This window comes from Aeromonas sp. R1-2 (assembly GCF_040908505.1).
GTDB lineage: Bacteria > Pseudomonadota > Gammaproteobacteria > Enterobacterales > Aeromonadaceae > Aeromonas > Aeromonas veronii.
In genome coordinates this window covers 57,672-173,014 of record NZ_JBFODU010000012.1, presented here as the reverse complement: position 1 = coordinate 173,014, position 115,343 = coordinate 57,672, and the positions used below count along the sequence as shown (strand labels likewise).

General features: G+C 59.6%; 96 protein-coding genes, 7 tRNA genes and 2 riboswitches (2 of these 105 cut by a window edge). Of the genes, 42 read left to right on the top strand and 61 right to left on the bottom strand.

What is annotated here, in order from left to right; genetic code table 11:
• The 14 genes from leuS to lipA all read left to right on the top strand — a co-directional run.
• On the top strand, nt 1-1,970 hold the 3' portion of the coding sequence (leuS, locus tag AB5Y76_RS04220; RefSeq protein ID WP_263716956.1) for a leucine--tRNA ligase. Its footprint begins 607 nt before the window's first position; only the last 1,970 of its 2,577 coding nucleotides appear in the window; its start codon lies off the left edge, out of view; it ends in the stop codon at nt 1,968-1,970.
• A 113-nt stretch (nt 1,971-2,083) separates the two neighbouring features.
• The gene (gene lptE / locus AB5Y76_RS04215) at nt 2,084-2,566 is read left to right on the top strand and encodes an LPS assembly lipoprotein LptE (RefSeq protein WP_263716957.1); all 483 of its coding nucleotides are present in this window, start codon (nt 2,084-2,086) and stop codon (nt 2,564-2,566) included.
• Nucleotides 2,566-3,603 (top strand): DNA polymerase III subunit delta, encoded by a 1,038-nt coding sequence (gene holA, locus AB5Y76_RS04210; RefSeq protein ID WP_263716958.1) that lies wholly within the window; start codon nt 2,566-2,568, stop codon nt 3,601-3,603. The genes lptE and holA overlap by 1 nt, the downstream gene beginning before the upstream one ends.
• Nucleotides 3,597-4,247 (top strand): nicotinate-nucleotide adenylyltransferase, encoded by a 651-nt coding sequence (nadD, locus tag AB5Y76_RS04205; RefSeq protein ID WP_263716959.1) that lies wholly within the window; start codon nt 3,597-3,599, stop codon nt 4,245-4,247. The genes holA and nadD overlap by 7 nt, the downstream gene beginning before the upstream one ends.
• Before the next feature lie 103 nt (nt 4,248-4,350).
• Complete coding sequence (gene rsfS / locus AB5Y76_RS04200) at nt 4,351-4,692, top strand: ribosome silencing factor (protein ID WP_005335165.1); 342 nt, start codon at nt 4,351-4,353, stop codon at nt 4,690-4,692.
• Between the two features lie 19 nt (nt 4,693-4,711).
• Nucleotides 4,712-5,179 carry a 23S rRNA (pseudouridine(1915)-N(3))-methyltransferase RlmH gene (gene rlmH, locus AB5Y76_RS04195; protein WP_005335166.1) on the top strand — a complete coding sequence of 156 codons (468 nt, stop codon included), beginning with the start codon at nt 4,712-4,714 and terminating at the stop codon, nt 5,177-5,179.
• 103 nt (nt 5,180-5,282) lie between these two features.
• Nucleotides 5,283-7,205 carry a penicillin-binding protein 2 gene (gene mrdA, locus AB5Y76_RS04190; protein ID WP_263716960.1) on the top strand — a complete coding sequence of 641 codons (1,923 nt, stop codon included), beginning with the start codon at nt 5,283-5,285 and terminating at the stop codon, nt 7,203-7,205.
• Nucleotides 7,198-8,301 carry a rod shape-determining protein RodA gene (gene rodA, locus AB5Y76_RS04185; protein WP_005335170.1) on the top strand — a complete coding sequence of 368 codons (1,104 nt, stop codon included), beginning with the start codon at nt 7,198-7,200 and terminating at the stop codon, nt 8,299-8,301. Before mrdA ends, rodA begins: the two co-directional genes overlap by 8 nt.
• Nucleotides 8,301-9,299 (top strand): lytic murein transglycosylase B, encoded by a 999-nt coding sequence (mltB, locus tag AB5Y76_RS04180; protein WP_263716961.1) that lies wholly within the window; start codon nt 8,301-8,303, stop codon nt 9,297-9,299. The genes rodA and mltB overlap by 1 nt, the downstream gene beginning before the upstream one ends.
• Entirely contained in the window at nt 9,241-10,221 is a 981-nt protein-coding gene (locus AB5Y76_RS04175; protein ID WP_201949663.1) for a septal ring lytic transglycosylase RlpA family protein, read from the top strand. Before mltB ends, AB5Y76_RS04175 begins: the two co-directional genes overlap by 59 nt.
• Before the next feature lie 186 nt (nt 10,222-10,407).
• The gene (locus AB5Y76_RS04170) at nt 10,408-11,604 is read left to right on the top strand and encodes a D-alanyl-D-alanine carboxypeptidase family protein (protein ID WP_005335176.1); all 1,197 of its coding nucleotides are present in this window, start codon (nt 10,408-10,410) and stop codon (nt 11,602-11,604) included.
• Between the two features lie 292 nt (nt 11,605-11,896).
• A complete protein-coding gene (ybeD, locus tag AB5Y76_RS04165) occupies nt 11,897-12,160 on the top strand; it encodes a DUF493 family protein YbeD (protein WP_005335178.1) in 264 nt (87 codons plus the stop codon).
• A gap of 62 nt (nt 12,161-12,222) precedes the next feature.
• Entirely contained in the window at nt 12,223-12,900 is a 678-nt protein-coding gene (gene lipB / locus AB5Y76_RS04160; RefSeq protein WP_040066806.1) for a lipoyl(octanoyl) transferase LipB, read from the top strand.
• Nucleotides 12,897-13,862, top strand: coding sequence for a lipoyl synthase (gene lipA, locus AB5Y76_RS04155; protein ID WP_005335190.1), 966 nt, complete (start codon nt 12,897-12,899; stop codon nt 13,860-13,862). Before lipB ends, lipA begins: the two co-directional genes overlap by 4 nt.
• Nucleotides 13,863-13,967: 105 nt before the next feature.
• On the opposite strand, the gene AB5Y76_RS04150 is transcribed toward lipA, so the two are convergent.
• Both AB5Y76_RS04150 and AB5Y76_RS04145 read right to left on the bottom strand, forming a co-directional pair.
• Entirely contained in the window at nt 13,968-14,531 is a 564-nt protein-coding gene (locus tag AB5Y76_RS04150) for an NUDIX hydrolase (RefSeq protein ID WP_263716973.1), read from the bottom strand.
• A gap of 7 nt (nt 14,532-14,538) precedes the next feature.
• Nucleotides 14,539-15,339 carry a DUF2989 domain-containing protein gene (locus tag AB5Y76_RS04145; protein ID WP_263716974.1) on the bottom strand — a complete coding sequence of 267 codons (801 nt, stop codon included), beginning with the start codon at nt 15,337-15,339 and terminating at the stop codon, nt 14,539-14,541.
• A gap of 211 nt (nt 15,340-15,550) precedes the next feature.
• On the opposite strand from AB5Y76_RS04145, the gene AB5Y76_RS04140 reads away from it, so the two are divergent.
• Nucleotides 15,551-16,984 carry a glyceraldehyde-3-phosphate dehydrogenase gene (locus tag AB5Y76_RS04140; RefSeq protein WP_263716975.1) on the top strand — a complete coding sequence of 478 codons (1,434 nt, stop codon included), beginning with the start codon at nt 15,551-15,553 and terminating at the stop codon, nt 16,982-16,984.
• Between the two features lie 63 nt (nt 16,985-17,047).
• Nucleotides 17,048-17,341 carry a YeaC family protein gene (locus AB5Y76_RS04135; RefSeq protein ID WP_011707127.1) on the top strand — a complete coding sequence of 98 codons (294 nt, stop codon included), beginning with the start codon at nt 17,048-17,050 and terminating at the stop codon, nt 17,339-17,341.
• 135 nt (nt 17,342-17,476) lie between these two features.
• Here AB5Y76_RS04135 and ansA read toward each other — a convergent pair whose 3' ends face one another.
• The gene (gene ansA / locus AB5Y76_RS04130; RefSeq protein WP_263716976.1) at nt 17,477-18,484 is read right to left on the bottom strand and encodes an asparaginase; all 1,008 of its coding nucleotides are present in this window, start codon (nt 18,482-18,484) and stop codon (nt 17,477-17,479) included.
• A gap of 446 nt (nt 18,485-18,930) precedes the next feature.
• Here ansA and gltS point away from each other — a divergent pair, with 446 nt between their 5' ends.
• Nucleotides 18,931-20,130 carry a sodium/glutamate symporter gene (gene gltS, locus AB5Y76_RS04125; RefSeq protein ID WP_005348115.1) on the top strand — a complete coding sequence of 400 codons (1,200 nt, stop codon included), beginning with the start codon at nt 18,931-18,933 and terminating at the stop codon, nt 20,128-20,130.
• 231 nt (nt 20,131-20,361) lie between these two features.
• On the opposite strand, the gene AB5Y76_RS04120 is transcribed toward gltS, so the two are convergent.
• Complete coding sequence (locus tag AB5Y76_RS04120) at nt 20,362-22,233, bottom strand: methyl-accepting chemotaxis protein (RefSeq protein WP_263717029.1); 1,872 nt, start codon at nt 22,231-22,233, stop codon at nt 20,362-20,364.
• Nucleotides 22,234-22,489: 256 nt separating this feature from the next.
• On the opposite strand from AB5Y76_RS04120, the gene prfB reads away from it, so the two are divergent.
• The 5 genes from prfB to AB5Y76_RS04095 all read left to right on the top strand — a co-directional run bounded on the left by prfB (nt 22,490) and on the right by AB5Y76_RS04095 (nt 29,653).
• Nucleotides 22,490-23,588, top strand: a protein-coding gene (gene prfB / locus AB5Y76_RS04115; RefSeq protein WP_100645262.1) for a peptide chain release factor 2 whose coding sequence is annotated in 2 segments (ribosomal slippage) — nt 22,490-22,564 and nt 22,566-23,588 — 1,098 coding nt in all. Because the reading frame shifts where the segments join, the coding sequence is not laid out codon by codon here.
• Between the two features lie 16 nt (nt 23,589-23,604).
• Nucleotides 23,605-25,140, top strand: a complete 1,536-nt coding sequence (gene lysS, locus AB5Y76_RS04110; RefSeq protein ID WP_005335201.1) for a lysine--tRNA ligase — start codon at nt 23,605-23,607, stop codon at nt 25,138-25,140.
• A gap of 211 nt (nt 25,141-25,351) precedes the next feature.
• Complete coding sequence (locus AB5Y76_RS04105) at nt 25,352-27,145, top strand: assimilatory sulfite reductase (NADPH) flavoprotein subunit (protein ID WP_263716977.1); 1,794 nt, start codon at nt 25,352-25,354, stop codon at nt 27,143-27,145.
• Nucleotides 27,145-28,869 (top strand): assimilatory sulfite reductase (NADPH) hemoprotein subunit, encoded by a 1,725-nt coding sequence (cysI, locus tag AB5Y76_RS04100; RefSeq protein ID WP_167565020.1) that lies wholly within the window; start codon nt 27,145-27,147, stop codon nt 28,867-28,869. Before AB5Y76_RS04105 ends, cysI begins: the two co-directional genes overlap by 1 nt.
• The gene (locus AB5Y76_RS04095) at nt 28,859-29,653 is read left to right on the top strand and encodes a phosphoadenylyl-sulfate reductase (RefSeq protein ID WP_139398908.1); all 795 of its coding nucleotides are present in this window, start codon (nt 28,859-28,861) and stop codon (nt 29,651-29,653) included. Before cysI ends, AB5Y76_RS04095 begins: the two co-directional genes overlap by 11 nt.
• Before the next feature lie 79 nt (nt 29,654-29,732).
• Here AB5Y76_RS04095 and folA read toward each other — a convergent pair whose 3' ends face one another.
• The 4 genes from folA to AB5Y76_RS04075 all read right to left on the bottom strand — a co-directional run bounded on the left by folA (nt 29,733) and on the right by AB5Y76_RS04075 (nt 32,075).
• Nucleotides 29,733-30,224: a type 3 dihydrofolate reductase gene (gene folA, locus AB5Y76_RS04090; RefSeq protein WP_204482676.1), complete on the bottom strand. Its 492-nt coding sequence runs from the start codon at nt 30,222-30,224 to the stop codon at nt 29,733-29,735.
• An 18-nt stretch (nt 30,225-30,242) separates the two neighbouring features.
• Nucleotides 30,243-30,710 (bottom strand): threonine/serine exporter family protein, encoded by a 468-nt coding sequence (locus AB5Y76_RS04085; protein WP_026035076.1) that lies wholly within the window; start codon nt 30,708-30,710, stop codon nt 30,243-30,245.
• Nucleotides 30,707-31,504: a threonine/serine exporter family protein gene (locus AB5Y76_RS04080; protein WP_005348133.1), complete on the bottom strand. Its 798-nt coding sequence runs from the start codon at nt 31,502-31,504 to the stop codon at nt 30,707-30,709. The genes AB5Y76_RS04085 and AB5Y76_RS04080 overlap by 4 nt, the downstream gene beginning before the upstream one ends.
• 235 nt (nt 31,505-31,739) lie before the next feature.
• Nucleotides 31,740-32,075, bottom strand: a complete 336-nt coding sequence (locus AB5Y76_RS04075) for a DUF3135 domain-containing protein (protein WP_005335213.1) — start codon at nt 32,073-32,075, stop codon at nt 31,740-31,742.
• A gap of 393 nt (nt 32,076-32,468) precedes the next feature.
• Between AB5Y76_RS04075 and mog the strand changes: the two genes are divergently transcribed.
• A complete protein-coding gene (gene mog, locus AB5Y76_RS04070) occupies nt 32,469-32,999 on the top strand; it encodes a molybdopterin adenylyltransferase (protein WP_263716978.1) in 531 nt (176 codons plus the stop codon).
• Between the two features lie 83 nt (nt 33,000-33,082).
• Here the strand turns inward: mog and AB5Y76_RS04065 are convergent, their stop codons facing one another.
• From AB5Y76_RS04065 to trmB, 6 genes are all read right to left on the bottom strand, one after another.
• Complete coding sequence (locus AB5Y76_RS04065; protein ID WP_040066783.1) at nt 33,083-33,484, bottom strand: DUF2541 family protein; 402 nt, start codon at nt 33,482-33,484, stop codon at nt 33,083-33,085.
• A 167-nt stretch (nt 33,485-33,651) separates the two neighbouring features.
• The gene (locus tag AB5Y76_RS04060) at nt 33,652-33,861 is read right to left on the bottom strand and encodes a YgdI/YgdR family lipoprotein (protein WP_144714317.1); all 210 of its coding nucleotides are present in this window, start codon (nt 33,859-33,861) and stop codon (nt 33,652-33,654) included.
• 203 nt (nt 33,862-34,064) lie between these two features.
• On the bottom strand, nt 34,065-35,360 hold the full coding sequence (locus tag AB5Y76_RS04055; protein ID WP_058057126.1) for a sulfurtransferase: 1,296 nt from the start codon (nt 35,358-35,360) through the stop codon (nt 34,065-34,067).
• Between the two features lie 29 nt (nt 35,361-35,389).
• Complete coding sequence (gene glsB / locus AB5Y76_RS04050) at nt 35,390-36,310, bottom strand: glutaminase B (protein WP_263716979.1); 921 nt, start codon at nt 36,308-36,310, stop codon at nt 35,390-35,392.
• Between the two features lie 122 nt (nt 36,311-36,432).
• Nucleotides 36,433-36,765: a YggL family protein gene (locus AB5Y76_RS04045; RefSeq protein ID WP_005348158.1), complete on the bottom strand. Its 333-nt coding sequence runs from the start codon at nt 36,763-36,765 to the stop codon at nt 36,433-36,435.
• Nucleotides 36,766-36,813: 48 nt separating this feature from the next.
• Entirely contained in the window at nt 36,814-37,527 is a 714-nt protein-coding gene (gene trmB, locus AB5Y76_RS04040) for a tRNA (guanosine(46)-N7)-methyltransferase TrmB (RefSeq protein ID WP_005335228.1), read from the bottom strand.
• Nucleotides 37,528-37,876: 349 nt separating this feature from the next.
• Between trmB and AB5Y76_RS04035 the strand changes: the two genes are divergently transcribed.
• Nucleotides 37,877-39,058, top strand: coding sequence for a PLP-dependent aminotransferase family protein (locus AB5Y76_RS04035; protein WP_005354174.1), 1,182 nt, complete (start codon nt 37,877-37,879; stop codon nt 39,056-39,058).
• A 73-nt stretch (nt 39,059-39,131) separates the two neighbouring features.
• On the opposite strand, the gene AB5Y76_RS04030 is transcribed toward AB5Y76_RS04035, so the two are convergent.
• Nucleotides 39,132-40,661 carry an EAL domain-containing protein gene (locus AB5Y76_RS04030; RefSeq protein WP_318528138.1) on the bottom strand — a complete coding sequence of 510 codons (1,530 nt, stop codon included), beginning with the start codon at nt 40,659-40,661 and terminating at the stop codon, nt 39,132-39,134.
• A 252-nt stretch (nt 40,662-40,913) separates the two neighbouring features.
• Between AB5Y76_RS04030 and AB5Y76_RS04025 the strand changes: the two genes are divergently transcribed.
• The gene (locus AB5Y76_RS04025) at nt 40,914-41,819 is read left to right on the top strand and encodes a TIGR01777 family oxidoreductase (protein WP_263716981.1); all 906 of its coding nucleotides are present in this window, start codon (nt 40,914-40,916) and stop codon (nt 41,817-41,819) included.
• 126 nt (nt 41,820-41,945) lie between these two features.
• Here AB5Y76_RS04025 and AB5Y76_RS04020 read toward each other — a convergent pair whose 3' ends face one another.
• Nucleotides 41,946-44,393, bottom strand: a complete 2,448-nt coding sequence (locus tag AB5Y76_RS04020) for an ABC transporter permease (protein ID WP_263717030.1) — start codon at nt 44,391-44,393, stop codon at nt 41,946-41,948.
• Nucleotides 44,394-44,429: 36 nt separating this feature from the next.
• On the bottom strand, nt 44,430-45,125 hold the full coding sequence (locus AB5Y76_RS04015) for an ABC transporter ATP-binding protein (protein WP_064340783.1): 696 nt from the start codon (nt 45,123-45,125) through the stop codon (nt 44,430-44,432).
• A 56-nt stretch (nt 45,126-45,181) separates the two neighbouring features.
• On the opposite strand from AB5Y76_RS04015, the gene AB5Y76_RS04010 reads away from it, so the two are divergent.
• A complete protein-coding gene (locus AB5Y76_RS04010) occupies nt 45,182-45,793 on the top strand; it encodes an arylesterase (RefSeq protein ID WP_263716982.1) in 612 nt (203 codons plus the stop codon).
• A gap of 182 nt (nt 45,794-45,975) precedes the next feature.
• Here AB5Y76_RS04010 and AB5Y76_RS04005 read toward each other — a convergent pair whose 3' ends face one another.
• Both AB5Y76_RS04005 and AB5Y76_RS04000 read right to left on the bottom strand, forming a co-directional pair.
• Complete coding sequence (locus AB5Y76_RS04005; protein WP_005335238.1) at nt 45,976-46,920, bottom strand: chemotaxis protein CheV; 945 nt, start codon at nt 46,918-46,920, stop codon at nt 45,976-45,978.
• A 139-nt stretch (nt 46,921-47,059) separates the two neighbouring features.
• Nucleotides 47,060-50,056, bottom strand: a complete 2,997-nt coding sequence (locus AB5Y76_RS04000; protein WP_263717031.1) for a glycosyl hydrolase family 18 protein — start codon at nt 50,054-50,056, stop codon at nt 47,060-47,062.
• A 148-nt stretch (nt 50,057-50,204) separates the two neighbouring features.
• Nucleotides 50,205-50,287: riboswitch (cyclic di-GMP riboswitch) on the bottom strand.
• Nucleotides 50,288-50,580: 293 nt separating this feature from the next.
• Between AB5Y76_RS04000 and AB5Y76_RS03995 the strand changes: the two genes are divergently transcribed.
• A complete protein-coding gene (locus tag AB5Y76_RS03995) occupies nt 50,581-52,764 on the top strand; it encodes an ExeM/NucH family extracellular endonuclease (RefSeq protein ID WP_263716983.1) in 2,184 nt (727 codons plus the stop codon).
• 171 nt (nt 52,765-52,935) lie between these two features.
• On the opposite strand, the gene AB5Y76_RS03990 is transcribed toward AB5Y76_RS03995, so the two are convergent.
• From AB5Y76_RS03990 to AB5Y76_RS03950, 9 genes are all read right to left on the bottom strand, one after another.
• Nucleotides 52,936-53,011: transfer RNA gene (locus tag AB5Y76_RS03990), tRNA-Ala, on the bottom strand.
• A gap of 34 nt (nt 53,012-53,045) precedes the next feature.
• Nucleotides 53,046-53,121: transfer RNA gene (locus tag AB5Y76_RS03985), tRNA-Ala, on the bottom strand.
• A 48-nt stretch (nt 53,122-53,169) separates the two neighbouring features.
• A tRNA-Ala gene (locus AB5Y76_RS03980) sits at nt 53,170-53,245 on the bottom strand.
• A gap of 63 nt (nt 53,246-53,308) precedes the next feature.
• A tRNA-Ala gene (locus AB5Y76_RS03975) sits at nt 53,309-53,384 on the bottom strand.
• A 28-nt stretch (nt 53,385-53,412) separates the two neighbouring features.
• Nucleotides 53,413-53,488, bottom strand: a tRNA-Ala gene (locus AB5Y76_RS03970).
• 845 nt (nt 53,489-54,333) lie between these two features.
• Entirely contained in the window at nt 54,334-56,250 is a 1,917-nt protein-coding gene (locus AB5Y76_RS03965; RefSeq protein WP_263716984.1) for a glycoside hydrolase family 19 protein, read from the bottom strand.
• A 79-nt stretch (nt 56,251-56,329) separates the two neighbouring features.
• Complete coding sequence (locus AB5Y76_RS03960; RefSeq protein ID WP_263716985.1) at nt 56,330-59,311, bottom strand: M66 family metalloprotease; 2,982 nt, start codon at nt 59,309-59,311, stop codon at nt 56,330-56,332.
• Nucleotides 59,312-59,384: 73 nt separating this feature from the next.
• Nucleotides 59,385-61,988, bottom strand: coding sequence for a glycosyl hydrolase family 18 protein (locus AB5Y76_RS03955; RefSeq protein WP_263716986.1), 2,604 nt, complete (start codon nt 61,986-61,988; stop codon nt 59,385-59,387).
• Nucleotides 61,989-62,091: 103 nt separating this feature from the next.
• Nucleotides 62,092-62,179: riboswitch (cyclic di-GMP riboswitch) on the bottom strand.
• 234 nt (nt 62,180-62,413) lie between these two features.
• Entirely contained in the window at nt 62,414-65,869 is a 3,456-nt protein-coding gene (locus AB5Y76_RS03950; protein WP_263716987.1) for a PAS domain-containing hybrid sensor histidine kinase/response regulator, read from the bottom strand.
• Nucleotides 65,870-66,084: 215 nt separating this feature from the next.
• Here AB5Y76_RS03950 and AB5Y76_RS03945 point away from each other — a divergent pair, with 215 nt between their 5' ends.
• Both AB5Y76_RS03945 and AB5Y76_RS03940 read left to right on the top strand, forming a co-directional pair.
• Entirely contained in the window at nt 66,085-66,633 is a 549-nt protein-coding gene (locus tag AB5Y76_RS03945) for a DUF2975 domain-containing protein (protein ID WP_124928689.1), read from the top strand.
• Between the two features lie 7 nt (nt 66,634-66,640).
• Nucleotides 66,641-66,850, top strand: coding sequence for a helix-turn-helix transcriptional regulator (locus AB5Y76_RS03940; RefSeq protein ID WP_005335250.1), 210 nt, complete (start codon nt 66,641-66,643; stop codon nt 66,848-66,850).
• 283 nt (nt 66,851-67,133) lie between these two features.
• On the opposite strand, the gene pnp is transcribed toward AB5Y76_RS03940, so the two are convergent.
• The 15 genes from pnp to rlmE all read right to left on the bottom strand — a co-directional run bounded on the left by pnp (nt 67,134) and on the right by rlmE (nt 82,524).
• Nucleotides 67,134-69,281 carry a polyribonucleotide nucleotidyltransferase gene (gene pnp / locus AB5Y76_RS03935; RefSeq protein WP_005338796.1) on the bottom strand — a complete coding sequence of 716 codons (2,148 nt, stop codon included), beginning with the start codon at nt 69,279-69,281 and terminating at the stop codon, nt 67,134-67,136.
• 167 nt (nt 69,282-69,448) lie between these two features.
• Entirely contained in the window at nt 69,449-69,718 is a 270-nt protein-coding gene (gene rpsO / locus AB5Y76_RS03930) for a 30S ribosomal protein S15 (protein WP_005338797.1), read from the bottom strand.
• A gap of 144 nt (nt 69,719-69,862) precedes the next feature.
• Complete coding sequence (truB, locus tag AB5Y76_RS03925; RefSeq protein WP_005338798.1) at nt 69,863-70,813, bottom strand: tRNA pseudouridine(55) synthase TruB; 951 nt, start codon at nt 70,811-70,813, stop codon at nt 69,863-69,865.
• Between the two features lies 1 nt (nt 70,814).
• Nucleotides 70,815-71,252 carry a 30S ribosome-binding factor RbfA gene (gene rbfA / locus AB5Y76_RS03920; RefSeq protein WP_005338799.1) on the bottom strand — a complete coding sequence of 146 codons (438 nt, stop codon included), beginning with the start codon at nt 71,250-71,252 and terminating at the stop codon, nt 70,815-70,817.
• A 55-nt stretch (nt 71,253-71,307) separates the two neighbouring features.
• Nucleotides 71,308-74,001: a translation initiation factor IF-2 gene (gene infB, locus AB5Y76_RS03915; RefSeq protein ID WP_005338806.1), complete on the bottom strand. Its 2,694-nt coding sequence runs from the start codon at nt 73,999-74,001 to the stop codon at nt 71,308-71,310.
• Nucleotides 74,002-74,021: 20 nt separating this feature from the next.
• Entirely contained in the window at nt 74,022-75,524 is a 1,503-nt protein-coding gene (gene nusA / locus AB5Y76_RS03910) for a transcription termination factor NusA (protein WP_005338808.1), read from the bottom strand.
• A 14-nt stretch (nt 75,525-75,538) separates the two neighbouring features.
• Nucleotides 75,539-75,997: a ribosome maturation factor RimP gene (gene rimP / locus AB5Y76_RS03905; RefSeq protein WP_005338809.1), complete on the bottom strand. Its 459-nt coding sequence runs from the start codon at nt 75,995-75,997 to the stop codon at nt 75,539-75,541.
• A gap of 166 nt (nt 75,998-76,163) precedes the next feature.
• Nucleotides 76,164-76,240 (bottom strand) — tRNA-Met (locus tag AB5Y76_RS03900).
• A 92-nt stretch (nt 76,241-76,332) separates the two neighbouring features.
• Nucleotides 76,333-76,417 (bottom strand) — tRNA-Leu (locus AB5Y76_RS03895).
• A gap of 7 nt (nt 76,418-76,424) precedes the next feature.
• Complete coding sequence (gene secG / locus AB5Y76_RS03890) at nt 76,425-76,751, bottom strand: preprotein translocase subunit SecG (protein WP_005338811.1); 327 nt, start codon at nt 76,749-76,751, stop codon at nt 76,425-76,427.
• Nucleotides 76,752-77,516, bottom strand: coding sequence for a triose-phosphate isomerase (gene tpiA, locus AB5Y76_RS03885; RefSeq protein WP_263716990.1), 765 nt, complete (start codon nt 77,514-77,516; stop codon nt 76,752-76,754).
• Nucleotides 77,517-77,647: 131 nt separating this feature from the next.
• Nucleotides 77,648-78,982, bottom strand: a complete 1,335-nt coding sequence (gene glmM / locus AB5Y76_RS03880; RefSeq protein WP_005338823.1) for a phosphoglucosamine mutase — start codon at nt 78,980-78,982, stop codon at nt 77,648-77,650.
• 15 nt (nt 78,983-78,997) lie between these two features.
• Nucleotides 78,998-79,843 (bottom strand): dihydropteroate synthase, encoded by an 846-nt coding sequence (folP, locus tag AB5Y76_RS03875; RefSeq protein ID WP_263716991.1) that lies wholly within the window; start codon nt 79,841-79,843, stop codon nt 78,998-79,000.
• Nucleotides 79,844-79,902: 59 nt separating this feature from the next.
• Nucleotides 79,903-81,849 carry an ATP-dependent zinc metalloprotease FtsH gene (gene ftsH, locus AB5Y76_RS03870; protein WP_005343537.1) on the bottom strand — a complete coding sequence of 649 codons (1,947 nt, stop codon included), beginning with the start codon at nt 81,847-81,849 and terminating at the stop codon, nt 79,903-79,905.
• Nucleotides 81,850-81,894: 45 nt separating this feature from the next.
• Nucleotides 81,895-82,524 (bottom strand): 23S rRNA (uridine(2552)-2'-O)-methyltransferase RlmE, encoded by a 630-nt coding sequence (gene rlmE / locus AB5Y76_RS03865; RefSeq protein ID WP_263716992.1) that lies wholly within the window; start codon nt 82,522-82,524, stop codon nt 81,895-81,897.
• A 97-nt stretch (nt 82,525-82,621) separates the two neighbouring features.
• Here rlmE and yhbY point away from each other — a divergent pair, with 97 nt between their 5' ends.
• Together yhbY and AB5Y76_RS03855 are read left to right on the top strand one after the other, a co-directional pair.
• Complete coding sequence (yhbY, locus tag AB5Y76_RS03860; protein ID WP_005338829.1) at nt 82,622-82,918, top strand: ribosome assembly RNA-binding protein YhbY; 297 nt, start codon at nt 82,622-82,624, stop codon at nt 82,916-82,918.
• 103 nt (nt 82,919-83,021) lie between these two features.
• On the top strand, nt 83,022-83,603 hold the full coding sequence (locus AB5Y76_RS03855; RefSeq protein ID WP_043822834.1) for a hypothetical protein: 582 nt from the start codon (nt 83,022-83,024) through the stop codon (nt 83,601-83,603).
• A gap of 76 nt (nt 83,604-83,679) precedes the next feature.
• Here AB5Y76_RS03855 and greA read toward each other — a convergent pair whose 3' ends face one another.
• The 3 genes from greA to pomA all read right to left on the bottom strand — a co-directional run bounded on the left by greA (nt 83,680) and on the right by pomA (nt 85,973).
• Nucleotides 83,680-84,156 (bottom strand): transcription elongation factor GreA, encoded by a 477-nt coding sequence (gene greA, locus AB5Y76_RS03850; RefSeq protein WP_005338833.1) that lies wholly within the window; start codon nt 84,154-84,156, stop codon nt 83,680-83,682.
• 156 nt (nt 84,157-84,312) lie between these two features.
• Nucleotides 84,313-85,206, bottom strand: a complete 894-nt coding sequence (locus AB5Y76_RS03845) for a flagellar motor protein MotB (protein ID WP_005349528.1) — start codon at nt 85,204-85,206, stop codon at nt 84,313-84,315.
• A gap of 8 nt (nt 85,207-85,214) precedes the next feature.
• Nucleotides 85,215-85,973 (bottom strand): flagellar motor protein PomA, encoded by a 759-nt coding sequence (gene pomA / locus AB5Y76_RS03840; protein WP_005349525.1) that lies wholly within the window; start codon nt 85,971-85,973, stop codon nt 85,215-85,217.
• A 211-nt stretch (nt 85,974-86,184) separates the two neighbouring features.
• Here pomA and xseB point away from each other — a divergent pair, with 211 nt between their 5' ends.
• Genes xseB through dxs form a run of 3 tightly spaced genes read left to right on the top strand, consistent with a single transcriptional unit; the run spans nt 86,185 to nt 89,217 of the window.
• Nucleotides 86,185-86,436, top strand: a complete 252-nt coding sequence (gene xseB, locus AB5Y76_RS03835; protein ID WP_005338838.1) for an exodeoxyribonuclease VII small subunit — start codon at nt 86,185-86,187, stop codon at nt 86,434-86,436.
• On the top strand, nt 86,437-87,327 hold the full coding sequence (gene ispA, locus AB5Y76_RS03830) for a (2E,6E)-farnesyl diphosphate synthase (RefSeq protein WP_005343523.1): 891 nt from the start codon (nt 86,437-86,439) through the stop codon (nt 87,325-87,327).
• Nucleotides 87,328-87,348: 21 nt separating this feature from the next.
• Nucleotides 87,349-89,217: a 1-deoxy-D-xylulose-5-phosphate synthase gene (gene dxs / locus AB5Y76_RS03825; protein WP_263716993.1), complete on the top strand. Its 1,869-nt coding sequence runs from the start codon at nt 87,349-87,351 to the stop codon at nt 89,215-89,217.
• A gap of 74 nt (nt 89,218-89,291) precedes the next feature.
• Here dxs and AB5Y76_RS03820 read toward each other — a convergent pair whose 3' ends face one another.
• The 13 genes from AB5Y76_RS03820 to glyA all read right to left on the bottom strand — a co-directional run bounded on the left by AB5Y76_RS03820 (nt 89,292) and on the right by glyA (nt 102,891).
• Nucleotides 89,292-90,233 (bottom strand): ABC transporter permease, encoded by a 942-nt coding sequence (locus tag AB5Y76_RS03820; protein ID WP_019445927.1) that lies wholly within the window; start codon nt 90,231-90,233, stop codon nt 89,292-89,294.
• 4 nt (nt 90,234-90,237) lie between these two features.
• A complete protein-coding gene (locus AB5Y76_RS03815; RefSeq protein ID WP_042080630.1) occupies nt 90,238-91,212 on the bottom strand; it encodes an ABC transporter permease in 975 nt (324 codons plus the stop codon).
• Nucleotides 91,213-91,311: 99 nt separating this feature from the next.
• Entirely contained in the window at nt 91,312-92,868 is a 1,557-nt protein-coding gene (locus tag AB5Y76_RS03810) for an ABC transporter substrate-binding protein (protein ID WP_042054176.1), read from the bottom strand.
• A gap of 70 nt (nt 92,869-92,938) precedes the next feature.
• On the bottom strand, nt 92,939-94,663 hold the full coding sequence (locus AB5Y76_RS03805) for an ABC transporter ATP-binding protein (protein ID WP_005358467.1): 1,725 nt from the start codon (nt 94,661-94,663) through the stop codon (nt 92,939-92,941).
• 487 nt (nt 94,664-95,150) lie between these two features.
• A complete protein-coding gene (locus AB5Y76_RS03800) occupies nt 95,151-95,645 on the bottom strand; it encodes a phosphatidylglycerophosphatase A (RefSeq protein ID WP_005349509.1) in 495 nt (164 codons plus the stop codon).
• Complete coding sequence (gene thiL / locus AB5Y76_RS03795) at nt 95,642-96,601, bottom strand: thiamine-phosphate kinase (RefSeq protein WP_033137794.1); 960 nt, start codon at nt 96,599-96,601, stop codon at nt 95,642-95,644. Before thiL ends, AB5Y76_RS03800 begins: the two co-directional genes overlap by 4 nt.
• A gap of 57 nt (nt 96,602-96,658) precedes the next feature.
• Nucleotides 96,659-97,072 carry a transcription antitermination factor NusB gene (nusB, locus tag AB5Y76_RS03790; protein WP_005343514.1) on the bottom strand — a complete coding sequence of 138 codons (414 nt, stop codon included), beginning with the start codon at nt 97,070-97,072 and terminating at the stop codon, nt 96,659-96,661.
• Between the two features lie 14 nt (nt 97,073-97,086).
• Nucleotides 97,087-97,557, bottom strand: a complete 471-nt coding sequence (gene ribE / locus AB5Y76_RS03785; RefSeq protein ID WP_005338866.1) for a 6,7-dimethyl-8-ribityllumazine synthase — start codon at nt 97,555-97,557, stop codon at nt 97,087-97,089.
• A gap of 203 nt (nt 97,558-97,760) precedes the next feature.
• On the bottom strand, nt 97,761-98,870 hold the full coding sequence (gene ribBA / locus AB5Y76_RS03780) for a bifunctional 3,4-dihydroxy-2-butanone-4-phosphate synthase/GTP cyclohydrolase II (RefSeq protein WP_368177687.1): 1,110 nt from the start codon (nt 98,868-98,870) through the stop codon (nt 97,761-97,763).
• 149 nt (nt 98,871-99,019) lie between these two features.
• A complete protein-coding gene (locus tag AB5Y76_RS03775; protein ID WP_047438140.1) occupies nt 99,020-99,673 on the bottom strand; it encodes a riboflavin synthase in 654 nt (217 codons plus the stop codon).
• A 55-nt stretch (nt 99,674-99,728) separates the two neighbouring features.
• Nucleotides 99,729-100,838 carry a bifunctional diaminohydroxyphosphoribosylaminopyrimidine deaminase/5-amino-6-(5-phosphoribosylamino)uracil reductase RibD gene (ribD, locus tag AB5Y76_RS03770; RefSeq protein WP_368177686.1) on the bottom strand — a complete coding sequence of 370 codons (1,110 nt, stop codon included), beginning with the start codon at nt 100,836-100,838 and terminating at the stop codon, nt 99,729-99,731.
• A 199-nt stretch (nt 100,839-101,037) separates the two neighbouring features.
• On the bottom strand, nt 101,038-101,487 hold the full coding sequence (nrdR, locus tag AB5Y76_RS03765) for a transcriptional regulator NrdR (protein ID WP_005338880.1): 450 nt from the start codon (nt 101,485-101,487) through the stop codon (nt 101,038-101,040).
• 150 nt (nt 101,488-101,637) lie between these two features.
• Nucleotides 101,638-102,891, bottom strand: coding sequence for a serine hydroxymethyltransferase (gene glyA, locus AB5Y76_RS03760; RefSeq protein WP_005338884.1), 1,254 nt, complete (start codon nt 102,889-102,891; stop codon nt 101,638-101,640).
• 324 nt (nt 102,892-103,215) lie between these two features.
• Between glyA and AB5Y76_RS03755 the strand changes: the two genes are divergently transcribed.
• Nucleotides 103,216-103,500: a hypothetical protein gene (locus AB5Y76_RS03755; protein WP_368177685.1), complete on the top strand. Its 285-nt coding sequence runs from the start codon at nt 103,216-103,218 to the stop codon at nt 103,498-103,500.
• A gap of 49 nt (nt 103,501-103,549) precedes the next feature.
• Here the strand turns inward: AB5Y76_RS03755 and torS are convergent, their stop codons facing one another.
• A complete protein-coding gene (gene torS, locus AB5Y76_RS03750; RefSeq protein WP_368177684.1) occupies nt 103,550-106,369 on the bottom strand; it encodes a TMAO reductase system sensor histidine kinase/response regulator TorS in 2,820 nt (939 codons plus the stop codon).
• Between the two features lie 70 nt (nt 106,370-106,439).
• On the opposite strand from torS, the gene torT reads away from it, so the two are divergent.
• Nucleotides 106,440-107,486, top strand: coding sequence for a TMAO reductase system periplasmic protein TorT (torT, locus tag AB5Y76_RS03745; RefSeq protein WP_368177683.1), 1,047 nt, complete (start codon nt 106,440-106,442; stop codon nt 107,484-107,486).
• 37 nt (nt 107,487-107,523) lie between these two features.
• The gene (locus AB5Y76_RS03740; protein ID WP_368177682.1) at nt 107,524-107,928 is read left to right on the top strand and encodes a GFA family protein; all 405 of its coding nucleotides are present in this window, start codon (nt 107,524-107,526) and stop codon (nt 107,926-107,928) included.
• Nucleotides 107,929-107,964: 36 nt separating this feature from the next.
• Here the strand turns inward: AB5Y76_RS03740 and torR are convergent, their stop codons facing one another.
• Entirely contained in the window at nt 107,965-108,678 is a 714-nt protein-coding gene (torR, locus tag AB5Y76_RS03735) for a two-component system response regulator TorR (RefSeq protein WP_368177681.1), read from the bottom strand.
• Between the two features lie 145 nt (nt 108,679-108,823).
• On the opposite strand from torR, the gene torC reads away from it, so the two are divergent.
• The 5 genes from torC to AB5Y76_RS03710 all read left to right on the top strand — a co-directional run.
• The gene (gene torC / locus AB5Y76_RS03730) at nt 108,824-109,990 is read left to right on the top strand and encodes a pentaheme c-type cytochrome TorC (protein WP_080771394.1); all 1,167 of its coding nucleotides are present in this window, start codon (nt 108,824-108,826) and stop codon (nt 109,988-109,990) included.
• A gap of 27 nt (nt 109,991-110,017) precedes the next feature.
• A complete protein-coding gene (gene torA, locus AB5Y76_RS03725) occupies nt 110,018-112,510 on the top strand; it encodes a trimethylamine-N-oxide reductase TorA (protein ID WP_368177680.1) in 2,493 nt (830 codons plus the stop codon).
• Nucleotides 112,511-112,609: 99 nt separating this feature from the next.
• Nucleotides 112,610-113,278, top strand: a complete 669-nt coding sequence (gene torD, locus AB5Y76_RS03720; RefSeq protein WP_058057287.1) for a molecular chaperone TorD — start codon at nt 112,610-112,612, stop codon at nt 113,276-113,278.
• Nucleotides 113,279-113,285: 7 nt separating this feature from the next.
• Nucleotides 113,286-113,654, top strand: a complete 369-nt coding sequence (locus tag AB5Y76_RS03715) for a hypothetical protein (RefSeq protein WP_005358420.1) — start codon at nt 113,286-113,288, stop codon at nt 113,652-113,654.
• A gap of 188 nt (nt 113,655-113,842) precedes the next feature.
• Nucleotides 113,843-115,343, top strand: the 5' portion of a protein-coding gene (locus tag AB5Y76_RS03710; RefSeq protein ID WP_368177690.1) for an EAL domain-containing protein. Its footprint extends 905 nt past the window's final position; the window shows 1,501 of its 2,406 coding nt (coding positions 1-1,501); it begins with the start codon at nt 113,843-113,845; its stop codon lies beyond the right edge, outside the window.

Below are 115,343 nucleotides of genomic sequence, written 5' to 3'. Positions count from 1 at the left end.
TCAACGACATCGACAATCTGGAAGGCTGGCCGGAAATGGTCAAGACCATGCAGCGCAACTGGATTGGCCGTTCCGAAGGGGTCAACATCAGCTTCGCCATCGAGGGTCAGGCTGATCAGCTGGAGGTCTACACCACCCGTCCGGACACCTTCATGGGCGTCACCTATGTCGGTATCGCTGCCGGTCACCCGCTGGCGCTGCAGGCCGCCGAAAACAATCCGGAACTGGCCGCCTTCATCGAAGAGTGCAAGAACACCAAGGTCGCCGAAGCGGAACTGGCCACCATGGAGAAGAAGGGCATGGCCACCGGCCTCTACGCCATTCACCCGCTGGATGGCCGCAAGGTACCGGTCTGGGTCGCCAACTTCGTGCTGATGAACTACGGCACCGGCGCCGTGATGGCGGTTCCGGCCCACGATCAGCGTGACTTCGAATTCGCCACCAAATATGGCCTCGACATCAAGGCGGTGATCAAGCCGGTTGATGGCGACGTCGACGTGAGCGACGCCGCTTATACCGAGAAAGGCGTGCTGTTCAACTCCGGCGAGTTTGACGGTCTCGACTTCCAGGGCGCCTTCGATGCCATCGCCAGCAAGCTGGAAGGGCTCGGCAAGGGCAAGCGCACCGTCAACTACCGTCTGCGTGACTGGGGTGTCTCCCGTCAGCGTTACTGGGGTGCCCCCATCCCGATGCTGACCCTGGCTGACGGTACCGTAGTGCCGACGCCGGAAGATCAACTGCCGGTACTGTTGCCGGAAGATGTGGTGATGGATGGTATCCAGAGCCCGATCAAGGCTGACGCCGAATGGGCCAAGACCACTTACAACGGTCAGGAAGCGTTCCGCGAGACCGATACCTTCGACACCTTTATGGAGTCCTCCTGGTACTACGCGCGCTACTGCTCCCCGGACTACGACAAGGGCATGCTGGATCCGGCTGCTGCCAACCACTGGCTGCCGGTGGATCAGTACATCGGCGGTATCGAGCACGCCTGTATGCACCTGCTCTACGCCCGCTTCTTCCACAAGCTGCTGCGTGACGCGGGTCTGGTCAACAGCGACGAGCCGTTCAAGCGCCTGCTCTGCCAGGGCATGGTGCTGGCCGACGCCTTCTACTACAAAGACGAGAAGGGCGGCAACGTCTGGGTCAGCCCGACCGACGTCAAGGTAGAGCGTGACGAGAAGGGTCGCATCACCAAGGCCATCGATAACGAAGGCCGCGAAGTGCTCCACTCCGGCATGACCAAGATGTCCAAGTCCAAGAACAACGGCATCGACCCGCAGCTGATGGTCGAGCGTTACGGCGCCGATACCGTCCGTCTGTTCATGATGTTCGCCTCTCCGGCCGAGATGACGCTGGAGTGGTCCGACTCCGGCGTAGAGGGTGCCCAGCGCTTCCTGCGTCGCCTGTGGCGCGTCACCTTCGAACACGTTTCCGGTGGCGCCGTTGCCGCACTGGATGTGGCGGCTCTCACCAACGAGCAGAAAGCGGTACGCCGTGAACTGCACAAGACCATCGCCAAGGTGAGTGATGACGTGGGTCGCCGTCAAACCTTCAACACCGCCATCGCCGCCATCATGGAGCTGATGAATAATCTGGCCAAGCTCGGCAACGACGAGCAGGACCGAGCCCTGATGCAGGAAGCGCTGGAAGCTGTCGTTGTTATGCTCTACCCCATCACCCCGCACATCGGCTTCGAGCTGTGGAAGATGCTGGGCAAGGGCGACGACATCGATCACGCAGCCTGGCCGGTGGCCGATGAAGCGGCCATGGTCGAGACCGAGAAGCTGGTGGTGGTACAGATCAACGGCAAGATGCGCGGCAAACTGACCGTGCCGGCCGAGATCAGCCAAGCCGACGTCGAGAAGCTAGCGATGGCCGATGCTTCCGTGCAGAAGTTCACCGACGGTCTGACCGTGCGCAAGGTGATCTATGTACCTGGCAAGCTGCTCAATATTGTCGCTAACTAATTGGCTGCCAACTGATTGGTTACCAACTGATCATTGCCAATCTGTGACAGCAAACGGATGATAACGGCGGGCCCTGCGCCCGCCGCTTTCCCTTAATGCAAAGAGGATTTTCTATGGGCACCATCTTCACCCGCTGGATGGCCATCGTGCTGGCTGGTCTGCTGCTGCAAGGCTGCGGCTTTCACATGCGCGGCAACGGCATTCCGAGCGAGCTGATGACCATGAAGGTCGTGGGCGACAACAAGAGCGACTTCTACCGGATGGTTACCACCCGCCTGAAGGCCTCTGGCGTGACCCTGGCCGACAAGGAGGGCATTCCGGTGCTCACTCTGGGCGGCGTAGGCAGTACCAGCCAAGTTGCCTCGGTCAACGCGCTGGGGACGGACACCGAATATGTGCTGGGCTTTGGTACCCAGTTCACCATCTCGGTACCGGGCAAGCCGACTCAGGTCTTCCCCATCAACTTCAACCGCAGCTTCCTCAACAAGCCGGATGCAGCGCTCGCCTCCTCCCGTGAGCAGGAGCAGCTCAACCGCGAAATGCAGGAGCAGGCGGCCAATCAGATGATCCGGCAGTTGAGTCAGGTCAGCTTCTGATGCGGATTTACCCGGAACAATTTAGTGACCACCTCAAAGCAGGGCTTCGGCCCTGCTATCTCGTTTTTGGCGACGAGCCCCTGCTGCGACTGGAGGCCATCGATGCCATCCGTCAGGTCGCCCGCAAGCAGGGTTTCGATGAGCGCCACACCTTCGTCGTGGAACAGGGGCTGGACTGGAATCAGGTCTACGATGCCTGTCAGGCCATGAGCCTCTTCTCCGCCCGCCAGATCATCGAGCTGGAGCTGCCCGCCAAGGTTGACAAGGATCTCGCTGCCCGCATCAGCGAAATTGGCAAGCAGCTTCATCCAGATTTGCTGCTGGTGCTGAGTGGCGGTCGCCTCAACCAGACCCAGATGAAGGCAGCCTGGTTCGACAAGCTCTACCAGATTGGCACCTATGTGCCGGTCAACCATCCGGAGCCCAAGTTCTTCCCGCGCTGGATGAGCGCCCGTTTTGCGCGTTTCGGCCTCAAGGCGCTGCCAGATGCCATCAACTTCATGTGCCACTCCTACGAGGGCAACCTGCTGGCCGCCAGCCAGGAGATCGAGAAGCTGACCCTGCTCTCGCCGCCCCAGCCCATCAGCGTCACCTATCTGCAAGAGACCATTATCCGCCACGCCCACTTCACCCCGTTCCAGCTGGTCGATACCCTGCTGGAGGGCAAGGTGAACCGGGCCCAGCGCATTCTGGCCGCCCTGCGGGCCGAAGGCACCGAGCCGGGGATGCTGGCCTGGACCCTCTGCCGCGAGCTGGAGCAGCTGACCGAGCTGTCGCTGGCGATGCGCAACGGCCAGCCGCTGGGGGAGCACTTCAGCCGCCTGCGCATCTGGCAGAGCCGCCAGCAGCTCATTCAGCAAGCACTGACCCGACTGCCGTTTGCCAAGTTGCAGCAACTGTGGCAACTGATGGCCCAGCTGGACGATGCCCAGCGCCGCTTCGATAGCGAGCAGGCCTGGCTGATGCTGCAGACCATTGCCCTCGGCTTTCGTGATGGCACCCCGCTGCCGCTGGTGATGGAGAGCAGCCCGTGCTGAAGGCGCCCATTGGCCTGCTGGGGGGCACGTTCGATCCTATCCATATCGGCCATCTGCGCCCGGCCATCGAGGCGCGCGATGCCCTCGGGCTGGCCGAGATGCGGCTGATCCCGAACCATATCCCGCCCCACCGTGCCAATCCGTTCTGCTCGAGCGAACAGCGCCTTGCCATGGTCAAACTGGCGGCGGCGGAGAACCACCACTTTGTGGTCGATGAGCGGGAGCTGAGACGGGACAAGCCCTCTTACACCATCGATACCCTGATCGAGCTGCGTCGTGAACTGCCCGATACGCCGCTCTGTTTTCTGATGGGGATGGATTCCCTGCTGAGCCTGCCAAGCTGGCACCGCTGGCAGGAGCTGCTCGACTATGCCCATCTGGTGGTGAGCGTGCGGCCGGGCTGGCAACCGGATTATCCGACCGAGGTGGCGCAGCTGTTGGCGCGCCATCACACCACAGATGCCAACGCGCTGCATCAGCGTCTGGCCGGTCATATCTGGCTGGCGGACAACCAGCCCATCGAACTGTCAGCCACCCGACTGCGAGCCTTGCTGGATGGGGGGCAAGACACCCGCTACCTCTTGCCCGAGTCGGTTGCGCACTATATTGATCAACAGGGGCTCTACCGCGCCAACCGCCGCTAGCCCCTGTCGTAATCCCGCCCCACCCGATGGGAAACGGGAGTGACCATGATATAATCCGCCGCCCTGACGCAAACGCTGCGCGCCGGAATACAGGAGAGACTCATTGCAAGGCCAAGAATTGCATGCCTTTATCATCGACAAGATCGATGACATGAAAGGCCGCGACATCATCACCCTCGATGTACGCGGCAAATCCAGCATTACTGACACCATGATCATCTGTTCCGGCAACTCCAGTCGTCACGTCAGCGCCATTGCCCACCATCTGGCCAGCGAGGCCCGCCACGCGGGTCTGGATCTGCTGAGCGTGGAAGGACAACTGAGCGGTGAATGGGTGCTGGTAGATATGGGCTCGGTGATCGTGCATGTGATGCAGGATGAACATCGTGACTTCTACCAACTGGAAAAGCTGTGGAGCGGTGCCGCTCAAATGAATACGCAATAAGAGCACAAGTGTAACGACCATGAAGATCCAGTTGATTGCGGTGGGCACCAAGATGCCCGCCTGGGTAGAGCATGGCTTCGAAGAGTATCGTCGCCGCTTCCCCAAAGACATGCCGTTTGAACTCGTCGAGATTGGCGCAGGCAAGCGGGGCAAAAATGCCGACATTCCGCGCATCCTGCAGAAGGAAGGGGAAGCCATGCTGGCGGCTGCGGGGCGCTCGCGCATCGTCACCCTCGACATTCCGGGCAAGCCCTGGACCACGGAGCAGCTGGCGACCCAGCTGGAGGCGTGGAAACTCGATGGCCGCGATGTCGCGCTGCTGGTAGGCGGGCCGGAAGGCTTGTCCCCCGAGTGCAAAGCTGCCGCCGAACAGAGCTGGTCACTGTCACCGCTCACCCTGCCCCATCCGCTGGTGCGGGTGCTGGTGGCCGAGAGCCTCTATCGGGCCTGGAGCATCACCACCAATCATCCGTATCATAGAGAGTGAGCCATGCGTCTCTGGAGTCTCACCTCTCATATTCACCCCTATCACAGAGAGTGAACAATGCAGTTCCTGCTCTTATTGCCCCCAAGGGTCTTGAGGTAAAGGCATGCTGAAACAACGCATCGAAATGCGCGATCACAGTGCCGAGGGCAATCTGTTCTTCCGGCGCACCCTGGTAGCCTACATCGGCATCGTCGTGCTGATGCTGGTGCTGCTGGGCAATCTCTATTATCTGCAGGTCGAGTCCTACGACACCTACCAGACTCGCTCCAACTCCAACCGTATCCGCGTGGTACCGGTGGCGCCACCACGGGGCCTCATCTATGACACCAACGGTGTGCTGCTGGCGGAAAACCGCCCGGTCTACAGTCTGGAAATCGTGCCGGAAGAGACCAAAGATCTCGAAAAAACCGCCGACCAGCTGATCACCCTGCTGGGTCTGCCGGAGGGCACCAAGGAGAAGTTCCTCGCCGAAGTGAAGCGCCAGCGCCGCTTCAAGCCGGTCCCCCTCTACGAGAAGCTGACCGAATATCAGGTGGCCCTCTTCTCGGTCAACCAGCATAACTACCCGGGCGCCAGCATCGAGGCCTACCTCAAGCGCTACTACCCGTTTGGTGACACCCTCACCCATGCTTTGGGCTATGTGGCCAAGATCAACACCCGTGACGTAGAGCGCCTCGAGAAGGAAGAAAAACTCGCCAACTACGCGGCCACCAAGGATATCGGCAAGCAGGGGGTGGAGAAGTATTACGAAGATGAGCTGCACGGTGTGGCGGGCTATCAGGAGGTCGAGGTGAACAACCGCGGCCGGATTGTCCGCACCCTCAAGTTCCAGCCACCTATTCCGGGCAAGGATATCTACCTCAATATCGACGTCCGGATGCAGCTCAAGGCCCAGCAACTGCTGGCTGGCCAGCGCGGAGCCATCGTGATGATGGACCCGAAAACCGGCGCTATCCTGGCCCTGGAGTCGAGCCCCAGCTATGACCCCAACCTGTTCGTGACCGGCATCTCCAGCGCCAACTACTCGGCGCTGCTCAACGATCCGGCGCGGCCGCTGGTGAACCGCACCACTCAGGGCATTTATGCCCCTGCCTCCACCGTCAAGCCCATGATGTCCATCATGGGTCTCAACGAGGGGGCCATAACCCCGGGCTACCGCTATTTCGGCGGCCCGAGCTTCTCCATTCCCGGTACCACCAAGAAATTTCGCGACTGGCGCCGCTGGGGTCATGGCTGGCTCGACGTCTATCGCGCCATCGAGGTCTCGGCAGATACCTACTTCTACGATCTCGCCTATCGAGTCGGCATCGACAAGATCCACAGCTACATGACCAAGTTTGGCTTCGGTCAGTACACCGGGGTCGATCTCTATGAAGAGACCAAGGGGGTCATGCCGTCCCGTGACTGGAAGATGGCCCGTTGGCGCCAGCCCTGGTATCAGGGTGACACCATCTCTGTCGGTATCGGTCAGGGCTACTGGAGCGCCACCCCGCTCCAACTGGCCAAGGCGATCAGCATCCTGACCCAGAATGGTCACGACGTCACCCCGCACCTGCTCAAGAGTACAGCCTCCCAGGCGGGGGTGGTCGATGCCCCCATCAACCCCAATATCGCCCTCAAGCTCAATAACGACAGCTTCTGGAAAGTGGCGCAGGATGGGATGTGGCGAGTCAACCATGGCAGTGAAGGCAGTGGCCGTCACTCGTTTGCCAAGGCGCCTTACTCCTCAGGCGGCAAATCGGGCACAGCCCAGGTAGTCGGTTTGAAGGAAAATCAGGTTTACAACATCAAGACGGTCAAGGCGGAGCATCGCGATAACGCTTTGTTCGTTGCTTATGCCCCCTTCGAGGCACCCAAAGCGGTGGTAGCTCTGGTACTGGAAAACTCCATCGGAGGTGGTGGTGGTCGAGCTGCATCGCCCATTGCACGCCAGATGCTGGATGCCTATCTGCTGCCCCCTGATCCGCAACTGCCACCGGCACCGGAAAAGCCGTCCCAACCGAGTGAGGTCGCTCCCAATGAGTAATTCTGCCCGCCAGCAGAGCATCTGGTACAAGCTGCATATCGACTTGCCCCTGCTGCTCGGTCTGCTGGCCGTGATGACCCTCTCCATGGTGGTGCTCTACTCCGCCTCCGGTCAGGATATGGACTCCATCGTGCGCCAGCTGGTGCGCGGCGGTCTCGCCTTTGCTCTGATGATCGGCCTGGCCCAACTGCCCCCCTCCCTCTACGCCCGCTGGTCGGTGCCGCTGTTCGCCGTGGTGGTGCTGATGCTGATTGCGGTGGACGTGTTCGGCCACATCGGCAAGGGGGCCCAGCGCTGGCTCGATCTGGGCTTTATGAAGTTCCAGCCCTCCGAGGTGATGAAGCTCTCCATGCCGATCATGGTGGCCGCCTGGCTCAGTCGCCACTCGCTGCCCCCCAAGTTCAGCCATGTGGTGATCGCCCTCATCATGGTGCTGCTACCCACCCTGCTGATCGCCGCCCAGCCTGACCTTGGCACCTCCATTCTGGTGGCCGCCTCCGGCTTCTTCGTCATCTTCCTGGCGGGGCTCAGCTGGTGGCTGATCGGCTTGGCGGTCCTGCTGATGCTGGCCTTTATGCCAGTGCTCTGGTTCTTCCTGATGCACGACTACCAGCGCCAGCGGGTGCTGATGCTGCTCGACCCGGAGAAGGACCCGCTCGGTCGCGGCTATCACATCATCCAGTCCAAGATTGCCATCGGCTCCGGCGGCGTCTTTGGCAAGGGGTGGTTGCAAGGGACCCAGTCCCAGCTTGAATTTTTACCAGAACGGCATACCGACTTTATCTTCGCAGTATTCAGCGAGGAGTTCGGTCTGGTGGGGGTTGCCCTGCTGCTGGTGCTCTACCTCTACGTCATCAGTCGTTGCCTGTTTATCTCGATGCAGGCCCAGAACAGCTTCGAGCGACTGCTGGGCGGCGCCATCACCCTCACCTTCTTCGTCTATGTGTTCGTCAACATGGGCATGGTGAGCGGCATCTTGCCGGTGGTAGGGGTGCCCCTGCCGCTGGTGAGCTATGGCGGCACCTCCATGGTGACCCTGATGGCCGGCTTTGGCATACTGATGTCCATCCAGACTCATAGAAGACTGCTCGCCTGATGAGACGGGTTGGATTGCTGCTCTCGCTCGCCACCACGATGGCGACCGCCGCCGTGTCGCCGGATCGGTTGGCCCTGCTCGCCGACCAGCAGCAGGTGCCGCTGGCGGAGCTGCAGGCGGCCGTCGCCCGCGCCCAATTACGGCAGGAGGTGCTCGACACCATCAGCAAGCCGTGGGAAGCCAAACCCTGGCATCGCTACCGGCCGCTGTTCGTTACCCCGGATCGGATCCGTGACGGCCAGCAGTTCTGGCAGCAACATGCCGAGACACTGGCCCGCGCGGAGCAGACCTATCGGGTGCCCGCCTCGCTCATCGTGGCCATCATCGGAGTCGAGACCTTCTACGGTCGCCAGATGGGCCGTCATCCGGTGCTCGATAGCCTCTACACCCTGGGGTTTCACTACCCGGAGCGGGCGGACTTCTTTGCCAAGGAGTTTGCCCAGCTGGTGGTGCTGGCCAAAGAGGAAGGGTGGCAACTCGATACCCTCCAGGGCTCCTATGCCGGCGCCATGGGGATGGGGCAGTTCATGCCCTCCAGCTACCGCCACTACGCCGTCGATTTTGACGGGGATGGCAAGCGGGATCTGTTTGCCAACCCGGTCGATGCCATCGGCAGCGTGGCCAACTATTTTGCCAGCCACCAGTGGCGCTGGGGCGAATCCGTGGTGGAACCGGCCCAGATCGGGTTGATGGCAGTCGAACCTCTACTCAGGCCTGAGCCCGAGTTAACACAACAGTGGTCAGAACTGGCGGCGGCAGGGATTGAGCTCGCCACGCCGCTGGCCCCACAGACGCCGGTCAAGTTGCTGGCGTTTGCCCAAGCCGATGGACCGGAATACTGGGTCGCACGGCATAACTTTTATGTGATCACCCGTTACAATCGCAGCCCACTCTATGCGATGGCGGTGTATCAACTTAGCCAAGCCATTCAGGAAGCGTATGCATCTTCGTCACAAACTCCTCCCGCTCAGCCTGAGCTTGTTGCTGGCCGCCTGTAGCAGCCAGCCGGAACAGAGCGCCCCCGTCGAGCCGCAAGCACCGGTCAGCAAGCCACCCGTTATCGAGATCCCGCAAGCCACCGGCGCCATTCCGCGCCCCGAGCCCCTGAGTGCCAGCGGCAACCGGGACTACTGGATCGGCAAGCAGAAGCACGAGGTGTGGCGCGACATCAAACACTACAGCGAAGAGGGCACCGCCAGCTGGCTATCGCCGGATCTGGACGGCCAGAAGACCGCCAACGGCGATGTGCTGGACAGCAAGCTGTTCAGTGCCGCCCACCGCAACCTGCCCATCCCTAGCTATGTGCGGGTCACCAATCTGGACAACGGGCTGGAAACCATAGTGCGGGTCAACGATCGCGGTCCGTTCAACAGCCCGCGCCTGATCGACCTCTCCTACGCAGCGGCCAAGCAGCTGGAGATGGTCGACAGCGGTGAGGCCCGAGTACGGCTGGAGCTGATCAGCGACACTCCGGATCAGATGGTGATCATGGAGCCGATGAAGCCCATCGAGATGACCCCGACCACTCCGGCTGCGGCCTCCAACATGCTGTCGCAAGATGGCTTCCTGGGTGAACCAACCGCACTGGCGATGGCCACTCCCGCTGCCGAACCCGCTCCCGTCAAGACGCCCGCCGCCAAGCCCGCCAAAGCGGCACCTGTCAAGCCAGCACCAGCCAAGGCTGCGGCGCCCGCCAGCAGTGGGGATGGCAAGATGATCCAGGTACTGGCCAGCGGCTCCCGGGATCGGGCCGAGGCGATGGGCAAGGTGATGACCCAGCGTTACGGCGTCCCCTACCGAATCGATGCCCATGGCGCCATTTTCCGGGTACTGATTGGCCCGGTCGCCGCCGACCAGCAGGCAAGTGTGCTGGAAAAAGTACGTCAGGGCGGGCTGGAACAGGCCTTTATCGTGCCCTGATCGCCCCCCTTTGCTGCGGATGTGACTAACCGCTTACTCACTGTCATCACGTCGTTTTATGGCGTGATGACAGTGAGTGATGGATAAAAAACCAGTTCTGATCGCCATCTCGGGCTATAACCTGCGGGCGCATCTGGTATAGTTAGGCCCGCATTTTATCCCCATCTGGCTCGCAGGAATTTCAAGATGTCCAAATTTGCCCGTTCAGTTCTTCTGGCCTCACTGATCAGCGTAACCGCCCAGGCCAATACGCCGGTGCCGACACCGACCCCGAATGCCATGCCCATGGTGGTTCCCGCCGCGCCGGAGATCTCCGCCAAGGCTCATATTCTGATCGATTACTACTCAGGTCAGGTGCTGGCCGAGCAGAACGCCGAAGAGCGTCTGCCGCCTGCCAGTCTGACCAAGATGATGACCTCCTACATCATCGGCCAGGAGCTGCTGAAGGGGAACATCAAGCGCACCGACATGGTGACCATCAGCCAGAACGCCTGGTCCAAGAACTACTCCGACTCCTCCAAGATGTTTATCGAGGTGGGCAAGCAAGTCTCCGTCGATGATCTCAACAAGGGCATCATCATCCAGTCCGGCAACGACGCCTGCGTCGCCATGGCCGAGTTCCTGGCGGGCAGCACCGACTCCTTCGCCAGCCTGATGAACAGCTGGGCCGCCAAGCTCGGCATGAATGACAGCCACTTCATGAACCCGCACGGTCTGGATGCGGAAGGTCACTACAGTACCGCTCACGACATGGCCCGTCTGGGTCAGGCGCTGATCCGCGACCTGCCGGAGGAGTACAAGATCTACTCCCAGAAGTCTTTCGTGTTCAACGGCATCACCCAGCACAACCGCAACCGCCTGCTGTGGGATCAATCCCTGCAGGTGGATGGCATCAAGACCGGCCACGTCAGCCAGGTCGGCTATAACCTGGTCTCCTCTGCCACCAACAACGAAGGCATGCGCCTGATCGCCGTGGTACTGGGCGCCAGCAGCGAAGCCTCCCGCGCCGCCGAGAGCAAAAAACTGCTCACCTACGGCTTCCGCTTCTTCCAGAGCCTGACCCCGTACAAGGCAGGCACCGAGCTGGTCACCCAGAAGATCTGGATGGGCGACAAACCGGAAGTGAAACTGGGCGTCGACAAAGATGTCTCCGTGCTGGTCACCCGCGGCCAGGGCAACAACCTGAAGGCTGACTTCCAGCTCGACAGCGAGCTGAAAGCGCCGCTGGCCAAGGGTCAGCGCGTCGGTACCGTGTTCCTGAAGCAGGGCGACAAAGAGATCAAGCAGGTGCCGCTGGTCGCCCTGGAAGAGGTGCAGGAAGGTGGCTTGATGAGCCGTCTGTGGGACTACCTGGTACTGCTGGTCACCAGCTGGTTCAAGTAATCCAACGCACAATCCTCACCAAACAGCGGCGCCAACAGGCGCCGCTGCTGTCTGTGACGGACAAAAGCAGTGAATAACCCTGTAAACTGCAGGTTCCGCCTTACCCTGATTTGTGGTAAAAAGCAGCACTTCCATCCTTGTCTGACCGATCCTGGCCTTGATCCCGGTCCGGGCAGCGCCCATATAGTTATGAGCCGTGCCCATATAGACTTGAAATGGCGGCCTCCACGGGCCATCGGCCACTAGCCATCCAAGATGAAGTCATCCCGGTGATGACGCAAAAGGTGAGTAAATGAATACCAAGTTTGATGAACTGCTGGAGTTTCCCTGCAAATTCCCGTTCAAGGTACTCGGCGTTGCCGACCCGGCACTGCCGGAAATGGTGGTTGAAGTGCTGCAGCAGCACGCCCCCGGCACCTATAGCCCAACCGTCCAGCCCAGCTCCAAGGGCAACTACCACTCGGTCCGCGTGACCGTGACTGCCCAGAGCAAAGAGCACATCGAAGCGATGTACCACGCCCTTGGCAAGATCGAGCTGGTGAAATACGTACTGTAATTTCTCTCTCGCCCCGTTCTGCGGGGCGACTGTTTTTGGCCGCAGCACGCCGCGAGGACGCCATGTCATCCCAGATCCCCGCCCAGTCCAGCCTGATTGTCAGGCAGCTGGGTCGCCGCCCCTACCAGCCGGTATGGGACGCCATGAAAGCCTTCACCGACAACCGCACCAGCGACACCCCGGACGAGTTCTGGGTGGTCGAGCACGATCCCGTCTACACCCAGGGCCAGGCCGGCAAGGCCGAACACCTGCTCAATCCGGGCAATATCCCGGTGGTGCAGAGCGATCGCGGCGGTCAGGTGACCTATCACGGCCCGGGCCAGCTGGTGCTCTACGTACTGGTGGATGTCCGCCGCTGCAAATTCTCGGTTCGCGAGCTGGTGACCGCGCTGGAGACAGCCATCATCAACACCCTCGCCAAAAGCGATATCCAGGCCTATGCCAAGGCCGATGCCCCCGGGGTCTATGTGAAAAATGACCTTGGCATGGAGGCAAAACTGGCCTCGCTGGGTCTGCGCATCCGCAAGGGATGCTCGTTCCACGGGCTGGCCCTCAACATCAACATGGACATGACCCCCTTCCTGCACATCAATCCGTGCGGCTATGCGGGCATGGCCATGACCCAGACCAGCGCTCTGGGCGGCCCGCAGAGCGTGGCCGAGGCGCAATCCATTCTGGTGGCCGAGCTGGCCCGCCTGATTGGCTATCAAACAATAACAAACACCGAGAGTGAATCATGAGCAAACCCGTTCGTATGGAGCCGGGCGTCAAGCTGCGCGATGGCGACAAGATGGCCCTGATCCCGGTGAAATTCATGCCGGATCCCAACGAAGAACTCCTTCGCAAGCCGGACTGGATGCGGATCAAGCTGCCCCCCTCCAGCCAGAAGATCGAACACATCAAGAGCACCTTGCGCAAAAACAAGCTGCACTCGGTCTGTGAAGAGGCCTCCTGCCCCAATCTGGCGGAGTGCTTCAACCACGGCACCGCCACCTTCATGATCATGGGCGCCATCTGCACCCGCCGTTGCCCCTTCTGCGACGTGGCCCACGGCCGCCCGCTGGCACTCGATCCGGAAGAGCCGAAGAAGCTGGCGCTGACCATCAAGGAGATGAACCTCAAGTATGTGGTGATCACCTCGGTGGACCGCGACGATCTGCGCGACGGCGGTGCCCAGCACTTCGCCGACTGCATCCGCGAGATCCGCGAGCACAGCCCGCAGACCCGCATCGAGATCCTGACTCCGGACTTCCGTGGCCGGATGGAGCAGGCGCTGGAGGTGTTCCGCGAAACCCCGCCGGATGTCTTCAACCACAACCTGGAAACCGCGCCGCGCATGTATCGCGTCGCCCGCCCGGGTGCCGACTACAAGTGGTCGCTGGAGCTGCTGCGCCGCATCAAAGAGATGCACCCCCACGTACCGACCAAGTCCGGTCTGATGATGGGCCTTGGCGAGACCAACGAAGAGATCGTCGAGGTGCTCAAGGATCTGCGCGCCCACGGCGTCAACATGCTGACCCTGGGTCAATATCTGCAGCCAAGCCGCCACCACCTGCCGGTCAAGCGCTACGTGCCGCCAGCAGAGTTTGACGAGCTGAAAGATGTCGCCATGGAGCTGGGCTTTACCCACGCCGCCTGTGGTCCTTTCGTTCGCTCCTCCTACCATGCTGATCTGCAAGCCAAGGGCGAAGAGGTCAAATGATCTCGCACGACAGAGTGGCCAAGTAACTGCCACCCTCGCAATGAAAAAGAGCGCCTATTGGCGCTCTTTTTGTTGGTGTCACTGACCGTTGCTGCTTGATCTACTTCAGTAGCCGTGGTCGAAGATCCCCTGCTGATGCCAGCGTTGCAGCTGGGCCAGCACCCGGGTCTCTCGCGCCGTCCACTGGGGACAGGGCCCCGCCAGCTGGGTCTTGTTGGTCTGCAGCGCCTCGTCGAGGGCAAACCAGCCGGGCACGAAGCCTAGGCGGATCTCGTAGGGCTGCGGCTGCGGGGCCACCAGCTGATCGCCAATCCGGCACAAGTAGTAGAGCGAGCGAATGCAGTAGGCATCGAACCCCGGCTCGCGGGCGGCGCGATATTCACGGGTCTCGCCAAGCAGGGTCCCTACTTCCAGCAACTCGGCACCGCACTCCTCCTTCAGCTCGCGGGCCAGCGCCACATGGTGGTTTTCCCCCGCTTCAACGCCGCCGCCAGGAAACATCAGATCACCGTTAACCCGGGAGTGAACCAGCAGCAACTCGTCGCCATGGAGTACTACGGCACGCACCGTGAGGCGCTCCAGGGTGCGGCCATCGGTACGTACCTCGCCATGAATGAAAGAGAGATCGAACGGATTGGGCCAGCAGCTGGCCGGGGAGAGCATCGTCATCACTGCCTCAGGGCCGGTAGTTGCCATGCTTGAGCTGCTCGACAATTTCGGCCGCCCGCACATCGTAGCCATCCTGCTCTGTCTTGCTCAGGGTGTGGTAGATGCCAAAACGCTTGGCTGAGACCTCGGGGCTATCCTGAAACGACTCGCTCACCTTGCCCCACAGATAGGCCAGCCCGTACTGTTTCTGGCCCATATAGAGGGTGCTGAGGGAGGTGAACATGCGGCTATTCACCTTGTCCCCCTCCTGATAGAGGGAGAGCCCGTGCTGCAGGGTGGCAATGGCCTTTTCGGGGTCGCTCTTGGCGTAGATACCGCCGAGCGCCAGTTGCAGCTCGGGTTCATCCAGCGCCTTGGTGCCTTCCAGCGCCATAAACTGCTGACGAGCCAGCTCGTTGGTGTTGTTGGTCCAGTGCCAGAGCAGCAGGTAGGGATCTTGCGAATTGCGAGTCGCCGCATCGAGCTGGGCCAGCTGCTCCCCGGCCGCCAGCATGCCCTCTACCCGTGGACTCTTCTGCTCGCGGGCATTCTTGTATTCAATGCTGGTGGAACGCTCGGCACATTTGAGATAGCGCTCAAGGTTGCGCATCAGCTCATACTTTCGCCGATCCGTCCCCTCCTCCTTGAGATAGAAGCGACTGCGGATCACATCGGTACGCTCGTAGCGGCACCAGCCATCGTCCACCAGATCCTGACAGAGCTCGGCATGGTTGCTGCAGATATTGTGGATCCGATCGTCATTGCAGCCAGCCACGGCAAGGCCGACTGAAAGCATGATGAAGGTCTGTCGCAGGGGGAAATTGGCCATGGTTCACATCTTGTTGGTAACGCGGGTTGGTAACAACTGGCGCCTTTACGGGCCACCTCCGGCTAGCAAACCGGTTACATATCCATTACAATGCGCGCGCCATATAAGGCCGCGACTGCAGAATAATATAACGAAATATACACCCCTACACTGATCTGCATTCGACGAATTTTCTATTTACACCAACAACGTGAAATAAAGGATCTGGTCAATGACCCACGAGCACTACTTGCAAGCGTGGCAGGAGAGCCAGGAGCTCGCCGAAGCCATGCAGCCCTTGATTGGTCGCCTCTACCGACAACAAGGGGTCGAGATCACCCTCTACGGCCGCCCGCTGCAAAACGCCTCCACCATCGATATCCTCAAGGCCCACCGGGTCGTCCGCCGCCACCAGGGCGCTCCCCTCCCCATCCAGCAAAGCTTCCCCCTGCTTCAGGCCATCGTTGCCCTCAAACCCACCGCCGCCGAGGTTGACCTTGGCAAGCTGGCAGTCGGCTACTGGCAGGAGCATCAGGATGAAGCGGGGATCGAGGACTATCTGCAAGCGCGACTGGCACCGGCCCTTGGCCGCAGCCAGATGCCGCAGCCGACCGACGTGGTGCTCTACGGCTTTGGCCGTATCGGCCGCCTGCTGGCCCGCCTGCTGATCGAGCGCACCGGCGCCGCCAATCCGCTGCGCCTGCGCGCCATCGTGGTACGCGGTGGTCGCGATGGAGATCTGGAAAAACGCGCCAGCCTGCTGCGCCGCGACTCGGTGCACGGCCCCTTCAATGGCTCCATCGAGGTGGATGTGGAGCGCAGCGCCATCATCGCCAACGGCACCTTCATTCAGGTGATCTACGCCAATAGCCCGGCCGACATCGACTACACCGCTTACGGTATTCACGATGCGCTGATCGTCGACAACACCGGCGTCTGGCGTGACGAGGCTGGCCTCTCCGAGCACTTGAAGGCGCGCGGTGCCGGCAAGGTGTTGCTGACCGCCCCCGGCAAAGGGGAGATGAAAAACGTGGTGTTCGGGGTCAACCATGAGGTGATAGGCCCGGGTGACAGGATCATCTCCGCCGCCTCCTGTACCACCAACGCCATCACCCCGGTGCTCAAGGTGATGCAGGAGCGGTTCGGCATCCGCCACGGCCACGTGGAGACGGTCCACTCCTACACCAACGATCAGAACCTCATCGACAACTATCACAAAGGCGAGCGCCGCGGTCGCAGCGCAGCTCTCAATATGGTGATGACCAGCACCGGCGCCGCCAAGGCGGTGGCCAAGGCGCTGCCCGAGCTCAAGGGCAAGCTGACCGGCAACGCCATCCGGGTGCCGACCCCCAATGTGTCGCTGGCGATTATCAATCTGTCGCTGGAGCAGGCCACCGATCGGGAGAGCCTCAACGCCTATCTGCAGCAGATGGCGTTAAGCTCGGCCCTGCACCGCCAGATTGACTTCAGCGCCAGCACCGAGCTGGTCTCCTCCGACATGGTAGGTTCCCGTTATGCGGGCATCGTCGACTCCCAGGCGACCATCGCCGAGGGGGATCACTACGTGCTCTACGTATGGTATGACAACGAGTTCGGGTACAGTTGTCAGGTAGTGAGGGTGATGGAGCAGATGGCTGGCGTAGTCCGCCAGGATCTACCGGCATAGCCCGCCAGGAGCTGCCGGGCTGACCCCGAAGTTTATGGCTCAATAGTTCAAGGAGAAGGCCGGATGTCGTTTCAACAGGGTGAGTTTTTACAAGCAATCAGGCAGATGCCCGCAGAGGTGTACGAGCGGCTCAAGACCGCAGTCGAGCTGGGCAAGTGGCCCGATGGCAAGCCCCTGACCGACGAGCAGAAGGCCACGTCGCTGCAAGCCGTGATGGCCTGGCAGGCGATGCATCTCGACAACCCCGAGCACATGAACATAGGTCGTGACGGCGAGATCGTGATGAAGAGCAAGAGCGAGCTCAAGCGTCAGTATCGCGACGAGGAAGAGATAGTACGGGTCGACCTCAACCACTGAACCTGACCCGGCAGGCCGCTCGCGGCGGCCACAACAGAGAGGGGAGCCATGATGGCTCCCCTCTTTTTTCCTAACTTATCACCCCTCGTCACCGGTGCAATGCGCTGCGCTTATTGCACCCTACCGCGAGGGTTATCAGGGAGTCAGCTCCCCACGCAGGGACTGCTGCATCAGCTCGCGAATGCGGTGGGAGGGCAAGTCCTGACTCAGCAGGAAGTGCAGCTTGGTGAGTGCTGCCTCGGCAGTCATGTCAAAGCCCGAGATCACCCCGGCCCGCGACAGGGCGTTGCCGGTAGCATAGCCCCCCATATTGACCTTGCCGTGCAGGCACTGGCTCAAGTTGACGATGATGACGCCGCGGGCCGAGGCCTCGGAGAGCAGCGTCAGCATGGCCGGGTTCTGCGGCGCATTGCCGACCCCGAATGACAGCAGGATCAGCGCCTTCACCGGCTGTTGCAGGATATTGGCGATCACCTCACTGGAGATCCCCGGATAGAGGGTCACCACGCCGATGGGCTGGGGGGTGATGTCGTGCAGCACCAGCGGCCGCTCGGAGGGCACACCCAACTCGCCCGCTTCCAGCGAGATGGCGATCCCGGCATTGAGCAGCGGCGGATAGTTGGGGGAGTCGAAGGCGTGGAAGCCGTCGGCGTGCACCTTCTTGCTGCGGTTGCCGCGATAGAGCTGGTTGTTGAAGAACAGCGTCACCTCGTGGATCGGGTAGTTGGCCGCGATATAGAGGGCGTTGAGCAGGTTCTGCTGACCGTCGGAGCGCAGCTCGGCGAGCGGGATCTGGGAGCCGGTGATGATGACCGGCTTGTGCAGGTCTTCCAGCATGAAGGAGAGCGCCGAGGCGGTGAACGACATGGTGTCGGTGCCATGCAGGATCACAAAGCCATCGTATTTCTCGTAGTTGTCGCGAATATCCTCGGCGATGCGCTGCCAGTCCGCCGGGGTCATGTCGGAGGAGTCGATGAGGGGCGCATATTCGTGGATATGGTAATCCGGCATCTCGGGGCGGTGGAACTCGGGCATCCGCGCCAGACAGTCTTCCATAAAGCCCGCCATCGGCACGTAGCCGTGATCGGAACGCTGCATCCCAATGGTGCCGCCTGTGTAGGCAATGTAGATAGACTTCTTCACACCCTCTCCTCTTGATGAAGTGAACACCGCCAAAACATGAACCATGTTTGGGTGAACCACAATGTCAACGCCCGCCAGCGCCTCTGCGTGCAGCGGAAACCGGCGAATTATAGAGACTGGCGCCCTAAATGACAGCCGTTCCATGCACCCTTTTCGGCTTTTCTGCCCTCTACCTACATAGTGTTAAATGTCACAATAAACCACTAAAACGAGCATTAATACGACAAAGATGGAATTAAACGATGCTTTTTGCTACAATCTGCCGGATTTTACTAAAATCTCATCTGGATGCCTGAGCATTTCAGGCCCGCACAAGCCCCATCTTTCCTGGGGCGGGGAGATGTTTCCCCTTCTTTGCTGGCACATAAGCCACACTGTTTTCATCCCGGCTGAATCTGTAAGTCTTTTGCTATGAAAGACACAGCCAATCAACATGGGAGTACTGAATGTTACAACTTGATTCCTACGCAACGCTGGTCGCTGCCACTCTGGTATTGCTGCTTGGCCGGGTGTTGGTTACCCGAGTCGGGCTGCTGCGTACCTTCAACATCCCCAAACCGGTAGCCGGCGGCCTGGTGGTCGCGCTGGTACTGCTACTGCTGCGCTCCACCCTGCAGATGGAGCTGCAATTTGATACCAGCCTGCAAACCCCGCTGATGCTGGCCTTCTTCGCCTCCATCGGTCTCTCCGCCGATCTCGCCAGCCTGAAACGCGGCGGCAAGGCGGTGGTTACCTTCCTGATGGTGGTCACCGGCCTGCTGCTGGTACAGAACAGTCTGGGTGTCGGTCTGGCGACCCTGCTCGGTCTGGATCCCCACATGGGGCTGCTGGCAGGCTCCATCACACTCTCCGGCGGCCACGGCACCGGGGCAGCCTGGAGCGCTACCTTCTCCGAGAAATACGGGGTGCAATCCGCCGCTGAGCTCGCCATCGCCTGTGCCACCTTCGGTCTGGTGCTGGGCGGCCTGATCGGTGGTCCCGTCGCTCGCTATCTGGTGAAGAAAGTGCAGGTGCCCGGTGAGGAGCACAATCAGGATGAGGCCCCACAGGGCTTCGAAATGCCCGACATGGAGCGCCCCCTCACCACTTTCAGCGTCATCGAGACGCTGGCGCTGATCGCCATCAGCCTCAAGGGAGGCGAGCTGCTCTCCGCCTCGCTCAAAGGGGGCGCCTTCGAGCTGCCGATCTTTGTCTGCGTGCTGTTTGTCGGCGTGCTGCTGCGCAACGTCCTGACCCTGCTGAACTGGCATGAGGTGAGCGATCGCGAGGTCTCCCTGCTGGGCAACGTCAGCCTGTCGCTGTTCCTCGCCATGGCACTGATGAGCCTGAAACTGTGGGATCTGGCCAGCCTGGCGCTGCCCATCTTCATCCTGCTGGCCGCCCAGACAGTGGCGATGGCGCTCTACGCCATCTTCGTCACCTTCCGGGTGATGGGCAAAAATTACGATGCGGCCGTGCTGGCGGCAGGTCACTGTGGCTTTGGCCTCGGGGCCACCCCAACCGCGATTGCCAACATGCAGGCCATCACCCAGCGCTTCGGTCCCTCCCACCTGGCGTTTCTGGTGGTGCCCATGGTGGGCGCCTTCTTTATCGACATCATCAACGCCATGGTGATCAAGCTGTTTATGGCTATGCCATTCCTGTAATTCCCTTTCCGTCAGACGTATATGATCAGAGCCCACCTTTCGGTGGGCTCTTTGTTAGTTCTCTACTCGCCAGCTGACGCAGGCAGAGCCGGGGCTCGTATCCGCCACCTGGGTGACCCGCAAGCAACCCGGAACCCCCACATCCCGCACTCCCCCGAACAACAAAAAGCCCCGCACTCGACAGAGTGCGGGGCTTGTTTATCTCAGCCGGAACAGGCCGTGAGTTGCACCTTACAGGATAAAGGTCGACACCTGCTGATTCAGGTCAGCAGCACGCCCTTTAAGGCTGTGGGCCTGATCCAGATCGCGCATGGCAGATGCGGTGATCTCGTCACTCACATCCTTGATGGCGGTGGTGTTCTGGGTGATCTCGCCGGTCACCTGGGTCTGCTCCTCGGCGGCAGTGGCGATCTGACCCGCCATGTCGGAGATGAGGGAGATGGCGCTGGTGATCTCTTCCAGCGCGCGCACCGCCTGATCGGCATCCTGCACGCTGTTGTCCGCTAGCCCCTGACTGGTCTGCATCAGACTCACCGCACGGGCAGTGGTCTGTTGCAGGGTCTCGATGGTGGACTGGATCTGCTGGGTGGAGTCCTGGGTACGGCGCGACAGCACCCGCACCTCGTCAGCTACCACCGCAAAACCACGACCCTGCTCACCGGCACGGGCAGCTTCGATGGCTGCGTTCAACGCCAGCAGGTTGGTCTGCTCGGCAATCCCCTGAATGGTGGAGAGGATGCTGGTGATGGCCTGCGCGTGACGGCTCAGCTCGCCGATCACCTCGGTCGCCTGCCCCACCTCTTCAGCCAGACCATTGATAGACTGGCGGGTCTTGTTGACCAGCATCTTGCCCTGCTCACTGCTCTGGGCAGATTGCTGGGCAGCGGCGGCGGTGTTCTCGGCGTTGCCGGCGATCTCCATGGTGGCGCTCGCCATCTCGGTGACTGCCGTGGCGACCATGGTCACCTCCTGCTGCTGACGCTGCAGCTCGTCCACCGCGGCCTGGTTGGTCACCAGACTGCGCTCGGCATCGGCGTTCAACTCGTTGGCCAGCTGGCGGATATTGCCGATCAGCTGATGCTGACTGCCGACGAAACGGTTGAAGCTGTTGGCCAGTTGGCCCACTTCGTCGTTGGCGTCGATCTTGATGCGCTGGGTCAGATCGCCGTTGCCATCGGCAATGCGTGCCAGCGCTTGGGATACCTTGGTGAGCGGGCCAAGCAGCATGCTTACCAGCCAGGAGATAGCGAGGATGCTACCCACCAGCACCAGCAGCGCCATCCCCAGCTGGGTCATCAGCAGGGAGGAGAGCGGCGCTTCCAGCGCGGCCTTGTCCAGCACCAGCACCAGTTCCCAATCCGTGTCGGGGATATCAGCTGCCCACAGCAGCTTGTCGCGACCTTCGTTGTCGAAGTAGGCAGGAACCAGATCCTTGCTCGACTTGCTCTGCTCGATCAGCGCGTTGGTCAGATCGTTGTCGATCTCGCTGGCCGGTTTCATCGCCTTGGCGGCATCCTTGTAGGCGATGATGGTGCCATCTTTATGCATCATGATTGCGAAGCCGTCGGCAGGCAGCTGCATCTTGGTCACGTCTTCCACCAGCGAGGCGATGGAGAGGTCACCACCGACTACCCCGCCAGAAACCGGCTGGGCCAGGGTCACCACCATGATGTTGTAAGCCACATCGAGATAGGGCTTGGTGACAATCAGGCCACCTTTGCTCATCGCCTCCTGATACCAGCCACGGGAGCGCGGGTCGTAGCCATCGCGGTTGATGGAGGGATCGGAGTCATTCATCTTGCCGCTGCTCTCACCGAAATAAGTGAGCTGGAAACGGCCGGAAACTTGTGCCTGTTGCAAGGCATTGAGGGGGTCTGCACCGGCCTTGTTGCCGAGCGCCTGGATCACGTCACGACGTGCTGCGAGCCAGTCGCTGACACGCTCGGTCTGCTGGGTACCCAGCCGTTGCAACTGCTCCTGGCTGCCTTGCAGCAACAGGGATTTCTGGCTGCTATAGCTCTGCCAGGAGAGCAACAAAATCACCAACGAAAGGGCGATCACCACTGACAACAGTATCTTCTGCTTGAGTGACAGGTTTTTCATCATGTGTTCTTCTTATTGAGGTGAGGAGCGGGTTTTTCCCTAAATTGCACAACACTACACGTAGTCATTAGCGACCCGAATGGCCAAAACTGAACCTGAAAATGGGTCTGCGGGCGATATTTTCTACCGAGGTGGAGAAAAGTGCACCAGAAATTGACGGCATGAGCCGCACAAGCCAAGGCAACCCTGTTTATTCCTTCCACAATTGGCTAGAATATCCCGTTTTTAAATCACATCGACCCTGAGAGTTTTCACGATGTTCGAAGTTAATCCCGTATTAAATAAACTTAAGGAGCTGTCTGAGCGGACCGAGCTTCTTAGGGGGTACCTTTGACTATGACGCCAAGAAAGAGCGTCTAGAAGAGGTCAACGCCGAGCTGGAACAGCCGGACGTATGGAATGAACCCGAGCGCGCACAGGCGCTGGGCAAAGAGCGCGTTGCGCTGGAAAACGTGGTCGGCACCATCGACACCCTGACCCAGGGCGTGGATGACGTCGAGATGCTGGTGAGCCTGGCCGTGGAAGGGGAAGACGAAGAGACCTTCAACGAAGCCATCGCCGAATCCGAACAGCTGGAAGCCAAGCTGGTGGATCTCGAGTTCCGCCGCATGTTCTCCGGTCAGCACGACGGCTCCGACTGCTATATCGACATCCAGTCCGGCTCCGGTGGTACCGAAGCACAGGATTGGGCCAACATGGTACTGCGCATGTACCTGCGCTGGGGCGATGCCCACGGCTACAAGCCCGAGCTGATTGAATGCTCCGAAGGCGACGTGGCCGGTATCAAATCCGCCACCATCAAGTTCACCGGCGAATATGCGTTCGGCTGGCTGCGTACCGAAACCGGCGTACACCGTCTGGTTCGCAAGTCCCCGTTCGATTCCGGTGGCCGTCGTCACACCTCCTTCTGTTCTGTGTTCGTCTACCCCGAGATCGACGACGATATCGATATCGAGATCAACCCGGCGGATCTGCGGATCGACGTCTACCGCGCCTCCGGTGCCGGTGGTCAGCACGTTAACCGAACCGAATCCGCGGTGCGTATTACCCACGTTCCGACCGGTGTCGTGGTACAGTGCCAGAACGACCGTTCCCAGCACAAAAACAAAGACCAGTGTATGAAGCAGCTGAAAGCCAAGCTCTACGAGCTGGAAATTCAGAAGCAGAACGCTGAGAAACAAGCCCTGGAAGAGACCAAGTCTGATATCGGTTGGGGCAGCCAGATCCGTTCCTATGTGCTGGATGACTCCCGTATCAAGGATCTGCGCACCGGCGTCGAAACCCGTAATACCCAATCGGTGCTCGACGGTGACTTGGACAAGTTTATCGAAGCCAGCCTGAAATCAGGTCTGTAAACAAGCAGGAATCACCATGTCTGAACAAACCATCACTCCGGAAGTCGACCAAACTCTCGAACTCAACAACGAGATGACCGAGCGTCGTTCCAAGCTGGCCGCCCTGCGCGCCCAGGGTAATCCTTTCCCCAACGACTTCCGTCGCGACAGCCTCTCTGGCGATCTGCACGCAGAGTTCGACGACAAAAGCGCCGAGGAGCTGACGAGCCTGGGTAAACGGGTGAAGATTGCCGGTCGCATCATGACCCGCCGGATCATGGGCAAGGCTTCTTTCGCCACCCTGCAGGACATGGCCGGCAAGATCCAGGTCTACGTCACCCGTGACGACCTGCCGGAAGGTTTCTACAACGAGCAGTTCAAGAAGTGGGATCTGGGCGACATCGTGGGTGTCGAAGGTACCCTGTTCAAGACCCAGACCGGTGAGCTCTCCGTTCACGTTTCCGATATCCGCCTGCTGACCAAGGCGCTGCGTCCGCTGCCCGAGAAGCACAAAGGCCTGACCGACCAGGAAGCTCGCTGCCGCCAGCGCTACCTGGATCTGATCGCCAACGAAGAGTCCCGCAAGACCTTCATGATCCGCACCCAGGTGGTTGCCGGTATCCGCAAGTTCTTCAACGAAAAGCGCTTCATGGAAGTGGAAACCCCGATGATGCAAGTCATCCCGGGTGGTGCCTCCGCGCGTCCGTTCGTCACTCACCACAATGCGCTGGACATCGACATGTACCTGCGTATCGCTCCGGAGCTCTACCTGAAGCGTCTGGTGGTCGGTGGTTTCGAGCGTGTCTACGAGATCAACCGCAACTTCCGTAACGAAGGTATCTCGGTTCGTCACAACCCCGAGTTCACCATGATCGAGTTCTACATGGCCTACGCCGACTACATCGATCTGATGGACCTGACCGAAGAGCTGCTGCGCACCCTGGCACAGGACATTCTGGGCGACACCAAGATCCGTTACGCCAAAGAGGGCGAAGAGGGCCTGACCATCGATTTCGGTCAGCCGTTCCAGCGCCTCACCATGGTCGAGTCCATCCTGAAGTTCAATCCGGATGTAACTCTGGACGATCTGGCTACCCTCGAGAGCGCCAAGGCCGTTGCCAAGCGTCTGCACATCGAGCTGATGAAGGGCTGGGAGCTGGGCCACGTGATCACCGCGATCTTCGAAGAGACCGTGGAGCACATGCTGCTGCAACCGACCTTCATCACCGAGTACCCGGCTGCCGTATCTCCGCTGGCCCGTCGCAACGACGTGAACCCGGATGTAACCGACCGCTTCGAATTCTTCATCGGTGGCCGCGAGCTGGCCAACGGCTTCTCCGAGCTGAACGATGCAGAAGATCAGGCCAAGCGCTTCCAGGATCAGGTTGATCAGAAAGAAGCAGGCGACGACGAAGCCATGTTCTACGACGCAGACTTCGTCACCGCACTGGAACACGGCCTGCCGCCGACTGCCGGTCAGGGTATCGGTATCGACCGTCTGGTCATGCTGTTCACCAACAGCCACACCATCCGTGACGTCATTCTGTTCCCGGCCCTGCGTCCGCAGAAATAAGGCCCGCAGAAGTTAGCTACATCCCTTGGGTCAATCCCGAGCGTGATAGCCAATAAACACGCCCCGCAACTGCGGGGCGTTTTTCTATCTCCTTTACCGCCAAATCACTTTATAAATTCAATAATGGAATAAAGAAGATATTTTTATTCTTTGTTGTTATCCAACACGCCCTTTAATCTGGCCAAAAATCAGACCATGGAAGACGCGTGTGATGCAATTGAAGGATTCCCCATTCAACCTCTCCCCCCTCTCTGACGAGCAGCAACGTCAGCTGGGTCAGGTACTCTCGACCCTCAATACCCAGCAACTGGCCTGGGTGAGCGGATATCTCTACGGCCTCTCCCAGGCGGGCGTCCAGCCCGTTGCGACCGCAGGCGCAGAAGTCGCGGCTCCCAGCGGCAGCCTGACCATTCTCTACGGCTCCCAGACCGGCAACGCTAAAGGCGTCGCCACTGCCATCAAGGCGCAGGCCGAGGCCCGCGGCCTACCCGTCACCCTCACATCGATGGCCGACTACAAACCCAAGCAGCTCAAGAAAGAGAGCCACCTGCTGGTGGTAGTGAGCACTTACGGGGAGGGTGAACCACCTGAAAGCGCCGTCGATCTGTTCGAGCAACTTAAAAAAGGCAAGATTGGCAAGCTGGACGGCCTCAAGTTCGCGGTACTGGGGCTGGGTGACAGCTCCTACGAATTATTCTGCCAGACCGGCAAAGATTTTGACGACTTCCTCGCCAAAGCAGGGGCCGAGCGGATTTATGAGCTCGCGAGCCTCGATGTGGATTATCAGGATGCGGCCAAGAGCTGGAGCGAGCAGGCACTCAACGCCATTGCCACGACCCTCTCTACCGGAGCGGCCAGCAGCAGCGTGACCAGCGCGGTGCAGCAGGCGGTTGGCCACAGCCCGTACAGCAAGGAGAACCCCTTCCCTGCCCGCCTGTCGGTCAATCAGAAGATCACCGGCCGGGATTCCACCAAGGATATCCGCCATATCGAGATCAATCTGGCCGACTCTGGCCTCACCTATCAGCCGGGGGATGCCCTCGGTGTCTGGTTCGACAATGACGCCGACCTGGTGGGGGAAGTGCTGGCCCTGACCGGCCTCTCCGGTGATGAAGCCACGGCCCACGGCAGCTTGCACACCGCACTGACCAGTCACTTCGAACTGACCCGGCTGCACGGCGGCTTTATCACAGGGCTCGCTGACATATCGGAGAACGCAGCGCTCAAAGATCTGGCTGGCGACAAGGCCCAGGTCAATGCACTGGTGGCCTCTGCCCAAGTGGTGGATGTACTGAAACGCTTCCCGACCGCGCTCACGGCCGAGCAGCTGGCCAGCCTGCTGCGACCCCTCACCCCGCGCCTCTACTCCATCGCCTCCGCCCAGAGCGAAGTGGAAGAGGAGGTGCACCTGACCGTCGGCGTGGTGCGCTACCCACAGGAAGATGGCACAGTGCGCTCTGGCGCAGCCTCCTCCTATCTTGCGGATCGGCTGATTGAGGATGGCGAGGTGCGGGTATTCATCGAGCACAACGACAACTTCCGCCTGCCCGCCAATCCCGATACCCCCGTCATCATGGTGGGCCCGGGCACCGGCATCGCCCCGTTCCGCGCCTTTATACAGGAGCGGGAAGCTCAGGGCGCGGAAGGCAAGAACTGGCTCTTCTTCGGCAACCCCCACTTTACCCAGGATTTCCTCTATCAGGTGGAGTGGCAGCGTTATGTGAAATCGGGGCTGCTGTCGAAGATCTCGCTAGCCTTCAGCCGGGATCAGACCAACAAGATCTATGTGCAGGACCGCCTGCGCGAGGCAGGGCTTGAGCTCTACCAGTGGCTGGAAGCAGGCGCTCACTTCTATGTGTGTGGTGACGCCAACAAGATGGCCAAGGATGTGCAGGAGGCCCTGCTGGAAGTGATTGCCGAACACGGTCACAAGAGCCGTGAGGAAGCAGAAGAGTATTTGAGCGAATTACGTCGTGCCAAACGTTATCAAAGGGATGTCTATTGATGAGCAAACAACCTCTTTCTCACCCAAAAGCGGGACCGGTCGAAGGGCCGCTGGCCGACAACGAGCGCCTCAAGCGCGAGAGCAACTTCCTGCGCGGCACCATAGAGCAAGATCTGCAGGACCCGCTCACCGGCGGCTTTAACGGCGACAACTTCCAGCTGATCCGCTTTCACGGCATGTACCAGCAGGATGACCGCGACATCCGCCCGGAGCGCGCCGCCCAGAAGCTGGAGCCGCTGCACAACGTCATGCTGCGTGCCCGCCTGCCGGGTGGGATCATCACCCCGGCCCAGTGGCAGATCATCGACAAGTTCGCCGAAGAGCACAGCCTCTACGGCAGCATCCGCCTGACCACCCGTCAGACCTTCCAGTTCCACGGGGTGTTGAAGCGTGACATCAAGTTGATGCACCAGACCCTCAACAGCACCGGCATCGACTCCATCGCCACCGCAGGCGACGTAAACCGCAACGTACTCTGCACCAGCAACCCGGTGGAGTCCGAGCTGCATCAGGAGGCCTACGAGTGGGCCAAGAAGATCTCCGAGCATCTGCTGCCCAAGACCCGCGCCTACGTGGAAATCTGGCTGGACGGTGAAAAACTGGGACAGGACGAGGAGCCGATCCTGGGCTCCAACTACCTGCCGCGCAAATTCAAGACCACTGTGGTGATCCCGCCTCATAACGACGTGGATATCCACGCCAACGACCTCAACTTCGTGGCCATTGCCGAGCATGGCAAGCTGGTGGGCTTCAACGTGCTGGTGGGCGGCGGGCTCGCCATGACCCACGGCGACACCAGCACCTACCCGCGCAAGGCGAGCGACTTTGGCTTTATTCCGCTCTCCCACGTACTGGAGGTGGCGGCCGCCGTGGTCAGCACCCAGCGCGACTGGGGCAACCGGGTCAACCGCAAGAACGCCAAGACCAAGTACACCCTCGAACGCGTGGGAGTGGAGGCCTTCAAGGCCGAGGTGGAAAGCCGCGCCGGCATCCAGTTCGGGCCGGTTCGCCCCTATGAGTTCACCAGCCGGGGCGATCGCTTCGGTTGGGTCGAGGGGATCGACGGCAAGCACCACCTCACCCTGTTTATCGAGAATGGCCGCCTGCTGGACTTCCCGGGCAAGCCCCTCAAGACCGGCATGCTGGAGATCGCCAAAGTGCATCAGGGTGACTTCCGCCTGACCGCCAACCAGAACCTGATCATCGCCGGGGTACCTGCCAGCGAGAAAGCCCGCATCGAAGGGCTGGCGCGCCAATACGGCCTGCTGGATGATGGCGTGAGCGAGCAGCGCAAGCAGTCCATGGCTTGTGTGGCCCTGCCCACCTGCCCGCTGGCGATGGCCGAGGCCGAGCGCATGCTGCCGGCGTTTGTCACCGACATCGAGGGCTTGCTAACCAAACATGGGCTGGCAGATGACGCCATCATCTTCCGGGTCACCGGCTGCCCCAACGGCTGCGGCCGCGCCATGCTGGCGGAAGTGGGTCTGGTGGGCAAGGCGCCTGGCCGCTACAACCTCCATCTGGGGGGCAACCTGGAAGGCACCCGCATTCCGCGCCTCTATCAGGAGAACATCACCGAGCCGCAGATCCTGGCCGAACTGGACGCGTTGATCGGCCGCTGGGCCACCGAGCGAAATCAGGGTGAGTGCTTCGGCGACTTCGTGATCCGGGTTGGGGTGATTGCGCCCGTTATCGATTCTGCGAGGGACTTCTATGCCGCTTAATCTGCCGCTTAATGTCACTGAAGATGGCCGCCTTGACCTGCAGGCGCTGCTAGCCCTCGGCCGTGAGGAGCAAGTCGAGGCGCTGGTCCCCCTCAACCGGGAGCTGGATACCATGAGTGCCCCCGAGCGAGTGCGCTGGGCCCTGGCAAATCTGCCGGGGGAGCATGTGCTCTCATCCAGCTTCGGCATTCAGGCGGCGCTGATGCTCCATCTGGTAAGCCGCGAGCGGGCCGACGTGCCCGTGGTGCTGACCGATACCGGTTATCTGTTCCCGGAGACCTACCGTTTCATCGACGAGCTGACCGAGCGCCTCGCGCTCAACCTGAAGATCTATCGGGCCGAGCTCAGCCCTGCCTGGCAGGAGGCGCGATTTGGCCTCCTGTGGGAGCAGGGGGTGGAGGGGATCACCCGCTACAACCAGCTCAACAAGGTGGAGCCGATGGACCGCGCCCTGCGTGAGCTGGGGGCCCAGACTTGGTTCTCCGGCCTGCGCCGGGAGCAGTCCGGCAGCCGTGGCAAGCTGCCGGTGCTGGGCATCCAGCGCGGCCGCTTCAAGTTCCTGCCGGTGATCGACTGGAGCAACAAGGACGTCTTCTACTACTTCAAGGAGTTCGACCTCCCCTACCATCCGCTGTGGGAGCAGGGCTACCTGTCGGTGGGCGATGTCCACACCACCGCCAAGTGGGAGCCGGGCATGAGCGAGGAGCAGACCCGCTTCTTCGGCCTCAAGCGCGAGTGCGGTTTGCACGAGGAAAATGGCGAGAACGACGGCTCAGGCATCTAATCCCGTCTTGAAAACCCAACAGAACAACAAGGGCATCCGAAGATGCCCTTGTTGTTCTTTGCCCATTAGCATTCGTCCGTCAGCAGCGCTGCCAGGTCTCGAAGCTATAGGGGTGCGGGTTCTTTTCATCGGCAGGATGGCTCTCGCACCCAATCCGTTGCCACTGACCATCGTCAAAAGCAGGGAAGCGGGTATCCCCCTCCACCGCTAGATCGATTTGCGTCAGATAGAGGCAATCCGCGCTCGGCAACATCTCGGCATAGAGATGACCGCCACCAATCACCATCAACTCCTCCACCGAGCTGCCTGCCAACAGCGCCAGCGCCGCCTCGACGGAGCGCACCACCTCAATGCCCTCGGCCTGATAGCCGGGGTTGCGGCTGATCACCAGATTGCGCCGTCCGGGCAGCGGCCGACCAATGGATTCGAAGGTCTTGCGCCCCATCAATACCGGTTTACCGAGGGTGACACGCTTGAAGTGAGCCAGATCGGCAGGCAGATGCCAGGGCATCTGGTTGTCCTTGCCGATCACCCTGTCGTGGGCCATGGCGGCAATCATGGAAATCTTCATGGGGCCTCTCACCGTCTGTCAGATTATGGGGCGGTTACGGTACACGACCAGAGAGGGGATCGCCAAACCGAAACTGAGGGCACCGACGATAAAGAGCGCCTTGAGGCCGTTCTCCACCGCACTCTGGATCAACTCCATGGTCACGCCGTTGATGTTGAGCTCCACCACCGCGATCATGGTCTTGAAGGCATAGCTGCCCGGGATCATCGGAATGATGGAGGCAACGCTGAACACCGGACGCGGCGCCAGCAGACGGCGCGACCAGTAGACGCAGACAAAGCCGACCGTAGTCGCCGCCGCCAGCGTTGCCCACTCGATGGGCATGCCATAGTGGATCAGCAGGGTACGCAGGCTGTGGGCCAGCGCGCCGCCCATGGCGCAATACTTCAGCATCCGTGGTGGCACGTTGAACAGCATGGCAAACCCCACCGCCGGAATGGAGGACCAGAAGGCATCCTTGGCCAGTAGCCAGAGCAAATCCATCATACTTTCCACCCCCAGATCCCAGTGACCGACATGGCCAAAATGATACCTATGGCGGCGCTGATGGTCAGCAGGGTCGCGGTCCCCCAGCGGGCCAAGCCCATGTTGAAGTAGCCCTTCACCATGTCGGAGACTGCATTGATCAGCGGAAAGCCCGGCACCAGCAGCAGCACGCTGGCCGCCATGGCGAGATAAGGCTGGTCACCCCAGTTGAAGAAGGTGGCGCTGGAGGAGAGCAAAGTAGCGATAAAGCCGGTGGCGGCAAAATTGATGAGCGGGCTATGGTGATGGCGGGCCATCAGCTGGCGCACCCGCATCGCCACGGCAGACGAGAAGCAGGTCACCAGGAAGATAGGCCAGTCACCGCCAAACAGCAGGCTAAAGGCACCACAGGAGAGCCCCACCATGGGGACCACCAGCCAGGGGTGATAGTGAAAGGGGACGATGGCCTCGAGGCGCTGGCGCACTTCACGGGCACCGATCAGCTCTTTCTCCGCCATGATGCAGATCCGCTGGATCTCGCACACCACCTGCATGTTGATGCCATGTTCGCGCACCCGCCGGGTAGTGGTAACACAGCCCCCCTGATAGAGGCTGGTGAGCACGATGGCACTGGAAGAGATGGCCATCTCGACACTCTCCAGCCCCAGCGCCATCCCCAGCCGCACCGTGGTCTGCTCGATGATCCGGCTCTCCGCCCCGAACTGGGCCAACATCTGACCCACCTTGACGATAATGCGGGTGATCTCTGTCTGTTGCTCCCGCGACAACACCCGTCTTGGTGTGATACTTCTCATAATCCCTTCGAGTCGTAGCAATAAAAATTTCGGCCATATTAGCCTAACTTTTACTGTTATTCATCCACCCCTATCACAACCTGACTAATAAGTTATTACAAGAAGGAGAAAAGAGATTACATCACAAATACATTACGACTAACATTAAAAACCATAACAATCAGGGCGCCAGCAATTCCCTTTATCATGGCCTCACCGATTTGGCTGAAATATCAACCAAGGGGGTTATTGCAGATTATTTGCGACGTTGATAGTCCGCCAGACGGATTATTTTACCACTGCCATCGCTTTCAGGCGGAGGGTCCCCCTCTTCCCTGAACTGGCTCATTTCGCTGCGCATCAAATAAAAAGATTCCCGCATCATGTTGGTAATCCGGATACAGCTATCAAGATTGTTTTTCGCCAGCCGGCGCTGACCATCAATCTTGAACTGCAACCCGCGCAGACGGCGCTGCTGATCCGGGCTCGCTCGGGCCATCAACTGGTCGATCTGCTGCTCCAGAATCGCATCCAGCCGGGAGGGCTCACTCGCAGCCAACTCCTTCAGGGTGTCAAAATCAGGCAACTCCATATGCCCTCCTTGGCGACTATTGCTGGCAACACACTGCGGTACCACACCATCACGTCCCAGCCATATAAATCTGTATATACGACGCGGCTAAAAAGGGTTCAATCCATCCACTGGCGACTAAACCGGACAATGGTCATTACGAAGGTGTCTATCTATTTTAATTGTGTTTTGAAACAAGCGATTGTTTTTAATTCAGGCGAGATAAAACACTTATACATTTTAGGTTGTGATTTTCTGTTTTTTATTGCAAATAAAAATCCGGGTGGCCTTATTTTGCTTCATTCGACACTTTATTCTTCCCTCACCGACCCGCGTCATCTCCTGACGGTTTAACATATCTCACTGATTATGTTATTTTAATTGCCACTTTTATCGGACATTCAAGAGCAGACCATGAGCAAGGCAAAAATCGGTATCGTCACCGTCAGCGATCGCGCCAGCGCGGGCATCTATGAAGACCTCTCCGGCAAGGCCATCATCGACACCCTGAACGCCTATCTGACCTCGGAGTGGGAACCTGTCTATCAGGTGATCCCCGATGAGCAGGAGCAGATTGAAGCGACCCTGATCCGGCTGGCGGATGAGGAGCAGTGTTGTCTCATCGTCACCACAGGCGGCACCGGTCCGGCCAAGCGGGATGTCACGCCGGAAGCGACCGAGGCGGTGTGTGATCGCATGATGCCGGGCTTTGGCGAGCTGATGCGGGCCGAATCCCTCAAATTTGTGCCGACCGCCATTCTTTCGCGCCAGACTGCCGGGCTGCGCGACGATACCCTGATCGTCAATCTGCCGGGCAAGCCCAAATCAATCCGCGAATGTCTGGATGCAGTTTTCCCCGCCATCCCCTACTGTATCGATTTGATGGAAGGGCCGAATCTCGAGTGCGATGAAACTGTCATCAAGCCGTTTCGGCCGAAAAAATAGCGAACCCGGCCATAAAAAATAATGGCAAGCCACGGCTCGCCATTATTTTTAACTCATCTGTTTGCGCAGAAAAACCGCATCAATTATTTGCGGCCGAATACTTTTACGCCCGCTTTGCTGCGCTCTGAATTACCGTACACTTCGATTTTTTTCACACAACGGCGCGAGCCCAGTGATTTCCACTCGGTCTCTTTATCACTGCTCATTTCCCGATCGAAACGAATGGTCTTGGTACGATCACCACCATAGGTCACCACCACCCGATCCAGGGTCAAATCACGCTCCGCCTTCACCTTGATATATTTGGTCTGACGGCAAACCACCAAAGGAATTGTCGCACCATGATCACCGGCTCCCAGCAAAATAGTCCGCCCCAGCGTGAACTGATCGTCACCGGCATGGCTGGCTGACGCCACCACCAGCAAGACACCACCCAGCAAGCTGCGTGCAGAAAAACGGGAATTCCAGATAGACATCAAGGACATAACACCTCCAATAAAAAATGGAGTGTGATGATAAGGGTTAAACCATAACGGAAGCTGTATCACGGCTGAATTTGCTGCGAATGTGCGGGGATCAACAGAGAAAACAGCACGACTTTTCGGCAAAAAGAGAAGAGCCGCAGATAGCGGCCCTTGCGGCAAGAGAGCGCTTAGCGTTCCATAATTTGGGTCACGTCATCTTTCTTGATCATTACCTCGCGCCCTTCATGATCGTAATAGCGATACATGCCGGTGCTCTCGTCCAGCTTGGGTTTGCTCTCTGTGGTGATCATCTTGCCATCCTTGGTGCTCATGATGTATTGGGAGCTGCATGCCACCAGCCCGAGGGTACACACCAGGATCATCATCAGTTTTTTCATTGCGGCCTCTTCTGCGATCATCCTCACCACGAGGATGTTTCTTGAAGCCTAGTTCAATCGCACGGCACGGGATGGCGCGATGAGCAAAGCGGGATCGCCGTCAATAATCAGCGACTTAGCCTAGTTATCTGGCCGGGTGGCGAGCGCAATGAAAAAGGCCGGACATCTCTGTCCGGCCTCTTCTTTTCAGCGCAAGCACGTAATCAGGACTTGGCAGGCTGACGCTCACCGGTCACGGTCGGGTTCTTGGGATCGGAACTCCACTCGTACCAACCGCCGTCATAGACGCTGATCTGTTTCCAGTCCATCAGCCAGGCGTAGAAGAAGGCCTCGGAGGCGCGCCAGCCGGTACCGCAGTAGAACGCCGCCTGCTGGGTTGGCTCGATGTTCCACTGCTCCCACATGGCGAGGATCTCGCGGGCCGGCTTCATGGTGCCGTCCGGGTTGTGGAAGTCGCTCATACTGTTGGCATCAACGCCACCATGACCCCACTTGGCCCCCGGGATATCGCCCTTCGGCTTGATGTAGCTGTAACCTGAGGTGTTGCCGACAAACTCGTCCCAGGTACGCACGCTGACCAGGGCGCTATCGGGCTTCTTGAGCAGCTCTTTCGCCTGACTTAGCGTGGTGTAGTACTCGGGGTGAGCGGGAATGGCCACGCCAAACTCCTTCACCGGCTCATATTTGTTGGGCAGACCGGTTTCGGTACGCAGGTGCTGGATAAACCAGGCATCCAGACCACCGTCCAGCAGGCGTACATCTTCCACCCCCGCATACATCATCAGGTGCGCGGCACGGGCAGCCGCCATGGTGTTGCGACCATAGAGGATGACGGTGGTGTCGTGACGGATGCCGTTATCCAGCAGCAGCTTCTTGAGCGCTTCGTCAGAGACCTTGTTCCACAGCGGCTCCTCTTCGAGGCTGTTGGTATCGATATAACCGGCCCCCGGGATGTGGCTGATGAGGTAGGCCTTGGGTGAACCCCAATCCACTTCAAACAGCTTCCAGTCACCCTTGGGCGCCGCGGCAACCGGCTTGCCCTCTTGCAGATCCGCCAACCAGCGCGGATAGACCAGCTGCTGCCAGCGTGCCAGCGACTCGCGCGGTGCGGCTTGCCACCCTTGCAGCTCGAACAGCTGCTTGATCCCCTGCTTGCGCAGCAGACGGGCCACCTCGGCCACTTCGCGGGACGCACCGTAGAGGGCAACCGGACGATCTGCCTTCAGTCCCTTGATCTCGAGGGCCTTTGGCCACTCTTCATCGCTGTATTTCCACTCGGCAGAGAGGTTCTCGGCGCCCGCCACATGGCCGCCCTGCTTCTCCCCTTCCATCGGCCACCCCTGATAGAAGTAGCTGGCGCGGGTATCCAGGATGACAGCCTGTTTGGCCTTGGCATCGGCCAGCGAGAGCGGTGGCAACTCCCCTGCCACGGCGGGCAGGGCACACCAGAGCAGTAAGGTCGCCAGCGCGGCCTGCAGGAAGCGAAGATGTCGTTTCATGGTGATTTCTCGATTCATAGTGAACAAGGTTAAAAAATGGAGCGACCCAGCCGCTCGGCCAGCAGCTCCAGCGCCGCCGTGCCCGCCAGCGAGTTGCCAGCTTTGTTGAGCTCGGGCGACCAGACACAGACGCAGAGCTCGCCCGGGATCAGGGCGATGATACCGCCGCCGACACCCGATTTGCCCGGCATGCCGACCCGATAGGCAAAATCGCCCGCCTCGTCATAGAGACCGCAGGTGGCGAGCAGGGCGTTGACCTGTTTGGTGGTGCGGGCGGGCAGCAGCGGCACGCTCTCGCCCAGTGGCACTCCACGGTTGGCCAGATAGATGAATGCCCGCGCCAGATCGACGCAGCTCATGCGAATGGCACAGGCATTGAAGTAGCTTTGCAGCACCTTGTCCACTTCGTTTTCGAAGTTGCCGTAGGCCTTCATCAGATAGGCGATGGCGGCGTTGCGGGCAGAGTGCTGATATTCGGAGCGGGCGACCACCTGATCCGCCATGATGGCCGGATTGCCGGAAAGGCGACGCACCAGCTCAAGGGTACGCTGACGGGGCGCAGTGAGGCGGGTCTCCAGCAGATCGCTCACCACCAGCGCCCCGGCATTGATAAAGGGGTTGCGGGGAATTCCCTGCTCGAACTCGAGCTGCACCAGCGAGTTGAAGGGCTGGCCGGAGGGCTCCTTGCCAACCCGGGCCCAGATCTCCTCCTCCTGATAGAGAGTGAGTGCCAGGGTCAGGCTCAGGGCCTTGGAGATACTCTGGATGGAGAAGGGTTCAAAAGCGTCACCGGCGGTGAACAGCTCCCCCTCGACGGTACAGACTGCGATACCAAGCCGATCGGACGGTACCTGAGCCAGTGCCGGAATGTAGTCGGCCACCTTGCCTTGTCCCAGCAACGGGCGCACCTCTTCAAGGATGCTGGCCAGTAATTCGGATGACAACACCATAAGCAATAAGCGATTCCATGACTAAAACAGCGGTGGAGATCCCATCCCCACTGACAAAAATCCCGCCAGCGGCGGGATTTTTCAGTTACCCACAACAAGGCGCCAGATGCGGCAGCCTTGTATCAGGCCGGTTCACCGTACCAGAGGTCGAACAGCTCGGTAACGACCACGGCTTCCATCCCCTTGCCTTCCAGCCAGGATTTGACGGCAGCGCGGTCTTCTTCGGTACACTTGCCCAGTTGCTGGGTGCAGATCATCCCTTCCCAGGCCAGGTGACCGGAGCCGGCAAAAGCCAGTTTACGGGGTTCAACAACCTCATCGATCATCGCATCGACTACCGCATCGATGGTCTCTTCGGCAGTGCCGACCGGGAAGTTGAAACTGATGTCGAAACCCATTTCCTGGAATTCATCGACGCGCAGTTTCTTGCGCAGGCGGCGGCTACGATTGGCCATGATAGCTCCTCAAGTTAGTTGATACGCTAGGTGTGTTGACGTGCCAGCTTAGCTGACACGCTTGAAAATCAGATCCCAAACCCCGTGGCCGAGACGGTGGCCACGTTGTTCAAATTTGGTCAGCGGACGCCAGTCAGGGCGCGGCACCCAGTTACCGGTGGCAGAGGTGTTCTCGTAACCCTCGGCGGCGCTCATCACTTCCAGCATGTGCTCGGCATAGTTTTCCCAGTCGGTCGCCATGTGGAACACGCCACCAATGGCCAGCTTCTGGCGAATATCCTGGGCAAACGCAGGCTGTACGATGCGGCGCTTGTGGTGACGGCTCTTGTGCCAGGGATCCGGGAAGAAGAGCTGCAGGCAGGAGAGTGAACCGTTCGGGATCATGTGCTCCAGCACCTCGACCGCATCGTGGCAGATCACCTTCAGATTGGTGACGCCCGCTTCCTGAGCGGTACCCAGACAGGCACCCACGCCCGGGGAGTGTACTTCAATGCCGATGAAGTTCTTCTCGGGGGCATTCTTGGCCATCTCAACCAGAGAGGCGCCCATGCCAAAGCCGATCTCCAGCACCACAGGTGCTTCACGGCCAAACAGTGCGACCAGATCGAGCTGCTTTGGCTCGAAATCGATGCCCATGACCGGCCAGAGCTCTTCCAGGGCCTTCTCCTGCCCTTTGGTCAGGCGGCCTTCGCGACGGACAAAGCTGCGGATCTTGCGCATGAACTTGCCGTCTTCGTTAAATACATCTTGGGTCACAGGCATAATGGTCTCGTTATTTCATCAATCCGGGTAATACATCTTGTGTTCGATCCCGAGCGGGACCGCTCGCGGCTCGGCATTTCATCGACCCGCGAAAACAGGGGAGCGAATTATCCCAAGATAGGCCCAAGGCGCAAGTGTTTCGCGCAACAAATATTCCGGCCATCCACTTCCCTGCTCCCTCACCGGCATCACCATACCGACTAACCGTCCAATATAATCCGCAGTAGAGTCGTTCCAGCCCTTTTTTGGCGATTTTTGTGACAATCATTGCCTCATTTCTGAAATCTGATACAAACGGATAACCTGGCGGTCGAATGGAGCGACCGCCCACATGCCGAGAGAATTGTCTATGCAGCCGTTTTTTGCCCAGCGCTTCGAGAAGGTCGAGCCTTCCTTTATCCGTGAAATCCTCAAAGTTGCCGCCAATCCGGAGATCATCTCCTTCGCCGGTGGCCTGCCCAATCCCCACCTGTTTCCGGTCAAGGCGATCGATCAGGCCTGTCAGGATGTGCTGCGCGAACAGGGGGCTGCCGCCCTGCAATATGCGGCGACCGAGGGCTTCGCCCCGCTGCGCCAGTATATTGCCGACCGCTATCTGGCCCGCCACGGCATGCAGATCAATCCGGACAACATCCTCATCACCAGCGGCTCCCAGCAGGCGCTGGATCTGCTGGGCAAGGTGCTGATCGACGAGGGTCAGGATCTCATCATCGAAGAGCCGGGTTACCTTGGCGCCATTCAGGCCTTTTCTGTCTACCAGCCCACCTTCAAGCCGATCACCCTTGAAGAAGAGGGACTGGACCTGGCGGCGCTGGATGCGCTGCTGGCAAGCGGCTCCAATGCCAAGCTGCTCTACGGCGTGCCCAACTTCCAGAACCCGAGCGGTGTCTCTTATAGCCGTGCCAACCGCGAGGCACTGGCCGAGCGACTGGTGCGCCACGAGCTGTTGATGGTGGAAGATGATCCCTACGGCGAGCTGCGTTTCGAAGGGGAGCATCTCCCCCCCATTGCCAAGCTGGCGCCAAACAATACCGTGCTGCTCGGCTCGTTTTCCAAAACCGTGGTGCCCGCCTTCCGTCTGGGCTGGATGGTGATGCCGGAGTGGCTGCGCAAGAAGGTGACCATCGCCAAGCAGGCGACCGATCTGCACAGCAACGCCTTCAGCCAGCAGGTGCTGCACCGCTTCCTGACCGACAACTCCCTCGACGCTCACTTGGAGAAGATCAAGGAGGTCTATGGCCGCCAGCGCGCCGCCATGGAGGCCGCGTTGGCCCGTCACTGCCCGCCCGGCGTCAGCTACACCCGACCGGAAGGGGGTATGTTCCTCTGGCTGACCCTGCCAGCCCACATCAGTGCCATGGCGCTGTTTGACGAGGCGATCAAGGAGAAGGTGGCCTTCGTACCCGGCGCCCCCTTCTACGTGCGCCCCGAGATCAAGAACACCCTGCGCCTGAGCTTCTCCTGCGTCGATGAAGCGACCATTGAAGAGGGGGTCAAACGCTTGGCCCGCGCCCTCCAGCGCATGCTCTGATCGCCCAAGCCAAACCGTATCAAAAAAAAACCAGCGAGCGATCGCTGGTTTTTTATGCTCCCCATTAAACCGTTCAGCCAAACAGGGTCTTGCAAAACTGCTTCATCGGAATGGGGCGGCTGTAACGATACCCTTGCAGATAGTCAACGTGGCGAGCCCGCAGGTAGTCCGCCTGCGACTGCTTCTCGACCCCCTCCGCGATCAGGATCAATTCAAGTCGCTTCGCCAGATCAATCACGTTTTCAACGATATGGCTGGAGAGTGCATCAGTGCCGATCATCTCCACAAAGCTCCGGTCAATCTTGATTGCATCGACCTGAAACTGTTGCAGATAGGTGAGACTGGAGTGACCGGTGCCAAAGTCATCGATAGAGATCAACACGCCCAGTTTGCGCAACTCGGCAAACATCTGAGCGGTTGTCTCATCAGCTACCAGCAGTTCACGCTCAGTCAGCTCCAGCCCCAAATCAACGGGATTGTCCTTAAACGCGTCGAGAAAGGCCTTGCAGTCAGCCAACAGGTCGAGATCCTGAAAGTGCTTGGCGCTGATATTGAAGCAAAAATGGAACTTTGCCGGCAGCTTGCGGGCATAAGGGGAGAAGTGGTCGCGCACCTGGGCCATCAACAAGCTGGTCATGGGCACGATCAGGCCGCTATCTTCCGCCAGCGGAATAAAGCGATCCGGCGAGATCATCCCCTGCTTGGGATGCTGCCAGCGCATCAGCACCTCACAACCACGCCACTGCTCATCCTCACCGGAGACCACCGGCTGCAGATAGGGGATAAACTCCTCCTCGATCAACGCCCGCTTGAGCTCTTCCGCAGGTGAGCTGCTACGCCCCATCAACCTGAAGGTGCCGAATCCAATCAGCAGCGCCAGCAACGGAGAGAGGAACAAGGTATATCTGGAGTAGCGCCATGCGTGGCTCCAGTAGTCATGCACCGTGACCCGGGTGACGACCTGATAGGGGAAATCGGCCGAAGCGAGGGCAATATAACCCTCTTCTGTCGGAGAGGGCGCCGCCCCGACCTGGCCTGAACCAAACAGAGCCCTCTGCCCCACCACCAGAGCCATCGGGGAGTTCTTGCTGGAGATCTCCAGGGTATTGCGCAGGTAGTAGCCATCTACACCGATCAGCACACTCCCCTTGTCCGTTTCATGACGCAGCACGATCAAGGGGCGATCCGGTGTGACCTCATTGCCAGGCAGCAGTTGCAACCTGCCATCCACATAGCGGTCGGGATTGAAGGGGCCATCGTAGTCACCATAGAGCGAGGTGCAATAGATGTGGCTGCCTACAGCCAGATTGGCGGAACGGACATAAGGCACCGTGGCCACCTGTTCGCGCAGCAGTTGTGCCGCCTCCTTGCACGAGTGACCCAGCATCCCCTTCACATTGATGGCCGCCTGCTGGGCATGGCCGATGGAGCGCTCAAACATCACACGGGCATGCTGCAACTGTGAATCGGCATCACGCTCTGTCTCCGTCACCGTCTGCCAGATAACGGCAACAACCCCCAGCAGCAGGATCCCGCCCCCCATCAGCAGCGCCAAGAGAATCCTCGAGTAAAGCTGGCGAAGTTTCAAACGACGAAATGGCATGGCGGCCTCTTTGATGCTCGGATAATGGGTGACAGCCTCGGTGGACAGGCGAAAAGGGTCGCCATAATAGCGATTGTTCAACAAATGTCCACCCAACAAAAATCAATCAATTCAAACTATTGTTCAACAATATGTCGTAAGAAGAGGATAGAGTTAACAAACGTCAAACAGAAAACTCCCGAAGCACGTCTCACTTGTTGAAGGGAAGCCACACCATTAAAGTTGAGCAAACGGCAGCAGGAGCATGCAGCGATGAAGATTCTTATTACCGGAGGGACCGGCTTTATCGGCCGCAAGCTGGTTGCCCATCTCAAGGTCAATCACGAGGTCGTGGTATTGAGCAGGCAGGGGAGCCGTGCTTACTCCCTGCTGGGCCACGATATCAAGGTATTGGATAACCTCGACCGGCTCGATGACCTCAATGACGTGGACGCAGTGATCAATCTGGCCGGTGAACCCATCGCCGCCGGACGCTGGAGCGAGTCGCGCAAACAGCTGCTCTGCGATAGCCGCTGGCTGTTGACTGAGCAGCTGGTGGATCTCATCAAGCTATCCAGCACGCCGCCCAAGGTGCTGATCAACGCCTCCGCCATCGGCTGGTATGGCAGACAGGGCACCGAAACCCTCGACGAGCAGTGCCGTTCTCCCAACGACGAGTTTACCCACCAGCTCTGCCAGCAGTGGGAGACCCTGGCGCAGGAAGCCCAGAGCCGCCAAACCCGAGTCTGTATCGTGCGGATCGGACTGGTGCTTGGCATGGATGGGGGAGCGCTACCCAAAATGCTCCCCCCATACCGACTCGGACTCGGCGGCCCCATGGGATCGGGCAGCCAGATGATGAGCTGGATCCATGTGCAGGATCTGGTGCGCGCCATGCTGTTCTTGCTGGATCACGAAGAGTGCAGCGGCATCTTCAACGGCACTGCGCCCCATCCGGTCAGCAACCGGGAGTTCAGCCAGACCCTGGCTGCGACGCTACACCGCCCGCATATCTTCTTCGTCCCGGCGCCGCTGTTGCAACTGGTGATGGGGGAGGCGGCAGATCTGCTGCTGACCGGACAAAAGGTGATACCCGCACGGCTGCAACAGGCCGGTTTTCACTTCAGCTATCCCGAGCTGTCGAGCGCCCTCGTCAATCTGCTGCGCGAGCCCCGCTAACTCACACCCGCTCGCGGCATCCGCTCGTCAGCGTCACAATAAACAAGCAGCCCGGCCAATGGCCGGGCTGCTTGTTTATTGTGGCTGCGCTATTGCACTCAGTGGCATCGGCTCGCGCTGGCAGGATTACAACAGTCCCTGACCCAGCCCCCGCAGCCGATCGCTCAGGGTGCCAGCCAGCAGCTGACGCTGCATCCCCTGCCCCGCCAGTGTCACCAGCAGTGCCCCCAGCGTCGGCAGGCCGAGCCAGATGGCCCAGTGGAACTGCCACTGCCCCTCGAACCACCACCACTGCAGGCCAAAGGAGCAGAGCTCCACCACCATGGCGGCACAGAGCCCCGCCAGCGCACCACTGGCCACCAGCTCCCAGCGCAGCATCTTTTTCAGTAGTTCGCTGCTGGCGCCCAAGGTACGCATCAGCAACAGCTCGCGCCGACGCTGAGCCATGCTGGCCTGAGTCTGGGTCAGCAGCACCAGCAGCGCAGCCACTGTCACCAGTCCCAGCATCAGCGCCAGCGCCCTACTCACCTGCTCCGAGACCTGAGTGAGCCGCGCAATCAGGTCATCCACATCGATAAGGCTCACCGTGGGGTGGCGGCGAATAATCTCCACCTCGGCAGTGCGCCCCGCTTCGGGCAGCCGGTAGCTGCCAAGCCAGGTACGGGAGAAGGGTGCCAGCAGATCCTCGGAGAAGATCATGTAGAAGTTGGGACGCATGTTGTCCCACTTGATGCTGCGCAAACTGGTGACCCTGGCGCCAAAGCTGCGCCCCTCGATGGTAAAGGCGAGCATGTCCCCCAGCTTGATATCGAGCCGCTTGGCCAGCTCGCTATCCACCGACACCTCGCCGGGCCCGGCAAGCCATTTACCGGCCACCAGCTTGTTGTCGATTGGCAGGGTCGCCGTGGTAGTGAAGTTAAGCTCCCGATCGACCCCCTCGCGGCCACTGCTGGCCCCCTCGCCCACCGCCTCACCGGCGATATGGGTCAGCCTGCCACGCACCATGGGATAGAAATCGGAAGTGGTGGCCCCGGCTGCCGCCAGTTCGCTCAGGATCCCCTCCCGCTCGTTCTCGGCCACATTGACCAGAAAACGGTTGGGCGCATCGACGGGAAGACGTTCCGAAAACTCATCCAGCAGATCGACCCGGGCCGCCCAGAGCAAGCCAAACAGCATCAGCGCCAACGCAAAGCCCGCCAGCTGAAACAGGCCGCTGCTGCGCTCGCGCGACAGGTGGGCCAGCGCCAGCCGCAAGGCATGAGGCCCGCTCACTTTCGTCCCCAGCCGCAACATCAGGGCCGCCAGCAGGGCCAGCAGCCCCATCAGCAAGCCCATGCCACCCACCAGACCCAGCGCCAGCCGTACATCGGCGGTAAAGCCCCAGACCAGCGCAAACAGCCCGAGCAGGCCGACCGGCAGGGCCAGCCAGGGGGGAATACCCGCCTCCAGCTCCCGGCGCAATACCCGCAGCGGCGGCACCTTCAGCAGCCGCAAGAAGGGCACAAAAGCGAGCAGCAGAGTGATAAAGAGCGCCACCGCCACCCCCAGGGCAAAGGGGCGCCAGGAGGGGGGCGGCAGATCCGGCGGCAGCAGGTCCCCCAGCAGTTGCAAGGTGATCCACTGCATAGCTGTGCCCGCCACCAGACCCAGCAGCGCACCGATCAACGTCAGCGACAGCAGCAGGGTTCCCATCAGTTGCCAGAGCGAGCGACGGGATGCCCCCAGGGTCTTGAGCAGCGCCACCATATTGGTCTGGCGCTCGGCAAAGTGGCGCACCGCAATCCCCATCGCCAACGCCCCCAGCAACACCCCGCTTAGCGAGGCGAGCCGGAAGAAACGTTCGGCATTGGCCAGCGAGCGGCCCACTTGGGATTCGCTGTCATCCGGTTTGATCCACTTCTGTCCGGCCTGCAATTTCGGCAACAACCATTGCTCGTAACGGGCCAGCGACTCTCGCGGCCCCTTGAACAGATAGCGCCACTGCTGGCGACTGCCGGGGAGCAGAGCACCGGTTGCTTCGATATCGGCACTGTGGATCAGCGCCCGCGGCGCCAGCAGGAAGGGGCTGAAGCCCTGATCCGGCTCCTCGCCAAGCAGGCCCGCCACCTTGAGCACCGTATTGCCCACCTCCAGCTCATCCCCCGTTTTGGCCTTGAGCAGCTGCATTACCCGGGCGGAGAGCCAGATCTCGCCGGGAGCAGGGGCACGGGCAGGTTCCAGAGTGAGTTTGCCATAGAAGGGAAAACCGTCGGGCACTGCCCGAATGGAGGCGAGCTGCAACGCATCACCGTGAAACAGCATGCTGTTGAAGCTGACGGTGGTCTGCACCGCCAAACCATCCTGTTTCGCTCGGGCTAGCCAGCCATCCGGCAGGGCGGCGGCGGTGCGCAGCACCCGATCCGCCCCGATAAAGTCGCGGCCCGACGCCTTGAGTCCGGCATCGAGCCGATCCGCCACCAATGCCACACTCAAGACACACGCCACGCTCAGGGCCAGCGCCAGCACAAACCAGCGCAGCTCGCCGCTGAAACCTTCCCGGCGCAGCAGTCGCCATCCCAATCGCCACTGCATCATCCCTTGCATCTCCCGCCTGACCCGCAGCTCACCCCGTTACACCACATCATGGGCCACCTCGCGATCCAGCCGACCCGCCGTCATGACCACTTGCCGCTGGCAGCGTTCGGCCAGCTGATGGTCATGGGTTACCACCACTAGCGTGGTGCCGTGCTTACGATTGAGTTCAAACAGCAGCTCTATCACCTTCTCGCCGGTCTTGCTGTCGAGGTTGCCGGTCGGCTCGTCCGCCAGCAGCAGGCTTGGACGGGTCATAAAGGCGCGGGCGATGGCCACCCGCTGCTGCTCACCGCCGGAGAGCCGTGGCGGCAGATGGTGCAACCGCTCGCCAAGCCCGACCGCGGCCAGCAGTTCGCGGGCTCTTGGTTCGCAATCCCGCTCACCGCGCAGCTCGGCGGGCAGCATCACATTCTCCAGCGCCGTCATGGTCGGGAGCAGCAGGAACGACTGGAACACAAAGCCGATCTGCTCGGCGCGCAATCGGGCCCGCCCCTCCTCATCCAGCTCGCCAAGGGATTTGCCGAGGATCTCGATATCTCCCTGACTCGGCAGATCGAGCCCGGCCAGCAATCCCAGCAGGGTGGACTTGCCGGAGCCGGAGGCACCGACCAGCGCCACCGTCTCGCCGCTATTGACTTGCAGATCGATCCCTTCAAGGATGGTGAGGCTTTCCTGGCCGAGGCGAACCGATTTGCCGAGGCCCTTGACGACAATAATGGGGGTTGAACTCATGCTCTGTATCCTTTGTTCCAATCCCTTGATGACAATCCATAGCGGGAGTTGAATTGATGGTGCGTATTCTGTTTGCCTTGTTCGTTGGCCTCGGCAGCCTGCTCTCGTCGGCTCAGGCCCAGACCCTGCTGGTACTGGGAGATAGCCTGAGCGCCGGCTATCAGATGCAGGTTGAGCAGAGCTGGCCTGCCCTGCTCAACCACAAATGGCAGGAGGAGGGGGGCAAACACACCCTGCTCAATGCCAGCATCAGCGGTGAAACGACCCAGGGGGCGCTGGCCCGTCTGCCCGCTCTGCTGAAGGAGCACCAGCCGGACTGGCTGCTGATCGAACTGGGGGGCAACGATGGCCTGCGCGGCTTCGCACCGACCATTACCCGCCAGAATCTGGCCAGCATGATCGCGCTCGCCAAGGAGCAACAGACCCGTGTGGTGTTGACCCAAATCCAGCTGCCCCGCAACTACGGTGCCCGCTATCTGCGCCAGTTCGAACAGATCTTTCCCGAGTTGGCCCAGGCTAACGATCTGCCGCTGCTGCCCTTCTTTATGGATGATATTGCGCTGCGCCCTGAACTTATGATGAACGATGGTATTCATCCCACCCCGGCGGCCCAGCCACAAATCCGCGATAAAGTCGCCCGCTTTATGGAGCCGCTGCTCAGCCAATAAGCCCGCCGTCTATCACCAATATCCCATAACAAAATATCCCGCCAAAATCGGATGTTTTGAATGGTCGACGATCTCTGCGTGGCACCTTGATTCAATCAATCCATCGCCAATACCCAATAACAACACATCCCGCCGAAGCGGGATGTGTTGTTATTGATTTAGCATAACCGGCAGGCAGCTTCTCAGCTTTCCAGCACCTGACGCAGCCGCTCCTGGGCCACGCCGACCAGCAAGTCGGGCTGGAATTTGGAGATAAAGCGGTCGCACCCCACCTTCTTGACCATGGCTTCGTTGAAGTTGCCGCTCAGGGAGGTGTTGAGGGTGATAAAGAGATCGGACATACGCGGATCGCTGCGTACCTCGTGGGTCAGGCGGTAGCCGTCCATCTCCGGCATTTCGGCATCGGTGATCATCAGCAGGATCTCGTCGGTCACCTTCTTGCCAGCATCGCACCACCCCTTGAGCAGGGTCAGCGCCTGCAAACCATCCTGACACTCGATCACCTCAAGCCCAAGCTGGCCCAGGGTCTCGCGCACCAGATTCCGGGCTGTGCTGGAGTCATCGACGATCAGCACTTTGCGGCCATGCATCTCGGGCAGGATCTCCCGATCCAGCACCTCTTCGGAGATGCGGATGTCATAGGTGATGATCTCCGCCAGCACCTTCTCCACATCGATGATCTCGACGATCTGATCCACTCCATCTTCGGGAATGCGGGTGATGGCGGTGAGGTAGTTGGCGCGCCCGGCGGAGCGCGGCGGCGGCAGGATATCCTTCCAGGTCATGTTGACGATATTGGCCACCTGCCCCACCAGAAAGCCCTGAATGGTGCGGTTGTACTCGGTGATGATGAGGTTGGATTCACTGTCGATGGGCATGGGACGCATGCCGATGGCGCTGCGCAGGTTGATCACCGGGATCGAGGTACCGCGGATATTGGCTACCCCGCTGATATTGTGATGGGAGCCCGGCATCTTGCTCAGATGGGGCAACTTGACCACTTCCCGTACCTTGAAGACGTTGATGGCGAACATCTGACGGGTGCCGAGACGAAACATCAACAACTCGAGGCGGTTTTCACCCACCAGTTGAGTTCGTTGATCAACGGAATCCAATATACTCGCCATACGCTGATATCCATCTGATTATTAATCGACTCTATTATAGAGGCTGCCCGCCAGGAAAGGCAGGCGCATTTTCAACCAGAGCGACCAACCAGACAAAAAAAGTGAGGCCGAAGCCTCACTTATCTCATTGATTTTAAAATCAATAGCTACAGACAGACTTCCAGCTGCCATCGGTTGCCTTGGGCTCGCTGCTGGTCCACCAGTTGGCCTGCCACACTACCTTGTTATGGGTGATGCGATCGCCGCCATTGGCATGATCCCCCTGCGGCCAGCTCGGATAGGCCTTGTAGGCCGCCGGATTGACGTTCTGGCTGCTGCAGCTGGTACCCGGATTCTCGCCGCCACCCGAGCCCAACACGGCCTCCGGCAGGGTCGGGAACTCGGCCTTGAGACCAATGGTCTGGCTGCCGCTGATGATGCGCATGCCGCTTGGCACGCCAGCAGCGGGCAGGTAGTAGGTCATGGCGACTTCAATCTCGGCCCCCGGTGCCAGAGTCTGCCAGCCCAGCAGGTTCATGGCGACCTTGTGGAAGTCCTTCTCGCCCGCAATGCCTTCCGAGTTGTCGTTGCCACCGCTCTCCACCACTTTCAGGCCCATGCCACTCTGATCCGTTATGGTGTCAGAGGTTGAGGTGGGCACCAGAAACTCGATGCGCGCGCCGCCCGGAATGGTCTGGGTCGACTTGTTGATCAGCTTGAGTTTCGGGTTGATCGGATAGTTGGAGTCCCCTTCCTTAAAGCCGGAGAGGCTGACCTGGATGTCGAGCTGGGCGCTCGGCGCGGCCAGATCGTTTTGCTTGGTGTTGTACGGAGTTGCCTTGGCAAACTTCTCGTAAGCCAAGGTGGTCAGGGTGCTGCCCATGCCGTACTCGTTCTTGGCCGGATCGAAGGCGTAGTCACCCGCCATCTCCCAGAACATCACGCCACCCAGACCGCGCTTGATGATGTAGTCGAGCTTGTGGCCCATGGACTCTTCATCTTCGGTTGAGAGGAACACCTTCTTCTCTTCATTCCACAGCCAGGGCGCGTGAGCCTTGTCATCGTAGTAACGCACATACTTGCCCTGCATCACGTGAGCCGGATTGTTGGGATCCAGACCCCAGGCAGTGCCATAACTTGGCAATGTGGTGATGCCGAGGCTGGCCGCATGCTCCAGGTTCTTGGCATGCCACATGGGCACGGCGCCACCGCCGATCTCTTTGCCATTATTGTCCAGATCATGCCAGATATTGTCGATGCCGACCGCCCCGTTGCCGCACGGAATGGTGCTGCCACCTGTGCCCGGCTGGCACTCGTTCTGGCTCGGCAGGGCTGCCTTGCCACCCAGCCCATGACTGCCACCGCTCACCCCCTGCCAACCGCGGGTGTAATAGGGCACGCCAACGTTGATCTTGCCGGCCGCCAGCGCACCGCGGAAGTAGTGGGCAGACCAGGCGGCGTTGAGGTAACCGATACCGCCAAACTGGGTCTGGGTATAGACGCCCCAATGGGAGAGCTCGGGGTCAGCATTGTTGTCGAACAGGGCCGCATTGTGACCGACAAAGTGGTTCCAGGCGCCGTGGAAGTCGTAGGTCATCAGGTTGACGTAGTCGAGATACTGGGTGACCTGGAAGTTCTCCATCCCGCGCAGCAGATAGGCCGAGGCCGGTGAGGCGATGGTCAGCATATACTTGCGGCCATCTTCGTTACCGGCGTTGTCGAGCCGCGCCCGCAAGGTCTTCATCAGCACCTCGTAATTGGCAAACAGCTTGGCCCGGCACTGGTTGGAGAGCGGGAAGTCGTTGGGATTGCCCGCATCCTTCATCGAGGTGGGGTATTCGTAGTCGATATCGACCCCGTCAAAACCGTACTGGCGGATAAAACTCACCGCCGAGTCAGCCAGGGTATTGATACCGGCAGTATTGACCGAGCAGTCACCCTTGGTAGTGGCGGTGTAGAAGCCGCGCGTATCGGCCCAGCCGCCGACCGAGATGAGGGTCTTCACGTCCGGATACTGCTTCTTGTACTTCGACAGCAGGTTGAAGTGGCCCTTGTAGGCGAATTCAGGATCCATCTCGGCACCCGGCACGCCATCCCAGGTCATCTTGGTGGCTGCATCGTCCACCTTGATGGTGTGGCTCTGCTCATCCACCGCCGCGAAGGCGTAGTTGATGTGGGTGATCTTGTTCCATGGAATATCGCTCACCAGATAGGCAGGCAGGCCGTTCTTGCCAGTGCGCCAGGAGGTGAAGTAGCCGATAACCCGACGGGCATGGTCATCCCCCATGCACTCGTAACCATCCGGACGATAGATCTGGCGAATGTCACAAGAGAGGTTGCCACCGGTGGGCGGCAGCGCGGCCTCCTCGACATTGACGGTCACCGCCGCCGACTCGCCGCTCAGATTGGTCTTGTCAGTAGCCACCAGCTTGAGGGCGGCACTGCCTTTGACATCCGGCGTCCAGTTCACCTGCCAGGGGGCAGTGGTATCTTCGCCCACCTTCTTGCCGTCGACATAGAGCTCGACTTTGGCCACATCGTTGTTGGCATCGGTAACGTTGCCACTCACCGCCACACTGCGACCCAGCGTCACCTTGGCGCCATTGGCCGGGCTGCTGATGCTCGCCTTGGGCGCCTCTGGCGCCACCACGGCGGCGACGTTGAAGCTCGAATCCGCTTCGCTCAGTACCTTGCCATCTTTATCCAGCGCGCGAGCTTTGAGGGTATGGGCCCCCACTCCGGCGGCGCTCCAGCTGGCACTCCAGGGCGAGGCGCTGGCCGTGGCCACCAGCTTGCCGTCGACAAGATATTCCACCTTGACCAAGGCCGTTACCGGGCCACTCAGGGTCACTGCCAGCGCCACGCTGGCTCCTTCGTTGAAGCTGGCACCGGCAGCCGGTGAGCTGACTGCCACGCCGAGCGCAGGAGGAGGCACCTCGCCACCATAGGGCTTCCAGGCATCAGCCCAGACCACACCGACACCCGGCTCATAGTGATAGGGGGATGCCCCGCACCAGCCTGAATAGGGAAATTCTTTGCACTCGTAGAGGGCACCGACGTTGCTGACGATATCGCCAGCCTTGTAGGCAGTACCGGATTTATAGGCGGGATAAGCGGCCTGAGCCCAGGCGGGCGCAGCCGCAAGGGCGACCAGCATGGCAAGCCTGCTGGGTCTGAAGAGCTGTTGCATATTGTTATCTTCCTTGTTTTGTCTTGGCTTGGTCACCAAGGCAAAGAACAATCGCAACCTGCATGATGGGCGCAGACAACTGGCAATGGACCTGCCACAAAAACAACCCCTCACCCAGGGAAACCCCGCTATCTGGATCCACGATCGAGACCGGAAGCATTGCGCCCCGACATCACTGCCGGTTTGCCCTTTACCTGGGTTCCGTGAGGAACGAACCCAGTATAGGAAGGCGACAAGATCCCCTCAATCTTTATTCTCAAAGAGAATTATCCCCTGCCACGAAAGCGTCATGATCACAGGGTTAAAATTGATTGAATTATCAAAAAAATCATATCGTTACTGGGATCATAAAAACGCTTTCCCGCACCTTCCCAGATTCATTTAATGTGCGTTGGCTCACTGGTATGACATGCCAGAAATGTGACAATGCGCGCCCTTGGTCAACGAGCCAAGGCTATGGAATCACTGGCAAAAATAAAAAAGGAACACCTATGAAAGGTACTCGTACCCTGCTGTCGCTGGCCGTGGGGCTGGCACTTGCATCCTCAGGCGCCCATGCGGCATTTGTCTGCCCGTCCGATCCGGCTCAACTCACTCCCATCCCGACCATTCAGGGCACAGGCTCCGCCAGCGCGCTGGCCACCCAGACCGTGACCGACAAAAACGGTAACGTGACCGGTAAAATCAGCACGGGCACCTTCAACGTTCGCGGTATCGTGACGACGCTGGGCCAAAGTCTGACCAAGGGTTTCTATCTGACAGACCCGGTGGGCGATGGCAATCCAGCCACCTCTGATGGCATCTTTGTCTATCTGAACGACAAGGACTTCGCGACCAAATATAAAGACATCAAACCGGGGGCTGAACTCTGCCTTGAAGCCAAGGTCGAGGAGTATTACGGCGGCACCCAGCTCAAACCCACCTTCGAATCCAGCAAAGCCCGCCTGCAAGTCACCGCACAAGGGCTGAATGTGCCGACCAGCGTACTACAGGTCAATGAAGGGGAGACGCTTGCGCAAGCGCTCAATCGCCACGAAGGGATGCGGGTACGTCTCGACAGCAGCAGTGACCTGCACCTGACACGCAACTACGGCTTCGACTACAAGGTCTATCGCAACAACGTAGAGTTGGCCCACAAAACCCCGCTGATCAAACCGACCCAACTTCATGTCGCCAGCAGTGCGGACGCTGTCGCACTGGCCACCAAAAATGGCAGCAACCGTCTGGTAGTTGAGTCTGATTACAAAGCACCGGATGGCGTACTGCCCTGGTTCCCGAGCTGGGATGCCGATCAGGGATATCTGCGTATCGGCGATCAACTGACCGGGCTGGAGGGGGTGATCGTATACAACAAGGATGCCTTCCGTCTGGTAGTACCGAGCGATATCACCCTGACTGCCGGTGCTCTGCTGCGCAGCCCTGAAGAGGATCGTCAAGACGCGCCGGCTCGCCTCTCTGGCAGCGATCTGCGGATCGGCAGCTTCAACGTGCTCAACTACTTCACCAGCCACTCCAGCATCGGCGGCGCACTCAATATCCTGTGCAAGGATCAGGCGGATGCCGACAACGCCAAAGGTTGCAACCGGGGTGCCAAGAGCCAGCCCGAGTTCGAGAAGCAGCGCACCAAGATCGTCAATGCCATTACCGCAATGGATGCCGATCTGCTCGGCCTGATGGAGATGGAGAACAACGGCTTCGAGGATAACTCGGCCCTCCACAATCTGGTGACCCGCCTCAACGAACAGCAGAAGGATGCGAGCAAACACTACGCCTATGTGCGTCTACCGGTCACTGCCCTTACCGATGGCAAGTTCTTCGGCGGCGACGCCATCATGGTGGCGATGCTCTACCGTCCTGCCCTGCTCATCCCCAGCGGAGATGCCAGCGTCATCAAGCTGCCGGAGCAGCGCTACACCACTGGTGGTGTAGCCAAGACAGCTGGTCAGCGCGATTCTCTGGTTCAGACCTTCACCCTCGCCAAGAGCAAGGAGCCGCTGACGCTGGTGGTCAACCACCTCAAATCCAAGGGGTCAGGCTGCTACGAAAATGGCGATGGCAAGACAGAACCGGCCGACCTGCAGGGCAAGTGTACCGAGTTCCGCGTGAGCGCGGCCAAGGTGCTGGGTGAGGCGGTCAGCAAACTGCCGGGCCAGGTGCTGCTAGTTGGCGACTTCAACTCCTACGCCAAGGAAGATCCAATCCGGGTGCTTACCGACTACAACCCAGCCACCAGCGAGCGGAAGATCGTATCGGCCTCTCACACCTTTATCGGTGAGCAGTCCTATGAACAGCTCGGTCGCGAAGTGACTCGCAGCTACGGCCTGATCGATCTCAACGTCAAATTCAACAAGGAGAAAGCCATCTCCTACAGCTACGACGGGGAGCTGGGCACCCTGGACTATGCCCTCGCCAACCCGGCGCTGGCCAGCAAGGTGGCAGGTGTCGCCGACTGGCACATCAACTCCTTCGAAAGCTCCCTGTTCGAATACGGCAGCAAGTACACCGGCTCCCTGCTCAAGTCTGACAACCCCTTCAGTGCCTCCGACCATGATCCCATCATCGTCGACCTGAGACTGGAGAGCGATGCCACCAAACCGGACACCTCCTCAGGCGGTGGTGCACTGGGACTCGGCCTGCTGGCCCTGTTACCGCTGGCCTGGCGACGTCGCCGTTAACCCCAAGCGCATCTGAATAGTGCAAGCAAAGCCCGCGAGTCTCGCGGGCTTTTTCATTCAGGTCATTGGATTTACAAATGAAAGGCGCGGGCGTATGGAGAAAATAAATGATGGAGAAAACAAAAAGGCCACCGCGATGCGGTGGCCTTTTTGTTTCTTTTAACAAGAATTTGGTGGAGCTACGCGGGATCGAACCGCGGACCTCTTGCATGCCATGCAAGCGCTCTCCCAGCTGAGCTATAACCCCGATTTTTGTGAATGACCGGCAGTCACTCTGAATTTGGTGGAGCTACGCGGGATCGAACCGCGGACCTCTTGCATGCCATGCAAGCGCTCTCCCAGCTGAGCTATAACCCCAAATTCGGTACTAAATGAATGGTTCTGGCGGCCATTCATCCTAAATAATGGTGGAGCTACGCGGGATCGAACCGCGGACCTCTTGCATGCCATGCAAGCGCTCTCCCAGCTGAGCTATAACCCCACAAAGGTCGGCTTGGGTGATACACACCGCACTGCCCTGGGTACTTCATGTCAATCAGGAACCTGGTGGAGCTACGCGGGATCGAACCGCGGACCTCTTGCATGCCATGCAAGCGCTCTCCCAGCTGAGCTATAACCCCTTTGATTCCAGATTGTTCGAGGAGAATTTGGTGGAGCTACGCGGGATCGAACCGCGGACCTCTTGCATGCCATGCAAGCGCTCTCCCAGCTGAGCTATAACCCCAACTCACCTCGGTGCTGACGAAGTTATCTCCGGCAACGGAGGCGCATGATAGGCATCACCCGCTTTGCTGTCAACCCTAAAATAACCGCGACTGATTCGTTTAGTCAAAATTGCAGCAGTTCGCTGTTTTTACCAGCAAGACGCGTGCTATCTCTCTGTTTTATGTCACAAATCGGCTCAAGCACCTATAAAGGAGAGGCCGTGCAGCAAGCCTCTTTCCCCGTGCAACGCCCCCGCTCTCAGGCATCTTTTGCAGGCTGATCGTCAGCTTCTCCCCCGTCACCTCGGGAAAGCCTTTCCATAAAGGGCATTGCATTTGAAAACCCTTTCCATGATTTTTGTAAATTTACAACACAGAAAGTTGATCTGGCTCACAAATGACCATAGGATCAAACCGTGACCCAGGTCACACACCATAACCATAAATGACAGAGCGATGAGGTAAACCATGTTTGAGAATCTGGCAGTCCTGTTCCACCTGCGCGGTGCAACCACCAAGAACGGCGTTGTAGAGAAAGATGCCTATGCCCCCTCCACCCGTGAATACTACTTCCGCTACGGCAAATAATTGCTGAAAGCCTTTCACGGAAAATGTAATAAAAAAACAACACACATCATCACACAGCCCTCTCGAGGCGCTGTCCTGTCCGGGCCAGATGTTCCACGGCCAAACCTGAACTCCACCAAACAAGAATGGGGCCCGCAGGCCCCATCTTTTATTGCTCCAGACTGTGATTACACCAAACAAGAATGGGGCCCGCAGGCCCCATCTTTTATTGCTCCAGACTGTGATTACACCAAATAGTGCGCAGGCTTGTCGGTAAGCCTTGTAACCCTGAAACGGCTCAGAGCTTGATCCAGGCATCGGCCCAGGCCGTACCCTTGCCCGGCTCATAGGCCCAGGCAGCACCTGCGCACCAACCGGTGTAGGGGTGCGGTTTGCACTCGTAGCTGGCACCGCCGTTACTGACCCGCTCGCCCGCCTTGTAGGGAGTCCCCTCTTTATAGGCCGGATAGTCAGGCGGCGTTACGCCCCCCTCCTCTCCTTTCACCAGCAGGCTATGGGTGGTACTGCGGCTCAGATTACCTTCGTCTGTGACCGTCAGTTTGATCTCCAGCTTGGTATCGCTGGCGGGCTTGGGCAGAGTCAACTCCAGAGTGACCTGATCCAGCGCAGGCGCAGAGGCACCGGCCGGGATAGTCCAGGCATAAGCCAGCGGCTTGCCTTCCGGATCGCTGGAGTGCTGGCCGGAGAGAGTCACCTTGCTGCCGCCTTCGGCCTGCGCCGGGCCGGTGATATTGGCCACCGGCGGCAGGTTGGTGCCACCGCCGTTATCCTCGATCACCACTTCGGGATAGAAGTGCTGAACGCAGCGGCTGTAATCCCCTGCCTTGAAGGCGCTGAAGCGGGTCTGGTAGCCCACCAGCTTGCACGCATAGCTCTTACCGCCGTTGGGGTTCTCTGCCACATAGCTCCAGTCCTGCTCCCAATAGATGGGCAAGGCACCGGCGCCATTGTCGTCAAACACCTTCATGTTCTTGCAACCCAGCACTTCGTCGGATGGCACCGCCACCCCGAGGTAGTTGGCAAACTCGCGGTAGTAGTTGATGCGGTTCTGGGACTGGGCGTGCTCGACCGGGCCGCCGCACTCCACCCCGCCGTTGATGATCTGGGTGGTGACCCCGAAGCCCGGCACCAGACCGTTCTGCTTGTCATGGTCATTCGGCTGCCAGGTGCCATCGATGACATGGAGCATGGAGGGCTTGGGCGGCTGCGGATAGGTATAGAAGAACACCGCACTGGCGAGGTTCAGCCAGGTGTCGGCCACCAGATCGGGGCGGTCGAGCAGGGTGCGCACCGTGCCGAACATCGCCTCGGAGAAGGGGCCGTAGTTGTAGTTGTAGGAGAGTTGCTTGGCGCCGCGGCCAAAGTAGCTCTTGAACTCGCCATTGTCGAACGTACCGCACGGCCACTGCTGACCCTGCCACACATCGGGGCGGCACTCGGCGTTGTAACCGCCGCGCATGGTCTCATTCCATCCCATCTCGCGCACGTAGACCAGCGCCTGACGCCACTCGGCTTCCGGGCGCCAGTTTTCATGGCCGCCGGTCTCCTGGGCGAAGTGGGCGAACATGGTCGCCAACGTCTTGCGGCAGATGGCGTCAGCATCGCGGCCGTCGCTGTAGTCGCCGCACAGGGCCGGGAACTTGGCCGCCGCCTGCAGCAGGCCGCGATAGGTGTACTCGGGGGCGCGCAGCGGGAAGAGGTAGTTGAACTGACCCTCGCTCATCAGGCTTTCGACCCGCTTGACGTTGCCCGGGTTGTCGACACGGCCCGGCTGCACCGCCTCGACCACCAGATTGTCCCGGGTAGCGATGGAAGCCTTGACCGCTTCCATCGCCGGGAAGTCGGTCAGCGCCTTCTCTTTGGCATCCAGCTCGGCCTGGCTCATATAGACGGGGGTGGTGCTGCCATCCGGCGGGGTAGGCGTCGGCGGATTGGGCTTGTCATCGCCACCGGTGTCCGGCGGGGTCACTTCCCCTTCGCCGACAAGCTTCCACGGGGTATCCCACTCATTGGCGGCCGCCATGCCCGGAGTCTGACCCGGGTTGACCCACCACTTGGCCTCGAAAACCTGGCCGTTGTAATTGACCTGGCTGCCGCCCGGGTAGGATTTGTTGATGTCGTATGCCTCGGCCGCCCACAGGTGGCCGCTCAGCATCATGCCGGCAAGCAGAAGGGTGATGCGGTTTTTTTTCATTATTGTTGCTCTCTATGGTTTTGTGGCAAAAGGCGGAGCCTGCCTGAACAGGCTCCGCCATCTTCATCATGGACTCAACCTAGGGGCAGCTTGCCGCCCCGACATCCAGCCAGACATCGTGTTTGCCCGGCTCGTTGCCTTGAGTCCACCACTTGGCCTTCCACTGACGGCCGTTGTGGTTGGTCAGCTCACCGCCGTTGTAGGCAACGGTCGCGCTCCAGCCCAGCTCAACCTGACTCGCCAGCGCCCACTGATCGGCGACGCGGCCCGGTTCATTGCCCTGAGTCCAATACTTGGCACGCCATACCAGCTGGTTGTGGCTCACCTTGTCGCCGCCGTTATAGACCTTGCTGGCCTGCCATACGGGAACGTTGGCCGCTTCCGGATCTGTGGTGTTGCAATAGCCGTCGACCACGGGCTCCAGCGTCAGCACGACGCGCCCTTCGCTTTGATGTATCCCATCCGAGACGCTCACACTCAGCTCATGCTGCTCGCTGGTGGTGACTGCCGGCGGCAGCAGACGCAGGTTGGCACTGGCCTCGCCTTCCGCCTGCCAGCCCGCCGGGAAGTGCCAGCGGTAGCTGAGTGCATCCCCCTCGGGATCGCTCGCCTCGGCAGTGATGGTCAGCCACTCACCGCCGATGCCGCCGAGTTGTGCCGGCACGGTTACTACCGGAGGCTGGTTCTCCACCACGCCCTGCTCCAGCGGCCGCCCGTTGACGGTAAAGGAGAGGGTCTGCTGCGGTGGCAACAAGCTCTGTTGTACCAGTGTCTGGCCACGGCACTGGATAGTGGCGCGACCGGGCTCGCTGGCGGTGGGCAGGTTGATGTGGAACTTGTTCATGACGCTGCTCGCCGCCCGGTGATTGGCCAGCCTGAAGCGCTGCAGACCATCGCGGGTCTCCACCTGCAACTGGCAGTCATTGCCGGACAGGGTGTTGCTGTCATCCGGATAGGTGAAGCCGTAAGCGCCGTGCAGAGCCGGATAGATGTAGCTGCGCAGGGCTCCTTGCGGATCGTAATAGCCCACCAGGGTGGTCACCGGCACGCCGAACTGCTCGGGCTTGCGCGCAACCTTGGTATCGATGGGGGAGACCTCCACCCAGCTCTGGCCATCCGAGGTGAAGCTCTTCTTGAAGCCCCTGCTCACCAGGATATCCTTGCCGTTGATAAAGAGGTGGCTGTTGTAACCGGCCCCGTGATCGATGGTCAGACTGCGCCCACGGTTGTCCGCAGAGGCAATCGGCACCCGGATATCACGGGTCCAGCGACCATCCCACATGGCGACCCTGACCAAACCGTAATCCGCCAGCAGGGCACTCAGTCCGGCCTCGCTCAGGGCATCCATGGGGGCATCGACCTTCTCGATCCCCTCGATTGTATGCTGATAGGGCTCCATCATGGCCGTCGCACTGTTCCACTTGCTAAAGCCGGTTGCCGAGTTGGCATCGAACACCGCCTTGCTCTCCAGGAAGCGCTGAATGATGGCGGCGGAATTGGGGGTATAGAGGGTGAAACGGTTGGTACCGGAGAGAGGGCTGCCGCCCGCCATCGCATCGTAGCCAAACTTGCGGCCATCGAACGGTGGCTGGCACTGGCCATCCAGACAGGCATCCTCATTGGTGCGGGTCGGCGAGAAGTTTGGGATGAAACGGTGTTTGTCACTGTCCCAGCCCCAGCTGGAGTTGAGCTGATCGGCACTGCGGTGAACCGAGCCTCGGAAGCCATCCACATAGTGGCCAAGGCCGAAGTTGTGGCCTACTTCGTGGCTGAACTCGTTGCCCAGCGAATCATCCAGCGTGACGATGCCACCGCCACCGGAACCACCGTGCACCTGAACCCCATTGGCATATTTGCCGCGGCTGTTGTGCGCCGTCAGTTGGGCCACCACAAAGGGATGGCTTCCTTCCCCTTCACCGGCACTGCTGTTGATGCCGTAGTTGGCATTGTCGATGCCGTGGGAGATAAGCTCCTTGCCGATGCGCTGACGCATGGTGCCGCCATGCCACCCCCCCTCGCTCGGGTCAAAATCGGTCAGCAGGGTGCCATTGGGCAGCATCACCTCAGGCAGGGAGAGCGGTGCATACTGACTGACGAGCAACCGGCTGGCCGGAATGGTCTGGAAGTATTCGCGATGGGCCTCCTTGTCATTGGCAAAGGCAAAGCGATCCCGTGGTGTGGTGAGCATGCCGATGTCGATGGTGTGCAGCAGCAGCTCGCCGGGGGCGCCGACCTTGATGTCACGCAGTTCACCACTGAGATTGCCCTGACGAACGGAGAGGTTCAGTCCGGGCTGGATCCACTCGGCAGGCAGCTCGCCGCTCCAGGTATCCGCTGCATAGGTGATGCGGTTGTTCTCCAGCTCCCCCTCGCGGAACCACTGCCCATTGGCAAACTTGAACTGCAGGGTCTGGCCACGGGAGATCGTCACCTGCCGCTCGCCATAGAAGGCCGTCGAGTTATAACCGGCGCTGGAGCGGATCCGCACCATCTTGCCCTCCAGCTCCGGGCTCACGGGCAGGTAGATATCCCGAACCCAGCGGCCGTCGGCGGTCTGGATCTCCACCAGCGCGCGCCCGGTCAGCCGATCCTTGAGGAAAGCGCCGCTCTTGTCGCTCAGTTTGGCCAAATCAGCACTGCTGCTGATGATGGCACTGCTGCCGCTCTCCGGGACGAAGCTCACTCCGCCTTCGGGAACCCCCGCGAGGTGGTAGACCGTCTCGGGCAGCGCCGATGGCGGTGACAAGGTCAGGGTGCCAAGCAGCTTGCCGCTGCCGTCGCGGGCCTCCACTGTCATGGGGGTCACCCCGTCGGCCTGGAGCGGTTGCACCAGCAGCAGGCTCTTGCGCAGGCTGGTCAGGATGGGTTGGCGATCCCCCTCTTTGGGATGGGACGGCAGGATCTGGCTCTGGGCAAACTGCACGCTGGCAGCCAGGCTACCCGCCAGATCGCTTTGCGGTGTCGTCTCATTGAATATCAGGGGCGAGGTGGCGGCAGACAGGGGGCCAGCCGCCAGGGTTGCCATGATGAGGGCAGCGATTCGGGTCACATTTGTGGTCATTGTCGGGTTCTCGTTCATATTGCTACCGGGAATGAGGGGCATGTCGCCATGCCCCGTCATCGGTGAAGAGGCCTCAGTTACAGCTTGCTGCCCCGATATCCAGCCAGACATCGTGCTTGCCCGGCTCATTGCCTTGAGTCCACCACTTGGCCTTCCACTGACGGCCGTTGTGGTTGGTGAGATCCCCGCCGTTGTAGGCAACGGCTGCGTTCCAGCCCAGCTCAACCTGACTCACCAGCGCCCACTGATCGGCGGCGCGGCTCGGCTCATTACCCTGAGTCCAGTACTTGGCACGCCATACCAGCTGGTTATGGCTCACCTTGTCACCGCCGTTGTAGACCTTGCTGGCCTGCCATGCGGGAACGTTGGCTGCTTCCGGATCTGTGGTGTTGCAGGAGCCACCCTCACCGCCTTCGTTGATCGGGGTAACGGTGAGGCGGGTTGCCGCGTTGGCGTCGAGTGCGCCATCGGAGACGGTCACAGAGAGGTCATAACCGGTTTCGACATCCACCGCCGGGCCGGTGACCACCAGGGTGGCGCTGTTCTGGCCGGTCGCCGTGATACCGGCAGGCACTTGCCACTGGTAGATCAGCTCGTCGCCATTGGGGTCGGATGCCTTGGCGGTGATGCTCACCTGCTTGCCCTCTTCCACCTTGACGCTGGCGGGCAGAGTGACCACTGGAGGCAGGTTGGGCTGCGGCGCCTTGTTGGTCACCACCACCTGATCCCTGGCGGTCAGTTGATGGTCATCGGTCACCGTCAGCTCGAACACCAGATTGATGTCGGCGGACACCGCATCGAGTACAACACGGGCCTTGGCCTGAGTGGCATCTAGCAGGGCTGCCTGCGGGCCGGAGACCTGCTTCCAGCTATAGGTGAGGGTGCCATTTTCCGGGTCGTGGGAGGCGGAGCCGTTCAGCGTCACCTCGGTCGGACCGGTGACACTCAGATCGCTGCCCGCGTTGGCTACTGGCGGCTTGTTGGCTGGTGGAGTCGTCCCCTCGCCGTGGCCCAGCCCCTCGTGCATGGCGTTGAGGATGTCACCGTTGTCGGCATCGATCTCCCAGGAGAAGAGGCCACCGAGCTTGTTGGCCAGCACATACTGCCCCTTGGCCTTGACCGAGCGATCGTTGTCATAGGTGATGAGGTCGCCGGTCGCCGCCTTGAAGAGATAGGGCGCCTCGGCCACCTCGTCGTAGCCCTTCTCCCAGCCCGCCCCCATCCGGTTGTTGACGATGTCGCGGTAATCCACCACCCCGTCCTCCCAGGTGCCTTTCACCTTGCCGGTCGCCTTGCCGGTGAAGGGGTTGTTGCCCTGATAACCGCTCACACCGGTCCAGCCACGGCCATACATGGCGGCCCCGACCACCAGCTTGCCCGGTTCAACCCCCTGCGCCAGCAGCTGATTGACCGCCTTGTCGGTGGTGTACTTGGTTGCGGGGTCCCAGCTCGCTGCATAGAGGTTGGTCTGGTGGCCCAGTTCGGTGTTGCTCCAGGCACCGTTGTAGTCGTAGGTCATCATGAAGATGTGGTCCATGTAGGGCTGGGCCGCCTTGTAGTCCACATCCTGGATCTTGTCCCCCCCCGCTCCAATGGCGGAAGTGAGCTCATACTGGCGACCAGTCTCGGCCTCCAGCTCGTCGAGCATGGCCCGCAGCTCCTTCATCAGGGCCACATAGGTGGCACCATCACTCGGGCTGCCCAGTTTCGGGTTGGCGCCCTGTCCGCCCGGGTACTCCCAGTCGATATCCACACCGTCGAAGAACTTCCAGGTCTGCAGGAACTCTTTCACCGAGCCGACAAACACGTCACGCTTGGTTTTGTCACCGAGGAAATAGAAGGGATCGGAGAGGGTCCAACCGCCGACCGAGGGGAGGATCTTGAGGTTCGGATAGGCCTGCTTGAGCGCCATCAGGGCGCCAAAGTTGCCCTTGTAGGGCTCGTCATGAGCTGTGAGGTTGCCTTGCGGCATCTGGATGGCGGCCCAGGGATCGTGCATCGCCACCTTGAAGTCGGCGCGACCGGCACACGCCCGTTGCAGCGCCTGGAAGCTCCCTTCGATCTCCTTGAGGCTGTCGTTGAGGCCATCCCCGCCGCAGATGGGGGTGAAACCATAGAGGATATGGGTCAGGTTCTGGGCCGGGATCTTGTCCACCGTAAACTTGCGGCCATAGACCCCCCACTCCACGTAGTAAGTACCGACCACCTTGCCGGACTTGTTGGCGTAGGGCTTGTTGTTCTCCTGCAGCGGCGCCTTGAGTGGCACCAGATGACTGCCGTCAGTATCGGCGACCACGATCTCCTTGGCATCAGAGAGGGTACAGCCATCGGCGTTGCACAGCGCCACCTGCATCTGGTAGCGCCCCCCTTTCTTCACCTTGAATTTGGCGCTGCCCGCTGCGGCCGAGGGGCCGGACCACACCTCCTGACCATTGAGCAGTACCTTGGCACTCTGGCCCAGATCGCCGCTCCAGAGGTTCCAGTTCACCTCCACATCGGCGGCATCCTTTACCTTGACCAGATTGTTGTAGGCAGTAGCCGCCTGATCGACTTCAACGATGGAAAACTTGGTGGGACCCCATCCGATGGTCGGCTTGCCGGGCGCCGCAGCATAAGCGGACGAGGCGCAGCACAGACCGACCGCAAGGGCCAGCATGGTAGGCTTTGGACTTAGCATTTTTTATATTTCCCTATTTCGTTATGTTGGCAACGAAAAGGGCTACGCCCTGACAGGTAACGCAGACGGCAGTGCGGCCTCTTGGCAAAGGTGCACAACAACCTGTGGTGGCCCCGCTATCTCAAGTACGGCTCATCCCTGGACCGGAAGCTTTGCGTCCCGATCTCGCGATCGGTTTGCCCTTCGGTTACTTCATTTGCGATGCAAAAAATCGCATCCCGACTATAGAGTGAGCCAATCCGGTCTGCCACTGTCGGCGTTCACCGACAGTGGCAAGCCAATGCACTAACTGGCAGCCATTACGCAGGAACATGAAGAGATCTTCGCCAATAAATCTCTGTTTTCGGCATTGAACCATGACCACGGGCCACAGGATCATTGTACGGTTTTGTGAGCCGGTTCACGGCTAGCCGCCCCGGATGCGGCTAGCGCAGCAGCAGACTGTTCATCAGGGCCCGCAGTTTGAGTGGTTTGACCGGTTTGCTGATGTAGCCATACCCCCGCTCGCGGATCTGCGCCTGCAACTCGCTCTTGCGATCGGCACTGATGATGATGCCTCCCAGCTCGTCGCCACACACTCGTTGCAGGGCAGCGAGCGCCTCCAACCCGGTCTTGCCGTCGTCGAGGTGGTAGTCAGAGAGCACCAGTCTCGGCACAAACCCTTGTGCCACCAGCTCCTCGGCTTCGGCCAGATCGACGGCGCAGCGCACCTCGCAGCCCCAACGGCCGAGCAGGGTGCTCATGGCGGTCAGAATGTCCCGCTCGTTGTCGATACAGAGCACGGCGACACCTTCCAGCTGGCTGTCACGCACCACCGGCGCCGCCAGCTGATGAGCCGTGACCGGCCGGGTCGCCAGATTGAGGGTCACCGCAAAGACCGATCCCTTGCCCGGCCAGCTCTGCAAAGTGAGCTGATGACCGAGCACCTGCGAGATGCCGCGGGCGATGGCAAGCCCCAGACCCAGCCCCTGCTCCTTGGCGGTGCGGGAGTGATCGAGGCGGGAGAACTCGTCGAAGATCGCCTCCTGCTTGTCTTGCGGGATGCCGGGGCCGTTGTCCCATACCTCGATGCGGATCTTCTCCCCCATCCGACGGCAACCAAGCAGCACCCTGCCCCTCGGGTTGTAGCGAAACGCATTGGTGAGGAAGTTTTGCAGCACCCGGCGCAGCAGCCGCACATCGCTGTGCACCGCGTGCTTGCTCTCCACCACCGAGAAGTGGATCCCCCCCGCCTGCGCCAGCACGCCAAACTCCGCCTTGAGGTTGTCAAGCAGATCGCGCAGGGCAAAGTCGAGCTTCTTGGCCTTGAACTTGCCCGCTTCGAGCCGCGAGATATCGAGCAGATCGGTGATGAGATCCTCGGTCGCCCCCAGCGCATCATCGATATGGCGGGCGATGCGGGCCTGCTCGCCAGCATCGGGCAACATCTCCAGCAGGGAGGAGGTAAACAGCTTGGCCGCATTGAGGGGCTGGGTCAGATCGTGGCTGACCGCCGCCAGAAAACGGCTCTTGGATTGATTGGCCCGCTCCACCTGCTGGTTCACCAGCAGCAGCTGGCGGTTGAGTTCGGAGAGCTCACGGGTACGCTCGGCCACCCGCGCCTCCAGATGTTCGTTCGCTTCGCGCAGCACCCGCTCGGCATCGCGAAACGGCGTTATGTCGGTAAAGGTCATGACGAAACCACCGGCGGGCATGGGGTTGCCCTGCATCTCGATCACCCGCCCATCCGGGCGCTCCCGCGCCGAGATATGGGCGCTGCCGCGTTTCATAAAGGCGACCCGCCGTGCCACGTGATCCTCGATATCGCCGGGGCCACAGAGCCCTTGCTGGGCGTTGTAGCGGATGATCTCCTCGATGGGACGCCCAGCCTGAATAAGCCCCGGCGGATAGTGGAACAGCTCGATGTAACGGCGGTTCCAGGCCACCAGCCGAAGCTCCCTGTCCACCACCGAGATCCCCTGCCCGATATGCTCGATCGCCCCCTGCAACAGGCCGCGGTTGAATCGAAACACGTCGGAGGCCTCATCGACTATGGTGGCGATCTCCTCGAGCTGCATGTTGCGCCCCTGCAGGGCAGAGGCAAGCACCAACCGCGCCGAGGAGGTACCAAACACCCCTGCCAGCAGCCGCTCGGTGTGGGCAATCAGCTCGGCCGAAGCCTGCATCTGCGGCGCCAGGGTGCCGCCCCGCTCACCGGCGAAACGACCAAAGGCGCGTTTGACCCGGCTTGAACCGACAAAGCGGGCCGCCAGCATCTCCAGCTCCTTGACCGAGACCCGCGCCTGATAGAGGGCAGCGGTATCGCGACTCGGCTTGCCGACAAAGTTGGCCGCCTGCAGCCGCTCGCTCACCGCAGGGCGCGACAGCAGCGAGCCCGCCACATAACCGAGCAGGTTGAAGAGCAGGCTCAGGAAGATGCACCAGGCTCCGAGACTCAGCTCGCGAAATGCGGGCCAGTCCGGCGGTGCCAGCAGTTCGGCCAGCGGTGAACCGGCCAACAGCCCGCTCTCCACCAGCAGGGTGACGAACCAGAGGCTCACCCCGAGGCTCAACCCAAGATATACCCCCTTGCGATTGCCGTGACGCCAGTAGAGACCGAGCAGCAGGGCCGGCGCAAACTGGGCCACCGCGCCAAAGGAGAGATAACCGATGCGCGACAAGCTGGTGAGGTCGCCGAGCCAGAGGTAGAGCCCCCAGGCCGCCAGCAAGATCAGCAGGATGGCGCCACGGCGCACCTGCAACAGCAGCCGTACCAGCCGCTCGTCGCGCCCCTGCCGCCAGAAGCGGCGCAACAGCACCGGCAGCACCAGATCGTTGCTCACCATGATCGCCAGCGCGATGGTGCAGACGATCACCATGCCGGTGGCCGCCGAGGTACCGCCGAGAAACGCCAGCATCGCCATGCCATCGAAACCGAGGGCCATCGGCAAACTGATCACATAGGTGTCGGAGGCCATGTCAGCACCGACCCACTGCTTGCCCGCCAGTGCCAACGGCCAGATAAAGAGCCCCATCACGAACAGGTAGAGCGGGAAGATCCAGCGCGCCCAGTGCAGGTCCTGCCCCTGATTGTTCTCCACCACAGTCACATGAAACTGGCGCGGTAGGCAGATGACGGCGCACATCGCCAGCACCGTATAGATGGCAAGCTCCAGCAGGTTGCCGGGGCTCACCGCCACCACCTGTGCAAAGAAGTCGCGGGTCACCTGTTCGTGAGCCTCACCCGGTTTGCTCAGGATCAGCCAGAGGGCGAAGCCCCCCACCGCGATAAAGGCCAGCAACTTGACCACCGACTCGAAAGCGATGGCCACCACCATCCCCCTGTGGTGCTCGGTGGCATCGAGATGGCGAGTACCGAACAGGATGCTGAACAGCGCCAGCAGCAGAGTAACCCCGAGCGCCAGCTCGCTGGTATTGCTGGTCGGGCTGATGCCGCCACTGTTGACCATCAGCAGATCCAGCCCGGTGACGATGGCTTTGAGCTGCAATACCAGATAGGGGAGGATCCCCATGATGGCGATGAGGGCGATCACCATGGCGAGCCGCTGGGATTTACCGTAACGGGCGGCGATAAAGTCGGCGATGGAGGTGATGTGCTCGCGCTTGGCCACCAGAATGAGGCGTGCCAGCAGCCGCCAGCCAAACAGAAAGACCAGCATGGGGCCAAGGTAGATGGGCACCGGTGACCAGGGCGATTCACTCGCCTGCCCCACGGTGCCGAAGAAGGTCCAGGAGGTGCAGTAGACCGCCAGCGACAGGCTGTAGAGCAGCGGTTGCCCCTTGAGACGGTGCCGTTTGTGCTTGTCTGCCACGAAGGCGATCAGAAACAGCAGCCCCAGATAGGTGAGCGACAATCCGATCAGCAGCCATCCCTGGTGCATCGATAACTCCTTGTCCATGTTGAGTTTTTGTATACAACCTCGCCAGTCTAGAGAGGCTGCGGCCAAAAGTCATCCCCTTCGGACAGATTGAAATTATCGTTTTTCAATAAGTTTTATCTTGACTGCATATCGTAAAACAATAAACATTGCCGGTGTAAATATTGATAAACGATAAACTTTACCTTTCAGATAAAACCATCACAGTGAGGAATGAGATGATCTCCAACAAACTCGAACGCTCGAGCATGCTGATCGAATGGCTGCTACTGCTGGCACTGCTGGCTACCCCTTTGATCACCTTGCTGGAGGTGTGGACCCCCTTCGGTGGCGCCGATTTTCTGCAGGAGAAGCTCGACTCCATCTTGAGCCGTCCCGGCATCAATCCTGCCGACTATCCCCTTCACTTCTCCACCCGGCTGTTCGGCACCCTGGTGCAGCTGTTGCCGGATCTGGTCTTTATGATGATGCTCTGGCAACTGCGTCAGCTGTTTCGCGGCTACCGCGCCGGTCTGCTCTTCACCTTCGAGCAGATCCGCCGCTATCGGCAGATCGGACTGCTGCTCTGTGCAACCTTCCTGATCGAATTGATCCTGACACCCTTGCTGGATACGGTGCTCACCATGAGAGGCCCGGAAGTACTCGGTACCATAGCGCTGAGTACCTCAGATTTCCGGGTACTGCTGGCGGGACTGATCGTACTGGCGCTGGCACTGGTCATGCGCGAGGCCAAACTGCTGGCCGATGAACAGCAACTGACGGTGTGAGGAACATATGCCCATTATCATCCGCCTCGATGCCCTGCTGGCCGAGCGCAAAATGACCGCCCGCGAGCTGGCCCAGCGCATCGACATCACCGAGGCCAACCTCTCGATCCTCAAGAATGGCCACGCCAAGGCGGTGCGCTTCTCCACTCTGGAGGCCATCTGCCGTGAACTCAAATGCCAGCCCGGCGATCTGCTGGGCTACGAGCAGGAGCGCTAACCCTCTTATGAGTCGTCATATCACCCTGTTTGCCCTGTGGCTGCAGATGCCTCGGCACAACAGTCGTTTTTGTTCGCTCCCAACCAGTGGCTATTGACCGAATGGGGCAATCTGGTGCGCCAGCTTGGGAGCCAGGGGAGATCAATCTGCCGGATAGCAGTTGCCAACAGCTGCCAGATGTCAACCAGCCGCAGCTGATCTTGCCATAAAACAAAGTCCGGCTCCCATTGGGGAGCCGGACTTTTTACATCAACCGGAACCTATCTGGTATCAGGCGAGCAGATTACTCTGCAGCAGGCGCTTCTTCTGCGGCCGGAGCGGCGTCAGCAGCAGGTGCAGCTGCTTCGGTCGGGGCGTTCGCTTCCTTGATGGAGAGACGTACGCGGCCCTGACGGTCCACTTCCAGTACCTTCACCTTGACCACGTCACCGATGGTCAGGTGGTCAGCCACGTTCTGCACGCGAGCGTCGGTGATCTGGGAGATGTGTACCAGACCATCTTTGCCCGGCAGAATGTTGACGAATGCACCGAAATCGGCCAGACGAACAACTTTACCTTCATAGATGCGGTTCACTTCGATCTCGGCGGTGATAGCCTCGATGCGACGGATCGCTTCCATGGCGGCTTCGTTGGCCACGGCGGAGATACGTACAGTACCGTCATCATCCAGCTCGATGTTGGTGCCGGTCTCTTCGGTCAGCGCACGGATCACGGAACCACCCTTACCGATCACGTCCTTGATCTTCTCAGGATTGATCTTGATGGTGTGGATACGCGGTGCAAAATCGGAGATCTGGGCACGGGGAGCCTGGATAGCTTCGTCCATCACTTTCAGGATGTGCAGACGAGCGCCACGAGCTTGCTTCAGCGCAATCTCCATGATCTCTTTGGTGATGCCTTCGATCTTGATGTCCATCTGCAGCGCGGTCACACCTTCGGTGGTACCGGCTACTTTGAAGTCCATGTCGCCCAGGTGATCTTCGTCACCCAAGATGTCGGACAGCACGACGAAACCTTCTTCTTCCTTCACCAGACCCATGGCGATACCGGCAACGGAGGCCTTGATCGGCACACCGGCATCCATCAGCGCCAGAGAGGAACCACAGACAGACGCCATGGAGGAGGAGCCGTTGGATTCGGTGATTTCAGACACCACGCGCACCACGTACGGGAACTCGGCGGCGCTCGGCATCACGGCAGCAACGCCGCGCTTGGCCAGACGGCCGTGACCGATTTCACGACGCTTCGGGCTACCCATCATGCCGGTCTCACCGACACAGTATGGTGGGAAGTTGTAGTGCAGCATGAAACGATCGGCACGGTTGCCGGTCAGCTCGTCGATGTTCTGGGCGTCACGCTCGGTACCCAGAGTGGCGACCACGATGGCCTGAGTTTCACCACGGGTGAACAGGGCAGAACCGTGGGCACGGGGCAGAATACCGGTACCTACGCTCAGAGCGCGGATCATTTCCGGATCGCGACCATCGATACGCGGCTCACCACGTACTACGCGACCACGAACGATGCGGCTTTCCAGGCTGTGGAACTCTTCGCCGATCTTCTTGGCATCTTCTTCCACACCGGACGCGATAACTTGCTCAACCACACGGCCCTTGATGGCCGCGATGGTTTCGTAACGAACAGCCTTCTCGGTGATGCGGTAGGCTTCACCCAGCTCGGCGCTCGCCAGCTCGGCAACCTTGGCTTTCAGCGCTTCGTTGACGGCAGGCGGAGTCCAGTCCCACGGCTTGGTGCCGACGGCAGCGGCAAACTCGTTGATCGCATTGATCACGGTCTGCATCTGCTCGTGACCGTATACCACGGCGCCCAGCATCACTTCTTCGGAAAGGATGGCCGCTTCGGACTCAACCATCAGCACGGCATTGGCAGTACCGGCAACTACCAGATCCAGATCGCTCTGCGGCAGTTCGGTGGTGGTCGGGTTCAGCACATACTGACCGTTCATGTAACCCACGCGAGCAGCACCGATCGGGCCGCCAAACGGGATACCGGAGATGGCCAGTGCGGCAGAGGCACCTATCATGGCAACGATGTCGGGGGATACGGCCGGATTCACGGACATTACGGTCGCAACGACCTGAACCTCATTGAGGAAGCCTTCCGGGAACAGCGGACGAATAGGACGGTCGATCAGACGGGAGATGAGGGTCTCGCCTTCGCTCGGACGGCCTTCACGACGGAAGAAACCACCCGGGATACGACCAGCAGCATAGGTACGCTCCTGGTAGTTGACGGTCAGCGGGAAGAAATCACGGCCGTGATCGGCCTCTTTCTTGCCGACTACGGTCACAAATACGCAGGTATCGTCCATGCTGACCATAACGGCCGCAGTGGCTTGACGGGCCATCACACCGGTTTCCAGAGTGACGGTGTGTTGACCGTACTGGAATGACTTTACAATAGGATTCACGTGAATTTCCTTTTTACAATTTGGCTCTTTAAATTCGCGCACAAGTATACTTGATTCGATGCAAAAGGTAAGCGGCGACGCGAATTCTGTGAGGCAGGCAACGGCTTGAAGAGCAATAAAAAAGGGGAACCTGACGGTTCCCCTTTTTCGCGAAATCTGATGGTCGATTAACGACGCAGACCCAGCTTGGCGATCAGAGCAGCATAACGCTCGGAATCTTTACGCTTCAGGTAGTCCAGCAGCTTACGACGCTGGGAAACCATGCGCAGCAGACCGCGACGACCGTGGTGGTCCTTGGAGTGCTCTTTGAAGTGACCTTGCAGATGGTTGATCTGGGCAGTCAGCAGGGCAACTTGCACTTCGGGGGAACCGGTGTCGTTGGCGCAACGAGCGTTGTCAGCAACGATTTGAGCTTTGATCTCAGCATTTAGAGACATGGTAATACTCCAGTAGAGTGTTTAAAGGTTCACAGCCAATCTCTAATTCAGCCGTGAAATGAGGGCGGTATCATAATCGCCCCCGCCCCTTTTCGCAACGATAAAGAGGCGAAACGGGAAAGACGCGCTGATACCGCCTGAGGATCACTCCTCGTCGTGATAACGCACCAGTCGCTTGGGAGCGACGCGGCCATCGTCATCAATCTCGCCAACCCCGATGAACTCGCGCTCCGGGCCGACCGTCATGCGAACCTGACCGCTTTGCGGCGCACCCGCCACCTGCACGGCCTGGCCCTGATTCACATAGGCAGCCACAACCGCCAGCATGTTCACCTCGGGCAAGCTTGCTACGGCGGTATCCATCGGCAACAACAGAGGATCCAGCTGCTCGCGCGGCGGGATGCTCTCGGCCTTGGCCTGCTCGAAGATGCACTCGAGTTGCTCCAGAGTCAGCATCCGCTCATACGGATAGCTGGCCACCTGGGTACGGCGCAACTGAGTCACGTGGGCGCCACAACCCAGTACTTCACCCAGATCATCCACCAGAGAGCGGATGTAGGTGCCTTTGCTGCAGTGCACTTCAAGGCGCACTTCATCACCTTCAAAGCTCAGCAGTTTGAGCTCGAATACGGTGATGGGACGGGCTTCTCGCTCGATCTCGATGCCTTCGCGGGCATATTCGTAGAGCGGACGGCCGTTGTGCTTGAGCGCAGAGTACATGGAGGGCACCTGCATGATGGGGCCGCGGAACTGGTCCAGCGCCTCAATCAGGGTACCGACAGCCACGTTCACCGGACGGGTGGAGACCACCTCACCATCAGAGTCGCTGGTGTTGGTGCGTTCGCCCAGTTTGGCGGTCACCTCATAGCGTTTGTCCGCTTCCAGCAAATACTGGGAGAACTTGGTGGCCTCGCCGAGGCAGATCGGCAGCATGCCGGTCGCCAGCGGATCCAGTGCGCCGGTGTGACCGGCCTTGGCGGCATTGTAGATGCGCTTGACCTTCTGCAACACATCGTTGGAGGTCAGGCCGGTCGGCTTGTCCAGCAGCAGAATGCCGTGCACATCACGGCCCTTGAAACGACGTCTTCGGGTCATCTCAGGCTTTATCCTCAGTCGTGTCATCCGGTGCGGATTCAGCTTCTTCGTCACGGCCGGATTCGGCCATGCGACGCTTGTCTTCACGCACAGTGTTGGTCACCAGGTTGGAGAGACGCATCCCCTCGACCAGGGTCTGGTCGTAGTAGAAACGCAGCTCGGGCACCACGCGCAGACGCATGGCACTGCCCAGCAGACTACGGATATATCCGGCTGCTTCGGTCAGACCCTGCAAGCCTTCCTTGATGCGCTCGGCATCATTTTCCAGCTGCAAGAAGGTGACGTAAATCTTGGCATAGTTGAGGTCACGGGACACTTCCACATCGGAAACGGTCACCATGCCGATGCGCGGGTCTTTCACCTCGCGCTGCAGGATCAGCGCGATTTCACGCTGGATCTGCTGTCCGACCCGACGGGTCCGGCTGAATTCTCTGGCCATATTCTATCCTGCGATAAAAGGGGGCCGCGGCCCCCTATTTTGTCTAACTCTCGGCTTACAGAGTCCGTTGGATTTCAACAGTCTCGTAAACTTCGATCTGGTCGCCTTCACGCACGTCGTTGTAGTTCTTGACCGCGATACCACACTCGTAGCCGTTGCGAACTTCGTTGACGTCATCCTTGAAGCGGCGCAGGGATTCCAGCTCGCCTTCATAGATAACCACGTTGTCACGCAGAACGCGGATACGGTTGGAACGCTTGACCACACCTTCGGTAACCATACAGCCGGCAACGGCGCCGAACTTCGGAGACTTGAAGACGCTACGCACTTCAGCCAGACCGATGATTTCCTGACGATACTCAGGGGCCAGCTTGCCGCTCATGGCCTGCTTCACTTCGTCGATCAGGTCATAGATGACGGAGTAGTAACGCAGATCCAGGCTCTCGGATTCGATGACCTTGCGCGCAGATGCGTCGGCACGGACGTTGAAACCAACCAGGATGGCGCTGGAAGCAGCAGCCAGGGTCGCGTCGGTTTCGGTGATACCACCTACGCCGGAACCCACGATCTTCACCTTCACTTCGTCGGTGGAGAGTTTGACCAGCGCATCGCAGATCGCTTCCACAGAACCTTGTACGTCGGCCTTGATCACCACGTTCACTTCGGACACTTCGCCCTCGGTCATGTTGGCGAACATGTTTTCCAGCTTGGCCTTCTGCTGGCGAGCCAGCTTGACTTCGCGGAACTTGCCCTGACGATAGAGAGCCACTTCACGGGCTTTCTTCTCGTCACGGACAACGGTGGCTTCGTCACCGGCAGAGGGAACGCCGGACAGACCCAGGATTTCCACCGGCAGGGACGGACCCGCTTCCTTGATCTCGCGACCCAGTTCGTCACGCATGGCGCGAACACGGCCGTATTCGAGACCACACAGAACGATGTCGCCCTGACGCAGAGTACCTTCTTGTACCAATACGGTAGCAACCGGACCACGACCTTTATCCAGGAAGGATTCGATCACGACGCCGTTGGCCATGCCATCAACCACCGCTTTCAGCTCCAGTACTTCAGCCTGGATCAGGATGGCTTCCAGCAGGTCGTCGATGCCTTCGCCAGACTTGGCGGATACGTGCACGAACTGGCAGTCTCCACCCCAATCTTCGGACATGACGTTGTAACGGGCCAGTTCGGTCTTGACGCGATCCGGATCCGCTTCCGGCTTGTCGATCTTGTTGACCGCAACAACCAGCGGTACACCGGCAGCCTTGGCGTGCTGGATAGCTTCGATGGTTTGCGGCATCACGCCGTCGTCAGCTGCAACAACCAGAACAACGATATCGGTCGCCTTGGCACCACGAGCACGCATGGAGGTAAACGCCGCGTGACCTGGGGTATCCAGGAAGGTGATCATGCCACTGTCGGTCTGGACGTGGTAAGCACCGATATGCTGGGTAATACCACCGGCTTCGCCAGCAGCAACCTTGGCTTTACGAATGTAGTCGAGCAGCGAGGTCTTACCATGGTCAACGTGACCCATGATGGTCACGACCGGTGCGCGCGGCTTGGCTTCGGAGGTCTCGTCACGATCGGACAGTACCGCCTCTTCCAGCTCGTTCTCACGACGCAGCACAACCTTGTGACCCATCTCCTCGGCGACCAGCTGAGCGGTCTCCTGGTCGATCACCTGGTTGATGGTGGCCATGGCACCCATCTTCATCATCACCTTGATGACTTCAACGCCCTTGACAGCCATCTTGTTGGCCAGCTCGGCCACAGTGATGGTCTCGCCGATGACGACATCTCGGTTCACCACGGCAGCCGGCTTGTTGAAACCGTGCTTCATGGCGTTCGGCATGGCAACCTTGCCGCGCTTGCCTTTGCGGGCACGCGGGTTGCGAGAGTCGCGATCATCTTCACGACGACCGGCTTTCTTCGGTGCCTTGGCAGCTGCGGCAGTGCGGCGGCTGGTCTCTTCTTTCCGATCCAACTCGTCTTCTGCGGCTTGCGCATGCTTGTTGGTGGTCAGATGGTAGTCGCTGCTCTCTTTGGCGCGAGCGGCCTCTTCTTCAGCCCAGCGGGCTGCGTTCTGTTCCGCCATGAGACGAGCCTCTTCGGCTTTCTTCGCGGCGAGTTCTTCAGCTTTTTTCAAAGCTGTTTGTTCCTGTTGGCGCTTCAGTTCTTCTGCTTCGCGCTTGGCCATCTTTTCTGCCTCTTGCTGAGCTGTGCTACTGGCTGCTTTGGCGGGCTGTGAAGCCTGTCGAGCCTTTGATTGTGCCTCGATCCGCGCCTTTTCCTCAGCTTCACGACGAGCTTGCTCAGCCTCACGGCGAGCCTTCTCTTCAGCTTCGAGGCGAGCCTTCTCTTCGGCCTCGCGACGAGCTTTTTCTTCTGCTTCCAAACGCGCTGTTTCCTCGGCTTCCGCCTGACGCTGTTCATCTTCCAGCGCCGAGCGTCTTACATAGGTGCGAGACTTGCGCACTTCTACCTGCACTTCCTTGTTCTTGCCGCCAGTCCCCTGAACACTGATGGTGCTCTTGGTCTTGCGCTGCAAGGTCATGCGGGCAGGAGCGGCGACCTCGTCACCTCCATGCTGTTTCTTCAGGTGTGCCAGCAGAGCCTGTTTCTCAGACTCGCTGACCATGTCGTCGGCCTTGCTCTTGCTGATACCGGCATCGACAAACTGCTGGAGAAGACGATCAACCGGTGTGTCGATGTCAGTGGCAAGTTGTTTGACTGATACTTCTGCCATTCATTTTCCTCCGTTTGATCTTACTCGGACTGCTCTTCTCCGAACCAACAGATATTGCGAGCAGCCATAATGAGCTCACCTGCCTTCTCGGCAGTCAGCCCTTCAATATCAGCAAGGTCATCGATACCTTGCTCAGCCAAATCTTCCAGGGTGCCCACGCCACGGCCCGCCAGAGCGTAAGCCAGTTCGCGGCTCAGACCGTTCAGATTGAGCAGCTCTTCGGACGGCTCAACGCCATCGAAAGACTCTTCTTTGGCCAGTGCCTTGGTAGTCAGGGCATCTTTCGCGCGCTTGCGCAGCTCTTCGACCATGTCTTCATCCAGACCGTCGATAGCCAGCAGCTCGTTGACCGGTACAAAGGCGATCTCTTCCAGGGTAGAGAAGCCCTCTTCCATCAGCAGACCGGCGAAATCGTCGTCGATGTCCAGGGTGCTGGTGAACAGGTTCATGATGCGGTCGTTTTCGGCCTGGTGCTTGGCACGCATGTCCTCAACGGTCATCACGTTCAGCTCCCAACCGGTCAGCTGGGAGGCCAGACGCACGTTCTGACCATTGCGACCGATGGCTTGAGCCAGGTTGGCAGCTTCCACGGCGATATCCATGGTGTGGTTGTCTTCATCAACGATGATGGAGGCCACATCGGCAGGTGCCATGGCATTGATCACGTACTGGGCCGGGTTGTCATCGTACAGCACGATGTCGGCACGCTCACCGCTCAGCTCGGCGGAGACTGCTTGCACACGGGCACCACGCATACCGATACAGGCACCGATCGGGTCGATACGACGATCGTTGGTCTTCACCGCGATCTTGGCGCGGGAACCCGGATCACGGGCAGCGCCCATGATTTCGATCATCTCTTCACCGATCTCCGGTACTTCGATACGGAACAGCTCTTTCAGGAAGTCCGGGCTAGAACGGCTGACAAACAGCTGGGAACCACGGGCTTCCGGACGCACTGCATACAGCAGACCACGGACACGATCGCCCGGGCGGAAGGTTTCACGCGGCAGCATGTCATCACGGAAGATCACGGCTTCAGCATTGCTGCCCAGATCCAGGATGACGTTGTCGCGGTTACTCTTCTTGACCACACCACTGATGATGGTGCCTTCTTTATCTTTAAACTGATCAACTACTTGTGAACGCTCGGCTTCGCGCACTTTCTGCACGATAACCTGCTTGGCGGTCTGGGTAGTGATACGGTCGAAGGTCACAGAGTCGATCTGGTCTTCAACATACTCACCGATCTGGATTTCCGGCTGATCAATTTGTGCCGCTTCCAGGGTGATTTCAGCATAGGGGTTCTCCATCGCGGCTTGATCCGCAATGACTACCCAGCGGCGATAAGTGTCGTAGTCACCGGTCTTGCGATCGATTTCGACCCGAACTTCAATCTCGCCTTCATATTTCTTCTTGGTCGCAGTCGCCAGCGCGGTTTCCAGAGCTTGGAAGATCTTCTCGCGGGGTACCGCTTTCTCGTTGGATACTGCGTCAACGACCAGCAAAATCTCTTTATTCATATCCGATAGCCTCGTTAACCAAAGTTCGGCACTATGTTCGCTTTTTGGATATTGGTGAAAGCCAACACGTCGTCCTTACCATCTACTGTCAGGGTGATCATGTCGCCTTGCACAGCTTTGATTACGCCTTTGAACTTGCGGCGGTTGTTTGTTGCCATCCGAAGCGTTACCGCCGCCTCTTGGCCAACGTATTTTTCGAAATGGGCAACCTTGAACAGGGGACGATCCAGGCCGGGGGAGGATACCTCGAGGTAATACTCCTCGGTGATGGGATCTTCGACGTCCATGATGGCGCCAACCTGATGGCTGACCTCAGCACAGTTCTCGACAGTCACACCCTGCTCGCCGTCGATATAGACACGCAAGGTGGAGTGTTTACCCGCGCGGATAAACTCAATACCCCAAAGTTCAAAACCCAAGGCAACGACCGGAGCCTCGAGCAGATCGGTCAAACGTTGTTCCAACGTAGCCAAAGTCACCCTCCGAAAAACAAAAAAAGGGCATAAAGCCCAGATAGATATCGATTCAGAGTAAATTGCACATAACAAAAAGCCCCGATGTCAAATCGGGGCTTGGCGCTTTACCCTGATTGTCGCCTCGCAGCGACCGCCTTCCTGAGCGTAGGAAATGCGTGAAATTTGGTTGCGGGGGCCGGATTTGAACCGACGACCTTCGGGTTATGAGCCCGACGAGCTACCATGCTGCTCCACCCCGCGTCCGAAATCGTGCGAGATTATAGCCACTTCACTCTCTCGATACAAGACTGACTGGCTATAATACACTCGGTGTCCCGAGCTCACTGCTTAATTGGTGCCGTGGGCGGGACTCGAACCCGCACACCCTAGAGCACTACCCCCTCAAGATAGCGTGTCTACCAATTCCACCACCACGGCAAAACTCTTACTCGGGAACGTCAGTATCTTTCTTCACTGGCGCTTTGGTCTGCTCAACCTGTTGGGTTTGTTGCAGATTCTCCCATTCACTACCCTGCTTTACCTTGTTGCTGGACATAGATCCGAGCACCAGGCTGATAACGAAAAACAGAGTAGCCAAAATTGCTGTTGTTCGGGTCAGGAAACTGCCTGAGCCACCGGAGCCGAATACTGTGTTCGATGCCCCTGCGCCGAAGGAGGCGCCCATATCAGCCCCTTTACCTTGCTGAATCATCACCAGACCAATCAGAGCCAGTGAAACCAGCAGATAAACGACTAAAAGAATCTCGTACATTTAACTTGCACCCTTTGCCGCTTCAACAATTCCTAAAAACGCATCGCTATCGAGGCTTGCTCCGCCAATCAGTCCGCCATCAATGTCGGGCTGTGCAAACAAATCTCTCGCGTTGCTCGGCGTTACGCTCCCACCATAGATGATTCTAACTTTCTCACCTATTACCGGAGTATCCTCCGCCAAGCGACCACGTATAAAGGAATGAACCTCTTGTGCCTGCTCGGGTGTGGCGCATTTACCTGTACCTACAGCCCAAATCGGCTCGTAGGCGATGATAGCATTATCGAAAGCCATCGCGCCATTTTTCTCTATTACGATATCCAGCTCTTCAGCGATCACTTCGAAGGCTCTTCTCGCCTGCCTAGCCGCACCTGATTCACCTAAACAGAGGATGGGAATCAAGCCTGCCGCTCTGGCTGCCGCAAACTTCTCTGCGACGATAAAACTGGTCTCACCAAAGAGACGCCTACGCTCGGAGTGCCCTACCAATACGTAACGACACCCTGCCTCTACCAGCATCCGACACGAGATTTCTCCAGTGTAAGCGCCAGTCTTGTGCTGACTCACATTCTGAGCCCCCAACTTTATTACCTTCTGCTCATTGAGCAGTGAAACGCTAAAGTCGAGATGCACATGGGAAGGACAGAGAACCACATCTACTTTTCCGTCAACGCCGTTTAGGCACTGACTCGTAAACTGCTCTAACTGCGACCTACTACCGTGCAACTTCCAGTTGGCTGCTACAAACGGCTTGCGATGTCCCATCGGCAACTCCCTTGCGAAAGCGGGGCTGATAATATCCAGAGGATGCTCAGCTGACAAGTGCTATTTTTAAATTTTTGAATCGTTTGAACAAGATACAACCAGAGCGGCTAAAAAGCCGCCCTGGTTGTTCATTAAAACGCCGATTCAACCTGCTTGGCGATGCGCTGAGCCATGTCACGCACCTGCTGTTCATGCTCCCCTTCGACCATGACCCGGATCAGCGGCTCGGTACCTGATTTGCGCAACAGTACGCGACCACGACCAGCCAGCTCCTGTTCCACCTTGGCAACCTCAGCCATGACAGCATCAGCGGCCAGCGGATCCTTGCCTTCGGCAAAGCGAACATTCACCAGCACCTGCGGGAACTTGCTCATGCCGGAGCGCAGCTTGGCCAGCGGCATCTCGGCACTGCGCATGGCGGTAAGCACCTGCAAGGCGGCTACGATGCCATCACCCGTAGTTGTCTGATCCAGACAGATAATGTGGCCGGAGTTCTCGCCACCGATGCGCCAGCCCTTCTCTTCCATCATCTCCAGCACATAGCGGTCACCCACCTTGGCACGGGCAAACGGGATGCCCAGGGTTTGCAGCGCCAGCTCCAGACCCATGTTGGCCATCAGGGTGCCGACTACGCCCCCCTTGAGGCGACCATTGCGCAGGGCATCGCGCGCGATGATATAGAGCACTTCATCACCGTCGATGAGATAGCCGGTATGGTCGACCATGATCAGACGGTCACCATCACCATCAAAGGCAACCCCCAGATCGGCCTTGCACTCCAGTACCTTGGCAACCAGTGCGTCAGGCGCAGTCGAACCGACACCATCGTTGATGTTGAGACCATCCGGGGCACAGCCCATGGTGATCACTTCAGCACCCAGCTCGCGGAAAACCGAAGGCGCAATGTGATAAGTCGCCCCGTGGCCACAGTCGACCACCATTTTCACCCCATCCAGATTCATGTGGGAGGGGAAGGTGCTCTTGCAGAATTCGATATAGCGACCGGCGGCATCATCAATGCGCACCGCTTTGCCAAGTTCGGCAGACTCGACACACTTGAGCTCGTGATCCAGCTCGGCTTCGATAGCCAGCTCGACATCATCAGGCAGTTTGGTGCCATCGGCGGAGAAGAACTTGATGCCGTTATCATAGAAGGGGTTGTGGGAAGCGCTGATGACGATGCCAGCTTCGGCACGGAAAGTGCGAGTCAGGTAGGCAACCGCCGGCGTGGGCATGGGTCCCATCAGAATGGCCTTGAGGCCTGCCGCAGAGAGCCCCGCTTCCAGCGCGGATTCCAGCATGTAACCGGATATGCGGGTATCTTTGCCAATCAGCACCTTTTTGGTGCCCTTCTTGGAGAGCACTTTGCCGGCAGCCCAACCCAATTTCATTACAAAATCAGGGGTAATCGGGTATTCGCCAACCTTGCCGCGCACACCATCGGTACCGAAATACTTTCTTGCCATTGTCTGTTCTCTTTATTATCTGGAAATAAAATCTTGTCCCATCATTGCCAGCCAACCGACGCGCAATGCGTCCATGGTCTCCCGTACATCGTGTACCCTGATGATGCGGGCCCCATGCTGCATACCGATAAGGGCGCATGCCAGACTGCCCGCCAGACGCTCATCCACCGGACGGCCCAGCAGGTTGCCTATCATAGACTTTCGCGACATCCCCACCAATAGCGGCAAGCCATAATCAAGCAGTTCCTTTTGAGCCGCCAACAGCTGATAGTTGTGTGCAAGGGTTTTGCCAAAACCATATCCCGGATCCAGCAACAGCTCTTCACGACGGATCCCGACCGCCAGACAAGCCGCAATACGCTCATCAAAGAAGGCGCGAACCTCCCCGATCAGGTCCTCATAGTGCGGCTCGACCTGCATGGTTCTCGGCTGCCCCTGCATATGCATCAGACAGACCGGAACCCGCGCTTCGGCCGCGGCTTGCAGTGCTCCAGGTTCTTGCAGTGCCCGCACATCGTTAATCAGATGGGCTCCCGCCTTGCAACCCTCCCGCATCACCGCCGCTTTGGAGGTATCGAGGGAGATCATCACATCCAGCTCACGGACCATCTGTTCCACGACAGGAATGACCCTGTCCAGCTCCTCCTGCTCGCTCACATCAGGCGCGCCAGGGCGGGTTGACTCGCCACCGATGTCGATGAGGGTGGCACCGTCAGAGACCATCTGGCGCGCATGGGCCATTGCCCGTTCAAACTGGTTGAAATGGCCGCCATCGGAGAAGGAGTCGGGCGTCACATTGAGGATCCCCATCACATGGGGACGATCGAGGGAGAGGCTGAGCCCCTTGCTGGTTAACTGCATTTTCATGTCCATCTGATAAAGAAAAACCCCGGGCAAGCCCGGGGTTTGGAGAGTCACGATTATTTGGCCGGCGCGTCGTTGGCTTTGTCGATAGTGACATCCGCCACCGGTGCAGCCTCATCGGCAGGCTTGGCCTCGGCAGCCACGGTGGAACCGCCTTGCGGGGTATCACCGTGCTCGTCATGCCAGTTGCTCGGAGCACGAACCTCGCGACGCGCCATCAGATCATCGATCTGTTTGGCATCGATGGTCTCGTACTTCATCAACGCATCTTTCATGCTGTGCAACACGTCCATATTATCCAGCAGGATCTGCTTGGAACGGGCGTAGTTGCGGTCGATGACCTGCTTGACCTCTGCATCGATAACGCGAGCGGTATCGTCGGACATGTGCTTGGCCTTGGCCATGCTGCGACCGAGGAACACCTCACCATCTTCTTCCGCGTAGAGCATTGGGCCGAGACGCTCGGACATACCCCACTGGGTCACCATCTTGCGGGCGATGTCGGTGGCACGCTCGATATCGTTGGACGCACCGGTCGATACCTTCTCGGCACCATAGATCAGCTCTTCTGCCAGACGACCGCCATACAGGCTGGAAATCATCGACTCCAGATGCTGCTTGGAGTGGCTCCAGCGATCCTGCTCCGGCAGATACATGGTCACACCCAGCGCACGACCGCGCGGAATGATGGAGACCTTGTAAACCGGGTCATGATCCGGCACCAGACGACCAATGATGGCGTGGCCAGCTTCGTGATACGCAGTCATCTCTTTCTCGGACTCTTTCATCACCATGGAGCGGCGTTCCGCACCCATCATGATCTTGTCCTTGGCCTTCTCGAACTCGGCCATGGAGACCACTCGGCGGCTCTCACGGGCAGAGAAGAGGGCAGCTTCGTTGACCAGGTTGGCCAAGTCCGCACCGGAGAAACCGGGGGTACCACGGGCAATCAGCGCCGGATTCACGTCATCCGCCAACGGAACTTTGCGCATGTGCACTTTCAGGATCTGCTCGCGACCACGGACATCCGGCAGACCGACCACAACCTGACGGTCGAAACGGCCCGGACGCAGTAGTGCCGGATCCAGTACGTCAGGACGGTTGGTGGCAGCGATGACGATAATGCCTTCATTGCCTTCAAAACCATCCATCTCGACCAGCATCTGGTTAAGGGTCTGCTCACGTTCATCGTGACCACCACCCAGACCGGCGCCACGCTGACGACCGACCGCATCAATTTCATCGATGAAGATGATGCAGGGGGAAGATTTCTTGGCCTGTTCGAACATGTCACGCACCCGGGAGGCACCGACACCGACGAACATCTCCACGAAATCGGAACCAGAGATGGTGAAGAACGGCACCTTGGCCTCGCCCGCAATGGCCTTGGCCAGCAAAGTCTTACCGGTACCGGGAGGACCAACCAGCAGCACACCGGTCGGGATCTTGCCACCCAGTTTCTGGAATTTGCTCGGATCGCGCAGATAGTCGACCAGCTCCTTCACCTCTTCCTTGGCTTCATCGCAACCTGCAACGTCAGCAAAGGTGGTCTTGATCTGATCTTCGCTCATCAGGCGAGCCTTGCTCTTGCCGAACGACATGGCACCTTTGCCACCGCCGCCCTGCATCTGACGCATGAAGAAGACCCAGACACCGATCAGCAGCAGCATCGGGAACCAGGAGATGAAGATAGAGGTCAACAAAGACGGCTCTTCCGGCTTCTCGCCCATCACTTTGACATTGTGATTGAGCATGTCGTTGAGCAGCTGGGGATCCGGCGCAGGTATGATGGTGGTGAATCGTTCACCAGTACGCTTGACGCCATTAATGACCTTACCGTCCATCCGCACTTCACGGATCTGCTCTTGGGTCACCTCTTTAACGAAGCTGGAATAGTCCAGCTGGCGACTAGTGGTATCGCTGGGGCTGAAGCTATTGAACACCGACATCAAAACGACGGCGATGACCAGCCACAGGATTAAGTTTTTCGCCATGTCACTCAAATCAGTAACCTCGCAGACTGACAGTTAACGATGAAGGTTAGGGTACTACAGTTTAAAACCGGTAGCCACAATGTAGACTTCCCGTGATCTGGCGCGGGATGAGTCTGGTTTACGAATTTTGACAGCGGAGAAAAGTTTACGAATTTCACTGAGATAGGCATCAAAGCCCTCTCCCTGAAACACCTTCACTACGAAACTGCCGTCACTACGCAATACCTGATTGCACATGTCCAGCGCCAGCTCGACCAGATACATGGCGCGAGCCTGATCCACCTGCTGGGTACCGCTCATGTTGGGCGCCATATCAGACATCACGACATCGACCTTGTCGGGACCCACTCGCTCCAGCAAGGCGCCGAGTACAGTTTCCTCCCGAAAGTCCCCTTGCAGGAAATCGACACCGGCAATGGGATCCATCGGCAAAATGTCACATGCGATGACGCGACCCGAATCACCAACCTGTTCAACCGCGAACTGGGACCAACCACCGGGGGCAGCTCCCAAATCCACTACGGTCATGCCATGTTTCAGCAAGCGATCCTTGCCCTGGATCTCGTCAATCTTGAAAACAGCACGAGAACGCAGGCCCATTTTCTGGGCTTTTTTGACGTATTGATCGTCGAAATGTTCTTTTAACCAGCGAGTTGAACTGGGGGAACGTTTTTTCTGGGTCATGATAATCGACTTTAAAAAACCACAAGGGTTATTAGTATTAAGGGCTAAGTGGGGGTAGAATATGCCCCTTTCAACCCTGACTTATGAAGAAATTGCGATGATTCTCAACAATAAACAGAAACAGTACCTCAAGGGCCTTGCCCATAGCCTCAAGCCTGTCGTCCTGCTGGGTCAGCATGGTCTGACCGAAGGTGTACTGGCCGAGATCGATCTGGCACTGAACCATCACGAGCTGATCAAGGTTAAGGTTGCCTCTGAAGATCGCGAAATGAAACAACTGGTTATGGATGCTATCGTCCGTGAAACCGGTTCAATCAAGGTGCAAAGCATGGGTCATGTGCTGACCATTTATCGTCAAGCCAACGAACCCAAAATCCAGCTGCCCCGCAAGTAAAAGGAAAGAGCATCGCTCTTTCCTTATTCCACTTCTTCCCGAGTCGCTTGCCAAAGTAGTCGCAAAGCCCTTAACCTGCGATGAATACTTCCGGACACGCATTATGGCTCACCATCCTATTCTGACTGACGATGAGCTGGCCATGCTGCGGGACTTGGGGAGCAATCAGGACACCCATGTTCTGAGTGGTCACCTCGATGCCCCCATGCTTGGCTTGCTGCAAAAAGCCGAACACCTTGTACTCGAAGCCCGCTTCGCAGGCCATCAGCTGCGTTTTCCCCTGAGCTTTACCCAAGGGGAAGATGGATTCGTCGAGCCCCGCTTATCTGCACCGGTCATCAGGGAGCTGGGGTTTGCGCAACCGCGCGCCTGGCGTCTCACCCAAAAAGCCAAGCTTTGCAGCGAACTGGGCCTGTTTCAGGTACTCAGCCTCTCCCTCAACGGCCTCATCGTGGAAAATTTACCAACCGACATGGTGGCCGATACCCCCATCAACGGCGAGCTCTGCATCGAGCAAGAGGCCCCTCTTCCACTGCAGGGACGACTGGTAAGGCGCATCAAAGCCAATGCCGACCATGCCACCTGGGCGCTGAGCTTTCAAATGAGCGAGAGCAACATCGAACGGCTGCGCCATTGGCTGTTTCAGCGTCATCAGGACGCCTTTACCGAGGCGTATCTGTCCTGATTTTTATCAATAATCATATAGATAAAGACAAACAGGGGAGCGCCAGCCCCCCTGTTTCATCGTCTGTAGCATTCGCTTAGATATAAGCAACTTCCAGTACTTCGTATTCCACATCACCGCCCGGCGTCTTGACGATAGCGACATCGTCCACTTCCTTGCCAATCAGGGCGCGGGCAATGGGGGAGTTGACAGAGATGAGGTTCTGTTTGATATCAGCCTCATCATCACCCACGATGCGGTAAACCACCTCTTCCTCTGTCTCGCTCTTGAGCAGAGTCACAGTCGCGCCAAAAATCACGCGGCCGTTGTTGGTCATCTTGGTGACATCGATCACCTGCGCATTGGAGAGCTTGGCTTCAATCTCCTGAATGCGGCCTTCACAGAACCCCTGCTGCTCGCGAGCGGCATGGTATTCGGCGTTTTCCTTCAGATCGCCGTGCTCACGGGCATCGGCAATCGCTTCGATAATCTGGGGACGAAGCTCGGTCTTGAGATAATCGAGCTCTTCGCGCAGCTTCTCAGCGCCGCGAACAGTCATCGGAGTATGATTCATAGTCGAAACCTGGGTTGCTTGAAAATAGAAACTGCGGCCATCTGCAAGGAGGCCGCAGCAATCGGTTCGGATGAGGCATCTTAATATGAAGCCAACACAAAATCCACGTCAGCCCCCTGATGCAGATCCCACTTGCGTCATCGACATTCCCTTCACTTACTTCCCTTCCGGTACGGAAATGGGGGCCGAAACAGTCGGTTTGCCCTGCATGATGGCGATCTCCACCCGCCGGTTCATCCGACGATTTTCCGGGGTGGTATTGGGCACCAATGGCTGGGAATCCGCCATCCCCTGCACCACCAGTCGCCCCTGATCAAAACCGGGGACCTTCAGCATCTGGTGCGCCACCGCCACCGCCCGTTGCGACGACAGCTCCCAGTTGGACTGGAACAGCTCATCTTCGGTCGCCACGTTGTCGGTGTGACCGGAGATGGTGATTTCACCCGGCACATCCTTGAGCAGGGTCGCTACCTTGCGAATGACCGGCCAGAACTGGGGCTGCAGAAACGCCGAACCGGCCGGGAAAGACGCTTTTTCCCTGATCCGGATGATGATCTGCTGGCCCAGCGCCTCAATTTCGATGGCGCCATCCTGGATCTGATCTTTCATCTGCTCGGCGAGGGCTTTGGCCAGGGTATTGGACTGTTCTTGCGCCTTCTTCGCATCCTGCGCGGTATCGCCCCCCGTCTGTTTGCCATCACTCTTGTCCTGACCACCTGCCTGATCCGACTCGCCGGGCAGAAACTCCAGTTCGGTCTGGGTCAGATCGATGGTCTGCTGCATCACGGTATCAATTGGCGTGGGTTCCGGGCGACCGGGCCTAAACTCCTGGGCAATCACCGAGGTCCCCTTGGGAATATCTTTCACCTCAAGGATGTTCTGTACCCCGAATGCCTTGTCCATGGAACCGGCTATCTGCTTGAACTTCTGCACATCCATCTCGGCAAAGGAGAGCAACAGCACGAAGAAGCACATCAGCAGCGACATCAGGTCGGCAAAGGTTCCCATGTAACCAGGGAGACCTGGTGGCGGGCACTTGCAATCAGACATAGCGCCCCCTATTCGGTGCCGGTATTACGTTTGGACTGGTTCAGATAGTTTTGCAGCATGGACTGGATCACCCGCGGATTCTGACCATCCTGAATCCCCATAATGGCATCAAGGATCAAGGTACGACTGAGCTTCTCCTCCCCGCTGCGCAGCTCCAGCTTGTCGGCAATCGGGATCGCCAACATATTGGCCTCTATCGCACCGTACAGGGTGGTAAGCAAGGCCACCGCCATCGCCGGCCCGATCGACTTGGGATCACTCATGTTGGCCAGCATGGCCACCAGACCCACCAACGTACCTATCATCCCCATGGCAGGGCCCAGATCCCCAAGGGTACGGAAGACCTTGATGGCAATGACATGGCGCTCGGCTGTCAGGTCGATATCCTTTTCCATCACGGCGCGCACCACTTCGGCATCGTGACCATCCACCAGCATGTCGATCCCTTTTTTCATAAATGCATTGGGGATCTCTGCGGCCTCCAGCGCAAGAAAGCCCCCTTTGCGAGCCGCGTCAGCCAGTTCAACGGCTTTGGTAATCAGGTCTTCAAGCTTGTCGCCCTTGTACATAAAGGCTTTGCCCGCCACCTTGAATGCCATCAGGAACTGGCCAAGGTTGAACTTCATCATGGCGATGAAGATTGAGCCCAATACAGTGATGTAGACCGATGGCATATCCACATACATGCTCATGGGGCCACCCAGCAGCATGCCGTACACCACCACCCCGAAACCCAGCACTATCCCTATCAGACTGCCTAGATCCACGTCCCTACTCCTGTCACCGGTTCTTATGTCTATTTATAGTCTGTTGAATTTTCTGCTATTGCGACCCATGCGGCAAGCATGCATCCACTGAGAATGATGGCTCATTATCGGCCAGTTTAGCGAGAGTTTGAGGGGGCAATGCTTTTCTGCCTCCCCCCTGTGGACGGTCGATGTTAATATAAGCCGTTTTTTTCAATCCCCGAGGATGGACATGGCCAGTAAAAAAATCGACCGTCTGAGTTTTGATGCCACTCTGGAAGAGCTGGAAACCATCGTTCATCAGCTGGAACAAGGTTCCCTACCCCTGGAAGAGGCACTCAAGCAGTTCGAGCAGGGCGTTCATCTGGTACGGGCCGGTCAGCAGAAGCTGGAACTGGCCGAACAGAAGATCCAGATCCTGCTCAGTCAAGCCGATGGCAGTGACCAGCTGGCCCCCTTCCAGCCAGAACAAGGAGAGGAGTGAGTGGCGCTGGACCATTTTTCCCGTCTGCATCGTCAGCGTATTGACGACTGTCTGTCAGCACAACTTGAATCCTTGCCCGCCATGGCGCCACGCCTGCGCGATGCCATGAGTTATGGCCTGCTGCTGGGCGGCAAGCGGGTTCGCCCGTTTCTGGTCTACGCAGTCGGCGAGATGCTGGGCGTCAAGAGCGAACTGCTGGATGGCCCTGCGGCTGCCGTGGAGTGCATCCACGCCTACTCCCTGCTGCACGATGACCTGCCCGCCATGGATAACGACGACCTGCGTCGTGGTCAGCCAACCGTTCACAAGGCGTTTGACGAAGGAACCGCCATTCTGGCCGGTGATGCGCTGCAGACCCTGGCGTTCTCCATTCTGGCCGACCACCCCATGCCCGATACCTTGATGGCCAACCGGGTGCGGATGCTGAGTACCCTCGCCCGCGCCTCCGGCTATCTGGGTATGTGTGGCGGTCAGGCGCTGGATCTGCAGGCCGAAGGGCGCCAGATCTCGCTCGCTGAGCTGGAGCAGGTACACCGCCACAAGACCGGTGCGCTGATTGAATGCGCCGTGGCGCTCGGCGCCCTGTGCAAAGCCGATGTTGATGACGCCACGCTGGCTGCCCTGCAAACCTACGCCGCTGCGATTGGCCTCGCCTTTCAGGTGCAGGATGACATCCTCGACATCACAGGTGATACCGCCACCCTGGGCAAGCCACAAGGTTCTGACCTGGCACTGGAGAAAAGTACCTATCCGGCCCTGCTCGGACTCGAAAATGCCCGTGAGCTGGCTCGCGAACTGCATGGGAAAGCCTTAACAGCCCTGCAATCCTTGCCCTACAATACCGACATTCTGGAAGCGTTTGCCGATTACATCATCGAGCGAACCCACTAAACGCTGGATAACAGTAACAATATGAGCGTTGATATTAGCAATTTCCCCAACCTGGCCCTCGCGGACACTCCGGTCGAGCTGCGTTCCTTGCCCAAAGATCGGCTGCCGGTGCTGTGCAACGAGCTGCGCGAATATCTGCTGCGCTCTGTCAGCCGCTCCAGCGGACACTTTGCCTCCGGTCTCGGTACGGTCGAACTGACCGTGGCCCTGCACTACGTCTACAACACCCCGTTCGATCGGTTGATCTGGGACGTGGGCCATCAGGCCTATCCCCACAAGATCCTGACCGGGCGCCGAGATCAGATCCACACCATCCGGCAGAAGGATGGTCTGCACCCCTTCCCCTGGCGTGGCGAGAGCGAGTACGACGTGCTCTCCGTCGGCCACTCCAGCACTTCCATCGGTGCGGCGCTCGGTATGGCGGTCGCCGCCGAGAGTGAAGGGCTGGGTCGCAAGGTCGTTGCAGTGATCGGTGATGGTGCCATTACCGCAGGGATGGCCTTTGAAGCGCTCAACCACGCTGGCGATGTCCACAAGGATATGCTGGTGATCCTCAACGACAACGAGATGTCCATCTCAGAGAATGTCGGGGCGCTGAACAACCATCTGGCCCGGGTCATGTCCGGCAAGCTCTATACCACCATCCGCGAAGGTGGCAAGAAGGTGCTGGCGGGCCTGCCGCCGGTCAAGGAGCTGGCCAAGCGGGCCGAAGAGCACCTCAAGGGGATGGTGGTGCCCGGCACCCTGTTCGAGGAGTTCGGCTTCAACTATATCGGCCCCATCGACGGCCACGATATCGAGGCACTGGTCGAGACCCTGCGCAACATGCGCAATCTCAAGGGTCCGCAACTGCTGCACGTCAAGACCAAGAAGGGCAAGGGTTACGAGCCAGCGGAGAAAGACCCCATCGGTTATCACGCAGTGCCCAAGTTCAATCCTGACGATTGCTCCCTGCCCAAGGCGAGCAGCGCCAAACCCACCTTCTCTGCCATCTTTGGCCAATGGCTGTGCGACATGGCCGCCAAAGACGAGAAGCTGGTCGGTATCACCCCCGCCATGCGTGAAGGCTCGGGGCTGGTGAAATTCAGCCAGCAGTATCCGGATCGCTACTTCGATGTGGCGATTGCCGAGCAACATGCAGTCACGTTCGCTGCGGGTCTTGCCATCGCCGACAAGAAGCCGGTGGTGGCCATCTATTCGAGCTTCCTGCAGCGTGCCTACGATCAGGTGATCCACGACGTGGCGCTGCAAGATCTGCCGGTGCTGTTCGCCATCGACCGGGCCGGTCTGGTGGGCGCCGATGGCCCGACCCATCAGGGGGCGTTCGACATCAGCTTCCTGCGCACCGTGCCCAACATGGTGGTGATGACGCCATCTGATGAGAATGAGTGCCGCCAGATGCTCTATACCGGCTATCTCCATCAAGCCCCTGCCGCCGTGCGTTACCCCCGCGGCAGCAGTCTGAGCGATGCCCCCATCTCGGCAGAAATGCAGGCACTGGCGCTTGGCAAGGGACGTATCCTGCGAGAGGGCAAAGGCACTGCCATTCTGGCGTTTGGCACCCTGCTGCACCACGCGAAAACGGCCGCCGAAGCGCTGGATGCCACCCTGGTGGACATGCGCTTCGTCAAACCGATGGATGAGGCGCTGGTGCTGTCGTTGGCTGCCAGTCACAATCAGTTCGTCACCATCGAAGACAATGCCATCATGGGCGGCGCCGGTTCGGCGGTGAACGAGCTGCTGATGCGCAGTAAACAGTGCAAGCCGGTGCTCAACCTCGGCCTGCCGGATCGCTTCGTGGAACAGGGTACCCAGCAGGAGATCTATGCCCTGCTCGGTCTGGACGATGCTGGCATCCAGCACAGTATCGAAAGCTGGCTGCAAGCCTGATAACGTGTTAACGCTATCCAACAAAAGCAGGGCGCCTCACTGGCGCCCTTCTTAATTTGCATTTCTGACTTGGATTACCCTTTGTAGATCTTGGGGTTAAACACATCCCGCAGCCAGTCACCCAGCAGGTTGATGACCAGCACCAGCACCACCAGACAGATGCCCGGGAAGGCAGTGATCCACCAGGAGCCGGAGAAGATGTAGTTGAAGCCGACGCTGATAAGCGAACCGAGCGAGGGCTGATCAACCGGCATTCCCAGCCCGAGGAAGGAGAGTGCCGCCTCGCTCATGATGGCGTTGGCCACCTGCACGGTGGAGATGACCAGAATGGGCGACAAACAGTTGGGCAGAATGTGGCGGAACATGATGCGCGGGGCGCGGAACCCCATCACCTTGGCCGCTTCCACATACTCCTTCTTCTTCTCCGCCAGCACAGAGGCGCGCACGGTACGGGCGTACTGCGGCCACTCGGCAATCCCGATAATCACCACCAGCATCATGATGGCGAACTTCGAGTAGAACTCGGAGCCAAAGGTTGCCTGAAAGATGGCGGAGATGATGATCGCCACCATCATGGTGGAGAACGACAGCTGCACATCGGCAAAGCGCATCAACAGGTTGTCAATGCGACCACCGAAGTAACCGGCAATCAGACCGATGACGATACCGAGCACCAGCTGCAGCGCCACCGCAAACAGGCCGATGGTGAGGGAGATACGGGCGCCATAGAGGATGGTGCTCCAGATATCCCGCCCCTGGTTGTCGGTGCCGAGCCAGAAGCGCTCCTCGCCACCTTCGAGCCAGGAGGGGGGCAACTCGGCATCCATCAGATCAAAACTGGTCTGGTCATAGACGTTGTGCGGGGCGAGCCAGGGGGCCAGCAGCGCCGCCAGCACAAATACCACGAACACCGCAAAGCTGAACATGGCTACCTTGTCCCGCAGGAAGTAGTAGACGATGTCAGAGTTCTTGAATCGTGCCCAACGGCTTGGGCTTGCAGTTACAGCATTAGTCATGCGCTTACCCCTTGGCAGTCAGGTTAACGGTCGGGTTAATCAACCCGTAGAGCAGGTCGACCAGGGTATTGGTCACCACGAAGATCAGTCCCACGAAGATGACGTAGGCGGTGATGAGGGGCGTATCGACCCGGTGGATCGCCTCGAGGAACAGGAAGCCGGTGCCCGGCCACTGGAACACACTCTCGGTCAGGATGGTGTAGGCCACCATGGTGCCGATCTGCACCCCACCGACGGTAATGACCGGCAGCATGGTGTTTTTGAGGGCGTGGCTGTAGTAGACCTTGTTGTTGTCCAGCCCCTTGGCGCGGGCGAACTTGACGTATTCGGAGGAGAGCTGCTCCAGCATCTCGGAGCGCACCAACCGGATAAACAGCGGCAGCATGATGGAAGAGAGGGACACCGCGGGCAGGATCAGGTGCAGGATGCCGTCCCAGGTGAAGAAGCCCGACTCCCAGCCCAGCAGGTTACGGGTCTCGCCGCGGCCATAGGCCGGCAGCCAGCCCAGCTGGATGGAGAAGAGGTACATCAGCATGATGGCGGTCAAAAATACCGGGATCGAGATGCCGATACTGCTCCCCGCCATGATGATCTTGGTGGGAATGCTGCGCGGGCGGATCGCCGAATAGACACCGAGTGGAATGGAAACCACCACGATGATAAGCGCGGCAGCAAACACCAGCTCAAGGGTAGCCACCAGCTTGTCGAGGATCACCTCGAGAGCGGGTCGCTTGAAGAAATAGGAGGTGCCCAAATCCCCATGCACCGCATTTTTCAGAAAGCGGCTGTATTTGATGAGGAAGGGATCGTTAAGGCCCATCTTCTCGCGCAACTCGTGACGCTGGGCTTCGGAGACGGATTGTCCCACCAGCTCGCGCAACGGGTCACCCAGGTTGTCCTGGATGGAGAAGGCGACCAGGCTGATGACGAACATCACTATCACGGCCTGATAGAACCGTTTCAGCAGGAATGTAAACATGCTTGTCCTTCTACGTGGCCTGTGTCGTGGCACAGGCTTCTGTTAGTGGGCGGAGTGGCCAGCTGACCACCCCGCCCCGTCCTTCCTTGCGACGTTCTCTTACTTGCTGACCACCAGGTCACCCAGGTAAGGGAAGTTCATCACGTTGACCACCGGCTTGATGTCGACGTTTTTCTTGGCGCCATAGGCCAGATCTTCCCAGTGCAACGGCACGTAGGCAGCATCTTCGATCAGCATGGCTTCGACCTTCTTCAGCATCTCGGCACGCTTGGCCGGATCTGTCTCGGCGTTGGCATCCATCACCAGCTTGTCAGCTTCGGCGTTGGCGTAACCGGCGCAGTTGTACTGGCCCATACCGGTCTTGGCATCCTTGGTGAAGGTCAGGAACTCGAAGAAGTTCGCGGTATCTTCAGTGTCGGAGTGCCAGCCGATCAGCTGCATGTCTGCGGCGCACTTGTCAAACTCGGGCCAGTACTGGGCCACCGGCATGGTTTTCAGATCCACCTTGATGTTGATCTTGGCCAGCATGGCGGAGACAGCCTGGGCAATCTTGACGTCGTTGACGTAGCGGGCAGCCGGGGAGATGAAGGTCATCTTGAAGCCTTTCTCGTAACCGGCCTCTTTCATCAGCTCCTTGGCCTTGGCCAGATCATACTGGGGCACCAGCGCCTCGTTGTGACCGGCATAGCCTTTCGGGCTCAGCTGGCCAGCAGGGGTACCGAAGCCCTTGTTGATCTTCTCGACGATACCCACCTGGTTGATGGCGTAGTTGATCGCCTGACGCACGCGCTTGTCTTTCAGCGCCGGATTGGTGTTCTGGTTCAGCTCGATGATGATGGCACGGGTACCGGACAGGGTGACCAGCTGGGAGTCCTTGCCATTCTTCACGCGCTCCAGATCGTTCGGCGCAACCGGATAGATCATGTCCACGTCGCCACCCAGCAGGGCTGCAACACGGGTCGCATCTTCCTTGATCGGCACCACGGTCAGGTTCTCGACGTTACCCTTGGAGGCTTTGTCCCAGTAGTTGGCGTTGCGGGCATAATCCAGCTTCACACCCTGCTCGCGGAACTTGACGGTGAACGGGCCAGTACCGGAGACGTGGGTAGAGGCATAGGAGTCGCCGTTTTTGACGATCTCGGCCTTGTCTTTGCCCGCTTCGGTCTTGCCGGTGTAGAACTTGGAGTCCATCGGGAAGATGTAGGTGACGGTCTGCAGCACCAGCGGGAACGGCTTGGCGGTAATCAGATCGACGGTGTAGTCATCGACTTTCTTCACTTCGCTGATGGGATCGAAGATCGCCTTGAAGTCGACGGAGGATTTCAGGCGGTTGACGGTCCACACCACGTCGTCAGCGGTGAAGTCGTTACCGGAGTGGAACTTGACCCCTTTGCGCAGGTGGAAGCGGACGGTCTTGTCATCGACACGCTCGAACTTCTCGGCCAGACGAGGCTCGAACTGCAAGTCCTGGGTGTAACGCATCAGGGGATCGAATACCAGGTGCGACATCTCCAGGGTCTGACCGGAGAGCTGCTCCTGCGGATCCAGCGAAGTGGCGTCAGAAGCGACACCCACCTTGATATCAGCGGCTGAGACACTGAAGGCGAAACCGGCGGCAAACAGCGCCAGGGCAATCTTGGACAATCCTTTCTTCATCTTGTTCTCCATGCTTTTGGCTTTCTTATGACACTTTTTTTGACAAGCAGACCGGCGCACCGGTGCTCTCCTAGCTTGCGATTTCCAGCCCCTCGCGGGACATTCCCTTGAACTCCGGCATGAGGGAGATCAGCTTGCGGCTGTACTCATGCTCGGCATTGGTAAAGAGTTTCTCGGTCTCGGCCACTTCCACCAGATGACCGTGCTGCATCACCCCGATGCGGTCGCACATCTGGCGGATCACCGGCAGATCGTGGCTGATAAACAGCATGGTGAGCTTGAGCTCCTGCTGCAGATCCTTGAGCAGGTTGAGGATCTGGGCCTGCACCGACACATCCAGCGCCGAGGTCGGCTCGTCGCAGATAAGGAAGCGCGGGCGAGTGGCCAGGGCGCGGGCAATGGAGATGCGCTGGCGCTGGCCGCCAGAGAACTCGTGGGGATACTTGACCCCGGCACCACGACCGAGACCCACGTGATCCAGCAGATCGCCGACAATCCCCTCAATCTGGCTCTCACTGCTCGCCAGCTGATGGAAGCGGATCGGCTCGGCAATGATGTCGCGTACCTTCATCCGCGGGTTCATCGACGAATAGGGGTTCTGGAACACCATCTGCATCTGGCGACGCAGCGGGCGACGCTCGCGCTCGCTCTTGAGAGCGGTCAGATCGATCCCCTCAAAGAAGATTTTGCCGGTATCAGGCGGATAGAGACCGGTGATGGCGCGGGCAATAGTCGATTTACCGGAGCCCGATTCCCCCACCAGACCGAAGGTCTCCCCTTCGAAGATCTCGAAGCTGATGTTGTTGCAAGCGCGTACATACTGGCGGCGGCTCGGGAAGATGGAGTCCTTGGTGACGAACTTCAGATCGACGTTCTCCACCCGCAGCAGCGCCCCTTCATAGGCACGCTCGTCCTGACTCTGGCCGAGCCAGTGGGTCTTGAGGTCAATATTGGTATCCGGCGCACTGGCATCCTCGATATAGGAGACCAGCGGGAAACGCACCAGCTTCACATCGGAGCGGGGTACTGCCGAGATGAGGCTGCGGGTATAGGGGTGATTGGGGCTGCCCAGTACCTGTTCGGTCAGGCCGAACTCCACCAGATCGCCGCGATACATCACCGCCACCTTGTCGGTAACGTTGGAGACCACGCCCATGTCATGGGTCACCAGCATGCAGCCCACCTGACGCTCTTTGCAGAGGGCGCGGATAAGCTGGAGGATCTGATCCTGAATGGAGACGTCGAGCGCTGTGGTCGGCTCATCGGCGATGATCAGCTCCGGATCGCAGGAGAGCGCAATGGCGATAACCACCCGCTGACGCATGCCACCGGAGAACTGGTGCGGATACTGCTTGATGCGCAGCTCCGGCTGCGGGATACCCACCGCCCCCATCAGCTCCAATGCCTTGGCAAAAGCGGCTTCGCGAGAGAGGTCGGTATTGGCCAGAATGGTCTCCACCAGCTGATGCTCAACGGTGAACAGCGGGTTGAGGGAGGTCATGGGGTCCTGGAAGATGAACCCGATACGGGAGCCACGGATGGCCCGCATCTCATTCTGGCTCTTGCCGGAGATGAGCTCGCCATTGAGATAGATATCGCCACGGGCGATGCGACCCGGCGGGCTCAGGAGATCGATAACGGCATTGCCGATGGTGGACTTGCCGGCGCCGGATTCACCGACCACCCCGACAATCTCACCCTTTTCGATAGAGAAAGAGAGATCCTTCACCGCGGCCAGCACCCCGTAGCGGGAGGGGTACTCGATCCGCAAGTTCTTTACTTCGAGCAAGGACATGTTTACCTCTGCGGGGGACATCCGTCCCAAATAATTCGTCCGTAAATCAGCCGCAGATGCCGGTTGTTACCTTGGGCAATATTTGCTCAATCCATGAGGCAGCGAAACCAGCGATCCGGGCGGGTTTTTTGCATTTTTTTGGAATAACCCGCGAGTAACTTAGACGGTTTGACCACGGGTGTAAATGATTGAGTTATACAATTCCGCAATGTTTTGTGCAGATAACCACCAATTCGGCAGAGATAAATGATGACTTTCATCACACAAATGGCCGGTGCGTCCGTACTTCTATTGGTATCATTACTTTAATTTCAACAACAACGCAACAAGCAGCATTTATCACTATTTCCAAAACAATCACGAGCCCCGAATGAGTAGTGAATATTTATGTGAAATGGATGATAAACGGCAGCATATGCCGATGAATGAAAATTAAGCAGATATAAATCGGGGGATGCCAGAGCGGTCATCCCCCGGAAGATGGCTCTCAACCGAGCCAGAATGCCAGTAATTGCATACAAAACAGGGCGAACAGGCCGGCGATCAGATCGTCCAGCATGATGCCCAGGCCACCGTGGATCCGGCGATCAAACCAGGAGATGGGCCAGGGCTTGAGCACATCAAACAACCGGAACAGCGCGAAGCCCGCCACCACCCACTCCCAACCGGCTGGCGCGGCGATCATGGTGACGCCAAAGCCGATCACCTCGTCCCAGACGATGGCGCCGTGATCCGGCATGCCGATGGCATCGGTGGCGCTCTGGCAGATACGGATCCCCACAACAAAACCCACCGCCAGCAAGGCGATAAACCAGTGGGTCGGCAGCCCGCTCACCAGCAGGTAGAGCGGAATGGCCGCCAGGGTGCCCATGGTGCCCGGCGCCTTGGGGCTGAGACCGGAACCAAACCCCACCGCCAAAAAATGAAGCGGATTTTTCAGATCCAGTCGTGTCAGCTCGGGCTTTATCCTGAACAAACTCATGCGAAGTGATCCCACCCTTTCAGTTGCAACTCGACCGCTTGGTCGCCACGCAGGTAGTCGATGCCCGGCTCGCCCGCCACGATGCGGCCGATGCGGCTGAACTTGACCCCGCTGTGAGCCAGCGCCGTATCGAGCGCGCCGCGGTGCTCCTCCGGTACGGTAAAGCAGAGCTCGTAGTCATCGCCACCTGCCAGCGCCAGTTGCCACGCCTCCTGCTCGCTCACCGCATCCTGCAGCACCGGCGAGAGCGGTAGCAGATCGAGATCGATCTGGGCCCGTACACCGGAGGCCTTGAGGATATGGCCGAGATCCGATGCCAGACCATCGGATAGATCCAGCGCACTGCCCGCCAGCCCGCGCAGCGCCTGACCAGCCAGAATGCGGGGATGGGGGTGGTCGAGCCGTGGCAGCACAGCCGCCAGCTGGTTCTCGTTGAGGTTGCGTTTGCCCAGCAGGTGGGAGAGCGCCAGCGCAGCATCTCCCAGGGTACCGGTGACATAGATGCCGTCACCGGCTTTGGCACCGCTGCGCATCAGGGCGCGACCGGCAGGCACCGATCCCTTCACCGAGATGGTGATGGAGAGCGGCCCGCGGGTCATGTCTCCGCCCACCAGCGCCACATTGTAGTACTCGGCCAGCTCCAGGAACCCTTCGGCAAAACCGGCGACCCAACCTTCGTTGATGGCAGGCAAGGTCAGCGCCAGCGATACCCAGCGCGGCTCGGCCCCCATGGCGGCGAGATCGGAGAGATTGACCGCCAGCGCCTTGTAGCCGAGATCCACCGGATCCATGTCGGGAAAGAAGTGTACGCCGCTCACCAGAGTGTCGGTGCTCACCGCCAGCTGGGTATCGGGGGGCAGGGTCAGCAGGGCACAGTCATCTCCAGGGCCCATCACCACGTCCTTGCGGGCGTGGGGGACCTTGAAGTACTTATCAATCAGCTCAAATTCACCCATACAGTAAAAAGCCAGCAATAAGCTGGCTCCTCTCTTAGATGCTGACGGACAGCAGGATCAACGCTTGTTCAGCGACTTGATCACCTTGTCCAGTACACCGTTGACAAACTTGTGGCTGTCATCGGCAGCAAAAGCTTTGGCCAGCTCGATCGCTTCGTTGATGACCACGCGCGGCGGTACATCATCACGACGGGTCAGCTCGTAGGTCGCCAGACGCAAGATCGCCTTGTCCACCATGTCCACTTCTTCCAGCGGACGGGAGAGGAAAGGTGCAAACACCTTGTCCAGCTCGCTGCAGTGGAGGGCTACCCCGAACAGCAGATCGCGGAAATAGTTCAGGTCTACACCCTTGGTGTCCTGATCGATCTTGAACTGCTCTTCGATGTCACCCACGTTAGCCTTGGTCATCTGCCACTGGTAGATGGCCTGGGTGGCGCAATGGCGGGCTTTACGGCGCTCAGACGGTTTCAATGTACTTCTCCTCGTTACACGTCCAGTTCTTTCAGGACGTTGATCATTTCGAGCGCTGCCAGTGCAGCCTCTGCACCCTTGTTACCCGCCTTGGTACCTGCACGCTCGATGGCTTGTTCAATGTTTTCAGTGGTCAGCACACCGAAGGCAACGGGAATTTCATATTCCATCATTACCTGGGCCATGCCCTTGCTGTTCTCGTTTGCCACCAGGTCGAAGTGGTAGGTGCCGCCACGGATGACAGTACCGACCGCCACGATGGCGTCGTATTGACCACTCTTGGCCAGCTTCTTGATGACCAATGGCATTTCAACCGCGCCCGGCACTTTTACCAGTGTCAGGTTGCTGTCCTGCACTTGACCTTGACGCTTCAGTACGTCCACCGCGCCGTTCACCAGACTGTCGTTGATGAAGCTGTTGAAACGGGCAACAACAATAGCAACGCGCGCCTCAGGAGCGGCGATATTTCCTTCGATAACCTTCATTGGAAATCCTGTATCTGTGCAATCAAAAGGGCCGGAGTCAAAAGTGCGCACATTCTAGCACAACAGACCCACGACAAAAACCATGGCCGCAATAGACAGCCATGATCGCGATTCAACCAGTCCGGCGCGCTTACTCGCCGGTAAATTCCACGACTTCCAGACCGAAACCGCCCGGAAGGGGATGGTACTTCTCTGATGGAACTTTACTCGCCGATGTACTCAACCACTTCCAGACCAAAACCGCCGAGGGCATGGTACTTCTTCGGCGAGCTCAACAGGCGCATCTTGCTCACGCCAAGGGCCTTGAGGATCTGGGAACCCACACCAACACGGCGAGAAGTGCCTTGCCACTTGGCTCCTTCCGGTGCCAGTCCCTTGTCGGCGGCTTCAAAACCCTTGACCCTAGCCAGCAGCTCGGCGCCATGGGATTCCGCCCCCAAAATCACCAGCACCCCGCCTTCGTCAGCGATGCGGGCCATGGATTTGGGCAGCGGCCAGCTTCGGGCGGCGTGGCGGTCGGTCAGCAGCAGATCGCTCAGCACATCATGCAGATGGACGCGCACCAAGGTCGGCTGGTCGGCCTGCACCTCACCCTTTTTCAGGGCGAAGTGAACCTGATTGTCGATGGTGTCGCGGAAGGTGATGAGGTCGAACTCGCCAAACTCGGTGGGCAGCTTGCACTCGGCCACCTTTTCGACCGTGGTCTCGTGCTGGTTGCGGTACTCGATAAGGTCGGCGATGGTGCCAAGCTTGATGCCATGCTCCTCGGCGAAGATCTCCAAGTCAGGACGGCGCGCCATGGTGCCATCTTCGTTGAGGATCTCGACGATGACGGCGGCCGCCTCGAAACCGGCCAGACGGGCCAGATCGCAGCCCGCTTCGGTGTGACCGGCACGGGTCAGCACGCCGCCATCCTGCGCCATCAGCGGGAAGATGTGGCCCGGCTGCACCAGATCGGCCGCCTTGGCATTGGCCGCCACTGCCGCCTGCACAGTCACCGCACGATCGGCGGCTGAGATACCTGTGGTCACCCCTTCTGCCGCCTCGATGGAGACGGTAAAGGCGGTGGAGAACTGTGCATTGTTGCGATCCACCATCAGCGGCAGCGCCAATTGCTTGCAGCGATCCCGGGTCAGGGTCAGGCAGATAAGGCCACGGCCGTAGCGGGCCATGAAGTTGATATCCTCCGGACGGACGCAGGAGGCGGCCATGATGAGGTCCCCTTCGTTCTCCCTGTCTTCGTCATCCATCAGGATCACCATCTTGCCAGCCTTGATATCGGCAATGATTTCCTGGGTTGTGCTCAGCGCCATGGGCTACTCCATCAGTGTGCTTGGGGGTTGAGCCCGCAGGCTCAACGCAAATGCGTGTGTATGTTGCTCTAGATTGGGGCTAGCGGCTCCATTTCAATCAGAGCGGGATCACAGAAAATCGTTTTGGTGACCTGATTTAGCGCTCACCGTCAGAGAAAACCGGCCTTGGCCAGCGTCTCCATGGTCAGGGTCGAGGCGCTGCTCTCCTGACTTTTCCCCATCATCAGCCGCTCCAGATAGCGGGCGATCTGATCCACCTCGAGGTTGACCTTGTGGCCCGGCTTCCAGCTGGCGATGGTGGTCTCCTGGGCTGTGTGGGGCACGATGGTCAGACGGAAAAGGTCCCCCTGCACCGCGTTCACGGTGAGGCTGATGCCATCCACCGCAATGGAGCCCTTCTCGGCGATATAGCGGGAGAGCTCGCCCGGCGCCTTGATCCAGTACTCGATGGCGCGGCCGCTGCTGGAGACGCTTTTCACTTCCCCTACCCCATCCACATGGCCGGAGACCAGATGGCCGCCGAGGCGGGAGGTGGGCATCAGCGCCTTCTCGAGGTTGACCCGATCGCCCACTCTGGCGGCGGCAAAACCGGTACGGGAGAGGGTTTCCAGCGACACGTCGGCGGTATAACTCTTGTCGCCCAGCGCCACCACGGTGAGGCAGACGCCGTTGGTGGCGATGGAGTCGCCCAGCTTGACGTCACTGAAGTCGAGATGCGGTGCATGGACGGTGAGGGCCATGTCGTCGCCCTGACGGCGCAGTTCGGCCAGGGTCCCCACCGCTTCGATAATTCCGGTAAACATGCAGATCACCTTGCTGATGACGGGGGCTGATTATGCCCCCTTGAACATTGATAAATCAGGCTATTTTGGCGGTAATGCGAATATCCTGGCCGACCATGCGCACATCCTTGATGGCGAGCTTGGGCGCCTGGAACAGCCGGGTCAGGCCCGGCAGATGGAACAGACCGCGCCCCTCGTCGCCCATCAGTTTGGGCGCCTGATAGAGCACCAGCTCATCCACCAGCCCTTTTTCCAGCAGAGCGCCGCACAGCCGCGGGCCCGCCTCGACCAGTACCGAGTTGACGTTCTGTTTGGCCAGCAGCATGAAGAGGCTGACCAGATCCAGCTTGCCATCCAGCAGCGGCAGCTCCAGCTGCTGCACCCACTCGGGCCACTCGCCGGACGCCTTGTGCCGAGCCAGCAGCACCGGGCTCTCGCTCTGGAACAGCGGCAAGTCGGGGGTGAGCCGGTTTTGCGAATCGACGATGACCCGCAGCGGCTGGCGCAGGGTCTCTTTGGGATAACTTGCCTTGACCGAGGGGGGAAACTCGTCCCAGCGCACGGTCAGGGAAGCACCATCGGCCAGTACGGTTTCAGCGCTGGAGAGTACCGCATCGTGGCGGGCCCGCAGTCGTTGCACATCGCGGCGCGCATCCGGGGAGGTGATCCACTGGCTCTCACCGCTCGCCATAGCGGTGCGGCCATCGAGGCTGGCTCCCAGCTTGATGGTTACCCGCGGGAAGGCGGTACGCATCCGCTTGAAAAAGCCCGGGTTGAGCGCTTCGGCTTCGCTCGCCAGCAGGCCGAAATCGGTCTTGATCCCCGCTTCGGAGAGCATCCGCAGGCCACGCCCACCCACCTGGGGATTGGGATCGACCATGGCCGCCACGACCCGCGCTACGCCAGCGTTGATCAGCGCCTCGGCGCAGGGGGGAGTACGACCATGATGGGAACAGGGTTCGAGAGTTACATAGGCGGTAGCGCCACGGGCGTTGTCACCGGCGGCGCGCAGGGCGTAGACCTCGGCATGGGGCTCGCCCGCCTTCTGATGCCACCCTTCGCCAACCACCACGCCATCTTTGACCAGCACGGCGCCGACGCAGGGATTGGGGGCCGTGGTGTAGCGGCCGCGGCGGGCCAGTTCGAGGGCCCGACTCATCCATTGGTAATCATCTTGACTAAACATTCGGGCTCCTTTGACAACACATCTCGGCTTTACGCAGTATCGTAGGTTCGATTAGCGCAGCGTAATCGGACGCGGCAACATGGGTGAGAATGGCGGTTTACTTCTCCAGCTTGGCGATCTCTTCACCGAACTCGCGAATATCTTCGTGTCCTGAGGTAGAGAGGGGCGAAGCGGATATCCACTTGCCCATCCGATACCATCATTTCTCCAATTTGGCGATCTCTTCACCGAACTCGCGAATATCTTCGAAGCTGCGATAGACGGAGGCAAAGCGGATATAGGCCACCTTGTCCAGACTCTTGAGCTCATCCATCACCAGATTGCCCACCAGCTCGGAGGCGACTTCGCGCTCACCGGTGGCACGCAGGCGGGATTTGATATGGTTGACCGCCTTTTCGATGGCCTCCATGCTCACCGGCCGCTTCTCCAGCGCCCGCAGGATGCCGGCGCGCAGCTTGTCTTCGTTGAACGGCTCGCGGGAGCCGTTGGACTTGATGACGCGGGGCATCACCAGCTCGGCCATCTCGAAGGTGGTAAAACGCTCGTGACAGAGCAGACACTCACGACGGCGGCGCACCTGATGGCCTTCTGCCACCAGACGGGAATCGATCACCTTGGTATCAACCGCACTACAGAATGGGCAATGCATCGGACCTCCGGCGTTAATGGAACAGGGACCGGCCCGGCGGGCCAGGATCTAGGTCGGCCAGTGTAGCACGGCCATCCAAAACCGGTAAAAGCCAGAAAAAACAATGCCACCCGAAGGTGGCATTGGTCTCAAACCGGATGGTCTGACTTATCAGCCATAAACCGGGAAGCGGCGGCAGATATCCAGCACCTTCTCACGCACGGTGGCCAGCACGGCATCGTTGTCGTGGTTGTCCAGTACGTCGCAGATCCAGTGGGTCAGCTCGATGGACTCGGCTTCCTTGAAACCGCGGCGGGTGATGGCCGGGGTACCGATCCGCACACCGGAGGTGACGAACGGGGAGCGCGGGTCGTTGGGCACGGAGTTCTTGTTGACGGTGATGTTGGCTTTGCCCAACGCAGCGTCAGCATCCTTACCGGTCAGCTCGCGGCCGATCAGATCAACCAGCATCAGATGGTTGTCGGTACCGCCGGAGACGATCTTGTAACCGCGCTCGATAAAGGTGGCAGCCATCGCCTTGGCGTTTTTCACGACCTGAGCCTGATAGGTCTTGAACTCCGGCTCCAGCGCCTCTTTGAAGGCAACGGCTTTACCGGCGATGACGTGCATCAGCGGGCCACCCTGACCACCCGGGAAGACGGCAGAGTTGAGCTTCTTGTAGAGCTCCTCGTCGTCAGCGGCGGAGAGGATCAAACCACCGCGCGGACCGGCCAGGGTCTTGTGAGTGGTGGAGGTGACCACGTGAGCGTGGGGAACCGGGTTCGGGTAGACACCAGCGGCAATCAGACCAGCCACGTGGGCCATGTCGACGAACAGGTAGGCACCGACCTTGTCGGCGATTTCGCGCATGCGGGCCCAGTCAACGATGCCGGAATAGGCAGAGAAGCCACCGATCATCATCTTCGGCTTGTGCTCGACAGCCTGACGTTCCATGTCGTCGTAGTCGATCTTGCCGGACTCATCGATACCGTAAGGCACGATGTTGTAAAGCTTGCCGGAGAAGTTGACCGGAGAGCCGTGGGTCAGGTGACCGCCGTGGGCCAGGTTCATGCCCAGCACGGTGTCGCCCGGCTGCAGCAGAGCCATGTAAACGGCGCTGTTGGCCTGGGAGCCGGAGTGCGGCTGCACGTTGGCGTAAGTGGCACCGAACAGCTCTTTGGCGCGCTCGATAGCCAGGGTTTCGACCACATCCACATACTCGCAACCACCGTAGTAACGCTTGGAAGGGTAACCTTCGGCGTACTTGTTGGTCAGCTGGGAGCCCTGGGCTTCCATGACACGGGGGCTGGTGTAGTTCTCAGACGCAATCAGCTCGATATGCTCTTCCTGACGACGGGTTTCGTCTGTGATGGCCTGCCACAATTGCGGATCATAATTGGCGATGGTCATGTCACGTTTCAACATCCGTTTCTCTCCTGAAAATCGTTTGCGCGTTAGGTGAAGTGGGCGCGGGCATTGTAACGTGAGCTGGATCAAAGAGACAGTCCAACCACCTAAAAAAAGGTTGAATTTATGTTGTAAAAAGCAAGATTCCCTCCCCGTTCAATACCCTGGCCGCTCCGCCAAACGGCACATTTTTCATCCCGCTGCGGGCGGGCAAAACCCGAAGGGGATCACAACGCCCTCTTTATCCTTCCTGTAACATATTCATTCGAAACAAATTTAATGATGATGGAGCTGATTGCAGCCATGCATCCGAGGGGCTGCACCTAACCGGAGGAGTTCAAGATGGACCATCTGCTGACATTCGTGATCCTGGCTGTCTTTTTTCTGTTCTACTGGGTCTACTACACCAGCCAACGCAAGCATGTCCCCACCACCTCGTGGGATCAACTCCCCACCAAAGCCGAATATCTGGCGGCCCACCCTGAATCAGTCGATGGCGACATCATCTTCTGTTATCACTGCGGCCACCACGAGTTGCTGGAGGTAGGCATGGTGCACCTGACCGATTTTCGCCGGGAATGGGTCTGCACCAAGTGCAAGCAGGTGCTATTTCGCGAGATCGAATAAACGGAGCAGGGACTGGCCCCCTCTGAACGTTGTGCATCGCCAGCAGGGATCAGAACGGCGAATCCCTGTTGGCCGCCAGCCACTGCTGCAACCCGCTCACCGCCGCGTCAAATTGCCCGCCGATTGCCGCAGGCTCACCGCCCCCCGCCTCAAGGGCCGTGCAATGGCTGGCAAATTCGGTCAACCCCAGCGCCAGCGCACTCCCCTTGAGCTTGTGCGCCAGCTGACGTTGCTCACTCCCCTCCCCCTGAGCCAACTTATCTACCAACACCCGCCCTTGCGACTCAAACAGCGCGACCAGCTGGCGGATCCGCGCCATGCCGAGCAGGGGCAGATCGGCATCCAGCACCGGATTGGCCCACTCGGGGTGGTTAGTTGGGGGCGCGGCTGCAGATAATTGCACCTGCGGCTCGATAGAGGCGCCCTCTTGCCGAAATAGTTGATCGATGGCGTTCGCCAGCACCGCCAGCCGCACCGGTTTGCCGACAAAATCGACAAACCCGGCGGCAAGGCAGTGGCGGATATCCTCCGGATACATCTGGGCCGAGATGGCGATGGCGGGCAGCGGCCGCTCATGCATCTCCTCGCTGATGGCTGCCAGATCCTCGCGCAGGGTCATACCGTCCATATCGGGCAGATTGATATCGAGCAGCGCCAGCTCGAAGGGGCGCTCGGTCACCAGCGCCAGCGCGCTGCGACCATCCTCCGCCAAGGTGACGCGATGGCCGAGGCGGGTCAGCATGCCGTGCGCCACCAACCGGTTGATCTCGTTATCCTCCACCAGCAGGATGTCACGGGACTGGCCAAGGTGCAGCGGTTGCGCCTCGGCAGGCAGCTGGGCACTCGAGCGTTGCAAGGGCAGACTGAAGCTGAATTCACACCCCTTGCCCGGTTCGCTGGCAAGGTTCAGCTCGCCCCCCATGGCGGCCACCAGCTTGCGACTGATCGCCAACCCCAGCCCGGTGCCGCCCTGATGGCCTATATCGCGCTTGCGCTGGCGAAACGCCTCGAACACAGCCTCCTGCTCATCGGCCGGAATGCCGGGGCCGGTATCGCGCACCACGAAGCGGATGCAGGGCTCGGCACAAGGGCCGTGACAGACAAGGGGCGCCACCGTCAGGGTAATCTGGCCACGGGCGGTAAACTTGACTGCATTGCCGAGCAAGTTGCCGAGCACCTGCCGCAGCTTGCCCAGATCCCCCTCGACCACAGGCGCCAGCCCGGGCGCATATTCCAGCGCCAGGGTGACCCCCTTGGCCGCTGCCTTTGGCCGAAACAGTGCGCTGAGTTCATCCACCAGCTGGAACAGGGGGAAGGGCTCGCGGCGTGCCTCCACATGACCCGCCTCGATCTTGGAGTAGTCGAGAATGTCGTTGAGGATCTCCAGCAGGGATTCGCCACTGTGCTCGATGGCGGCCAGATAGCGCTGCTGGGTATCGCTCAGGTGGGTATCTTCCAGCAGCGTCAGGCCCCCGAGAATGCCGTTCATGGGGGTGCGGATCTCGTGGCTCATGGTGGCGAGAAACACCGACTTGGCCCGGTTGGCCTGCTCGGCCTCGGCGCGAGCCTGCCGCTGCTTCTCCACCTCCTCATTGAGCCGCTCGTTGGCGTGGCTGAGCTGGCCGGTGCGCTCCTCGACCCGCGACTCCAGCTCGCGCTGATAGCGGCCCAACTCGACCGCATTGTCACGAAACACCTGCAAGGCCCGGCCCAGCTCCGCCAGCTCATCGCGCCCGGTGCTGGCGATCGGCTCAAGAGGTGCCAGATCTCCGCGTGCCAACCGGCTCATCCCCGCCACCGCCCGTTGCAGCGGCCAGACGATCCGGCCGTAGACCATGCGCCACATCAGCAGCATCAGCAGTAGCAGGGTGAGCAGGCCAATGCCCATCAACGCCTGCTCCAGCAGCCTGAGGCGCTGGCTTAGCGCCTGCTGGCTCTGCCCCAGCGAATCGCGGGCACGGCTGACCAGCTCTCCGACCTGCTGGTTGAGACTGCTCATCAGAGCTTCATTGGCATTGGCCAGCACCCGCAGCGCCTCCCCCTTGCCGAGCCAGTCGCTGCGCAGTTGCACCAGCTTGTCGCTCTGTGCCAGCACGGTCAGCGCCTGTTCCACCGCCTGCCGGCGGGCCGGGTCGGTCACCGCCCCGGCCCGCAGTTGCAAGATGGCCAGCTCCCGCAGCCCCTCTTGCAATAGCGTTTGCAACTGTTCCTGTCGTTCGCTGCGCCACATCTCCTCGATGCGCTGCTGCTGCATCAGGGTACGATGACGCAGCTCGGTCATCTGCTCCAGCCAGTCAAGATCCTGCTCCAGCAGGCGGTCCAGCGTCCGGGTCGCCTGCGCACCTTGCTGTTGGTAGAGGGAACCCAACCCCGCCACCATCACGGTTTCGGCGTTCTCCATCTGGCTGCGCGCCAGCTCGGCAATTTGCCCGGCCGCCGCCACCAGACGGGCCCGCTGCGCCTCCCCTTGCGCCATCAGGGTCAACCGTTCCCCCACCAGCCAGCCCTGCTGACCCAGATTGCCGATGATGCTTTGACTGAGCTGATCGAGGCTTGTTGAACCCTGCCCACGGCCGAGTTGCGCCAGCACCTGTTGCAGCTGTTGCCCCTGCAGGGTAAGCAGGCGTCCCTGATGCTCCTGCTCGCTGGTTGCGGTGGCCAGCAGCCGTGACGCGCTCTGGATCTCGCCGCTGAGGCGAGAGAGCGTGCGGGCCAGCTCCTGATCGGCCAGAGTCTGCTGCACCCCTTGCTCTAGCTGGCGCAGATGGCTAAGCCCCACCCAACCCAGCAGGGAGGCACTCAGTGTGAGTAATGCCATCAAGGAGAAGGCCAGCAGCAACTTGCCACCCAGGCCGGAAAAGATTCTCACGGGAAGTCCCTTGGTTGTGGTCGGCTTTGACCGGATAATATGGCCCAACACTTTAACAAAACCCCTGGCCATGCGAAGCGTCTATCTCTCCCCGTTGTTGCTGATCTGGTTGCTAATGCTTCCCCGAGCCGTCCTCGCCTTTGCGGTCGATATCTGGCCCGGCGGCGAATTCAGCGGCCAGCCGCTGCGCCAGCAGTGGCAGGAACCCGCAGCGGCAACCAAACCGCTGACCCTCTGTGCCCTCTACCCCCATCTGCGCGACGCCTACTGGCTTTCGGTCAATCAGGGCATGGTGGACGAAGCGAAGCGGCTGGGAGTCAAGTTGCAGATCCACGAAGCGGGGGGCTATGGCGCCCTCGTCGAGCAGCGCCAGCAGTTGCAGCGCTGCGTGCAGGAAGGGAGCGACGCCATCTTGCTCGGCGCGGTGAGCTATCAGGGCTTGCGCGAGGCAATCGAGGCCACGCCGCTGCCGGTCTTTGGGGTGGTCAACGATCTGCCCAGCGGTCTGGTGCAGGCCAAGGTGGGGGTCTCCTGGTACCAGATGGGCTGGCAAATCGGCCACTGGCTGGCGCAGCGTCACCCCGCCGGCAGCAAGCCGGTCTCGGTCGCCCTCTTCCCCGGCCCGCAGGCGAGTGGCGGCAACAACTTTGTCGAGCCGGGCTTTGCCGACTCCATCAAGGGGAGCGCCATCAAGCTGGTCACCACCGAGCGCGGCGACAACAGCCGGGAAATCCAGCGCACCCTGGTGCAGCAGACGCTGGCCCGCTATCCCGACCTCGACTATCTGGTGGGAGGCGCCATCGCCGCTGAAGTGGCCGTCAACGAACTATCACAGCGCCATCTCGACAGGCCCCAGGTGCTGAGCACCTACTTCAGCCATGGGGTACAGCGGGGCCTGCGCCGAGGCAAGATCCTGGCCGCCAACAGCGATCAGATGCGGCTGCAGGGGCGCCTTGCGGTCGCTCAGGCGGTCTGCCTGCTGCAACACCCTGATGCCAATGCCGAGCAGTGCCCTCGGGTGATGGGACCACCCATTCTGACGCTGTCTGCACCGCTGGCCGACCCCGCCGATTCCCTCTCGGATGGCGCTTTTCGTCCCGTCTATCGGGTCGAATAGCCGTTCCAAATCCGATCAGCACACTCAAGGAGAAGAGATGAAAGAGTTACATGCCAGCTGCCTGTGCGGCGCCGTCGCCCTGACCCTGCCGGATCAGTTCGACTATATGGGGAACTGCCACTGCAGCGAATGCCGCAAGTTTTCAGGGGGAGATTACGCTTCGGTCGGCGGACTGGATGGCAACCAGGTCACCATAGTGAAGGGGGAAGAGGCCATCGACCGCTACCGCAAATCGGCAGAGACCACCCTGGCCTTCTGTCGTCACTGCGGCTCCAGCCTGTTCAGCCAGAAGAGCAGCAGCGGCAAGATCAATCTGCGGTTGGGGGTACTGGACGACGTGCCGAGCCAGCGGCCCGCGTTTCACATCTTTGTCGGCTCCAAGGCGCCCTGGCACCAGATTGGCGACGACTGCCCGCAATTTGATACCCGCCCGCCGGTCTGATACCCGGTCAAACAGGTCAAGGCCACCGCAACGGGCTCAGGAGGCTATCTCACCGGCAAACAGATAGCCTTCACCATGGACGGTCACAAACAGCTGGGGATCCCGCGGATCCGCTTCCATCTTGCCGCGCAGCCGCCGGATCAACACGTCTATGGTGCGATCGCTCGGGCCATCGCCGCGATGGCTGATGAGGGTCAGGATCCGCTCCCGACCGAGCACCCGCCCGGCATGGGCGACAAAGGCCACCAGCACTTCATATTCGGCCTTGGTCAGACGCACCGGCACTCCGTCCTTGCTGAGCTGGCGGCGGGGAATATCAAAACGCCAGGGGCCGAAGCGCACCGCATCGTCAGCCACCGCAGGCTCGCTCGGCGCGGCGGCCGCCAGCGAGATCCGCCACAGCAGATTCTTGACCCGCACCAGCAACTCCCGTAGCTCGAACGGCTTGGTGACATAGTCGTCGGCCCCCATCTCGAGGCCGACAATCCGGTCCACCGCATCGCTGCGGCCGGTGACCAGAATGATCCCCACCGTGCTGCGCGCCCGCAATTCACGGGTCAGCAGCAGACCATCTTCCCCCGGCAGGTTGATATCCAGCATCACCAGATCGACCGTTTGTTCCGCCAGCATGGCGCGCATCTCCTGGCCGTTTTCGACCGCCGTCACCCGATAGCCCTCCCGCTCGAAATAGCCGGTCAGCTTCTCGCGGGTAACCGCATCATCTTCAACAACTAGAATGTGGTAGCTCATGGGCAGGATTCACGATGGTCGACAAGGGAGGATTATTCTATTCACATTTTGTCATAAATACCCCTATTTCATTAATTTGTGGCGGCAGCCCTGTTCACAACGCCTCCCTATCATGGCTCCCATCAAAAAAGTGATGTGAGAGAGCATGATGAAAAAACTGTGGCACTTCCTGCGCACCCCCAGCCGTCGCTGGTCGGTACTGGCGCTGCTTCTGGTGGGCGTCGGCGTCACCCTCGCGGGCACCGTCGGCCTGCACTATGGCTTTGAGAAAACCAGCAGCCTCGAATTCTGTATCTCCTGCCACTCCATGAAAGACACCGTCTATCCGGAGTACAAGGAGTCCATCCACTTCAAGAATGCCTCAGGGGTACAGGCGGTCTGTACCGACTGTCACCAGCCGAAGGACTTTGTCGGCAAGGTGGCCCGCAAGATGGAGGCGGCCAACGACCTCTATCAGGAGTACATAGGCCACAGCATCGACACTCAGGAGAAGTTCGAGGACCGGCGCCTGCATCTGGCCGAGAAGGTGTGGGCGCGGATGAGCAGCCAGAACTCCAAGACCTGCAAGTCCTGCCACAGCTACGACAACATGGATCACGCCAAGCAGTCCCCGGCGGCAGCGCTGGCGATGAAAGATGCGGCGGCGAAGAACATGAACTGCATCGAGTGCCACAAGGGCATCGCCCACGAACTGCCCAACATGGCGGGCGGCTTCCGGGCCACTTACGCCACTCTGGTCAACGACGCGCAAGAGGCGCCAGCCGCCGAGACCCTCTACAACCTGGGTGAAAAAGATCTCTATGCCAGCGAACAGAGCAGCGACCCGGTCGGCAAACTGCTGCCTGCCTCCCGCATCGACGTCGTAGACCGCAGCGGCGATCGCCTCAAGGTGACCATCGAAGGGTGGCGCGAGAGCGACGGCAAGGGCCGGGTGCTGAGCGAATACATGGGCAAGCGGGTCTTCGTCGCCACCATCCGTGACGAACTGAAAGCGAGCGAGAAAGTGCTCAAACAGGAGACCGACAGCGCCACTCATATCAAGTGGGAGCAGGTTCAGGTGCAGGCCTGGGTCGATGGCAAGGGCTTTGAGTCCTCGCTCAAGCCAATCTGGGATTACGCCGGCGAGATGTACAAATCCACCTGCAACTCCTGCCACGGCGCGCCGGATCCCGCTCACTTCACTGCCAACGGCTGGATTTCGGGACTCAAGGCGATGTCTGCCTACTATCGCCTGAGCAAGGAAGAGGAGCGCACCCTGCTCAAATACCTGCAAAACCATGCCGCCGATACCGGTGGTCAGGGCAGCCACTAAGTCCGGATTCGAAAGAGGAATAACAAGATGATCAATATTTCCCGTCGTGGTTTTCTGGGTGGCTTGCTGGCCAGCGGTGCCTCTGCCCTGATCGGCCCCTCCCTGCTCGGTCGCGCCGTGATGGCCGCCGAGTCCGGCGAAAAACTGGTGCAGTCCGGCTCCCACTGGGGCGCCTTCCGGGCCCGGGTGGTCGATGGACGCTGGGTCGAGACCCTGCCGTTCGAGCATGAAAAGCACCCCACCGACATGCTCAAGGCCTTGAGTGAGGTGGTCTACAACCCCTCCCGCATCCGCTACCCCATGGTGCGACTGGACTGGCTGCGCAAGGGGCACCAGTCCGACACCAGCGAACGTGGCCAGAACCGCTTCGTGCGGGTGACCTGGTCCCAGGCGCTGGACTTCTTCTATCACGAGCTGGAGCGGGTGCAGAAGATCTATGGCCCGAGCGCCCTCTATGCCGGTCACTCCGGCTGGCAGTCGGTGGGCAAGCTGCACTCCGCTGGCGCCATGCTGGGACGCGCCATGAACCTGCACGGCACCTATCTGGCCAAGGCCGGTGACTACTCCACCGGTGCCGCCCAGGTGATCCTGCCCCACGTGGCGGGCGCCATGGAGGTGTACGAGCAGCAGACCTCCTGGCCGCTGGTACTGGAACACAGCAAGACTATCGTCATCTGGGGCTCAGATCCCATCAAGAACCTGCAGGTGGGCTGGCTGGTGCCGGATCACAGCGTCTACGACTACTGGGCACAGCTGAAAGAGAAGGTGGCCAAGGGCGAGATCCGGGTGATCAGTGTCGATCCGGTCAAATCCAAGACCCAGAAGTACCTCAATTGCGATCAGGTGACCCTGAATCCGCAAACCGACGTACCGCTGATGCTGGGCATCGCCCACACCCTCTACAGCGAGAAGCGCCACGACGAGGCGTTCCTGAAGAACTACACCACCGGCTTTGACAAGTTCCTGCCCTACCTGCTGGGCACCAGCGATGGTCAGGTGAAGGACGCCGAGTGGGCAGCCGCCATCTGTGGCGTACCAGCCGAGACCATCCGCGAACTGGCCCGCGCCATGAGCAGTGGACGCACCCAGCTTATCGGCGGCTGGTGTGTGCAGCGCATGCACCACGGCGAGCAGTACGCCTGGATGCTGGTGGTACTGGCCTCGATGATTGGCCAGATCGGCCTGCCGGGGGGCGGTTACGGCTTTGGCTGGCACTACAACGGAGCGGGCACCATCACCTCCAGCGGCCCCATCATGTCAGGTTTCAGCTCGGTCATTCCCGGGGTCAAGCCGATCCATGATGGCGACTGGAAGGGCTACTCCAAATTCATTCCGGTGGCCCGTTTCGTCGACTGCATCCTCAATCCGGGCAAGCAGATCGCCTTCAACGGCCAGACCATCACCTACCCCCACATGAAGATGGCAGTGTTCTGCGGCAACAACCCGTTCCACCACCAGCAGGATCGCAACAAGATGGTTGCGGCCTGGCGCAAGCTGGAAACCGTGGTCAGCATCGATCACCAGTGGACCGCCAGCTGCCGCTTCGCCGATATCGTGCTGCCCGCCACCACCACCTACGAGCGGGATGACATCGAGCAGTGGGGTTCTCACTCCAACGCGGGCATTCTGGCCATGTACAAGGTGGTGGAGCCGCTGTTCGAGGCGCGCGATGACTATGACATCTTCGCCGATCTCTGCCGTCGCTTCGGTCGCGAGGCCGAGTTCACCGGTGGCAAGAGCAAGCTGGAGTGGATCCAGAGCATCTATGACGACGCCCGCCTGCAGGGGCGCGGCATCGGCATTCGTCTGCCCCGTTTCAGCCAGTTCTGGCACGGGGAAGGCTTCGTCACCTTCCCGGCGGGCCAACCCTGGGTGCGCCACGAGTCGTTCCGTCAGGAGCCGGATCTGGAGCCACTGGGTACCCCGTCCGGCCTTATCGAGATCTACTCCAAGACCATTGCCGACTACGGCTATGGGGATTGCCCGGGCCATCCGGTCTGGATCGAACCCTACGAGCGCTCCCACGGCGGGCCGGGCAGCAAACAGTACCCGCTGCACCTGCAATCCTGCCACCCGGACAAACGGCTGCACAGCCAGCTCTGCTCCTCCGACAACTACCGAGCCACCTACACGGTGCAGGGTCGCGAGCCTGTCTACATGAATCCGCAGGATGCCAAATCCCGCGGCCTCAAGGACGGCGATCTGGTGCGGGTGTTCAACGGCCGCGGTCAGGTATTGGCCGGGCTGGTGGTGAGCGATGACTACGCCCCTGGGGTGGTGCGCATTCAGGAAGGAGCCTGGTATGGCCCGCAAGAGGGTGGCAAGGTGGGGACTCTCTGTACCTACGGCGATCCCAACGTGCTGACCGCCGACATCGGCTCCTCCAGCCTGGCGCAGGCCACCACGGCCCATACCGCGCTGGTGGAGATCGAGAAGTTCCGCGGACAGGCACCCGCCGTCACTGCCTTCGGCGCGCCGGAATCGGCCAAGGGCATCGACCCCATGTTCCCGGCACTCTGACCTCGGGGGGACGAAAGCACCCCCTTGAGTTTCCTTTATTTTTAAAGTCGTTAGAATCGGGAGCCATCAAGGCTCCCGATTGCCATCCACGGAGGAAAAATGCAGGAATTTATGGCTACCAGCGAACGCCGGGCCGAACTCTACTGGTGGTTCTCCACCCTGTTCGCCGCCGAACTCAGTGATGAGCAGATCGCCGAATATGACACCTATGATGTGCGAAGCTTCCTGAAAAGCCTCTCCACCCTGGATCCGATGCGCGAAGCCGTGGCCGAGCTCAACGATGCCATCGCCCGCCTGCTGGTGCGCCCGGATCGCCAACTCGAACTCGCTGCCGACTTCGCCGGGCTGTTTCTGGTGGATCCCAAACAGGGCGCCCTGCCCTACGAATCGCTCTACCGTGGCGAGGCCAAGCTGCTGATGCAGGCCCCGATGGCCGAGATGCAGGCCCGCCTCGATCGCCTTGGTATCAATGTCAGCGATAAATACAAAGAGCCTGCGGATCATCTAGCCATCGAGCTGGATCTGATGGGCAATCTCATCATCCGTGCGGCGGAAGCCAAGAGCGCAGCCGAGCGGGAACGCTGGCTCGACGAGCAGGAAGCGCTGCTGCACGGCCATCTGCTGGGCTGGTTTGACAAGTTCGAAAGCGCCTGTCGCGCCGCCGACCGGTTTGGCTTCTACGGCGCCAGTGCCCGTCTGCTGGGGGTCTTCCTCAAGATGGATGCCAACTACCTCTCTCTGGTCAAACCGGCACCGTCCGCCGACTGAGTCCGCGATGAAGACAGCCCTGCTTCTGATTGCATGCTGGCTGCTGGCCCTGATCCCGCTGGATCAGGGCATTACTCCCCTGATTGCGCTGTTGTTCAACCCGGATCGCGAGCTCTACGGCACCGCCCAGCTCACCGGATTTGCTGGCATCCTGCTCACCCTCTACCTTGCCAATCTCGGCGTCGAGGTGGTGTTGCGCCGCCGCTTCCAGATCGCCGGCATGCTGGCGCTGCTGGCCGCCTGGATCGACTTCATCAACAGCAGTGGCAGCGAGTCGCACTTCCTGCTGCTCTATCTGCTTGCCCTCCCCTTCCATCTGATCGGCTGGCTGGTACTGGTGCGCGGCATTCAGGCGTTTGGTCGCCAGAAGGGATAACCTCTCGCCCCTTTTTCCATCCTTTTTATCAGGTTTTTCTGCCTATTCTTGCCGTCAAAACAACCAGATAACTCCGCTTGACTCCCGGCCAAACAGTTCGTGCCATACTGACAACTGATGCAAGTGATAAAACAATCAATGCCGAGGTCATCATGGATGGGAAGCTTTTCAACGCCGACACCGAGGCAATGTTGACCCAGCTGTCAGATCACACCGTCCTGGAACAGCTGATGGATAATGCCCCTCTGGGCATCGGCGTCTTTGACTGCGAATTTCGCTACCGTAAAGTCAATCAGGTGCTGGCCGACATCAATGGCAAAAGCATCGCGGAGCATCAGGGCAAACACCTCAGAGAGGTGGTTCCCAAGCTGGCACCGACCCTGGAGCCTATGTTTCAGCAGATCATGCGAAGCGGCATGCCCTACGTGGATATCGCCATCACGGGCCAAACCGCGGCGTACGACAGCAGCTCACGCCGCTTTCAGGCCACCTACAGCCCGATGCGTGATGAGAAAGGGGAGCTGAACGGCATCCTCGCCATCGTGCGGGACATCACCGAGCAGTACGAAACCGAACAACGGCTGCAACTGGCAATGCGAGCGGCCCAAATCGGGGTGTGGGAGTGGCACGTGGCGGAGGACAGATTACTGTTCGACGGCCAAATTGAGCCGCTGCTGGGCATCGAGGCCAACCAGTTCCACGGCGGGCTGCAAGCGTTCGTCGACTGTTTTGAACCGGAATCCGGCAACCAGCTAAAGGCCGCCCTGCAAAGTCATGACCCCATCCATCTCACCCTGAGCTACCTCACCGCGCTCAACGAGCGCCACTGGGTCGATATTCATGCCGACCATGTCCCCGCCACCGAGTCGGTCGGCCACCGGGTCATGGGAGTCATTCACAATGCCACCGCCCGCCGCCGTCAGGAGGAGCGACTCCATCAGGCCAACGTGGTATTCGATACCACGGCCGAGGGGATCATCATCCTCGACAGCGAGCACCATATTCTGTCGGTCAACCCGGCCTTCACCATGCTGACCCAATACAATGCCGAGGAGGTGATAGGCCGTACCCCGGATATCATCATGCATCCCAGGCGCTACACTGACCTCGACTATCCCTGGTATCACCTGCGCCCCGGCAACAACGCCTGGCATGGCGAGATGGTTTGTCTGCGCAAGGATGGCAGCTACTTCTCCTCCTGGCAGCAGATCAGTGCTGTCTATGACAACTTCAACAACACCACTCACTATGTGATCGCCCTTTCCGACATCAGCGCCATTCGCAAGGTGGAGGCCGAGCTGAATCACCTTGCCTATCACGACCCCCTGACCGAACTGGGCAATCGCCATCTGTTGCAGGAGCGGCTGGCCCTTGAGCTGAAAACCGCGCAGCTCAATCGCAAACGGTTGGGGCTGCTCTTTATCGATCTGGATGGCTTCAAGCTGATCAACGACAGCCTGGGCCACGGAGTTGGCGATGAGCTGCTCAAGCGGCTGGCAGAGCGGATCCGCGGCTGCCTGCAGCACAACGATCTGGCGACCCGCCTCGGGGGAGACGAGTTTCTGGTGCTGATCCCCTATCTGGAGGAGCCTGACGAGCTGGCAACCCTGGCCAATACCCTGCTGACCGTGTTGCGTGAACCGGTTGAGCTGGCCCATGAGCTGGTGGCAATCTCGGCAAGTATCGGTA

Coding starts and splice junctions, on each gene's coding strand:
- AB5Y76_RS04095 (WP_139398908.1), top strand. CDS start 28,859: ATGCCGCTTAATCTGCCGCTTAATGTCACTGAAGATGGCCGCCTTGAC.
- rodA (WP_005335170.1), top strand. CDS start 7,198: ATGAGTAATTCTGCCCGCCAGCAGAGCATCTGGTACAAGCTGCATATC.
- AB5Y76_RS04145 (WP_263716974.1), bottom strand. CDS start 15,339: ATGGCCAATTTCCCCCTGCGACAGACCTTCATCATGCTTTCAGTCGGC.
- torD (WP_058057287.1), top strand. CDS start 112,610: ATGCAGGAATTTATGGCTACCAGCGAACGCCGGGCCGAACTCTACTGG.
- tpiA (WP_263716990.1), bottom strand. CDS start 77,516: ATGGGACATCGCAAGCCGTTTGTAGCAGCCAACTGGAAGTTGCACGGT.
- torT (WP_368177683.1), top strand. CDS start 106,440: ATGCGAAGCGTCTATCTCTCCCCGTTGTTGCTGATCTGGTTGCTAATG.
- gltS (WP_005348115.1), top strand. CDS start 18,931: ATGTTACAACTTGATTCCTACGCAACGCTGGTCGCTGCCACTCTGGTA.
- AB5Y76_RS03960 (WP_263716985.1), bottom strand. CDS start 59,311: ATGACCACAAATGTGACCCGAATCGCTGCCCTCATCATGGCAACCCTG.
- glsB (WP_263716979.1), bottom strand. CDS start 36,310: ATGGTGTTGTCATCCGAATTACTGGCCAGCATCCTTGAAGAGGTGCGC.
- AB5Y76_RS03845 (WP_005349528.1), bottom strand. CDS start 85,206: ATGTCTGATTGCAAGTGCCCGCCACCAGGTCTCCCTGGTTACATGGGA.
- AB5Y76_RS04035 (WP_005354174.1), top strand. CDS start 37,877: ATGCAGCCGTTTTTTGCCCAGCGCTTCGAGAAGGTCGAGCCTTCCTTT.
- AB5Y76_RS04075 (WP_005335213.1), bottom strand. CDS start 32,075: ATGGAGTTGCCTGATTTTGACACCCTGAAGGAGTTGGCTGCGAGTGAG.
- folA (WP_204482676.1), bottom strand. CDS start 30,224: ATGAAGATTTCCATGATTGCCGCCATGGCCCACGACAGGGTGATCGGC.
- AB5Y76_RS04020 (WP_263717030.1), bottom strand. CDS start 44,393: ATGATGCAGTGGCGATTGGGATGGCGACTGCTGCGCCGGGAAGGTTTC.
- AB5Y76_RS04065 (WP_040066783.1), bottom strand. CDS start 33,484: ATGTCCTTGATGTCTATCTGGAATTCCCGTTTTTCTGCACGCAGCTTG.
- ybeD (WP_005335178.1), top strand. CDS start 11,897: ATGAATACCAAGTTTGATGAACTGCTGGAGTTTCCCTGCAAATTCCCG.
- thiL (WP_033137794.1), bottom strand. CDS start 96,601: ATGGGTGAATTTGAGCTGATTGATAAGTACTTCAAGGTCCCCCACGCC.
- AB5Y76_RS03950 (WP_263716987.1), bottom strand. CDS start 65,869: ATGCACCAGGGATGGCTGCTGATCGGATTGTCGCTCACCTATCTGGGG.
- mrdA (WP_263716960.1), top strand. CDS start 5,283: ATGCTGAAACAACGCATCGAAATGCGCGATCACAGTGCCGAGGGCAAT.
- AB5Y76_RS04135 (WP_011707127.1), top strand. CDS start 17,048: ATGTCGTTTCAACAGGGTGAGTTTTTACAAGCAATCAGGCAGATGCCC.
- torC (WP_080771394.1), top strand. CDS start 108,824: ATGATGAAAAAACTGTGGCACTTCCTGCGCACCCCCAGCCGTCGCTGG.
- AB5Y76_RS03995 (WP_263716983.1), top strand. CDS start 50,581: ATGAAAGGTACTCGTACCCTGCTGTCGCTGGCCGTGGGGCTGGCACTT.
- lptE (WP_263716957.1), top strand. CDS start 2,084: ATGGGCACCATCTTCACCCGCTGGATGGCCATCGTGCTGGCTGGTCTG.
- nrdR (WP_005338880.1), bottom strand. CDS start 101,487: ATGCATTGCCCATTCTGTAGTGCGGTTGATACCAAGGTGATCGATTCC.
- AB5Y76_RS04015 (WP_064340783.1), bottom strand. CDS start 45,125: ATGAGTTCAACCCCCATTATTGTCGTCAAGGGCCTCGGCAAATCGGTT.
- AB5Y76_RS04060 (WP_144714317.1), bottom strand. CDS start 33,861: ATGAAAAAACTGATGATGATCCTGGTGTGTACCCTCGGGCTGGTGGCA.
- lipA (WP_005335190.1), top strand. CDS start 12,897: ATGAGCAAACCCGTTCGTATGGAGCCGGGCGTCAAGCTGCGCGATGGC.
- AB5Y76_RS03820 (WP_019445927.1), bottom strand. CDS start 90,233: ATGACTAATGCTGTAACTGCAAGCCCAAGCCGTTGGGCACGATTCAAG.
- AB5Y76_RS03755 (WP_368177685.1), top strand. CDS start 103,216: ATGGACCATCTGCTGACATTCGTGATCCTGGCTGTCTTTTTTCTGTTC.
- AB5Y76_RS03740 (WP_368177682.1), top strand. CDS start 107,524: ATGAAAGAGTTACATGCCAGCTGCCTGTGCGGCGCCGTCGCCCTGACC.
- AB5Y76_RS04045 (WP_005348158.1), bottom strand. CDS start 36,765: ATGGCCAATCGTAGCCGCCGCCTGCGCAAGAAACTGCGCGTCGATGAA.
- rlmE (WP_263716992.1), bottom strand. CDS start 82,524: ATGACCCAGAAAAAACGTTCCCCCAGTTCAACTCGCTGGTTAAAAGAA.
- lysS (WP_005335201.1), top strand. CDS start 23,605: ATGTCTGAACAAACCATCACTCCGGAAGTCGACCAAACTCTCGAACTC.
- AB5Y76_RS03805 (WP_005358467.1), bottom strand. CDS start 94,663: ATGTCCTTGCTCGAAGTAAAGAACTTGCGGATCGAGTACCCCTCCCGC.
- infB (WP_005338806.1), bottom strand. CDS start 74,001: ATGGCAGAAGTATCAGTCAAACAACTTGCCACTGACATCGACACACCG.
- AB5Y76_RS03855 (WP_043822834.1), top strand. CDS start 83,022: ATGGCTCACCATCCTATTCTGACTGACGATGAGCTGGCCATGCTGCGG.
- lipB (WP_040066806.1), top strand. CDS start 12,223: ATGTCATCCCAGATCCCCGCCCAGTCCAGCCTGATTGTCAGGCAGCTG.
- ribBA (WP_368177687.1), bottom strand. CDS start 98,870: ATGGCGCTGAGCACAACCCAGGAAATCATTGCCGATATCAAGGCTGGC.
- ribD (WP_368177686.1), bottom strand. CDS start 100,838: ATGTTTAGTCAAGATGATTACCAATGGATGAGTCGGGCCCTCGAACTG.
- AB5Y76_RS04080 (WP_005348133.1), bottom strand. CDS start 31,504: ATGAGAAGTATCACACCAAGACGGGTGTTGTCGCGGGAGCAACAGACA.
- AB5Y76_RS04025 (WP_263716981.1), top strand. CDS start 40,914: ATGAAGATTCTTATTACCGGAGGGACCGGCTTTATCGGCCGCAAGCTG.
- AB5Y76_RS04085 (WP_026035076.1), bottom strand. CDS start 30,710: ATGATGGATTTGCTCTGGCTACTGGCCAAGGATGCCTTCTGGTCCTCC.
- holA (WP_263716958.1), top strand. CDS start 2,566: ATGCGGATTTACCCGGAACAATTTAGTGACCACCTCAAAGCAGGGCTT.
- yhbY (WP_005338829.1), top strand. CDS start 82,622: ATGATTCTCAACAATAAACAGAAACAGTACCTCAAGGGCCTTGCCCAT.
- ribE (WP_005338866.1), bottom strand. CDS start 97,557: ATGAAGGTTATCGAAGGAAATATCGCCGCTCCTGAGGCGCGCGTTGCT.
- nusA (WP_005338808.1), bottom strand. CDS start 75,524: ATGAATAAAGAGATTTTGCTGGTCGTTGACGCAGTATCCAACGAGAAA.
- xseB (WP_005338838.1), top strand. CDS start 86,185: ATGGCCAGTAAAAAAATCGACCGTCTGAGTTTTGATGCCACTCTGGAA.
- torR (WP_368177681.1), bottom strand. CDS start 108,678: ATGAGCTACCACATTCTAGTTGTTGAAGATGATGCGGTTACCCGCGAG.
- rbfA (WP_005338799.1), bottom strand. CDS start 71,252: ATGGCCAGAGAATTCAGCCGGACCCGTCGGGTCGGACAGCAGATCCAG.
- mog (WP_263716978.1), top strand. CDS start 32,469: ATGAGCAAGGCAAAAATCGGTATCGTCACCGTCAGCGATCGCGCCAGC.
- cysI (WP_167565020.1), top strand. CDS start 27,145: ATGAGCAAACAACCTCTTTCTCACCCAAAAGCGGGACCGGTCGAAGGG.
- AB5Y76_RS04030 (WP_318528138.1), bottom strand. CDS start 40,661: ATGCCATTTCGTCGTTTGAAACTTCGCCAGCTTTACTCGAGGATTCTC.
- AB5Y76_RS04010 (WP_263716982.1), top strand. CDS start 45,182: ATGGTGCGTATTCTGTTTGCCTTGTTCGTTGGCCTCGGCAGCCTGCTC.
- AB5Y76_RS04005 (WP_005335238.1), bottom strand. CDS start 46,920: ATGGCGAGTATATTGGATTCCGTTGATCAACGAACTCAACTGGTGGGT.
- AB5Y76_RS03965 (WP_263716984.1), bottom strand. CDS start 56,250: ATGAAAAAAAACCGCATCACCCTTCTGCTTGCCGGCATGATGCTGAGC.
- AB5Y76_RS03815 (WP_042080630.1), bottom strand. CDS start 91,212: ATGTTTACATTCCTGCTGAAACGGTTCTATCAGGCCGTGATAGTGATG.
- mltB (WP_263716961.1), top strand. CDS start 8,301: ATGAGACGGGTTGGATTGCTGCTCTCGCTCGCCACCACGATGGCGACC.
- AB5Y76_RS03955 (WP_263716986.1), bottom strand. CDS start 61,988: ATGCTAAGTCCAAAGCCTACCATGCTGGCCCTTGCGGTCGGTCTGTGC.
- AB5Y76_RS03715 (WP_005358420.1), top strand. CDS start 113,286: ATGAAGACAGCCCTGCTTCTGATTGCATGCTGGCTGCTGGCCCTGATC.
- AB5Y76_RS04105 (WP_263716977.1), top strand. CDS start 25,352: ATGCAATTGAAGGATTCCCCATTCAACCTCTCCCCCCTCTCTGACGAG.
- rlmH (WP_005335166.1), top strand. CDS start 4,712: ATGAAGATCCAGTTGATTGCGGTGGGCACCAAGATGCCCGCCTGGGTA.
- truB (WP_005338798.1), bottom strand. CDS start 70,813: ATGACCCGAAGACGTCGTTTCAAGGGCCGTGATGTGCACGGCATTCTG.
- AB5Y76_RS03800 (WP_005349509.1), bottom strand. CDS start 95,645: ATGAGTTTGTTCAGGATAAAGCCCGAGCTGACACGACTGGATCTGAAA.
- AB5Y76_RS03940 (WP_005335250.1), top strand. CDS start 66,641: ATGCCCATTATCATCCGCCTCGATGCCCTGCTGGCCGAGCGCAAAATG.
- glmM (WP_005338823.1), bottom strand. CDS start 78,982: ATGGCAAGAAAGTATTTCGGTACCGATGGTGTGCGCGGCAAGGTTGGC.
- glyA (WP_005338884.1), bottom strand. CDS start 102,891: ATGTTGAAACGTGACATGACCATCGCCAATTATGATCCGCAATTGTGG.
- rpsO (WP_005338797.1), bottom strand. CDS start 69,718: ATGTCTCTAAATGCTGAGATCAAAGCTCAAATCGTTGCTGACAACGCT.
- AB5Y76_RS04170 (WP_005335176.1), top strand. CDS start 10,408: ATGTCCAAATTTGCCCGTTCAGTTCTTCTGGCCTCACTGATCAGCGTA.
- AB5Y76_RS04175 (WP_201949663.1), top strand. CDS start 9,241: ATGCATCTTCGTCACAAACTCCTCCCGCTCAGCCTGAGCTTGTTGCTG.
- dxs (WP_263716993.1), top strand. CDS start 87,349: ATGAGCGTTGATATTAGCAATTTCCCCAACCTGGCCCTCGCGGACACT.
- AB5Y76_RS04055 (WP_058057126.1), bottom strand. CDS start 35,360: ATGAAACGACATCTTCGCTTCCTGCAGGCCGCGCTGGCGACCTTACTG.
- AB5Y76_RS04140 (WP_263716975.1), top strand. CDS start 15,551: ATGACCCACGAGCACTACTTGCAAGCGTGGCAGGAGAGCCAGGAGCTC.
- AB5Y76_RS04150 (WP_263716973.1), bottom strand. CDS start 14,531: ATGACGATGCTCTCCCCGGCCAGCTGCTGGCCCAATCCGTTCGATCTC.
- AB5Y76_RS03775 (WP_047438140.1), bottom strand. CDS start 99,673: ATGTTTACCGGAATTATCGAAGCGGTGGGGACCCTGGCCGAACTGCGC.
- AB5Y76_RS04000 (WP_263717031.1), bottom strand. CDS start 50,056: ATGCTGGTCGCCCTTGCGGCTGCGCCCGCCTGGGCTCAGGCCGCTTAT.
- AB5Y76_RS04120 (WP_263717029.1), bottom strand. CDS start 22,233: ATGAAAAACCTGTCACTCAAGCAGAAGATACTGTTGTCAGTGGTGATC.
- greA (WP_005338833.1), bottom strand. CDS start 84,156: ATGAATCATACTCCGATGACTGTTCGCGGCGCTGAGAAGCTGCGCGAA.
- trmB (WP_005335228.1), bottom strand. CDS start 37,527: ATGCCTGTGACCCAAGATGTATTTAACGAAGACGGCAAGTTCATGCGC.
- AB5Y76_RS03945 (WP_124928689.1), top strand. CDS start 66,085: ATGATCTCCAACAAACTCGAACGCTCGAGCATGCTGATCGAATGGCTG.
- secG (WP_005338811.1), bottom strand. CDS start 76,751: ATGTACGAGATTCTTTTAGTCGTTTATCTGCTGGTTTCACTGGCTCTG.
- folP (WP_263716991.1), bottom strand. CDS start 79,843: ATGCAGTTAACCAGCAAGGGGCTCAGCCTCTCCCTCGATCGTCCCCAT.
- torA (WP_368177680.1), top strand. CDS start 110,018: ATGATCAATATTTCCCGTCGTGGTTTTCTGGGTGGCTTGCTGGCCAGC.
- AB5Y76_RS03810 (WP_042054176.1), bottom strand. CDS start 92,868: ATGAAGAAAGGATTGTCCAAGATTGCCCTGGCGCTGTTTGCCGCCGGT.